Genomic DNA, 111,288 nt, shown 5'->3' with positions numbered 1-111,288 from the left:
CCAGCCGGGTCACCAGCCGGGTGGTCGCGCTCTGGCTGAGCACCACGGCGTCGGCGACCTGCTTCATCTGGAGGTGTCCGCCCGGTCCGTCGTGCTGCCTGCTGAGCACGTCCAGAAGCGAGTACTCGCGCATGCTGAGGTCGTGCCGGGCCTGGAGGGCCCGTTCGATGTGCGTCTCTATCCGGCCGTGCAGCAGGGAGAGGGCGCACCAGCCCTGGGAGAGGGCGGTCCGTGAGCTATCCGTGGCCGTCATGGGGGCGGGCTCCTCTGCGTCTGGGGGTGGGCGTCTTCCGGGGCTGCCACCAGGATAGTCCACAGGGGCGGTAGCCCGCGCTTGCAATTAACCCGCGCCTGCAATTAATGTCGAGGCATGCAAGCGGCGACCGCAATCATGTGTCGGCCGTCTCCGCCCCCGGACCGCCCTGCCTAGGACCCCTCATGCCCCTCGCACTCCTCGCCCTCGCCATCGGTGCCTTCGGAATCGGCACCACCGAGTTCGTCATCATGGGCCTGCTGCCCCAGATCGCCGGTGACTACGGCGTCTCCATCCCCACCGCCGGGTTCCTGGTCACCGGCTATGCCCTCGGTGTGGTCCTCGGTGCCCCGCTGATGACCGTCCTGGGCACCCGGATATCCCGCAAGCGCATGCTGATGCTGCTGATGGGGCTGTTCGTGGCGGGCAATCTGCTGTCCGCGGTGGCCCCGGCCCTCGGCGTGATGCTGGCGGGCCGGATCGTGGCCTCGCTGGCCCACGGAGCCTTCTTCGGCATCGGCGCCGTGGTCGCGGCCGAGCTGGTCGCCCCGCAGAAGAAGGCGGGCGCCATCGCGATGATGTTCACCGGCCTCACCGTGGCCAATGTGGTCGGCGTGCCGCTGGGCACCCTGGTCGGCCAGACCCTCGGCTGGCGGATCACCTTCGTGATCGTCGCCGCCCTCGGCGTCGTCGGACTGCTCGGCATCGCCCGTCTGGTCCCCGAACTGCCCAGGCCGGAAGGTGTCCGGATCCGCCACGAACTGGCCGCCTTCCGCAACGTCCAGGTGCTGCTGGCCATGGGCATGACGGTGCTCGGCTTCGGCGGGGTCTTCGCCGCCATCACCTACATCACCCCGATGATGACCGAGGCGGCCGGCTTCGCCGAGGGCTCGGTGACCTGGCTCCTGGTCCTGCTCGGCCTCGGTATGGTCGCGGGCAACCTGATCGGCGGCCGCTTCGCCGACCGGGCCCTGATGCCGATGCTCTACACCTCCCTGGGCGCCCTCGCCCTGGTCCTCGCCCTGTTCACCGTCACCGCCCACCACCAGGCCACCGCGGCCGTCACCCTGTTCCTGATCGGCGCCCTCGGCTTCGCCACCGTGCCCCCGCTCCAGAAGCGGGTGCTGGACCAGGCCGCCGGTGCCCCCACCCTGGCCTCCGCCATGAACATCGGCGCCTTCAACCTGGGCAACGCCCTCGCCGCCTGGCTCGGTGGGCTCGTCATCAGCGCGGGCCTGGGCTGGACCGCCCCCAACTGGGTCGGTGCCGCCCTGGCCGCCGCCGCCCTCGCCCTGGCCCTTCTCTCCGGTGCCCTGGAGCGCCGGGCGAGCGGCCGCGGCGGCCGTGTGGTCGCCGCCCACCTGCCGGCCCCGGCCGGGTCGCGCAGCAGCGAGCCCCGTGCGACGTTGGTCGGGGGAGAGGCAGGTATGTGATGCGGAAGACCGGGACGCGAAAGAGCGGCCAGCACGGCCACCACGGCCACCTGATCGTGACGGCCGCCGTCGCGGCGCTGATCTCCCTGGCCGTCCCCGGCTGCGCCACCGCCGAACAGGGCGCGGACGCGGCCCGTGAGCCGGCCGCCCCCACGGCCACCGGCGGCCCCGACGACCCCGGCACCAGCACAGGCACCGGCAGCGGCACGGGCTCCGACACCGCCACCGGCACCGCACCGGCCGGTTCCGTGGAGGCCGCGCCCACCCCGGAGCCCAGCCCCACCCAGCCGCTGTCCACCGCCCCGCGCACCGTGCCCGCGGTCCGGGAGCACAGCCCGGCCCGGGGGCCCGGCTGGCGGCCGGCCGACGGGGCCCGGGTGGTCGTGGATCCCAAGAGCCCCGGCCTCACCGACGAGGGGAGACTCCTGGCCCAGGAGACGGGAATGGCCTACGGCGGGACCGCCGGCCCCGCCCGCGGCGATGTCCAGCTGTCCCTCGGCGCCAAGGGCTCCGGCACCCCCGAGTCGTACACCCTGGCCGTCAAGGACGGCCAGGTGAAGATCACCGGACCGGACGAGGCGGGGGTCTTCTACGGCACCCGCACCCTCAAGCAGGCCCTTCGCACCGACGGGTCCCTGGGCGAGGGCACGGTCCGGGACCGGCCCGCCAAACCCCAGCGCGGCCTCAACCTGGACATCGCCCGCAAGCACTTCTCGGCGGACTGGATAGAGGACCGGCTCCGCGAGATGGCCGACCTCAAGCTCAACCAGCTCGGCCTGCACTTCTCCGACGACCAGGCCTTCCGGATCGAGTCCACCAGCCACCCGGAGATCGTCTCCACCCCGCATCTGAGCAAGGCCGAGGTCCGCCGCATCACGGCCCTCGCCGAGCGGCTCCACATCGCGGTGGTTCCCGAGATCGACTCGCCCGGACATCTCGGCGCGGTCCTGCGGGCCCACCCGCAGCTCCAGCTGCGGGACGCGGCCGGCAAGGCCGTCAAGGGCGCCGTGGACATATCGAACCCGGCCTCCGCCAAGCTGATCGACGAACTGCTCCGCGAGTACATCCCGCTGTTCCCCGCCGGAGCCTGGCACCTGGGCGCCGACGAGTACCAGGCCCTGGTCCGGGCCAACCCCGAGGCGTCCTTCCCCCAGCTGGCCGCCGCGGCCCGGGCCCGATACGGCTCCGGGGCCCGGGTCCAGGACCTCGCCACCGGCTGGCTCAACGACCGGGCCGCCGTGGTCCGCCCCTCCGGGAAGCAGCTCAAGGCCTGGAACGACGGATTCTTCGCCGGTGGCATCGCCCGCCCGGATCGCGACATCCAGGCCGAGTACTGGACCGGCAAGGAGATCGGCGCCCGCCCGCCGCTGCCCTACCTGCAGGAGGGCCGCAGCGTGGTCAACCTCAACGACGAGTACCTGTACTACGTCCTCGGCCAGCCCAACCAGTTCACATACCCCACCGGCCGGCGGATCTACGAGCAGTGGACCCCGCTGGTGCTGCGCGGCACCACCCCCGTGCCGGCCCAGTACCAGAACCAGATACTCGGGGCCCGGCTCGCCGTCTGGGCCGACCTGGCCGGAGCGCAGACCCAGGCCCAGGTCGCCGACGGCATCCGGCGCCCGCTGGCCGCCCTCTCCCAGAAGGTCTGGGACGAGCGCCCGCCCCGGCTGAGCTGGAACGAGTTCAGCTCACTGGCCGACCGCGCCGCCCGCCCCACCACGCCGTGACCCCCACCACGCCGTGACCTTCGCGAACCGTGCCCCCCCCGCGAACCGTGACGGCCCGCGGGCAGCGACCGCCGACCGGGTCAGCTGCCCTCGGTGATCTTCGGCGCCGGCTCGTGGCGGTAGTTGGCCGCCCCGAAGTTCGCCTTCACGAAGCCCTCCCAGGAACCGTCCTCGACCATCTTGCGCAGCGCCGCGTTGATCTTCGTCTGGAGTTCGGTGTCGCCCTTCTTCAGGCCGATCCCGTACTTCTCGTCGCTCAGGCTCAGCCCGGTGAGCTTGAACTTGCCCCGGTTGATCTCCTGCGCCGCGTAGCCGGCGAGGATCGCGTTGTCCGTGGTCATCGCGTCGAGCACGTTCTCCTTGAGCGCGGTGATGCACTCCGAGTACCCGCCCACCTCCATGACCTCGGCCTTGGGCGCCAGCTTGGTCCGGAAGTTCTCCGCCGAGGTGGAGCCCGTGACCGAGCACAGCGTCTTGTGGTTCAGGTCCTGGGCCTTCTTGATCCCGGTGTCCGAGGTGCGCACCAGCAGATCCTGGTGGGCCACGAAGTAGGGACCGGCGAAGTCCACCTCGGCCTTGCGCTTCTCGTTGATCGAGTAGCTGGCGACGACGAACTCGACCTCGTTCTGCTTGATCATCAGCTCCCGGTCCGCGCTGAAGACCTGCTTGAACTCGATCCGCTCCGGTGCGTAGCCGAGCTCCTTGGCGACGTATCGCGCCACGTCCACATCGAATCCGGAGAACCGTCCTCCAGGCTCGCGCAGCCCCAGTCCCGGCTGGTCGAACTTGACCCCGATGGAGATCGTGGGCATGTCAGCGGCGTCATCACCGCATCCGGAGGCGGTCAGGACGAGTACGGTCACTGCGGCGACCGCACCGGCCTTGGAAACCTTCATCATGGACTCTCTGTCGAACGGAGGGGGTTGCTGAGGAAGCTAGAAAGGCCACGCGGGGAGCGTCACTAGTTCTGAGGAAAACTTGAGGATAACGATCCGGTTCGGCCGCAAATCCTGCGGTCGGAACGGGTCGCGAACGGAGGGGACGAGCATGTCGGGTTCCGTACGGATCGAGGGCAACGCCCTGTTGCTGGGCGGCGGGGTGCAGGTCCGGTTCATCCGCACCCTGCGACTCCCGGAGCAGGGCACCCATGCCCTGCCGCCCGGCCTCGGGGAGTTCCCGCTGCGCCGGATCGAGGACTGCCCCGGCCCGGTGCCGGAGGAATGGCGGCGGCGCGGCGGGGTGGTGCTGCCCGTCCACCTCCGCGAGGCGATGTGGCTGAGCTTCGGTGGCAGCCGCGAACCGGCCGCCCTCCAGATCGGCGTGGGCAAGGTGTGCGCGGTGTCGGGGGAGCGCTGGACCGGCCGGCTGGACCGGCGCCCGCAGAACTACCTGGTGCTGCCCCGCCAGCCCTGGCTCGACGGGATCAACTCCGGCACCGGCACGGTCCGCCAGTTCGTCGCCGTCCCCCTGGGCCTCGGCGCCACCGTCGAGGGCCAGGTCACCGGCGAGGAGACCACCGGCGGCATCCAGCTCCAGTCCTTCCCGCTGACCGGGCCGCGGCTCGCCGACTGGCGGGAGGCCCAGCGCCAGGAAGCGGCCCGGGCCGCCCGCGCCGCCGTCCAGCCCCCGGCACCGTACGCCCCCGGCGGCGCCCCCTTCGGCTACGGATCGGGCCCGGCGGCCCCGGGCGGCGGGCCCGCGGGGCTGGTGCCCGGCGGGGGACCCGTCCCGCTCCCCGCCATGGCTGCCGCCCCGGCACCCCGGGCCGCCGCGGCCCCGGCCGCCATGGGCCTCGGCGTCGGCGGCAGCATGCGCCAGGAGGTCTACCAGGACGACCGACCGCCCGCCGACTGGTCCCCGGAGCCCACCGGCCGGGTCTTCGTCCATCTGGTGACCCCGCCCGAATGGCAGCGCATCACCGGCGAGCCCGCCCCGCCCTCCCCGGTGGACCGCGCCGCCTACACCCGGGCCGGCCTGCCCTGGTTCGACTACTACGACGAGGACGGCACCGACCTGGCCCCCGCCGACACCCTCGGCCAGGTCAAGCCCGTCGGGGACTGGCTGGGCGACGACCACACCCCCTGGACCCCGCCCGGTCAGCACCAGATCCACCCGCTGGGCGACGCCCCCCAGGGCAAGCCGGTGGCCGACGGGGACTGGTGACAGGATGGGCGTCCCGGGCCGCCCCCCCCGAACGGCCCGGGCCGCCCCATCAGCCGCACCGACCACCCCGCCAACATCCCCGCGGCAACTCCCGCAGCAGCCCCAGGAACAGAGGGTCCCGCCATGCCCGTCACCCCCGCGCCCACCGCCGACCTCTACGACGAGTACGGCGAGGCACTGGCCATCTGCGGAACCCCCTTCCGCGGCATCGGCGGTCGCCGGATGTTCGCCGGCCCGGTCCGCACGGTCGCCTGCCACGAGGACAACGCCCTCCTCCGCGAACTCCTGCACACCCCCGGGGAGGGCGCGGTCCTGGTGGTGGACGGCCGCGGCTCGCTGCGCACCGCACTGGTCGGCGACCTCATCGCGGGCGCCGCGGTGCGCAACGGCTGGGCCGGGCTGATCGTCCACGGGGCGGTCCGGGACAGCGTGGCGCTCGGCGGACTCGACCTCGGGGTCCTTGCCCTGGGCACCGTCCCCCGCAAGAGCGGCAAGACCGGTGCCGGGGTCCTCGACGGGCCGGTCTCCTTCGGCGACATCACTTTCCGGCCAGGTGACACCGTCTACGCGGACGAGGACGGCGTCGTGGTGCTGCCCGGCCGGGAGTAGGGTGGAACTCCCGGTCGAGGAGGGGAAGTTCGATGAGCGGTGTAAGCAAGGGCCTGGGCAGGGTCGAGGTCGCGCTGAAGTGGGATCCGAGTCCGGCCGGAGCCCCGGCCCATGACCTCGACCTGGTGGCCGCCGTCTACGGCGCCCGCGACCCCGAGGGCGCCCCGGTGTACCTGGTCCACTTCGGGAACCGGGCGCCCGACGGCACCATCACCCTCAACCGGGACAGCCGCACCGGCCAGGGATTCGGGTTCGACGAGGTCATGACCGTCGAGCTCGACCGGATGTCGGCCGAGCTCACCCGGGTGGTGATCGGGGTGGTCATCCAGGGCAGTGAGGCCGGCAAGACGTTCGGGGACATTCCGAACACCGCGGTGCGGATCCGGGAGGGCTACACCGATCTCGTTCAGGACGATTTCTCCGGCCTCGGGACCGCCTCGGCGGCCACCGTCGCCACCTTCCTCCGCGAGCCCGCCGGCGACTGGAGCCTGCACCCCTCGATCCGGGGCTTCACCGCCGACCCGGCGGAGTTCACCCGGCTGCTGGGCGCCGTCTGACCGGACCGGCGCCCCGTGCGCCGGCGCTCAGTAGGCGCCGTTGACGTTGTCGATCGAGCCGTAGCGGTCGGCCGCGTAGTTGCAGGCGGCGACGATGTTGGCGACCGGATCGTACTGGTCGAACTTGGTGCCGGGCACGTGGTAGGCCTTGAAGGTCGGGTAGATCACCTGGAGCAGGCCCTTGCTGGGGATGCCGTTCTGCGCGTTGATGTCCCAGTTGTTGATCGCGAGCGGGTTGCCGCTGGACTCGCGCATCACATTGCGGTGGATGCCGTCGTAGCTGCCCGGAATTCCGCGCTGCGCCATGATCGAGAGGGACTGCCGGATCCAGCCGTCGAGGTTGTTCGGGTAGAGCGTGGTGGTCCGGGCCGTACGGTCGGCCCGGGCGGGCTCGGCGGCTCGGGCGGGCTCGGCCGACTTCGCGGTCTTGGCGGCCTTGGAGGCCGTGGCGCCGAGGGAGAGCTTGGTGCCGGGGCGTATCAGCGAGGGGTCGTTTCCGATCACCGCGCGATTGTCCTCGTAGAGCTTCTTCCAGCCGCCCTTCACCGAATACCTCTCGGCGATCTTCGAAAGGGTGTCGCCGGCCGTCACGGAATGGCTCGCGGTCGCCGCTTCCGCGGTGGTCGCCCCGATCAGGGGCAGCAGCAGGGCCGCGCCGCCGGTTCCGGCGATGGCGAATCCGCGGGTGAGCGGGTTGTTCTTGGGGCGGCGGTGCTTACCTTTTCCGGGCATGGCGCAATTCCTCAGGTATTCGGTGACCCATCGGGATTGCGGTGACCGTATGCGAGCCGGACCTGCGGTAACAAGTGATGCATTTCGCAGTATGACCGGTCTCACTGATCAATTTACAGAACATATTCAATGCCCCGGAACAGGTGAAAACGGACATGGAATTTCCGGTTCTCCGAATTCCGTTCCGCATCCACCCGGTGCATCAATGAATTTGCTGCCGCAGGAATGTCAAATCGGCTGTCCCACAAGCCGGTTGGCGACCGGATTCCGGGCGGGAAACGTTCGGGACCCGCCGGGCCCGGCCCGGCAAGTCCCGCCCCCCGTCAGCCGCCCTGACGCCCCGGCAGCCCCTCCGCCCCCCGCCAGGGGCGCCCGGCATGCAGTTCCAGTGGCCCGGAGCCGGTCCGCAGGGCCGTCAGACAGGCCTCGATCCGGCGCCGGAGCTTGGGCCGGACCAGCTCCCGCAGCTCCGCCGGGTCCGCCAGCCGCCAGTCCCGCAGCTCCGCCGGCGGCAGCCGGATCATCCCGAGCTCGGCCTCGGACAGCACCCCGCCGTCGAAGGCGAACGCCACCCGCGCCGGATAGGGGGCCCGGCTGGCCCAGTTCACCGCCAGCAGCCGGCCGGGCTCCCGCTCCAGCCCCAGTTCCTCCCGCACCTCCCGCCGGGCCCCGTCGCGCGGGCTCTCCCCGAGATCGCTGTCCACCCCGCCGCCCGGCAGCTGCCAGCGCCCGGCCGCCCCGTACGCGGGCTGTACCAGCAGCAGCCGCCCCGAGCCGTCCGTGAACAGCATGTGCGCGGCGGTGAACGCCTTGGGGCGGCTGGCCCGCCGCCCCGCCGCGTCCAGGGCGTTCTCGTGCTCCAGCTCGGCCCGCCGCCCCGGCTCCAGACCGGCCGGCGAACCCGGCTGCGGCACCCCGTCGACCAGATGGGCGAAGGACCCGGCGTACAGCGCGGCCAGCCCGGCCCGCAGCCGCGGCGCCACCCGGGCCGGCAGCAGCTCGCAAGCCTCCTCCGGGGTGTGCCAGTGCGCCTCCGCCGCCTCCCCCTCCACATACGACAGGGCCGCGCACTGCTCCGCCGACAGCGGCCCCACCAGATGCACGTGCACCACCAGCGAGCGCCCCGGCCCGGCCGCACCGCCCGGCCCCCGGGAGTCCACCGCCAGCAGCCGCCCCACCGGCATGTCCAGCCCCAGCTCCTCCTTCAGCTCCCGAGCCAGCCCCTCCTCCGGGGTCTCGGTGTCCTCCACCGCGCCCCCCGGCAGCTCCGGGCACGACTGGTACGAGGGCGTCAGCAGCAGCACCCGCCCGGCCCCGTCGAGCACGATCCCGGTGGCCGCCACCAGCGGCGACGGCCGGGCCGCGGCGGATGCCCGGAACCGGTCCGGAGCCGGCCGGGACACAGGGCCCGGCGGGGGAGGCGGGGGTACGGCGGCGTGCACGGGCAGCTCCTGGTGCGGTCCGGGGCGGTACCGGTCCGATGCCGGTGCCACCCGTCCTGACACGGTCTCAGGAGGAGGCGGCGGGCACGGAACACGGCGCGCCAGGCAGCCCGGAGCGCTCCAGCCGTTCGAGCTCCCCGAGCAGCCGGTCCACCGAGGCCGCCGAGGCGGGCAGCAGCGGCAGCCGCACCCCCGGGGAGGGAATCCGCCCCCGCGCGTGCAGCACCCCCTTCAGCGCCACCGGATTGGGCTCGGTGAACACCGCGGCGGACAGGCGCGCCAGCGCGTGCCCCAGGTCCCGGGCCCGCCCCGCCTCACCGGCCTCCCAGGCCGCGGCCAGTGCCGTGAACCGCTCGGTCGCGAGATGTGCCGAGGCCACGATCCCGCCCGCCGCCCCCATCGCCAACAGCGGGGACAGACAGACGTCGTCACCCGCCAGGACCGCGAAACCGTCCGGCAGGTCCCCGAGCAGCGCCACCGTCTCCTGGTCGATCCCGCCGGCCGCGTACTTGATCCCGGCCACCCCCGGCAGCGCCCCCAGGGCCCGCAGGGTGTCCGCGTCCAGCGGCAGCCCGGTGCGGTAGGGGACGTGATAGACGATCAGCGGCACCGCGCTGGCCTCCGCCAGCCGCCGGAAGTGTGCCAGCACCCCGGCCGGCGAGGGGCGGAGGAACGGGGGGACGGTCACCAGCGCCGCCCGCACCTCCGGCCGCCCGCCCAGCCGCGCCAGCTCCGCCGCGCCCGCCCGGATGTCACCGCCGCCCGCCCCCACGGTCAGCCAGGCACCGCGCTCCCGGCACACCCGGGCGCACACCTCCGTGACCAGCTCGCGCTCGGCCGCGTCGAGGGATCCGGCCTCCGCCGTGGTGCCCAGCGCGACCAGTCCGGCGGCCCCGCCGTCCAGCGCCTCGTGCGCCAGCCGCTCCAGCGCGTCGGCGGCGACCGCCCCGGCCCGGTCGAAGGGGGTGACGAGCGGTACGTGAATGCCCCTCGGGGCGGTGTCCTGTGCCATGGAACGAGCGTGTCCGACCATGAGCATCGAATCCAGTTCACATTCCTTACGGAAACCGTAAGCTGGTCCGATGCTCGATGTCCGGCGCCTGCGCCTGCTGCGTGAACTCGCCCACCGGGGCACCATCGCGGCCGTCGCCGAGGCCCTCTCCTTCAGTCCTTCGGCCGTCTCCCAGCAACTGGGCGTACTGGAACGGGAGGCCGGGCTGCCGCTGCTGGAGCGGACCGGCCGCGGGGTCCGGCTCACCGCGGCCGCCGAACGCCTCGTCGAGCACGCCGACCACGTCCTGGAACGGCTGGAAAGGGCCGACGCGGAGCTGGCCGAGGCCCGCGGCGGTCCTGCCGGGGTGCTGCGGATCGGCACCTTCCCCACCGCCACCCGGGCCCTGCTGCCGGCCGCCCTGACCGCCCTGGCCGAGCGCCATCCCCGTCTGGAGCCGATGGTCGGCGAGATCGACCCGGCGGCCGTCGCGGACGCCCTGCGGGCCGGCGACCTGGACGTGGCCCTGGTCCAGGTCTACGACCTGGTGCCCGCCCCGAGGGAGCCGGGCCTGACCGTCGAGCCGCTGTACGCCGAGTCCATGTACCTGGCCCAGCCGCCGGACGAGGCCCCGGACGAGGGCCCGGGCGAGGGCCCGGGCGAGGGCCCGGGCGAGGGCCCGGCAGCCGGCCCGGGCCCCGCCCGGCCGGTGCCGGACGGCGAGGTGCTGCGCCGGGCCGCCCACTCCCCGTGGATCACCGCCACCCCGGGCACCCTCTGCGAGGCGATGACCGTACGGGCCTGCCAGACGGCCGGTTTCACCCCCCGGGTCCGCCACCGGATCGACGACTTCGCCACCGTGCTCGCGCTGGTCGCGGCCGGCCAGGGGGCGGCCCTGGTGCCCCAGCTGGGCATCCCCCGGACCCCGGACCCGGGCTTCGCCGGGGCCGTCCGGCTGACCCGGCTGCGCCTGAAGCGGCGTACCGGGATCGCCTTCCGGGGCGGGGCCGCCGGCCACCCCGGAGTGGCCGCTTTCGGTGCCGCCCTGCGCGGGGCCGTACCGCCCGAACTCCCGCCGGAGTAACGTTCGACGGTCCGGTGAGACCGAGCCGGCGACGATCGAGCAGAGCGGGGAAAGACGTGGGGAACGACGTGACGCACCGGGTCCGGGGAGTCATCGCACGGAGCAAGGGCGCACCGGTGGAGACCACCACCATCCTGGTGCCGGACCCGGGCCCGGGCGAAGCCCTGGTCCAGGTCAAGGCCTGCGGGGTCTGTCACACCGATCTGCACTACCGGCAGGGCGGGATCAACGACGAGTTCCCGTTCCTGCTCGGCCACGAGGCCGCCGGGATCGTCGAGTCGGTCGGCCCGGACGTGACCTCCGTTGCCCCCGGCGACTTCGTCGTCCTCAACTGGCGTGCGGTGTGCGGCAGCTGCCGGGCCTGTCGGCGCGGCCGCCCCTGGTACTGCTTCGCCACCCACAACGCCGGCCAGCCGATGACCCTGGAGGACGGCACCCCGCTGTCCCCCGCCCTGGGCATCGGGGCCTTCGCCGAGAAGACCCTGGTGGCGGCCGGCCAGTGCACCAAGGTGGACCCGGCGGCCTCCCCGGCCGCCGCCGGCCTGCTGGGCTGCGGGGTGATGGCGGGCCTCGGCGCGGCCATCAACACCGGCAACGTCGGCCGCGGCGACTCGGTCGCCGTCATCGGCTGCGGGGGAGTGGGCAACGCGGCCGTGGCCGGGGCCAGGCTGGCCGGCGCCTCCAAGATCATCGCGGTGGACCTGGACGACCGGAAACTCGACTGGGCCAAGGGACTCGGTGCCACCCACACCGTCAACGCCCGCTCCGGTGACGTGGTCGAGGCCATCCGCTCCCTCACCGACGGGAACGGCGCGGACGTGGTCATCGAGGCCGTAGGCCGCCCCGAGACCTACGAACAGGCCTTCTACGCCCGCGACCTGGCCGGCACCGTGGTCCTGGTCGGGGTCCCCACCCCCGACATGCGCCTGGAACTGCCCCTGCTGGACGTCTTCGGCCGCGGCGGCGCGCTGAAGTCCAGCTGGTACGGCGACTGCCTGCCGGAACGCGACTTCCCGCTCCTCGTCGACCTCTACCTCCAGGGGCGCCTGGACCTGGACGCCTTCGTCTCGGAACGGATCCCGCTCGACGGGGTCGAGGAGGCCTTCGCCCGGATGGAGCGGGGCGAGGTCCTCCGCTCGGTCGTGGAGTTCTGACCCGGGGGGTGTCCGGCGGAACCCCGCCGGACACCCCATAGACTCGGCGTACCGCCCGTTCCGCCGCACCCCTGGACCACCCGTGACCAGCAGCCACCGCACCGGATCCACCACCACCCGCCAGCCCGGCGTGGTCCTCAGGGACCACCACTTCGAGGTGCCCCTCGACCACGACCGCCCCGAGGGCGGCGACCGGATCGAGCTGTACGCCCGCGAGGTGGTCGCCGCCGGCCAGGACCCCGAGACCCTGCCCTGGCTGGTCTATCTGGAAGGCGGCCCCGGCTGCGGCGCCCGCCGCTTCACCGGCCGGCAGGCCTGGCTGGACCGCGCCCTGAGCGACTACCGGGTGCTGCTCCTCGACCAGCGCGGCACCGGCCGCTCCACCCCGGCCAACCGGCAGACCCTGCCGCTCCGGGGCACCCCCGAACAGCAGGCCGAGTACCTGGCCCACTTCCGCGCCGACTCCATCGTCCGGGACTGCGAGGAGATCCGCCGTCTGCTCACCGGCGGCGCCCCCTGGACCGTCCTCGGCCAGAGCTTCGGCGGCTTCTGCACCACCCACTACCTCTCCACCGCCCCCGAGGGCCTGGCGGCGGCCCTGATCACCGGCGGACTGCCGGGCCTCGACGTCACCGCCGACGAGGTGTACGCCGCCGCCTACCCGCGCATCGAACGCAAGAACCTGGCCCACTACGCCCGCTACCCCATGGACGTGGAACGGGCCCGCCGGATCGCGGCCCACCTCGCGGAGCACCCCGTCACCCTGCCCGGCGGCCACCGGCTCACCGTGGAGGCCTTCCAGTCGCTGGGCCTGCTCCTCGGCTCCGGCGACGGCAGCCACCAGCTCCACTACCTGCTGGAGAACGCCTTCGTCGGCACACCGGCCGGCCCGGCCCTCGCCGACGCCTTCCTGGAGGGCGTCCGCGCCCAGCTGTCCTTCGCCGGCCAGCCCCTCTACGCGCTGCTGCACGAGGCCATCTACGCCCAGGACCCGGCCGCCCCCACCGGCTGGGCCGCCGAACGGGTCCGCGCCGCGCACCCCCGGTTCGACGCCGCCGCCGCACTCGCCGGGGACGCCCCGCTCCTCTTCACCGGCGAGACCATCCACCCCTGGCACTTCACCACCGACCCGGCCCTGGAACCGCTCCGCGAGACCGCCGAGATCCTCGCCGCCCGCACCGGCTGGACCCCGCTCTACGACCGGGCCCGGCTGGCCGCCAACGAGGTGCCGGTGGCCGCCGCCGTCTACCACGACGACATGTACGTGGACACCGCGCACTCCCTGGACACGGCCCGCGCCGTCCGCGGCCTGCGCACCTGGGTCACCGACGAGTTCGAGCACGACGGCCTCCGGGCCGGCGGCACCCGCGTCCTGGACCGCCTGCTGACCCTGGTCCGCGACGAGGCGTAACCGGACGAGGCGCAACCGGCCGGCTCACAACGGTTCGACGAAGGGCCGGGTCAGATGGGCCGTGGCGAGCACCGCCCCGCGCCGGGCGGCCAGTTCCAGCAGCGCCTCGCGAGAGCTCCGGGCCGTCACCGGATCACGCTCGTGCGCGTACGCCACGGACGGATCCGCCAACTGCACGGCGTGCACCAGCGCATCACCGGTGAGCACCACCTCGCGCTCGCCGGGCCCGGTCACCAGCACCGACTGGTGGCCGGGGGTGTGCCCGGGCGTGGGCAGCAGGGTGATCCCGTCGGCCCGGCTGCCGAGCCGCCGCCGGCCCGTCACCTCCTGGAGCCGCCCGGCCGCCCGCAGCGGGACGACCACCTGGTCCCACACCGGGTCGGTACGGCTCAGCGCCTCGGTCTCGGCGCGCTGGACCACGTACCGGGCCTCCGGGAACATCGGCACCCCCGGCGCGGCCAGCGACCAGCCCACATGGTCCTCGTGCAGATGCGTCAGCACCACCGCCGCCACCTCGCCCGGCGCGATCCCGGCCTCCGCGAGGGCCTCCGGAAGCCGGCCCGGCACCGGGCACCAGTCCGCGCCCGGTGCGTCGGCCGGGCCCACCCCGGCGTCCACCAGCACCCAGCGCCCGTCCCGCCGCGGCACCGCGAAACAGCGGAAGTCCAGCCGCCAGGACCCGTCCGGCCCGACCGCCCCCGGGTCGATGGCGGCGGCCCGCGCCCAGGCCGTCGGCCCGGCCCCGGGGAAGGCCTCGGCGGCGCTCTCGAAGAAGGTCCCGGTGGCGTCGAGGAGCGGCACGACCCGCCCCCGTCCCTGTGCTTCCATCGGTCCACCCTGGCACAGGTGACCTATTCTGCGGATCATGACCGAGCACAAGGACGAACCGCTGGACCGCCGGGACGGGCCGGAGCAGTTGGCCCCGATGCCCACCGACTGGAGCCGGGCGCTCGCCGTGGTGGCGCACCCGGACGACCTCGAATACGGCTGTGCCGCCGCCATCGCGGACTGGACGGACGGCGGCCGCGAGGTGGTCTATCTGCTGGCCACCCGCGGCGAGGCGGGCATCGACACCATCGCCCCCGCCGAATGCGCCCCGCTCCGGGAGGCCGAGCAGCGGGCCAGTGCCGCCGTGGTCGGGGTGTCCGAGGTCGAGTTCCTGGAGCACCGCGACGGGACCATCGAGTACGGGCTGGAGCTGCGCCGGGACATCGCCGCGGCGATCCGCCGGCACCGCCCCGAACTGGTGGTCACCCTCAACCACCGGGACGTCTGGGGTCCCGGCCCGGGCGGCTACTGGAACACCCCCGACCACCGTGCGGTCGGCCGGGCCACCCTGGACGCCGCGGCCGACGCCGGCAACCGCTGGATCTTCCCGGAGCTCCTCTCCGAGCAGGGCCTGGAGCCCTGGAACGGGGTCCGCTGGGTGGCCGTCGCCGGATCCAGCACCCCCACCCACGCGGCGGACGCCGGACCCGGGCTGGAGCGGTCGGTGAAGTCCCTGATGGAGCACCGGGCCTATATCGAGGTGCTCACCAGCGAGGACCCGGAGAACTACTGCCGGACCTTCCTGACCGGCAACGCGCAGCAGGCCGCCGCCCGCTTCGGGGGCCGCCCGGCGGTCCCGTTCGAGGTATTCCCCCGCTGAGGACTCCCGCCTACCCTCTCCTTCTGACGTAGTGTCAGTTATTTCAGAAGCCTTCGAGGGGAGGCGGACCGGGTGATCGACACGCTGTCCGGGGAGATCGCCGAGGGCGAGGAGCGCATCCGTCTCGACATCGCGGACGGGATCGCGTTCCTCACCCTCTGCCGCCCCGAGAAACTCAACGGCTGGAGCTGGGAGTCCACCCGCCAGCTGGGTCTGCTCGCCGACCGGATCCGGTTCGACGACACCGTGCGCGCGGTCCTGCTGCGCGCGGAGGGCCGGGCCTTCTGCGCGGGGATCGACGTCACCGCCCCCGGCGGGGCCATCACCGGGGACACCCCGGCCGCCCGCACCCGCAACTACTACGAGGGCATCCGCTGGGTCCACGAGCGGTTCGCGGTCCTCGCCCGCCTCCCGCAGCCGGTGATCGCCGCCGTCCAGGGCCACTGCCTGGGCTTCGGATTCGAACTTGCCCTGATGGCCGACATCCGGGTGGCTGCCGAGGACGCCTCCTTCGCCCTGCCGGAGGCCCGGCTCGGTGTCGCGGTCGACGCCGGCGGGGACCTGCGGATCGCCCGCGAGGCGGGGGCGGGCTGGGCCAAACTGCTGGCCCTGACCGGCCGCCGGATCGATGCCGCCACCGCCGCGCGCCTGAATCTGGTCCAGCTGGTCGTCCCGCCGCCCGAACTCGCCGCGACCGCCGAGGCGCTGGCCGCCGAGATCGCCGCCAACGCCCCGCTGGCCGTCCAGGGCATCAAACGCTCGGTGGACGCCTATGCCGACGCGGCCCTGCCCGCCGCCCTGGAGCGGGTGGCCATGACCGCCGCCCACACCCTGACCTCCGAGGACTGCCGCGAGGGGTACGCGGCGCAGGCCGCCCGCCGGCCCCCGGAGTTCACCGGCGGCTGACCCCCACTGCCCGGGGCCGCGGGCATCCCGGTCAGCCTCCGGTGAACGGGCCCCGGCCGAGCTGCTCGCGGACCGGGACCACCTCCGGGTTCACCAGCGAACGCCGCTGCCAGTTCGCCCCGTCCACCACCAGGGTGTGGCCGCTGATGAACCGGCCGTAGGGCGAGGCCAGGAAGGTGGCGGCCCAGCCCAGTTCGCGGGGCCGGCCCACCCGCATGGCGGGCTGCCGGGCGTCCCGCCCCCCGGCCGCCGCCCGTTCCAGACCGTCCCGGATGTCGGCGGTCATGTCCTGGTGCGGCACCAGCCCCGGCACCAGCCCGTTGACCTGGATCCCGTACGGCCCCCACTCCACCGCCAGCGTCTCCACCAGGTTCTTCACCCCGGCCTTCGCCGCGGCACTGTGCGCGAACCCGGGCCCGCCGGTCCAGGCGTACGAGGCGCCCACGTTCACCACCGAACCGGGAGTGCCCGCCGCGAGGTGGCGGCGCCCGAACTCCCGGGTCATGAACCAGGTGCCGGTCAGGGTGATGTCCACGACCGCCCGCCAGGCATTGGGGGAGAGGTCCTCCGCCGGGCTGGGGAAGTTCGCGGCCGCGTTGTTCACCAGGACGTCCGGCAGACCGCCGGCGGAACCGGACGCGGCGGAGGCGGCCGCCCCCGCCGCGTCGAACACCGCCGCCACCCGCTCCGGGTCCCGGATGTCGCAGACCGCCGCGCTCACCCGGCCCGCCCCCGGCACCGCCGCCAGCTCCTCCCGGGCCGCCTCCAGCTGCTCGGCCCGCCGCCCGGCGATCAGCAGGTCCGCGCCCAGCCGGGCGAACTCCGCCGCGATGGCCCGGCCCAGCCCGGTGCCCCCGCCGGTCACCAGCACCAGCCGCCCCGCATAGGTCCCGGCCGGCAGGGCGGCCGCCCCGTACGGCGGCGGTTCGGCCAGCCCGGGCAGCCCGCCGGTCCCGGGAGTGCGCTCCACATCGGTCATGCACCACCGATACCGCGAGCCCCCGAAAACCACCAGGGCCGCAGCGCCCCTGGAACGGCCGCGCCCCCGGACCGGCCGCGGCGGGGGACGGCCTACGGCAGCTGGGCCTGCCGGCCGGCACAGGTCCAGATCACCGCACGGGTCCGGCCCGCGGCGTCCACCGCGCGCCCGCCCACCCGGTCGTCATCGGCGACCGCCAGGGCCTCCGAGGCCTTGCCCGCGGCCAGCCGGGGCAGCGCGAGGACCGGGCCGCCGCCCGGCCACAGTGCGGCCTGGTCGCGCGGCTGCGCGGAGTCGTCGGGGTGGAACCGGGCCGTACCGACCGCCACCCCGCCGTTCGGGCTGATCCCCTCCAGGGCCAGGTAGGGGTGGGAGCCCAGGCGGCCGGGGGAGGAGCCGGGGCTCCCGGGGGTGCCCGGCCACACCCAGGCGGTCCATTCGTAGCCCGGCCCGTACCAGTCGCTGCCGACCGCCGTGCCGTCGTCCGCGATGCCCGCCACCCAGCTGTAGTTGTAGCCCTGACCTGCCTGCGGCAGCACCCGGGCCGGCCCGCCGTCCCCCGGCCACAGCACCGGATGGGAGTACTCCACCCGCCCGCCGGTGTCCGGTTCCGCCCGGTTGACGGTGGCGACCACATCGCCGCGCGCGTTGATGCCGCCGACCTCGGCGACGTACGCGTCCGGGCCGACCTCCCCCGGGACCGGCAGGGTCCGCACCAGCGCGCCGTCCCGGTAGACCCGGACCGAGTCGCCCCCGTACCTCCCGACCACCAGCAGGCCGGAGGCGTTGTACTCCAGGCCGAGCGAGCCGTGCTCGCCGCCCGGCAGCGGGGTCACCGCGGCGGCCCCCGCCCGGTAGGTGAAGGCCACCCGGGTGTGGTCGGACCAGCGGGTGTAGTAGCCCGCCATCAGCCCGTCCGGGCCCGCGCCCAGGAGCGTGCCGGTGTCCCGGGAGTCGCGCAGCGGCACCCGGTGCACGGTGGTGCCCGTCCAGTAGACCGGCTTGCCCCGCGAGGAGCCGACCGACAGGGTGCCGCGCCCCAGGGCCGTGACCCCTTCCCTGGGCCAGGCCGCCTCGGCGCCCGGCAGCGCGCCCAGGGCGCTCAGGTTCGGTTTGCACGGGGCCGCCGCGGCCCCCACCGGGGCCCCCGACGCGGCGGCGGGCCCGGCCGCCGAGACCAGCCCGGCGAGCACGAGGACGGCCCCGGCCAGCGCGGTGCTCCGTTTCGTTCGCTTTCCCATATGCGTTCCCCCCTGGATTGCATGTGTGGGGCCATGCTGCCCCGAAGGCCGCATACGGGACACCGGAATCCCGCGTACCACCGCGGACCGTCCGATTCCTGCCCCGGACGGTCCGATTCCCGGCCCTGGCCCGATGGCGAAGCGACCGCTTAGTATGCCGTGCGGAGCGTGATCCCTCGACGGCGGCTGGAGGCCCCGGATGCAGGCATGGCGAGTACACACCCACGGCGAACCCCGCGAGGTCATGCGGCTCGAAGAGGTCCCCGAGCCCGAGCCCCGCGAGGGCGAGGTGAGACTGCGGGTCCGTGCCGCCAACATGAACTTCCCGGACGCCCTGCTCTGCCGCGGCCAGTACCAGATCCGCCCGCCGCTGCCCTTCACCCCCGGGGTCGAGGTCTGCGGGGAGACCGAGGACGGCCGCCGGGTCATCGCCAACCCCAGCCTGCCGCACGGCGGGTTCGCCGAGTACGTCACCGCCCCGGAGGCCGGGCTGCTGCCCGCCCCCGACACCCTGGACGACGCCGAGGCCGCCGCCCTCCACATCGGCTACCAGACCGGCTGGTTCGGGCTGCACCGCCGGGCCCGGCTCCAGGCCGGCGAGACCCTCCTGGTGCACGCCGCGGCCGGCGGGGTCGGCAGCGCCGCCGTCCAGCTCGGCAAGGCCGCCGGAGCCACCGTCATCGGGGTGGTCGGCGGCAAGGACAAGGTCCGCACCGCCGAGCAGCTCGGCTGCGACCTGGTCCTCGACCGCACCACCGAGGACCTGCCCGCCCGGGTCAAGGAGTTCACCGGGGGCCGCGGGGCCGACGTGGTCTACGACTCGGTGGGCGGCGGCGCCTACACGGCCTCCGCCAAGTCGGTGGCCTTCGAGGGCCGCATCGTGCTCGTCGGCTTCGCCAGCGGCACCGTGCCCGCGCCGGCCCTCAACCACGCGCTGATCAAGAACTACTCCGTCCTCGGCCTGCACTGGGGCCTCTACGCGGCCCGGGAGCCCGCGGCCGTCCTCGCCTGCCACGCCGAACTCACCCGGCTCGCCGCCGAAGGGGCCATCCGCCCCCTGGTCAGCGAACGCGTCCCGCTCGCCGGGGCCGCCGACGCCCTCCAGCGCCTCGCCGACGGCACCACCACCGGCCGACTGGTCGTGCTGCCCGGCGAAGGAACCGCCCGATGAGCCCCACCGCGGCCGAACTGGCCGCCCGGACCCAGGAGTTCCTGGCCGCCCACCCGCCCGCCGACACCGACCGGGACAGCTTCCTCAAGGCCCGGTTCGACGCCGGACTGGCCTGGGTCCACTTCCCCGAAGGCCTCGGCGGCCTGGCCGCCCCCCGCACCCTGCAAGCCGTGGTCGACGCCGGACTCGAAGCCGCCGGCGCCCCCGACAACGACCCCCGCAGGATCGGCATCGGCCTCGGCATGGCCGCCCCCACCCTCCTCGCCTACGGCACCGAGGAGCAGAAACGCCGCTTCCTCCGCCCCCTGTGGACCGGCGAGGAGGTCTGGTGCCAGCTCTTCAGCGAACCGGGCGCCGGCTCCGACCTCGCCGCCCTCGGCACCCGCGCCGTCCGCGAGAGCGGGGCACCGGACGCCGACTGGATCGTCGACGGCCAGAAGGTGTGGACCTCCAGCGCGCACACCGCCCGCTGGGCCATCCTGATCGCCCGCACCGATCCGGCCCTGCCCAAACACCAGGGCATCACCTACTTCCTCTGCGATATGACCGACCCCGGCGTGGAGGTCCGGCCGCTGCGCCAGATCACCGGCGAGGCCGAGTTCAACGAGGTCTTCCTCACCGGCGTCCGGATCCCCGACGCCCACCGCCTCGGCGCCGTCGGCCAGGGCTGGGAGGTCGCCCGCACCACCCTGATGAACGAACGCGTCTCCATCGGCGGGATGCGGCTGCCCCGCGAGGGCGGCATGATCGGCCCGGTCTCCGCCCTCTGGCGGGACCGCCCCGAACTCCGCGACCACGCCCTCCACGAACGCCTCCTCGCCCTCTGGGTGGAGTCCGAGGTCGCCCGCCTCACCGCCGAACGCCTCCGCCAGCAGCTCGCCGCCGGCCGGCCCGGACCCGAGGGCTCCGGCATGAAACTCACCTTCGCCCGCCTCAACCAGGAGATCAGCGGACTCGAAGTGGAACTCCTCGACGAGGAGGGCCTGCTCTACGGGGACTGGACGATGACCCGCCCCGAGACCGTGGACTTCACCGGCCGCGACGCCGGCTACCGCTATCTGCGGGCCAAGGGCAACTCCATCGAGGGAGGCACCAGCGAGGTCCTCCTCAACATCGTCGCCGAACGCGTCCTCGGCCTGCCCGCCGAACCCCGCGACGACAAGGACCTCCCCTGGAAGGACCTCACCCGATGACCACCCCCGCCGCCGCGCCGACCGCCGCCACCGCCACCGCGACCGCCACCGCGACCGCGACCGCCGTCACGCCCGCCGGCCCCCTCGACCTCGGCTACACCGACACCGAGGAGGAACTCCGCGCCGCCGTAAGGTCCCTGCTCGCCGCCCGCGCCACCCCGGCCGCCGTCCTGGCCCGCCTGGAGACCCCGTACCCCTACGACCCCGACCTCTGGCACACCCTCGCGGGCGGTATCGGCGCCACCGGACTCCTGATCCCGGAGAAACTCGGCGGCCAGGGCGCGAGCCATCGCGAGGCCGCCGTGGTCCTGGAGGAACTCGGCCGCGCCGCCACCCCCGCCCCCTATCTGACCAGCGCGGTCCTGGCCACCGAGATCCTCCTCGGCTGCGCCCCGGAATCCCCGGCCGCCACCGCCCTGCTCTCCGCGCTCGCCGAAGGCGGCACCGTCTGCGTGCCCGCCCTCCCGCTGACCCAGGCCCCCGGCAGACCGCTGCCCGCCGCCGGTCCGGTCTCCGCCGTCGCCGACGCGGTCGCCGCCGACACCTTCCTGGTGTTCACCGCCGACGGCCTGCACGCCGTCCCGGCCGCCGAGGTCACCCTCACCCCGCTCAGCTCCCTCGACCTCACCCGCCCGCTCGCCCGGATCACCCCCGGGGGAGGCGCCGGCACCCTGCTGGCCGGCCCGGAGACCGCCGGTACGGCCGCCGCCCGCGGGCTGCTCTCGGCCGCCGGACTGCTCGCCTCCGAACAGCTGGGACTCGCCGACTGGTGCCTCACCGAGACCGTCGCCCATCTGCGCGCGCGCCACCAGTTCAACCGCCCGCTCGGCTCCTTCCAGGCCCTCAAGCACCGGCTCGCCCGCCTCTGGCTCGACGTGTCCTCGGCCCGGGCCGCCGCCCGCGCCGCCGCCGACGCCCTCGCCACCGGGGCCCCCGACACCGCCCTGCTGGTCTCCGTGGCCCAGGCCTACTGCTCCGGGGTCGCCGTCCGCGCCGCCGAGGAGTGCGTACAGCTCCACGGCGGCCTCGGCATGACCTGGGAACACCCGGCCCACCTCTACCTCAAGCGGGCCAAGGCCGACTCCCTGGCCCTCGGCACCACCACCCACCACCACACCCTGCTCGGCACCCTCACCGGTCTCCCCGCACCCGCCCCGACGGTCCCCGTCACGGACTCCCTACGCTGACCGCATGACCACCGCCACCCTGACCCGACTGGACCCGGCCGGGCTGCGCGCCCACCGGGAGGAACTCGCCGACCTGCTCCTCGCCGTGATCGACGGCGGAGCCTCCCTCGGCTTCCTCGCCGACCTCGACCGGGCCGGCGCCGCCGCCTGGTGGGACACCCTGCTGCCGGCCCTGGAAAGCGGCGAACTGGCCCTCTGGACCTCCCGGTCCGAGGGCCGGATCGACGGCACCGTCAGCTGGTACCGCGAGTCCAAGCCCAACGGCCGGCACCGCGCCGAGCTCCGCAAACTCATGGTCCACCCGGCCGCCCGCGGCCGAGGAACCGCCCGACTGCTGCTCGCCGAAGCCGAACGGGCCGCCGCCCGCGCCGGGATCGTCCTCCTCTTCCTCGACACCGAGACCGGCAGCGGCGCCGAGCACGTCTACCGCGCCGCCGGCTGGACCGAGGCCGGCACCATCCCCGACTACGCCACCGACCCCGCCGGAAACCTCCGCCCCACCACCCTCTTCTACAAGCACCCCAAGGAGGTGACCTCGCCCCCCGCCCCGCGTTAGACCGGTATGAACGCGACCAGGATCCTGCCAAGGAACGTGCTCCCCACCCGCCGGACCGTGCTGCGTACGGCGTTCACCGCGGCCGTCCTCACCGGGACGGCCGCCGCCCTCGCCCCCCTGGTCCGGGCCCGCCGGCCACGCCCCGCCACCGCCCCGGACGCCCGCCGGGTCCCGGTCCTCGAAGAGACCTACCGGGGCCGGCACATCGCCGTGGAACAGGCGGCCGTCCGCATCGACGGCCGCCCCCTGCACGTGATGCGGCGCGCCGACGGCAGCTACCTCAGCGGCATCAACCACTTCCAGTCCTTCGCCACGCCCCTGGAACTCGCGCGCGCGGCCGTGGACGAACTCGGCACCGCACACCTGGCGGCAGCCGGGTCCCACCACGTCTGAGCGGAGGAGTCCCGCGTGTACGTCCGGCAGAACCAGAAGAACCTGACCTCCGCCCAGAAGAAGAGGTTCACCAGCGCCGTCGTCGAACTCAAACGGAACGGCACCTACGACGAGTTCGTCCGGATCCACGACCGCTGGTTCGTGCCGGACCGGGCGAGCCGGCTCCGGGTCGGGCACATGTCCCCGTCCTTCTTCCCCTGGCACCGCCGCTACCTGCTCGACTTCGAGGCCAAGCTCCGCGAGATCGACCCCGGCCTGACCATCCCCTACTGGGACTGGACCACCGACCGCAGCCCCGCCTCCTCCCTGTGGGCCGAGGACTTCATGGGCGGCACCGGCCGGGAGTCCGACCGTCAGGTCACCACCGGCCCGTTCGCCTACGAGCGCGGCAACTGGCCGATCACCGTGGGCATCACCGAGGCCCGGTTCCTCACCCGCAACCTCGGCCGACCGGCCAACCCGATCTCGCTGCCCACCCCCGCCGAACTCCAGTGGGCCCTCGACGACCCGGTCTACGACACCGACCCGTGGGACTCCACCGCCTCGGCCGGCGGCTTCCGCAACAAGCTGGAGGGCTGGGCCGCCCCGAAGACCGAACGCTGGCGCAACCACAACAAGGTGCACCAGTGGATCGGCGGCCACATGACCGGCGGCACCGCCCCCAACGACCCGGTCTTCTGGCTCCACCACGCCTTCGTCGACCTGATCTGGGACCGCTGGCAGCGCGCCCACCCCGGCTCCGGCTACCTCCCCGACCGCCCCCTCCAGCGCTACGACCTCCAGTACGGCCGGGTCCTCGCCCTCGATGAACCGATGCCGCCCTGGAACATCCCGCCCCGGGAGCTCCTCGGCCACCAGGACCTCTACCGCTACGAGACCTGAACGGCACAGGACGAGAGCGGGAGCGCAGGGACAAGGGAGGGGCCCCCACCGGTGACGGCGGGGGCCCCTCGGAACTGCCCGGCTCAGTGGCCGTAGCCACCGGTGGTGTGGTGGTCGCCGCCACCCGAGGCGTTCACGCAGGTGTTGCCGAACGCCGGGTTCAGCAGACCGATCACGCTCACCGAGTTGCCGCAGACGTTGACCGGCACGTGGACCGGAACCTGGAGGACGTTGCCCGACAGGACACCGGGGGAGCCGGCCGCCGCACCGTGCGCTCCGGCGTCGGCGGCGGCCACACCCGCACCGGCGGCCAGAACGGAACCGGCGGCAGCGGTGATGGCAGCTGCCTTGGCGATACGCGACATCGAGATCTCCTTGTGGGATATGGGGCTGCCGCAGGGACTACGGCATTTGACATGGCATACAACGCACCGGCCGCCCAAGGGTCACGGCCGGTGCGCCCACCCGGTGAAACCCGGCGCCGCTACCCGGTGAAACGCAGCGAGTCGAAGAAGGCGGCGACCGGGGCACTGGAGCCCGCCCGGACCACCGCCACCGGGTTCCCCCGGCAGCCCGGCTCCCGGTACAGCAGCGCGTCCCGCCCGGTCCGGTTCACCACCGCCCGGCTCCCGCCGCCCTCCGCCGGCACGCAGCCGGGCCGGTCCGGGATCGAGTGGACGGCGTCGTCCCGGCCCATGTACTGGAGGTCGGGGGCGGGCGCGGCCGCCCCGGCGGTGCCGGCCCCGGCCGCCGAGACGACCAGCAGCAGGAGGGGCGGGACGAGGGAACGCGGCAGGTGCATGAGGGCCTCCGGGGATCGCGGATCAGGGGGTCTGCCCGGCACAACCGCCCGGGGCCCGCCCCGGGTCACGCCGGGCCCCGCCGGATCACCCGCAGGGGCGGGCCCGGCGGACACCGCGCACAATGGGCACGCACGGGAGTACGGCGGAAGGGAACGGCATGGAACGGGTGGACGGATCGCTGGTGAGGGTCGGTACCCGGTACGGCACGGTCGCCGGCCGGATCGAGCCGGAACCCCGGACCGGGCACCCGGTCGCGGTGTTCCGCGGCATCCCCTACGCCGCACCCCCGACCGGCCCGCTGCGGTTCGCCGCGCCCCGCCCGCCCGAGCCCTGGGACGGGGTCCGGGAGGCCCTCGCCTTCGGTCCGACGGCCCCGAAGTCGCCCCACGCCGAGCCGTTCGCCTCGCTGCTGCCCGACCCCGACGTGCCCGGCGAGGACTGCCTCAACCTGAACGTGTGGACCCCCGACCCGGGCGGCACCGCCCGGCTGCCGGTGCTGGTCTGGATCCACGGCGGCTCGCTCACCCGCGGATCGGCCGCCTGCCCGGTCTACGACGGGGCGGCCTTCGCCCGCGACGGGGTGGTCCTGGTCTCCCTCAACTACCGGCTCGGGGTGCTCGGCTACGGGCTGTTCCCCGACGCCCCCGCGAACCGCGGCCTGCTGGACCAGATCGCCGCCCTGGAATGGGTGCGGGACAACATCGGCGCCTTCGGCGGGGACCCGGACCGGGTCACCGTCTGCGGGGAGTCGGCCGGGGCGATCAGCGTGGGCGCCCTGCTGGCCGCGCCCCGAGCCGCCGGGCTGTTCGCGCGGGCGGTGCTGCAGAGCGGCGCCCCCGAGGTGCTGCCCCGGGACGGGGTGCGGACCGTGGTCCGCCGGATGGCGGCCCGGCTGAAGGTCCCGGCCACCGCCCGCGCGTTCGCCGGGGTGGACACCGCCGCCCTGCTCGCCGCCCAGAACGCGGCGCTCACCCGGACCTCCGGGCCGCTGCTCGGCGGCCCCTCCTTCGGGCTGGTCACCGACCCCGGCACCCTGCCCGAGGACCCCCTGGAGGCGCTCACCCGGGACGGGGCCGGCCGGGTCCCGCTGCTCCTGGGCTGGACCACCGAGGAGTACCGGCTCTGGCTGGCCCCGACCGGGCTGCTGCGGGTCCTGGACCGGCTGGGCCCGCTGGCCCCCGCGCTGGCCAGGCTCCGCACCGGCAAGGACCAGGCCGCCGTACGGGCCGCCCGCGCGGCCCAGCCCGGGTCGAGCCCCGGGGAACTGCTCGGCCGGCTGGTCACCGACCGGCTGCTGTGCGACCCGCTGCGCCGGCTGGCCGCTCCCCCCGCCCCCGGCGCGGCCCGGCCCGCCCCGGCCTTCCTCTACGAGTTCGGCTGGCGGTCCGGGGTGCCCGGCATGGGCTCCTGCCACGCCCTGGAGCTGGGTTTCGTCTTCGACACCCTGGGGGTTCCGGAGACGGCCTGGCTGGCCGGCCGGGACACCCCGCAGGAGCTCGCCGACCGGATGCACTCCGCCTGGGTGGCCTTCGCCCGCACCGGGGACCCGGGCTGGCCGGCCTGGGACGGGTCGGCGGCACCGCACGCCTTCGGCTCCGAGGGGCCCGTACCGGCGGCCGGGTCCGCGCGGACGGGCGCGGGGGCCGGTACGGCGGTGGTCAGCTCACCGGCCCGGCCATGACCTTGCTGATGTACTCGATCGCCTGCTGTCCCATGGCCGGCACATAGGTCTTGGCGTTGTGCCTGCCGCCCGGGATCACGTTCAGATCGGTGTGGACCGGGCCCTTGCCGTAGGTGGCGATGAACCGCCGGACGTTGGGCAGGGTGAGCTTGCTGCTCTCCGCGGTGCCGACCTGGAAGGCCAGGTAGACGTCCGGGCCCTTGCGCCGGATCAGGTCCGCGGCGAGGAGCTCGGGGTTGTTCGCCGCCTTCTCCTTGTCGTGGCCCTTCCAGAGCAGGGAGTCGGGCACGATGTCCGGACCGGAGGCGATCACCGCCTTGAACTTGTCGGGGTGCTTCAGCACCGCCTTCAGCCCGGCGAAACCCCCGGTGGAGGAGCCCATGAAGGCCCAGCCGTCCCGCGACTTCACGGTGCGGAAGTTGGCCTTCATCAGGTCCGGGACGTCCTCGGTCAGCCAGGTGCCCATCCTGGGCTGCCCGGGGATGTCCGAGCCGTCCCAGTAGCGGCCGCCGTCGTCGGGGGCCGGGTTGAGGACCGGCATGGCCAGCAGGAAGGGCTTCCCCTTCCCCTCCTCGTACCAGCGGGTGATGCTCTCCTGGAGGTGGAGGTCGCTGCCCATCCAGTAGTTGCTGGGGAACCCGGGCCCGCCGGGCAGGGCGATCATCACCGGGAAGCCGCTGTCGGCGTACTCCGGTTCGAAGTACGCCTTGGGGGCCCACACCCACACCTTGCCCCTGAACCCGGACTTCCGGCCGTCCAGTTCGGTGACGGCCACATGGGTGCCGTCCGGCAGGGTGTTGGTGTTCTTGAACTCGGCCCGCGGACCGGTGGGCATCAGCGCCTTGGACCCGGGGGCCGGCTTGAGGGCGGCCCCGGAGCGGCCGCCCGGCCGGTCGAAGGAGACCGGATCGCCCTTGTCCGTGAACGGCGGTATCTCGTAGTGCGCCATCACGGCGGCGGTGCCCAGACCGAGCGCCGCCACCGAGGCCACGGCGATGACCAGGCGGCGGAGGCGGCGGCGCGGGCGACGGCGGGAGCGGCCCCCGGGCTGCCCGCCCGGGGACTGCTCGTACGGATATGACATTGCGGTGAACTCCGGACCTCTTGGTACGTATGGTGCTTCCCGATCGACGTGGAGGATGCCGATCGGGGCGCGGAGGTTCCGGACTTTTCGTTTTCTTGAGCTTGTCCCCGGGCGGCGGCGGCCGCCCGCAGGACCGTTACGCCGGGACCAGCGTCTTCCGGCGGCGTCTGCGGGCCGGGGCCCGGGCGGCCAGCCGCAGCTCGATGACCGCCCGCACGGCCGGCCACTCCTCGTCGAGGACCGAGTAGAAGGCCGTGCTGCGCACCGCCCCGTCCAGTCCCCTCGAATGGGCCCGGCGGACCCCTTCGGAGGTGAACCCGAGGCGTTCCATGGCCGCCTGGGAGCGGGTGTTGCGGGCGTCCGCGCGCAGCGAGATGCGGCGGACGCCCCAGGTTTCGAAGGCATGGCGGAGCATCAGCAGCTTGGCCTCGGTGTTGATCCCGGTGCCCTGCGCGCTGGGCGACAGCCAGGTGTTGCCGATCTCGGCGGCATCGGGGACCGCCGTCACCGGATCCCCGTAGGGGACGCCGGGGACGGCGGGCCACACCAGCGGACCCTGCCAGTAGTCGAGGTCCAGGAACCTGGTCGATCCGACCACGCGCCCGTCCTTGGCTCTGACCACGGCGAACGGCAGCGAGCGCCCCGCCGCCTGATCGGCGAGGGCACGGTGGATGTACTCGTGGGACGCCTGCACACCATGGGGTACGGGAGTGAAGGCGTAAGTCGTACGATCCTCGGCCCCGGCCACGGCCAAGGCCTCGGTGTGGTGGGGGGCGAGGGGCTCTAGCCGCACGGTGCGGCCGGCGAGGAGTACGGGTACGGGCACGGCGCCGGTCCTTCTAGGCGGGTGGGTGGTTGCACAGTGTGCGCTCTGACAGCGGTCCACGGGCAAAACGAGAATGAAAGGGAACGGGCGGTCAGGTGAACGCGAGTGGCTCAATGTAGCTCGTTACCGTGATCACATGAACCCCCTTGGGGCGAACGGCGCGACACTGTTTTTCGACGGGGCGGTTCCGGTCGGCGGACCGCCCGTACTGATGGTTCACGGACACCCGTTCCACCGCACCCCGTGGCACCCCCAGACGGCCGCACCGGCCGCCGCCGGCCGTCCGTTCATCGGCTCTGACCTGCGTGGACGGTGAGCGAGCGGTGTCATACCGGGCGTGACCCCGCCGGCCCGTCCCGGCGGTGGCCCGACCGCCCCGCGGCACCGGCCGGAGCTCGTCCGGGACGCTGCCACGCGGCGTGTCCGGGGGCGCCCGGAGCAGGCTGGAGGGGCCCTCGCGGAGGCCGCTCGGGAGGGGGTGCGGGGGGCGCGAGCGGAGGCTCTCGGACACCTCTGCGGGGCCGGAAGCGGAGGACGGCCGGGCCGGGCGCGGGGGAGGGGTCCGGGCAGGGGTCCGGCGGGCGGTCCGGGGGCCGGTCAGATGTGCGGGTGACCGGTTCACCCGGGCGGCCGGTCAGCCGGTGCCGAGGGTGGTCCGCAGTCGGTAGCGGTCCCCGCTGTACTCCACGGTGGACAGCAGCAGAGGCCGCCGGTCGCGGGTGTAGACCGTCTGGTCGAGGACCAGTACCGGTGCCCCCTCGGAGATGCCCAGCCGGTCGGCGAGGGTCCGGTCGGCGGTCCGGGCCTCGATGGTGGTCTCGGCGTGCTCGGGTGCCACGCCCCAGCGCCCCAGTTCCTCGAAGAGGGAGGCCGAGCCGAAGTCGGTGGCGGCGAGGTCGGGGGCGAGTTCGGCGATCAGCAGGGTCCGGTCGACGGCGATACGGACCTCGTTGAGGAGCCGGACCCGCTCCAGGCGGATCAGCGGGGTGCCGGCGGGCACGCCGAGCCGCTCGGCGTCGTCGAGCGAGGCGGTGGTCCGGTCGTGCCGGAGCACCAGTGAGCCGGGCCGCATGTGCTTGCGCCGGGCGGTGGCGGTGAAGGACTCCAGGTCCCCCGGCCATTCCCGGGCCGGTGCCGGGGCCTGCGGGGCGGCGACGAACCAGCCGCGGCCGTGCGAGGAGGTGACCAGCCCCTGCTCCACCAGATGGGCCAGGGCCCGGCGCAGGGTGACCCGGGAGACCTCCAGCCGGGCGCACAGCTCGCGCTCGGCCGGCAGCTTGGCCCCGGCGGAGAGCCCGCGCCGGGCGATCTCCTCGCGGATCCGGTCGGCTGCCTGGGACCAGAGGGGGTCTGCTTCGGTCATGGGCCGACGATACCAGTGGCTACCAGTGACCACGGGGCCGCAGGCCTTACGGCCCTGTGGACGGCAGGACCTCCGAGCTGATTCGGCCCGAATCGGCAAGACCACAGCAGACCACTGTTGACCAGTAGGAAACCAGTAAGTACGTTCGGAGGCGTTCCCACCCCCGCTCGATGAGGAGTAGCGCGATGAGTACGGCCACCGTCCCGGCCGCCGGGAAGAAGCGGCCCGCCCGCGTCATGCCGGTCCTGCAGCGCATCGGCCGGAGCCTGATGCTCCCGGTGGCCGTGTTGCCCGCCGCCGCCCTGATGATCCGCCTGGGCAAGGACGACCTCCTCGGCAGCGCCGGCCTCCCCGAGCTGGTCCGGAAGCTCGGCATGGTCCTCGCCGCCGCCGGCGACAGCATCATCGGCAACCTCCCGCTGCTCTTCGCGGTCGGCGTCGCCATCGGCTTCGCCAAGAAGGCCGACGGCTCCACCGCCCTCGCCGCGGTGGTCGGCTACCTGGTCTTCAAGTCCGTGCTCGCCAGCCCCGCCTTCCCCAAGGGGGTCGACGGCGAACCACTGGACGCCAAGGTGCTCGGCGGCATCGTGATGGGCCTGGTCGCCGCCCTCCTCTACCAGCGGTTCAGCCGCACCAAGCTCCCCGACTGGCTCGGTTTCTTCGGCGGCCGGCGCCTGGTGCCCATCCTCAGCGCCTTCGCCGGCGCCGGGGTCGGCGTGGTCTTCGGCGTGGTCTGGCCGACCGTCGGATCCTGGTTCTTCCACTTTGGCGAATGGCTGGTCGGCACCGGCGCCTGGGGCGCGGGCCTGTTCGGCGTGGTCGTCCGCGGCCTGATCCCGATCGGCATGCACCACTTCTTCTCGTTCTTCCCCTGGTTCGAGGCCGGCACCTTCGTCAACCCGGCCACCGGCACCGAGGTGCACGGGGACATCGCCCGCTTCCTGGCCGGCGACCCCACCGCGGGCCAGTTCATGACCGGCGGCTTCCCGATCTACATGTTCGCCCTTCCGGCCGCCGCCATGGCCATCGCGCACACCGCCCGCCCCGAGAACCGCACCATGGTCCGCGGCATGATGATCTCGGTCGCGCTCACCTCCTTCGTCACCGGGGTGACCGAGCCCATCGAGTTCGCCTTCATGTTCGTCGCCCCCCTGCTCTACGCCGTCCACGCCCTGCTCTTCGGCGTCTCGATGGCCCTCTGCTACGCCCTCGGCATCCGCGACGGCTTCGGTTTCTCCTCCGGCGCCATCGACTACGTGGTGAACTTCGGCATCGCCACCAAGCCGCTGCTCCTCATACCGATCGGCCTGGCCTTCGCCGCGATCTACTACGTGCTCTTCCGGTTCGCCATCCTCCGCTTCGACCTCCAGACCCCCGGCCGTGAGCGCGACCCCGAACCCGGGACCGCGCCCGGCGACACCGCATCCGACACCCGCACCCCCTCGGCCTGACCCGCCCCGACCACCCCCCAGGAGTCCCCATGTCCCGCATCACCTTCCTCCAGGGCCAGGCCGACCAGGGCGCCGCCCTCGTCCGGATCGCCGACCGGGTCCGCGCCCAGCTCGCCGCCCCCTCCACGGCCGCGCTGCGCACCGCCCGCCGCCCCCTGTTCACCGGCATCGGAGCCTCGTACGCCGCCCTCGCCGTCCCGGTGCGGCAGCTGCGCGCCGCCGGGGTCGTCACCCAGCGGGTGCGCGCCGACGAACTGGAGGAGGGCACCGCCGGGTTCGACACCGACTGCCTGATCGCCGTCTCCCAGGGCGGCCGCAGCTCGGAGACCCTCGCCGCCTTCCGCAACGCCCCGGCCGGGATCACCCGGACCGCCCTGGTCAACGTGGTGCCCTCGCCGCTGGCCGGGATCGCCGACCTGACCGTGGACCTCGGCGCCGAACCCGACTCGTACGCCTCGACCATCGGCTACACCGGTACGGTGCTCGCCCTCGACCTGATCGCCGGGGTTCTCGCCGGACGCCCGGACTCCGAGGACCCCTGGCGGCGGATCGCCGAGCAGACCACAGCAGTCCACTCGCAGGCCACCGAGGTGGTCGCCGGGCTGCGGGCCCGCGGGGCCCGCTGCGTCGCCGCCGACGCGGTGGCCGGGGCCCCCTCCCTCGCTTCCGCCGAGGAGGGCGCCCTGCTGCTCCGCGAGGTGGTCCGGATGACCGCGGCCGCCGCGGTGACCCGCAACTACCTGCACGGGGAGATGGAGTCCGCCGGGAACACCCTGCACCTGGTGTTCGGCGACGGCCGCGAGATCGGTCTGGCCCACACCCTGGCCGCGGCCGGGCACCTCACCCTGCTGATCACCACGGTGGACGCGGACGTGGCGGAGAACCTCTTCGTGGTCCGGCTGCCGGAGGTCCCGGACGCGGTCCGGGTGGTGCTGGAGACCGTGGTGCTCCAGGAGCTGGTGGCCCAGCTCAGCGCCGAACGGGAGGTCCCCATCGAGTCCTTCGTCTTCGCCAACGACGACACGAAGGAGGGCGGACTGGACCTGGCCGACTTCGAGATCGCCGCCACCGTCGGGGCCCCCTGACCGAGGCCCCCGGGCGCCGGGTCCCCGATCCGGTGCGGATACCGTCTCCGGCATGGAAGAGCTCAGCGAGGCGCCCGTGGAAGAGACCCTGCGGAGGCTGGGCCGGGCCGGTTCCTTCTTCACCGTGAGCTGCGGGGAGGAGCCGCCCGGCGGCGGCTTCCGCACCCTGGCGGAGCTGTACGGGGACGGCCCGCACCTGGCGGGCTACGTGGCCGAGGTCGGGCGGCGGATGGGCGGGGCCGGTCCCCGGGTCGCCGCCTCCACCCTGCAGTTCGGGCTCGCCGCCCGGATGTGGTCCCTCGGACTGGGCGCGGTCGCGCTCTCCGGCAGGGTCCCCGACCTGAGTCCGGAGCGGGTCCGGTGGCGGCTGCCCGCCGGGAGTTCCGTGGAACTGTGGATGCCCGATCCGCGGCCCCGGCCGGCGGCCGAGCTGGGCCCGACGGTCCTGGCCCATCTGGAGCTCCTCCAGTCGGCGCTGCGGGACCGCTACCGGGTCTCCCCGCGGACGCTGACCGGGAACTCGGCCTCCGGCCTGGTGGGCGCCCTGCGCGAGCTGGTCAACCGGATGCCGGACACCGAACGCTCCGCCGCCCCGGTGGTCGCCGGACTGCTGGCGGAGGGTCCGCTGGCCGGCACCGGAACCTTCGTCCACGAGGAAGGCCTGGGAGTGGCCTTCCTCCGGAACAGCTGCTGCCTCTACTACCGGGCCCCGGGCGGCGGCCTCTGCGGGGACTGCGTGCTGCGCTCCCGCCGATAGCCGGCCCGCCCGGGCCCCGGGGAACCTCAGAAGGTGAGGTTCCAGGCGTCGATCTTGCCGGTGTCGGCGTTCGCGTTGTCGTTCACCCGCAGCTTCCAGGTGCCGTTGGCGACCTCGCTGGAGGCGTTGACCGTGTAGGTCTGGACGATGTTGTCGGCGCTGCCGCCGGTCCGGTTGTGCAGGACGTACACCGTGCCGTCGGGGGCGACCAGGTCGACCTTCAGGTCACCGATGTAGGTGTGCTTGATGTCCACGCCCACCTTGAGGGTGGCCGGGGCGTTGCCGGTGACCCCGGTCACCGCGATGGAGCTCTCCACGGTGGTGTTGTCGGGAACGGTGACATCGGTCAGGTTCTCGAAGTACTTGCCGGGGGGCGGGGTGGAGCCGCCGACCGCCTTCAGCGCGTCGACCCGGCCCTCGCCGAAGAAGGAGTTCTTCGCGGTGGTGCCGGTGCAGCGGCTGTCCGACGGGCAGGCCAGGTCGGTGGAGTGCTCGGCCAGCTTGTCGCGGATGTCGGCCGGGGTGTACGCCGGGTTGGCGCTGGCCAGCAGCGCGGCCACGCCCGCCACGTGCGGGGAGGCCATGGACGTGCCGCTCAGCGAGGAGTACTTGCCGCCGGGCACGGTCGAGTACACCGACTCGCCGGGCGCGGACACCTCGATCACGTTGCTGCCGAAGTTGGAGAAGGAGGCCTTGGAGGTGCCGTTGGTGCCCAGCGCGGCCACCGTGACCACGCCCGGCAGCTCGGCCGGGATGTCGAGGCAGTCGTTGGTGATGTTCCGGGTCACCGGGGTGGAGTCGTTGGGGCTCGCGGTGTCGGTGGTCTTGGCCGCCAGGTTGTAGTTGGCGTTGCCCGCCGCGGCGACCTGGAGCGAGCCCTTGTTCTCCGCGTACTTCTGGGCCCGGCCGACACCCTCCAGGATGGCCGCCTGGTCCACGTTGTTCGGGCAGTTGAACTGCCACGGGTCGGTGTAGTAGCTGTTGTTGGTGACCTTGAAGCCGTGGTCACCGGCCCAGACGAACCCGCAGATGGTGTTCTCGGGGAAGAACAGGGTGGTGCCCGGCTCGGCGATGCGGACCGAGGAGATCTTCACGCCCGGCGCGACGCCGATGGCGCCCTTGCCGTTCTTGGCGGCGGCGACCGTACCGGCCACATGGGTGCCGTGCTGGTCCACGTCCCGCCAGGCGCCCGCCCGGGTGTCCGGCTTGCCGTAGGCGCAGGAGACCGAGTCGGCCGCGTTGAAGTTCGGCGCGATGTCCTGGTGCTGGTCGTCGACGCCGGTGTCCAGGATGCCGACCTTCACGGACGGCGAGCCGGTGGTGACGGCCCAGGCCTGGTCGGCCTTGATCTGGGTCATGTCCGACCGGACGGGCTCGGTGGAAGGAGCCGCGGACTGGGCCGGGTTGGCGGGCAGCGCCGGGTTGTAGGCGTCCGCCGGGACGTCGGAGGTGCGGGTGGCGCCGACCTGCTGCACCCCGGAGACCCCGCGCAGGGTCGAGGCGAAGGTGGCCGAGGCCGAGTGGGCCACGATCACGCCGATGGGGTCGAAGGTGGAGAAGACCGTGCCGCCGTTGGCCGTCACGGCCGAGGTCACGGCGGCGGTGCCGCCGGGAGCGGTGATCACCAGGTAGGCACGGGTGCCGGCGGCCCAGGTCGCACTCTGGGAAGCCGGCGCCGCGGCCGGGGCCTTGGCCCGGAAGGTCGCCGCGGGCGCGCCCGAGGGACTGACCGGAGCGGTGTCGGCGAGCGCGGCGGGGGCCGCGAAGGTCAGCGCGGCTCCGATCGCGGCAGCGACCGCGAGGGTACGTCGGGGGCGGCTGGATATGTGGGGTATCAATGCGTCCTCCGATGACCCGGGGTGCGGGTGGCACCTACCGGGTCGTACGAAACGAGTGGTGGACGCAAGATGGCAGAAGGAGGCACCCCGGGGGAAGTACCTTTCGGCGCACGTCAGTTCTCCTCCGCATGGCTGAAAACGATCGTTCACCGAGGAGACCGGCCGGGCGGGGCGCCATGGGGGCGCGCCCGGCCCGGCCGGCCGTCGAGGGGGCCTGCGATCAGGCCCTGACCGGGTCCTTCTCGTCCAGGTTCAGATCCGGGCCGTGCTCCGCCGCCGGCCTGGCCGGCACCACGGGGGACGGCCCGTGCCCGTCGGAGTTCAGCGTGGTCTCGTCGAACGGCAGCCTTCCGGAGAGGACTTCGGCCGCCCGGGCCTTGTCGAACTCCTTGGTCCAGGTCCCCACCAGCACCGTCGCCACCGCGTTGCCCGCGAAGTTGGTCAGCGCCCGGGCCTCGCTCATGAACCGGTCGATGCCCACGATCAGGCCGACCCCGTCGACCAGTTCCGGCCGGTGCGACTGGAGCCCGCCGGCCAGCGTGGCCAGTCCGGCCCCGGTCACCCCCGCCGCACCCTTGGAGGCGATCACCATGAACAGCAGCAGCGAGATCTGCTCGCCCAGGGCGAGCGGCTTGCCCATCGCCTCCGCGATGTACAGGGAGGCCATCGTCAGATAGATGGCCGTGCCGTCCAGGTTGAAGGAGTAGCCGGTGGGCACGGTGATCCCGGCGACCGGCCGGGACACCCCCAGGTGCTCCATCTTCGCGATCAGCCGCGGCAGCGCCGACTCGGAGGAGGAGGTCGACAGGATCAGCAGGAACTCCCGCCCGAGGTAGCGCAGCAGCGCGAACACGCTGACCCCGGTGCACACCCGCAGCAGGGTGCCCAGCACCAGGAACACGAACAGCAGACAGGTGGCGTAGAAACCGATCATGATCACCGCGAGGGACTTGAGGGCGTCCACGCCGGTCGCCCCGACCACCGCCGCGATCGCTCCGAACGCGCCCACCGGCGCCGCCCACATGATCATCGCCAGCACCCGGAACACCAGCTGCTGCACATGCCCGATCCCGCGCAGCAGCGGCTCGCCCGCCGACCCCATCGCCTGGAGCGCGAACCCGCACAACAGGGCCACCAGCAGCGTCTGGAGCACCTCGCCCTCGGTGAACGCCGACACCAGGGTGTGCGGGATGATCCCCAGCAGGAAGTCCGCCGTGGACTCGGCCCCGCCGGCCTTCGCCTGCGCCTCGCCCGCGCTGCGCACCGCCTCGGTGAGCTGGAGGCCGTGCCCGGGCTCCAGCAGGTTGCCCACCAGCAGGCCGATGCCCAGCGCGACGGTGGACATCACGGTGAAGTAGCCCAGCGCCAGTCCGCCCACCGCGCCCACCTTGGCGGCCTTGCGGACCGAGCCGACCCCCAGCACGATGGTGCAGAAGATCACCGGCGAGATCATCATCTTGATCAGGTTCACGAAGCCGGTGCCCAGCGGCTTCAGTTCCACGGCCACCCCGGGCGCGGCGAAGCCCGTGACGATGCCGAGGATCACCGCGGCGATCACCGCGATGTACAGATAGTGGGTCCGGTCCCGCCTGGCGGCCACGGTGCCTCCTGGATTGCGCGTGAGTGTTCCGGGAAGACCATCGCGCAGCGCTGTGACCCCGGTCACCCTTGCGTTCATTGAGTTCACGGACCGGTGCACACTGAACGCCATGTTCCGCATCCCCCGTCCGCGCAGCCTGGCCGGGCAGCTCTTCGCCATGCAGGTGGTGCTGGTCGCGGCCGTGGTGGCCGGCTGCGCGGTCTTCGCGTACGCCACCGCCCGCGGTCAGGCCGAGGAGGCCGCCGAACGCCAGGCCGGCGCGGTCGCCCGCGCGGTCGCCGACTCCCCGTCCGTCCGGGACGCGGTCCGGGCGGCCTCCCGTACGGACCCGAGCGCGGCCCTCCAGCCGTACGCCGAGCGGGTCCGGGCCGACTCCGGCGTGGACTTCGTGACGATCATGGCCCCGGACGGGCGCCGCTGGACCCACCCCGACTCCCGCCGGATAGGCGAACGCTTCCTCGGCAACACCGGGCCCGCGCTGCGCGGCGAGACCTTCAGCGAGACCTACACCGGCACCCTGGGACCCTCCATCCGGGTGGTCACCCCGCTGCGCGACGGGGAGCGGATCATCGGGCTGGTCAGCGCCGGGATCACGGTCCGCGCGATCAGCGACCGGCTCGGCGACCAGATCGCCGCCCTGGTCTGGGTGGCGGCCGGCGCCCTCGCCCTCGGCGGGGCCGGCACGTACGTGGTCAACGCCCGGCTGCGCCGGCACACCCACGGCATGAACGCGGCCGAGCTCAGCCGGATGCACGACTACCACCAGGCCGCCCTGCACGCGGTCCGCGAAGGGCTGCTGATGCTCGACGGACAGCGCAGGATCTCCCTGGTCAACGACGCGGGCCGGGAACTCCTCGGGGTCCGGGGGGAGGTGGTCGGACTGAACATCGCCGATCTCGGCCTGCCCGTCCCGCTCACCGGCGCCCTCCTCGCCGACCGGCCCCGGGTCGACGAGGTGCACCTGACCGCCGACCGGGTCCTGGTCGTCAACAGCGCACCGGTGGCCGGCGGCGGCCGCCGCGGCACCGTGGTCACCCTGCGCGACCACACCGAACTCCAGGCGCTGACCGGGGAGCTCGACCACGAGCGCGGGTTCACCCAGGCGCTGCGCTCCCAGGCGCACGAGGCGGCGAACCGGCTGCACACCGTGGTCTCGCTGGTCGAACTCGGCCGCACCGACGAGGCGGTGGAGTTCGCCACCGCCGAGCTGGAGCTGGCCCAGGCGCTCACCGACCAGGTGTTCGCGGCCGTGGACGAGCCGGTGCTGGCGGCCCTGTTGCTGGCCAAGGCGGCCCAGGCGCACGAGCGCGGGGTGGAGCTCGTGGTCACCCCGGACAGCCGGCGGCTGACCGCCGGGGCCGGGGAGCCGCCGGCCCGCGACCTGGTCACGGTGCTCGGCAATCTGATCGACAACGCGATGGACGCGCTGACCGGGGTGCCGGGCGCCCGGATCTCCGTCACGGCCCGTCCCGAGGGGCCCGATCTGCTGCTCCGGGTGGCGGACAACGGGCCCGGACTGCCGGCCGGCGCCGATGTGTTCCGGCGCGGCTGGTCCGGCAAGGGGGAGGGGCGCGGGCTGGGCCTGGCCCTGGTCCGGCAGGCCGCCCACCGCAACGGCGGCGAGGTCACCGCCGCCGACCTGCCCGGCGGCGGGGTCGCCTTCACCGCCCGGATCCCGGTCGGGGGCCGGCGGTGACCGGGGACCCCGGGGGGCCGGGCGCCGCCGCGGTGCGGGTGCTGGTGGTCGAGGACGATCCGGTCGCGGCGGACGCGCACGCCCTGTACGTGGGCCAGGTGCCCGGGTTCGAGGCCGTCGGGGCGGTCCACTCGCTGGCCGAGGCCGCCCGGGTGCTGGACCGCACCCCGGTGGACCTGCTGCTGCTCGACCTCACCCTGCCGGACGGGCACGGGCTGCGGTTCGCCCGCGGCCTGCGGGCGGCCGGGCATCCGGTGGACGTGATCGTGGTGACCTCGGCCCGGGACCTGGCGGTGGTCCGGGAGAGCGTCTCGCTGGGGGTGGTCCAGTACGTGCTGAAGCCCTTCGCCTTCCCCACCCTGCGGGAACGGCTGCTGCGCTACGCGGAGTACCGGGCCGCCGCCGGGGCGGGCGAGGCTGCGGGCCAGGACGATGTGGACCGCGCCCTGGCCGCGCTCCGGGCCCCCCGCCCGGCCGCGCTGCCCAAGGGGCTGAGCGGACCGACCCTGGACCGGGTCGCGGTCCTGCTGAAGGAGGCTCCGGAGGGGCTGACCGCGGCCGGGGCGGCCGAGCGGGCGGGCATGTCGCGGATCACGGCCCGGCGCTATCTGGAGCATCTGACGGACACCGGCCGGGCCGTCCGGGCGCCCCGCTACGGACAGGTGGGGCGCCCCGAACTCACCTACCGCTGGGTGCCGGAGGCGGGCCCGCCGGCCGCCGCCGGTTCGGTGTCGAAGGTGTAGAACTTCCGGTGGTCGAGCAGGTCCGCCGGGGTGACGTCGCCCCAGGGCCGCATGGTGTCGCCGAGGTCGACCACGTTCGGGGTGCCGCCGGTGGGCAGGTAGCCGGACCGCGGGTGCCGGGCCTGCCAGTCGGCCCACAGCTTGTCCACGTAGGCGTGGTGCATCCAGAACACCGGGTCGTTGGGGGAGACCCCGGTGCCCATCTGGCCGCCGACCCACACGTGCACCCGGTTGTGCAGGCTGGCGCCGCGCCAGCCCTCCAGATGGTTGCGGAACCCGGCCGAGGAGCTGTTCCAGGGGGCCGCGTCGTAGACCGGCATGGCGAGGACGTTCTCGACCTCGGCCTTGGTCGGCAGCTGGGCCACCCCGGTGCCGAGCGCCCGCCGCAGGTACGGCCGGCCGTCCACCTGCACCCGCATGTCCCATTTGCCGGTGGCGTAGGCGAAGGGGCCGTCCATCACCTGGCCGTCCCGGGCCCGGCCGGTGCCACCGAGGAAGTCGGCGGCCCACAGCGAGGACCGGGAGGTGCGGTCGGCGGTCCAGTCCCAGTAGGGGAGGGTGACCGCCGGGTCCACCCGCTGGAGCTCGCCCTCGAACTCGATGAGGAAGCGGCGGTGCCAGGGCAGGAAGGAGGGGGAGCGATGGCCGACCCGGTCGCCGGAGTCGGTGTCCGCCATGATGAACCCGTTGTGGGTGGTGACGAACCGGTCGTAGGCCCCGGTCCGCTTGAGCTCCAGCAGGGCGTCGGTGAACCGCTTCTTCTCGGCCGCCGTCAGCGTGGCCTGGTTCTTGCGCACGGTCATGCCGCACCGCCGAAGCCGAAGGGGACGAGGGAGGCGCCCTGGAGCTCGCGGACGGCGGCCCGGGCCAGTCCGCGCAGATCGGCGAAGGTCTCGTAGTGGTTGACCACGCTGATCCAGCTGCCGTCGGCGTTGCGCATCACGTGCAGGTCGCGCCCGTCTATCCGGACCGAGGGCCCGTCGGGGGAGTGGTGGCCGCCGTGCCCGCCGGCCTCGCCGGCGGGGGTGATCTGTATCCGGCGGCCGAGGTAGACCTCGTCGACGGTGCCGGCCGGGGCCCCGGCGGGTGCCGCGGATGCCGCGGACGCGGCCTGGGCCGGGGTGCGCGCGGTGGTGACCGCGTGGGCGGTGGTGGCGAGGCCGAGGGCCGTGAGGGTGGCGGCCGAGGTGCCGAGCGCCCGCCGCCTGGTGATCTTGTTCATGACAGGAAGAAGTAGCAGTGTCCCGGAGACACACGGGACGGATCCGGACATCGCCGGATTGGTTGCCCTGAGAACAAGTTTGATGATCTTCCCGTCCGAACCGGCTCCAGTGGCCCGGACGGGAAGACCTTGCGCGCTGAGCCTACTTCACCGGAGATCCTGCGGCCGACGGGGGGTTCCATGGCGGGGCTCACACTCGGGAGTCGACCGGAAGCGCCCTGAAGCCACATCAGCGGAATGTCCAATATAGTCCGGATATGGCACTTCATGAGATGAAGGATCCGCGGTCCGGGGACTCCGAAGCCGATGTGTTCACCTCCACGATGAGCGGTCAGGTCCTCCCCAAGAACCGGATGCCCGAGGGCCACACCCCCGCCGAGGTGGTCTACTCGCTGCTCCGCAACGAACTCCTGCTCGACGGCAACGCCGCCCAGAACCTCGCCACCTTCTGCACCACCTGGTCGGACGACGAGGTCCGCCGGCTGATGGACGACTGCCTCGACAAGAACATGATCGACAAGGACGAGTACCCGCAGACCGCCGAGATCGAGGCCCGCTGCGTCAACATCCTCGCCGACCTCTGGAACGCCCCTCCCGGAACCTCCGCCACCGGCTGCTCCACCACCGGCTCCAGCGAGGCCGCCATGCTCGGCGGACTGGCCCTCAAATGGCGCTGGCGCGAACGCCGCCGCGCCGAGGGCAAGCCCACCGACCGCCCCAACCTGGTCTGCGGCCCGGTCCAGATCTGCTGGGACAAGTTCGCCCGCTACTTCGACGTGGAACTCCGCCAGGTCCCCCTGGAACCCGGCGCCACCGGGCTGCGCCCGCACCAACTCGCCGCGTACGTGGACGAGAACACCATCGGGGTGGTGGCCATCCTCGGGGTCACCTACACCTGCGACTACGAACCGGTCGCCGAGATCGCCGCCGAACTCGACCGGATCCAGGCCGAGCACGGCTGGGACGTCCCCGTCCACGTGGACGCCGCCAGCGGCGGCTTCGTCGCCCCCTTCCTGCACCCCGACGTGGTCTGGGACTTCCGGCTCCCCCGGGTCGCCTCCGTCAACACCTCCGGCCACAAGTACGGCCTGGCCCCGCTCGGCGTCGGCTGGATCGTCTGGCGCACCGCCGACCTGCTCCCCGCCGACCTGGTCTTCAAGGTCGACTACCTGGGCGGGGACATGCCCACCTTCGCCCTCAACTTCTCCCGCCCGGGCGGCGAGATCATCGCCCAGTACTACCTGTTCCTCCGGCTGGGCCGGGACGGCTACCGGCGGGTCCAGCAGGCCTGCGCCGACACCGCCCGGTTCCTGGCCGGACGGATCGCCGACCTGGGGCCGTTCACCCTGCTCTACGACGGCCAGGGCGCTCTGCCCGCCGTCTCCTACACCCTCACCGACCCCGAGGGTGCCGGATTCACCCTCTACGACCTCTCCGACCGGCTGCGGATGCGCGGCTGGCAGGTCCCCTCGTACCCGCTGCCCGCCGACCGGGAGCGGACGGTGATCCAGCGGGTGCTGATCCGGCACGGGGTGACCCGCGATCAGATCGCCCTGCTGGTCGAGGACCTGCGCCGGGCCGTCGAGCACCTGGAGGCCGTCGGGGCACCCGCCCGCCCCGAGGGGACCCCGCGCTCCGGTTTCCACCACTGAGCGGTGCGCGGCCGCGAGTAATTGACCTTGAGGTCAAGAACAGTGCTACGGTGGCCGCATGGGCAGACCGAGGCAGTTCGATCCGGACACGGCGGTGGAGCGCGCGATGGACGTGTTCTGGCGCAAGGGGTACGCGGCGACCACGCCGCAGGACCTGGTGGACGAGCTCGGCATCGGCAAGGGCAGTCTCTACAACGCCTTCGGCAGCAAGCAGGCCCTCTTCGAGAAGGCCCTCGCCCGCTACCGCGACAGCCAGGCCGCCTGGCTGGCCGAGCTCCTCGACCACCCGGGCTCGGCCCGGGACCGGCTGCGCGGCGCACTGGAGGCCCTGGTCGAGATGGACCTGGGCGATCCGGACCGCCGCGGCTGCATGGCCGTCAACACGGCGGCCGGCCCGGCCCTCGCGGACCCCTGGACCGCCGACACCGTCCGCGGGATGTTCGCGCGGACCGAGAGCGCGTTCCGGGCGACCGTCGAGGAGGGTCAGCGGGCCGCCGAGATCGACGCCGACCGGGACGCCGCCGAACTGGCCTCCTGGCTGCTGGCCACCGTGATCGGCATGCGGGTGCTGGCCAAGACGGCCCAGGACGCCACCCGGCTGCGGCGGGTGGTCGACGCCGTGATGGCCGCCGTCTGAGCCGCCCGATCCGGCTCGGCCCTGTCTGTTCCGGCCCCGTCCGATCCGACCCGGCAGTCGCCGGGCTCTTTTTTCGCACCAGTTCTGTACCTACAGTTCAAGAATATTGGGGGAATCCGTCATGGAACTCGATCTCACCGGAAAGACCGCCGTCGTCACCGGAGCCAGCCGGGGCGTCGGCCTCGCGATCACCCGCCGGCTGATCGCCGAAGGGGTCCGGGTGGTCGGCGCGGCACGCACCGTCACCGCCGAACTGGTGGAGTCCGGCGCCCACCCGGTCGCCGCCGACCTGAGCACACCCGGGGGCGCCGAGGAACTCGGAACCCGGGCCCTCGCCGCCCTCGGCGGAGTCGACCTCCTCGTCAACAACATGGGCGGCGGGGACGACATCACCCTCACCGGGTTCCTCGCCACCGACGAGGAGGTGTGGCAGCGGAGCTTCGAGGTCAACCTGTTCGGCGCCGTCCGGGTCACCCGCCGACTGCTGCCGGCCATCCTGGAACGCCGGGGGTCGGTGGTGAACATCTCCTCCATGTGCGCCCGCCTGCCCAGCACCGGCCCCATCGAGTACAGCACCGCCAAGGCCGGCCTCAACGCCTTCGGCAAGGCCCTGGCCGAGGAGTTCGGCCCCCTCGGCGTACGCGTCAACACCGTCTCGCCCGGCCCCACCCGGACCGCCATCTGGGAGGACGGCAACGGCTTCGGCGCCCGCCTCGCCGAGGCGCACGGCACCGGGCACCGCGAGTTCCTGAGCACGGTGCCCGCCCTGATGGGCATGACCACCGGCCGGCTGGTCGAACCCGAGGAGATCGCCTCCGTGGTCGCGTTCCTCGCCTCGGACCGGGCCGCCAGCATCACCGGGGCCGACTACGCGGTCGAGGGCGGTGCCATCAAGACCGTCTGAGCGTGGCCGGCGGCGACGGCCGGGACGGGCGGCGGCCGGGGTCAGGCGGCCGGGGTCACGGGGGCGGCCCGGCCGCCCAGCGCATGCCGAGGGCGTCCAGGGCGGCCACCCGCTCCGGGGTCAGCCGGGCCGCCCGGGACCGCTGGTTGGCGATCCAGGTGCCCAGCCGCAGCTCCCGCCCGCCGACCCGCTCCACATGACCGCGCGGCACCACCAGGTGCCGTTCCCGCTCGTGGAAACGACGGGCCGCCGCCAGATGGTCCGCCCACTTGTCGGTCTGGCTGCGGCGCGGCACCGGCCGCTCCCCGGCCGGGGCCCCGGTGATCCCCAGCGTGTGCTCCAGCAGCCACCGCTGCGCCCAGCGGAGCCCGTCCCAGCCGAGCCGCTGCCGGCGCACCCAGGCCCCGAGGTCCTCGCCCCGCACCACAGCCTCACCTGGCCCGGTGGGCAGCACCCCGCCCGCCGCCACCAGCTCCCGGGTCAGCTGGAAGGCGCGCTGCCAGCCGATGTCCCACTCCGGACACCAGGACGCGTCCACCTCCTCCAGGGCCTCCCGCCGGTCCGCCGGGAGCACCCCCCGGCGGGCCGCCGCCCGGTTGTTCTTCATCCAGATCCCGACCGGGGCCCCGTGCCAGGTCGCGTCCGCCGGCGGCAGCAGATGGCCGTGCTCGGCCGCCCAGGCCCGGGCCGCCGACAGCCCCTCCTCGAAGGCCACGTCCACGTGGCTCCACACCATGCCGAGCGCCTCCAGCGAAGCCACCCGCTCCGCACCCAGCGCACCCCGGCGATGGGTCCGCCGGGCGTCGGCGATCCACTGCCCCAGGGGGAAACCGGCCACCCCCGCCACCCCGGAGGCCCCCGCCACCCCGGCGGCCCGGCCCGATGCGCCGTCCGACGCCTCCGGGGCGCCCGGAGCGCGGTACCCGAACGGAACCTTCAGATCCCCCGTCAGCCCCCGGTACGCCCGGGCCGCCTCCAGCCCCCGCCGCCAGTGCTCGTGCTCCGGATGCAGCACCCGCAGCCGGACGAACGCGGCCAGCAGCGCCGGATCCCGGGGCACCGAGAAGGCCAGCAGCTCCCGCGCCCCCGCACTGATCCCGCCCGCCCCCGCCGCGCCCCCGGTCTGCTTCGGGGCCGAACTCGGCGCCTGCGGCTGGGCCAGCGCTTCCACCAGCCGGGCGTCGTGCGCCCGCAGCGCCTCCAGCAGCCGCGCCAGGCTCCCGTACGCCCGGGAGGTCAGCATGGACTCCGGACTCTCCCCGGGCCCCAGCAGCACCGGCACGACCAGCGAGGCGACCTTGCCCTCGCCCGGTCGGATCCGCAGCGCCCGGCCCACCGCCTGCACCAGATCCGGCATCGAGCCGCGCACGTCCGCCCAGAACACCGAATCGCAGTCCCGGATGTCCACCCCCTCGCCGAGCACCCGGACGCTCCCGAGGAACGCCCGCTCCGCCACCCGGGGATCCGCGAACGCGCCCAGCACCCGGCGCCGGTGCTCCGCCGGATGCCGTCCGCACAGCCAGTCCGCCCACACCCGGCGCGGATAGGCGGGCCGCACCGTACGGCCGGTCTGCCGCAGCCGGGCCGCCACCGCCGGGAGCCCGGCCGCGAACGCCTCGGCCTCCCGGGTCAGATGGTGGAAGACGAGGGTCCGGCGGAAGTCCTGGTCGGCGGCGGCCTTCACCAGCGCCGTCTGCAGGGCCGCCAGCCGGGCCCCGCGCACCGCGTCCGAACGCCCGTCCGCACCAAGCAGGACCGCGGCCCGGAACCCGGGGTCGGTGACGTCCACGCACACCACCCGGTAGGGCGCGCAGATCCCGCGGTCGATGGCCTCGCTGAGCGACAGGGTGTGGCAGCGGGACCCGAACGGCCCGGCCGGATCGTCCTCCATCGAGGCGACCAGGGTGCCCCGGCCGCCCACGCCACCGCCACCGTCTCCGCCCGCGTCCCCGCCCCCGCCGCTGCCCGGTTCGACGGCGTCCGCGTCCTCGGGATCGCGCCAGACCCGGGGGGTGGCCGTCATGTAGAGCCGGCGGGCGGCCGGCAGCCGGCGGTCGTCGTGCACCGCCGCCCAGGGCTTGCCGATCCGCCCGGAGGTCCGGTGCGCCTCGTCGACCACCACCAGGTCCCAGGCCGGCAGACCGGCCCGGTGGGCCCGCTCCAGGGTGCCCAGCCCCAGCGAGGCGTACGTGGCGAACACCGTGATCCGCTCAGCCCGCCCGGCCCAGGAGGCCAGTTCGGCCGGATCGGTGGTGGTGGGGAACCCCGCGTCCGCCTCCCGCAGCGAGCACACCCCGGCCATCGGACCGGAACGTCCGCCCTCCCGCCAGGCCGCGCCCGTCTGCACCAGCAGGTCCAGCGAGGGCAGCAGGACCAGCACCCGGCCGGCCCGCAGCTCCTCGGCGGACCGGACCGCCACCAGGGTCTTCCCGGACCCGGTCGCCATGATCACCTGGGTGCGCAGCCCGCCCCCCGAGGAGGCCCCGGGCTCCGGGGCGGCGACGGCGCCGGGGTCCGCCGGCCGGAGGGCCCGCAGGACAGCGTCCACCGCCTCCCGCTGGTGCGGCCGGAGTTGTTTCCGCGCCATGTGTTCCGCCCCCGCCCGCTGTTATCTGCCCGTTCTCCTCCAGTCTCCATCCTCGGACGGAAAAGAAGCCAGGGACACGAGGGCGGGTGACGGCGGAACCCCGTTGCCCCCGGGCGTTACCCCTTGGCGCCGAAGTTCTGGGTCCACCAGGGGCCGCCGGACCCCTTGTGGATACCCACACCGATGTCCTTGAAGGCGCAGTTGAGGATGTTCGCCCGGTGCCCGGAACTGTTCATCCAGGAATCCATCACCTGCGCGGCGGTCTGCTGGCCCCGGGCGATGTTCTCCCCGTACGTCGACCAGCGGTAGCCGGCCGCCGTGGTGCGGTCCCCGGGGTCGGAGCCGTCGGGGCTGGTGTGCGAGAAGAAGTCCTGCGCCGCCATGGCGTCGGAGTGGCCCTGTGCGGCCGCCCGGAGCTGGGAGTTGTCCTTCAGCGGACCGCAGCCCGCCGCCTTCCGCTCCTTGTTGACCAGCGCCACCACCTCGGCCGCCGCACCTTGCGGGGCCGGCGCCGGGCGCGGGGCGGAGGTGCGCGGGGTGGGCGGCACCGAACTCCGCGACGGGGTCTTCTTCGGGGTCTTCGAGGGTGCCGGGCTCTTGGACGGCGAGGAGCTCGCGGAGGGGCTGGCGCTGGGCGACGGCTTGCCGGAGGCGCTGGGGGAGGGGGAGGCCGCGGTGGGCGAGGCCGGCGGGGTGGTGGCCCCGCGCGCGGTCAGCGCGGCCAGCGGGGAGGCCTGGGCACCCGGCGTCGAGGCCCGGGCCCCCTCGTCCTCGGGCCCGCCCCCGAGGTACCACATGCCGCCGCCCGCCACACAGGCCGCGACCACGGCCGCGCCCACCGCGCGCCGGCGGTTGCGGCGCCGCTTGCGGGCAAGCCCGCGGGCGTCCCCGCCCTCCCCGGCCCGGTGCCGCCCGGCCTCACCGGCTCCGGCCCCGGCTCCGGATCCGGCCCCGGAACCGGAACGCGAGCCGGAGCCGGCCTCCGGGCCGTGGCCGAAGGCGGGGTCCCGGCCTTGGTCGTAGTGGTAGCCGTAGCCGGCGGCCGGGTCGGTCCCGCCCGGGTACCCCGTACCGCCGAGGTGGTCCGTACCGGCCGGGTACCCCGTACCGCCCGGGTAGCCGGCCGCGGAGGCCGAGCCGGCCGGGGCCAGACCGGTGGCCGTCCGCACCCCGGACAGCAGCGCCAGCGACACCGGCACCAGCGCCAGGCCGGCCAGCAGGCCCTCCGCCGGGACCAGCCCGCTCCACAGGCCCGAACAGCGCACGCACTCCCGGGCGTGCCGGGCTATCCGCTTGCGCCACAGCGCCGACGGGCGGCCGTCCCAACCGGCCAGCACCGGCCGGAGGTCCTCACAGGGCGGGGCCGCGGCCAGCGCCCGGACCACCACCCGGGCCGCCTCCAGCTGGGCCTTCATCCGCTGCACCCGCACCGCGGTGTGCTGCGGGCTCAGCTCCAGGGCCGCAGCCACCTCCGCCCGGGTCAGCTCACCCGCGCACTCCAGCCACCACAGGGACAGCAGCCCGCGGTCGTCGGGCTCCAGCCAGCGGGTCGCCCGGGCCGTCTCCTGGCGCTGTCCCGCCAGTTGCAGCCGGGCCACGGTCAGGTCCACGAAGTCGGCGCCCGGGTCGGCGAGTCCGGCGGCCTCCTCCAGACCGGCCGGGCCGGTCTGCCGGTCCTGCCAGTGGGCCCGCACCCGGTTCATGGCGATCGCCACCAGCCAGGACCGGAAGCTCTCCGGGCTGCGCAGCCCGCCCAGCCCGTCCAGCGCCCGGAGCATGGTGTCCTGCACCACGTCGTCCACGTCGCAGGATCCGCCCAGGGCCCGTCCGACGATGTTGTACACCAGGGGCAGATGGGTGCTGACAAGGTCGTCCTGGGCCCGCGGATCGCCCTCCCGGGCGGCCGCCACCAGTGCCGCGAATCCCGCCGTGCCGTGCTGATCGTTCATGTGATGATCCCTGTCCGTGCCGCCGGTCGATGATGCCCAATGACTGGGAGACCGTCGAGGGGACGCGGGATAACAGTTATCGGACGGCTGATTCTCACAGCATCAGATTTTCATGGCATCCGATGGTCACAGCAGGGGCGCGAGGGCCTCGGCGGCGGCCCTGAGGGCGGGGGCGTACGACTCGATCTCGGCCCGGTCGACCAGGAAGGTGACCGTGGTGACGCTGACCCCGCCCACCGGCCGGCCGTCCGGGCCGGGCACCGCGGCGCCCACGCAGCGGATGGTGGACTCGTTCTCCTCGTCGTCCACGGCGAAGCCCCGGGCCCGCACCGCCGCCAGTTCGGTCCGCAACTCGGCCTCGGTGGTCAAGGTGCGGGGCGTACGGCGCGGCAGCCCGGCGGCCCGGACCAGGGCGCGAACCTCGTCCTCGGGGAGTCCGGCCAGGATCGCCTTCCCGATCGCGGTGGTGTGCAGCGGCATCCGCATGCCCGTCCGGGAGGCGGTCCGGAAGGGCTGGTCGCTCTCCAGCTTCCGGATGTAGGTGATCCCCTCGCCGCTGAGCAGGGCCAGGTGCACGGTCTGCCCGGTGGCCCGCCGGAGTTCGTCCAGGATCTCCCCGATGCTGCCGGGCTCGCCGCCGCCCACCATGGCCGCGAGCCCGCGCAGCCGGGGCCCGACGGCGTAGCGGCCCTCGCCCGCCGGGCGGACGAAGCCCTGTTCGGCGAGGGCCGCCAGGATCCGGTGGGTGCTCGACTTGGGCACCCCGGCGGCCGCCATCAGCTCGGTCAGCCGGTGCGGTCCGCCGGGTGCGGCGACCGCCTCCAGGATCCGCATCGACTTCTCCAACGCCGTCCCGGCCGCCGAGGTCCGGCCGCCCCGCGCCGCGCCGTGCCCGGTCTCCCGGTCGCCGCCCCGGGACTCCTGATCGATGGACACCGCAACTCCCGCCCTGGGTATGGGTATGGTCTGTACCAGCAAGTTCCGGCACACGATACCAAGTTCCACTAAGTGGAACGCTTGGGAGGGTTCGTTGTCCCCCGATCCGCACCAGGTCCCGTCCCGCCACGCCCCGTCGTCCTGCCACCCCCACGCGGTGATCGCCGCGCAGCGGCTGATCCCGGTGCTCCGCGACGCCGACGCCGACAGCGCGGTCCGGCGGACCCGGGCCCTGCTCGCCGCCGGCTGCCGGGCCGTGGAACTGACCACCTCCACACCCGGCTGGGCGGAGGCCGTGACCCGGACCGCCCCGCTCGCCGACGCCCACGGCCGCTCCGCCCTGATCGGGGTCGGCACCGTCACCACCGCCGCCCAGGCGACGGAGGCCCTGGACGCCGGCGCCGGGTTCCTGGTCTCCCCACACCCCGCACCCGAGGTCCACGAGGTCGCGCGACGGCGCGGCACGGTGTTCGTCGAGGGCGGGTTCACCCCCGGGGAGATAGCCGCGGCCGTCCGGGCCGGCGGTGCGGCCAAGGTGTTCCCGGCGCATGTCGGCGGCCCCGGCTTCATCCGCTCCCTGGCCGCCGTGCTGCCGCCCGCGCTGATCGTGCCCACCGGCGGGATCCGGCCCGCGGAGGTCCCGGACTGGCTCGACGCGGGAGCGGCCGCCGTCGGCATCGGCGGCGGCCTGCCCGAGGGCCCCGCCGAACTGGCCGCCCTGTTCACCGGACTGGCCCTCCCGTGCGGCTGCGGCACCGGCTGCGCCCCCGGCCCCGAGACCACCCGATGACCCCGCCTGCCCCGGAATCCCCGCCTGCCCCGGGAGCCCCGCCTGCCCCGGGAACCCCGTCCGGCCCGTACGACGTACTCGTACTCGGCGAGGTGCTCGTCGAGGTCCACGCCGGCCGCCCGCTCAGGGAGGCGGCGGAGGGCACCACCGCCCGGATCTCCTACTCCGGGGACGCACTGAACGCCGCCGCCGCAGCTGTGGCCGCCGGCGCCCGGACCGCCCTCCTCGCCGTGGTCGGCGAGGACGAACTGAGCGTCCCGCTGCTGGCACGCGCCACCGCCCTGGGCATCGACATCAGCCATGTCCGCAGCTCCCCGCGCCCCAACGGGGCGTACCTGCTGTCCTCCGACACCGAGGGCGACCGCGAGTTCGTCTACTGGCGCACCGGCAGCGCCGGCTCCACCCTCTCCATGGACCACGTCGACTCCTGGCGCGGACTGCTCTCCGCCACCCCCGCCCTGATCACCAGCGGAATCACCGGGGCGCTGTCACCGAGCAGCCGGGAGGCCGTGATCGCCGCCGCCGAGGCCGTGCACACGGCGGGCGGGCACCTCTCGTACGACCCGAACCACCGCCCCCGGCTCACCGGCTGCACCGAGGCAAGGGAACTGCTCGCCCGGATCGCCCCGCTGACGGGCCTGCTCAAGACCTCCTGCCCGGCCGACGCCCTCGCCCTGGTCGGCACCGGGGATCCACTGACCGCGGCCGAACGCTATCTGGCCCTGGGCGCGCGGGCGGTCGCCGTCACGGCCGGCCCCGAGCGGCTGCTGCTCCACGACGGCCGCACCGCGACCCGGCTGCCCGTACCGGTCAATCCCGCCCCGCTGGACGCCACCGGCGCGGGCGACTGCTTCACCGGCACCACCACCGCCCGACTGGCCCTCGGCGATCCCCTGCCCCAGGCCGTCCGGTACGGGGCCGCCGCCGCCTCCCTCTCCGTCTCGGGCCGCGGCGGCACCGGCCACATCCCGCCGTTCACCGAAACAGCGGCCCTGGCCGCCGACCAGACGGCGGACCGAACACCCTGAACGGGGGCGGCAGGCGCGCTGACGGGGCGGACATGGTGGGGCGCCGCCGGGCCGGAGTGCTCTCCGCGGCCCGGCGGCGCCGGTCACAAGGGGATCCGGGTTCCGTCCGCCGCTCAGCGGCCGCGCAGACCCCGGTCCACGGCCTTGATCAGTTCGCCGTCCGCGGTGTCCGCGTCCAGCGACCAGAACATGGCCCCGCCCAGACCCTTCTCACGGACGTACTCCGACTTGGTGCGCAGCACCTGCGGGTCGTCGTAGGTCCACAGCGTGGTGCCGTCGAACAGCCAGGCGTGCCCGCCCTTGCGGTCCCGGTGGACCTTGTAGCTGCCGTTCGAGGCCAGCTTCTTCAGCTCCTTGTAGTCCTCGTACCCGGCGGCCCAGGTGGCGGGGGCGGGGCCCGTCGCGGGCTGACCGAGACCGTCGCCGCCACCGCTCACACCGGTCCAGCCCTGACCGTAGAAGGGCATGCCCACGACCAGCTTGTGGGCCGGGGCCCCGCGCCGCAGCCAGGACTTCACGGTGCCGTCCACGCTGAAGTCGTTGCGCGCGTACAGCGCGGACTGCTGGGCGGTGTTCTTCTCGCCGGAGACGTGGAAGTCATAGCCCTGGAGGTTGACGAAGTCGAAGTCCCTCATGATCCGGGGGACATCGAAACCGGCGTCGATCTTCGCCGGGGCCGTCGGCACGAAGGCGGTGAGCTCGTACTTCCGCTTCTTCGTCTTCCCGTAGGCATCCAGCTGGGTGCGGAACTCGCGGACCAGAGCGGTGAAGTTCCGTTTGTCCTCCGGCCGGAACTTGGTGTCGGTGTCGCCCTCCGAGCCCGGCCACTCCCAGTCCAGGTCGATGCCGTCGAAGATCCCGGCCGCCGAACCCGCGCCGCCGCGGGTGCCGTCCTGCGGCAGGTTCCCCTTGATGTAGAGGTCCAGGCAGGACTGGACGAAGGCCTTGCGGGAGGCGGGGGTGAGCGCCGCGTCCGAGAAGTGCGTGGACCAGCTCCAACCGCCCAGCGAGATCAGCACCTTGAGCTGCGGGTGCTTGGCCTTGAGCTCGCGCAACTGGTTGAAGTTGCCCGCGACCGGCTGCTCCCAGTCGTCGGCGACCCCGTCCACGGAGTTGGCGGCGTCCAGCGGCCGCACGTAGTCGGCCCAGGCATCCGCCTCACCGGGCACGTTCCCGGTGAAGCACTTGCCGTCCGCGCTCACATTGCCGAAGGCGTAGTTGATGTGGGTGAGTTTGGCGGCGGTGCCGCTGGTGTCCAGGTCCTGGACCTGGAAGTCCCTCCCGTAGACGCCCCATTGGGTGAAGTAGCCGACCCGCTTCAGGGGACGGCTGTGGTGGCGCTCACCACTGCCGGCATCGCCGCCGGAGGTGGCGCTGGCCGTCGCGGCGGGCGCGAAGGCGGCCAGCAGGGAGAGGGAGCAGGCGGCGACTGCCAGCCTGCCGAGCATGCTGCGGCGCATGGGCTTCCTTTGCTGAGGATGCGGGGAATATGCGTCGTGCGAGGTGCATGCCGGAAACTATTGGTCTGGACCAGCTTGGTCAAGAGCCCCACCCCACCCCACCCGGAATCAACCACCCGTCCACCCCCGCCGGCCCCCGGGGAATGGCTCAGGGGAGCGCGGGCGAGGGGAGGCGGAGACGGGTGGCGTCCTCGCTGGGAGGCGCGCCGAACTGGCGGCGGTACTCGCGGCTGAACTGGGACGCGCTGTCGTACCCCACGCGGTGTCCGACCCCGGTGACATCGCGCGGGTGAGTGGCGAGCAGCAGGCGGGCCTCCTGGAGTCGGACCTGTTTCTGGAACCGGATCGGGCTCAGCGCCGTCACGGCCTGGAAGTTCCGGTAGAACGCGGAGACGCTCATCCCGGAGAGCCGCGCCAGGTCCTCCACCCGGAACGGTTCCGCGTAGTGCTCCCGGATCCAGCGCACGGCCCGCGAGACCTGGCTGAGACTGCTGTCCGCGAGCCCGAGCTGGCGCACCGCATCGCCCTGCTCCCCGGTGACCAGCCGCCACAGGATCTCCTGCTTCACCAGCGGGGCCAGCACCGCCCGGTCGCGGGGCTCGTCGAGCAGGCGCAGCAGCCGGAGCACCGCGTCGAGCAGCACCTCGGGGGCATCGCTGACGGCGATGCCGGGCTGCGCGCCCGTGCCGCCCCGGGGGGTGGTTCCGGGCCCGGCCCGCAGCAGCAACTCCGCGACGGCGGAAGGCTCCAGGGTGAGGCCGAACCCGAGGGCCGGGGCCTGCGGGGTGGCTCCGACGAACTGGCCGGTGACCGGCAGATCGACCGAGGCGACGAGGTACTGGCCGGGCCCGTACTCGAAGATCCGGTCGCCGTGCACGAGGCGTTTGGTGCCCTGGGCGATGACGGCGAGGACGGTCCCGGAGGTCGAGGGAGCCGGCGGGTCGGACCGGTCCACCTTCGAGATCAGGACCCCGTCGATCGCGGTGGTCCAGTCGGCCCGAGCGTGCCGGGCCAGCAGGGTGCGGAGCTCTTCCAGGGCCATGCCTCCATTCCAGCACTACCGCCCCCTGATTCCCCCAGGAGAGAGGATCGTGCAAGTCATCGATTCGATCGTTCTAACGTCCTCGCAGCTCACAGCCGTTGAATGGAGATGTAGCCACCGGAGAAACCACACAGCACTCAGGAGGATCATCATGAAGGTAGCCATCGTCACCGGTGCCAGCTCCGGGATCGGGCGGAGCGCGGCGATCGAGATCGCCCGGCGGGGAACCGGGGTCATCCTGACCTATGGCGGCAACGAGCAGGGCGGACTCGACACCGTGGCCGCCATCGAGAAGGCGGGCGGCACCGCGATCGCCCTGCCGCTGGACCTCGCCGACACCGGCACCTTCCCCGCCTTTCGCGAGGCCGTCACCGAAGCGCTGCGCACCACCTGGCGGCGGGACACCTTCGACCACCTCGTCAACAACGCCGGTTCCGCCCGGATGGCGATGTTCGAGGACACGACCGAGGAACTCTTCGACGGACTGATGCGCGTCCTGCTCAAGGGTCCCTACTTCCTGACCCAGAGCCTCCTGCCGCTGATGACGGACGGTGGGGCGATCGTCCTGACCAGCAGCAGCTCGGCCACGGCGGCGAGCCCCGAGCCCGGCTACTCGGCCTATGCGTCGATGAAGGGCGGCCTCAATGTACTGACCCGCTATCTGGCCAAGGAACTCAGCGCCCGCGGGATCCGGGTGAACGCCGTATCCCCCGGGCCCACCCGCACCCGCCTCGGCGACGACGCCTTCGAGCGGTTCCCCGAGGTGATCCCGGCCCTGGCGGCCCGGACCGCGCTGGGACGGGTCGGCGAACCCGAGGACATCGGTGCGATGATCGCCACCCTGGTCTCGGAGGACAGCGCCTGGGTCACCGCCCAGAACATCGAGGTCTCCGGTGGTTTCGACCTCTGACCCCGATCTCGCACCCGATCGAACGGAGCCCGGCCGATGACGGCGGACGCCCCCATCCACCTGACCGTGCTGGGCAGCGCGACCCCCTACCCGGCACCGGACAACCCCTGCTCCGGCTACCTCCTCACCCATGCCGGCATCCGCCTCTGGATGGATGCCGGCCCGGGCACCCTGGCCGCCCTCCAACGGCACACCCCACTGGACGCCCTGGACGGCATCTGGATCTCCCATCTGCATGCGGACCACTGCTCCGACCTCCTCACGGCCTATTACGCCCTGCTCTTCGCCGACATCCGACTCGCCTCCCCGATCCCTCTCTTCGGACCGCCCGGCATCGCCGACCGGCTCGCCGGGTTCCTCACCAACGGACCGGACCGCAGCCCCATCGAGTCCGCCTTCGCCATCCACGAACTGTCCGACGGCCACATCGCGGTTCTCGGCCGGCTCCGCCTCACCTCCCGGGCCGTCGAGCACGGACTGCCCGCCTTTGCCGTCCGGGCCGAGGCGGACGGAGCCTCTCTCGTCTATTCAGGGGACTGCGCCCCCTGTCCTTCTCTCACCGAACTCGCCGCAGGCTGCGATCTGCTGCTCTGTGAGGCCGACGGGAACCCCGAGGGTCACCACACGCCCGAACAGGCCGGGGCCGCCGCCGCGACCGCCGCTGCCGGGTGCCTGGTCCTCACCCATGTCGGCCACACCTCAACCCCGGAACAGGCCGTCGACCGGGCCGCCACCCGGTACGCCGGTCCTGTTCACCACGCCACCCCCGGCCGGGTGTTCGAGGTGACGGGGAGGAGGGAGTAGGAGCGGACGAGGAGGATAGAAAGCGCTTTCGCTGTCATCAGGCTAGGTTGCCGAAGCAGAGCTCTGCAACACACGAACGGGTGATAGTAAGCGCTTTCTTTTTCGGGCACCATGGAAGTGGCCCGGAAGACCGGGCGAGGTCGAGGAGGGGTGGAAGATGGCAGTGACCCTGGCTGAAGTCGCGGTGCACGCGGGAGTTTCGTCCGCGACCGTCTCCCGGGTGCTCAACGGCGGCTATCCGGTCGCCGGAGGCACCCGCACCCGGGTGGAGCGGGCCATCGAGGAGCTCGGCTATGTGGCCAACGGCCCGGCCCGGGCCCTCGCCGCCGCCACCTCCGACCTCGTCGGAATCCTCGTCCATGATGTGGCGGACGGTTTCTACGGAATCCTGGCCGGCTCCTTGCAGCGCGCACTGAGCCCGGCCGGTCAGCCCGGCGGTGGCCGTCTCGCCGTGGTCTGCAACACCGAAGGCCTCCCCGCCGCCGAACTGGCCTGCCTCACGCTCATGGAAGGCCAGCGGGCCGGCGGGATCGTCCTCACCGGCGGTGCCGTCGAAGACCCGGCCCACACCCGCGCCCTCACCGACCGGATCACCCGGATGGCCACCGCCGGTGTCCCGGTGGTGCTCTGTGGACGGCCCGCGCTGCCGGTCCCCGACGGACTCCCCGTCTCCACCGTGGTGTTCGACGACCGCGCCGGAGCCTTCCGCCTCGCCGAACACCTCCTGGCCCTCGGCCACCGCCGCATCGCCCATATCGCGGGACCCCCCGGCCTCAGCACCGCCCGGGAGCGACTGTCCGGCCACCGTGCCGCGCTCCGACAGCACGATCCGGCACTCGCCGACGCCTCGGCCGAGCTCACCGTCCACGCCCGGTTCGAACGTTCCGCCGGCTATGACGCCACCCGCGAACTCCTCCGCCGCCGCCGGGCACCGTTCACCGCCCTCGTCGCCGCCAGTGACACCATCGCGCTGGGTGCGGCGGCGGCCCTGCGGGAGCAGGGCATACGCATCCCGCAGGACGTCTCCCTGACCGGCTTCGACGACATGCCGTTCTGCGTGGACACGGCACCCGCCCTCACCACCGTCCGGGTCCCCCTGCGTGCCGCCGGAGAACTGGCCGCCCAACTGGTGACCGGCCGCCGACAGCCCCCGCCCGGCGGCATCACCACCCTGCCCACCGAACTGATGGTGCGCGACTCCACCGCGCCGCCACCCCAGCATCCGAGGAAACGGCCATGAAGTACGCCTTCTCCACGCTCGGCATCCCGGGCCGGACCGTCGAGGAGACCGCCGCCCTCGCCGCCGAGCACGGGTTCGACGGAGTGGAACTCCGGGCCCACCCCGAGGAACCACTGCACCCCGGGACCCCGTCCGCCGCCAGGGCCGCCGCCGTGAAGACCTTCGCCGCAGCCGGTGTCACCGTCCTCACCGTCGCCGGATACGCCAAGGTCGCCGCAGCCGGGGAGGACGACCCGGTCCTCGCCGAACTCCTGTCGCTGATCGTCCTCGCGGCCGAACTCGGGGCGGCATACGTCCGGGTGTTCCCCGGAGGAGGGCACCTCCGGGAAGCCGAGGCCGACGCCCACGCGGTGCGCCGCCTCGCCGCGGCGGCACCCTTCGCGGAACGGCACCAGGTGCGAATCCTTTTGGAGACCCACGACTCGCACCGCACCGGGGCCGCCACCGGCCGGGTGCTCGACCGGGTGGCGCATCCAGCGGCCGGCGCGCTGTGGGACGTACTCCACACCTGGCTGGGCCGGGAGGACCCGGCCGACTCCCGAAGAGCCCTGGCCGGGCATCTGGGGTACCTCCAGGTCAAGGACGTGGCCTCGGCCACCGAACTGACCCCCCTGGCCCTGGGGGAGGGGGTATTACCGCTGGCCGAAGCGGTGGAGGCCGTTCCGCCGGACGGCTGGGTCTGCTGGGAGTACGAGAAGCGCTGGTACCCGGACGCGGCCGAGCTGCCCGGCCAACTCACCCGCGGCCGCGAGCACCTGGCCGGCCTCGCGTGCCGCGCCCGCGGCCTCCGGGCCGGGTCCCCACCCGCCCCAGGGGATGCGCGGGGTCCCGGAGTCGCGGATCGGGCACACGACTCGGGCCGTGAGGAGGGGGGGGCGGAGTGACATGAACGGGCAGGTGTGAGCGGGGTCACGATGGGCGGGTCCCGGTCGGGCTCCCAGGGCCGCCATCCGGGAGTCTGTGGCCGGGGGGTCAGCCTCCGGATCGCCTCGGGTTCCGGAGGCCGGGTCGGCGGGGCCTTGGTGGCCGAAAACCCGTGATCGTGCCGCCGCCCAGGGGATAGCGTGTGGATCATCCACATGTAGAGGAGCGAACCGTACCCATGCGCTATGTCCCCCTCGGCAACTCGGGTCTCCAGGTCTCCGCCGTAGGCCTCGGATGCAACAACTTCGGCCGCACCCTCGACGCAGCCGCCACCCGCGCCGTCGTCGACGCCGCCCTCGACGCCGGCATCACCCTGCTGGACACCGCCGATATCTACGGTGGCCGCGGAGGCTCCGAAAGCCACCTCGGCGAGGCCCTCAAGGGCCGCCGTGACCAGGTCGTCCTCGCCTCCAAGTTCGGCTATGGCGGCGTGGACATGGAGTACGGGCCGGCCATCGGATCGCGCGGCGGCCGCCGCTACATCCGCCGTTCCGTCGAGGAGTCCCTGCGCCGCCTCGGCACCGACCACATCGACCTCTACCAACTGCACAGCCCGGACCCGGCCACCCCGCTCACCGAGACCCTCACCGCCCTCACCGAGCTGGTCACCGAAGGCAAGATCCGCTATCTCGGCCACTCCAACTTCTCCGGCTGGCAGCTGGCGGAGGCCGCACATGTGGCTCGGGAGACCGGTTCGGCCGCCTTCGTCTCGGCGCAAAACGAATGGTCGCTGCTGGAGCGCTCAGCGGAGCGCGAGCTGGTCCCGGCCGCCGTCCACTACGGAGTCGGCGTCCTGCCCTACTACCCGCTGGCCAACGGCCTGCTCACGGGCAAGATCCGTCGCGGCGCCCCGGTTCCGGCCGGTTCCCGGCTGCACGGTGAGGACGAGTACCTCACCGACCGTCGGCTCGATGTGGTCGAGGCGTTGGCCGCACTCGGGGAGAAGCACGGCCGTAGCGTCCTGGAACTGTCGATCGGCTGGCTCTCCGCTCAGCCGGGCTGCGCCTCGGTCATCGCGGGTGCCACCTCGGCAGCCCAGATCCGCGCCAACGCGGCCGTGGCCGACCGCCCGCTGGACGCGGAGCTCCTCGCCGCGGTCACCGAGATCTCCGACAGCGCGGGCTTCGGCCCGGGCGCGTCCAGCACCGCCTGACGCTCCCTGGCCGCCCCCAATCCGGGGATCAGGGGGCGGTTCGGCGGCCAGCCGTTCGGTCGGTGAGTGGGTGAGTGGGTGAGTGATTGCTCGGTGGGCGGAGGGGGAGACGTGAATCGCCGTCAGCGGAAGAAGCTTTCGCGGCCGCTGGTGGCTGCGGCCGGATTCGGGCGGCTCGGGGAGGTGGAGGCGCTGTTGAAAGCGGGGGCTCGGGCCGGGGCGGCTGACCGGGACGGGACCACGCCGCTGTATGCGGCGGCCGTGTGTGGTGCCATCGAGACGGTGCTGGTGCTGCTGGCGGCCGGTGCTGACCCGGACGTCGAGAGCGGGCACGGGAGCGAGGGGACCCCGCTCTGCGGGGCGGCGGCCTGGGGGCATGCGGACACCGTTCGCGTTCTGCTTGCCCACGGGGCGGACCCACGTCTTCGCGAGGACCGCGGCACCGGCTACAGCCCGCTCGACTGGGCCCGCCGCGGTCCCCACCCGGAGACGGTGGCCCTGCTCGCCGCCGCGGAGGCCGAGTGGACGGCGACGGCCCCCGGAGTGGCTCGGGCGGCCGTCCGGGGCACCGCCGGGTGAGGCACGCCCGGCCCACTCGGGCGGCCCGCCCCGGGCCCGCCTGGACCCACTCGGGCGGCCCACCCAGGCCTGCTCCGGGCCCGGCTGGACCCGCCCGGGCGGCGCGCCCCGGGCCCACCCGGGCGGCCCACCCAGGCCTGCTCCGGGCCCGGGTGGGCGGGCCCACCCAGGCCCGTCCTGACCCGTCCCGGGAGGGCGTCACCCGGGACGGGGCCGGGGTCTACCCGGGCTACGAGACGATGTCCTTGCGGGCGAAGCCGCGGAAGGCGAGGGCGATCAGGACCACCGCGTAGGACAGGGACACCGCGGCGCCCTTCAGCATGCCGCCCCATTCCAGGTGCGGTTGCAGGGCGTCGGCCCAGGCGAACTGCCAGTGGGCCGGCAGGAACTCCCGCCAGTCGCCCAGGGCCGTCACCGCGTCCAGCACGTTGCCCACGATGGTCAGGCCCACCGCCCCGCCGACCGCGCCCAGCGGGGCGTCCGTCCGGGTGGAGAGCCAGAACGCCAGCCCGGCCGTCACCAGCTGGGACACGAAGACGAAGGCGACCACCAGGGCCAGCCGGGGCAGGGTGTCCCCGGCGGGCAGGGAGCCTCCGGTCGGGAGTTCCAGCGGGCCCCAGCCGTAGGCCGCGGTGCCGGCCGCCAGCGCCACCACCGGCAGCAGCACCATCGCCGCCAGGCTGAAGCCCAGCGCGACCACCAGCTTGCTCCACAGCAACCGGGCCCGTGGCACCGGCGAGGCCAGCAGATAGCGCAGCGAGGACCAGCTGGCCTCGGAGGCCACCGTGTCCCCGCAGAACAGGGCGACCGGCACCACCAGCAGGAAGCCCGCCGAGACGAACAGACAGGTCGCCGCGAAGTTCGCGCCCGAGGCGGTGGCCGTGTCGATCAGGGTGATCCGGCCGTCCCCGCCCCGCTCGGGACCGCCGCCCACCGCGAACGCGATCATCAGGATGAACGGCAGCGCCGCCAGGATCCCGCCCATCACCAGGGTCCGGCGCCGCCGCCACTGCCGCAGGGCCTCCACCCGCAGCGGCAGCGTACGGCCGGCCGCGTAGCCGGGGGCCGTCTCGGCTCCCGGACCCGTCCCGGGAGCCGAGCCCCGGGCCGTTCCGGGGCCCGGGGCCGGGGGTGCGGATTCCAGGGTGCTCATGAGGTTCCTCCGATCAGGGTGAGGAACGCGTCCTCCAGCCGCCGGTGCGGCCCCGCTCCGGTCACCGGTACCTCCAGCCGGACGAGTTCGGCGATCAGCTCGCCGGGACCCGCGCCTTCCAGACGTACCAGCAGGCCGAGGCCGTCCTCGGACCTCGCCACCGAACCCACTCCCTCCAGGGCCGCCACCTTCTCCACGACCACGTCCGCCACCGGCCCGCCCAGGGTCACCAGCAGGGTGTCGCCGCCGCCGGTGATCTCGGCGACCGGTCCCGCCGCCACCCGCTGTCCGCGGTCCATGACCACCAGGTGGGTGCAGGACTGCTCCACCTCCGACAGCAGATGACTGGACACGATCACCGTCCGGCCGCCGGCCGCGTACCGGATCATCACGTCCCGCATCTCGCGGATCTGCGGCGGGTCCAGGCCGTTCGTCGGCTCGTCGAGGATCAGCAGGTCGGGCAGGCCCAGCATCGCCTGCGCGATGGCGAGGCGCTGCCGCATGCCCTGCGAGTACGTCCGGACCGCGCGCTCCAGTGCGTCGCCCAGCCCGGCGATCTCCAGGGCCTCCGCCATATGGGAGTCGGCGGCCGGCCGGCCGGTGGCCCGCCAGTACAGCTCCAGATTGGCCCGGCCGGTCAGGTGCGGCAGGAACCCGGCGCCCTCCACGAAGGCCCCGACCCGGGAGAGCACCGGCGAACCGGCGCGCACCGGATGGCCGAACACCCGGATCTCCCCGGCGTCCGGCGAGATCAGACCCATCAGCATGCGCAGGGTGGTGGTCTTCCCGGCGCCGTTCGGCCCGAGCAGCCCCAGCACCTGCCCCTGCTCCACCCGGAAGGACAGGTCCCGGACCGCGTACCGGTCCTTGGACTTCGCATAACGCTTGGTCAGGCCGGTGATCTCCAGCGGTACGTCGCCCTGCGCGGGCACCCGCCCCGGCACCGGACCCGGCACCGGACCCGGCGCGGGCACCGGACCCGCGGCCGGAGCCGCACCGGGCCGCGGCCGGCGCCGGACGGTCAGCAGCAGGGCCGCGACGGCCAGGGCGCCCAGCGGCAGTCCCCAGGTCCAGCCGGGCAGCGCCGCCGCCGAGGTGCGGACCCCGTCCACGACCGGTACCGCCAGCGGCCCGGTGGCCGCCACGGTGTAGCCGGCCGGGGCGGCCGGGGTCGCGTAGCCGAGGTCGGTGGCCGAGACGACCAGGCGCAGCCGGTGACCGGCCTCCACCCCGTGGTCGATGGCCGGGAGCCGGAACTCCACGTCCTTGCCGCCGCCCGCGTCGGTCACCCGGAGCGGGGACACCAGCTGGTTCGGCAGCAGTTGCTGGCGGCCGTCCGGGCCCACGTCGTACACCTTGCCGAAGAGCACGGCGGAGCCGTCCGCGGCACTCGACCTCACCTTGAGCTTGACGGTGGGGGTGCCGGTGATCCGCAGGCCGTCCGGCAGCGGGGCGGAGTCGAAACGGGCGTACTGGCCCGGGAAGTCGAGGGCGAGGCCGGTGCCGAAGGCCGCCAGCTGTCCGCCGATACCGGGCAGTGAGGACACCGAGGGCGGGGCCCCGCCCGCCGGGTTGACGAACCGCTGCTCGCCGCCGGTCAGGGGGAGTGCGCGGGGGGTGGAGACCAGCCCGGGGTACCGGTCCCCGGAGGCCTGCCGCACCTGCACCTCCCCGTTGGTGGTGTCGATCCCACCGGTCCGGGTGACCTGGAAGGCCGGCCCGGTGTCCACCGAGGTGTCGCCCTTGAGGTGCCGGTCGAACCAGGCGACCACCCGGTCCTCGATCCGGCCGGTGCCGCGCAGGCCGCCGTCATGGCCGCCGGCCGCCCAGTCCACCGCGACCGGGGCGCCGTTCGCGGCGATGGTGCGGGCCATCGCGTCGGCCTGGTCCAGGGGGAACAGCGAATCGGCCTGCCCCTGCACGATCAGCGCGGGCACCTTGATGCGGTCGCCGACCGCGGAGGGGCTGCGGTCGGCCAGCAGCCGGCGGGCCTCCTCGTCGGGCTGCCCCGACACGGCGACCCGCTCGTACATGGCGCACAGTTCCGGCTGGAACCGGCCGCATGCGGCGGCTGCCGCCCGGTCGGCCGTCGGGGCCGCCCGGGCCGCGCCCGCCGACGGGGCCGGCTGGGGCTCTCCGGTGGCGGGACGGCCGTCGGCGGCCGCCCGCCCGGTGCCGGAGCCTCCCGTGGGGGTGCCCGCGGCGGGCGGGCCGGCGAGTTCCAGGCCGCCGGCCGAGCCGGTGGTGAAGAACACCCCGGCCCACAGCTTCTTGAAGACCCCGCCGGGGAAGAGCGAGTCGGCCAGGTTCCAGTAGGTGATCTGCGGGGCGATCGCGTCCACCCGCGGATCGTGGCCGGCCGCCAGCAGGGCCATCGCGCCGCCGTACGAGGCGCCCGCGATGCCCACCCGGGGGTCCCCGGCCTTGTCGGTCCGCACCTCGGGGCGCTTGGCGAGCCAGTCGATGAGCCGCGAGACGTCCTTGACCTCGTACGCGGGATCGTTCAGGCCGATCTTGCCGCCGGAGGCGCCGAATCCGCGCGCCGACCAGGTCAGCACCGCGTACCCGTCCCGGGCCAGCCGTTCCGCCTGCGGCCGGACGTCGTCCTTGGACCCGCCGAAACCGTGACCGAGCAGGACGGCCGGCCGGCGTTCCGCGTCGGTCGGTCCGGCCGTGAAGAAGGAGGTGTCCACGGCCGCGCCGGGCATCTGGAGCACTTGGTCGGTGCGGTGCACGGCGGGCCCGTCGCCGGAGGCCGTCGTGGCCGTCCAGACACCCGCCCCCGCGACGACGGCGAGGGCGGCCCCGCCCGCGAGCAGGCGGTGCCGGCGGCGCCTGGGCAATCGGAGTTCCATACCGGAACCCTAAAGGGGCCGGCGCCCGCCCGGAGCAACCGCAGGCGGAACCGTAGACCTTCTCCAGGACTACGCTGCGCCGTCCGGGTACCGCGTCCGCAGTACGTACACCCCCGCCCGACCCCGAGCCGACCCCGATGCGGCACCGCCCGCCCCCGAGTCGACCCCGAGCGGACCGCGAGCCCGGCCCGGTCGGGCTGCGGGGCGGGGTCGCGGGCGGGAGGATGGCGGCATGTTGCTGGCCGAGGTCGCGCGGGTGTCCCGGGAGGTGGCCGCCGCCCCGGCGCGGTCCCGGAAGGTGGCTCTGCTCGCGGAGCTGTTCGAGGCGGCCCCGCCGGGGGAGGCCGCGCTGGTGGTCGGCTATCTGGCCGGGCGGCTCGCAGGGGCGGCCGGGTGTCGGCTGGAGCACCCTGGCCAGGGAGGTGCCGCCCGCCGACGTCCCCACGCTCACCGTGTCCGCCGTGGACGCGGCCGTCACCGAACTGGCCGCCGTCGCGGGCCCCGGCTCCCGCGCCGGGCGGCAGCGGGTGCTGGACGGGCTGCTCGGCGCGGCCACCGAGTCCGAGCAGCGGTTCCTGCGCGCCCTGCTCTCCGGCGAGGTCCGGCAGGGGGCGCTGGACGCGGTGGCGCTGGACGGGGCGGCAGCGGCGGCCGGGGTGCCGGCCGCCGCGCTGCGCCGCGCGGTGATGCTCGAAGGGTCCCTGCCCGAGGTGGCGGCGGCCGTGCTGGCCGGGGGAGCGGAGGCCCTGGCCGGGTTCACCCTGCGGGTGGGACGGGCGGTGCAGCCGATGCTGGCGAGCACCGCCGGCTCGGTGGCGGAGGCGCTGGCCGCGCTCGGGCCCTGTGCCGTGGAGGAGAAGCTCGACGGGATCCGGGTGCAGGTGCACCGGGACGGGGACGAGGTGCACGTCCACACCCGTTCCCTGGACGAGATCACCGGGCGGCTGCCGGAGGTGGTGGAGCTGGCCCGGTCGCTGCCGGCGGACCGGTTCATCCTGGACGGCGAGGTGATCGCGCTGGGCGGGACCGGCCGGCCGGTGCCCTTCCAGGACGTGGCGAGCCGGACGGGCGCCCGGCTGGACGTGTCGGCGGCGCGCGCGGCCCGGCCGGTGACCGCGTTCTTCTTCGACGTGCTGGCCGTCGGCGACCGGGTGCTGCTGGATCTGCCGCTCCGGGAACGGCACGCGGCGCTGGCCGCGCTGGTGCCGGACGCCGCCCGGGTCCGGCGGCTGGTCGTCGAGGACCCGGAGGGGCAGCGGGCGGCCGCCGAGGCCTTCCGTGACGACACCCTGGCCCGGGGCCACGAAGGGGTGATGCTGAAGTCCCTGGACTCGCCCTACGCGGCGGGCCGGCGCGGCAAGTCCTGGCTGAAGGTGAAGCCGGTGCACACCCTGGACCTGGTGGTGCTGGCCGCCGAGTGGGGCCATGGCCGCCGCACCGGGATGCTGTCCAACCTGCACCTGGGGGCGCGTGCCGCCGACGGTTCGATGGTGATGCTGGGCAAGACCTTCAAGGGGCTCACGGACGAGATGCTGCGCTGGCAGACGGTCCGGCTGGGCGAGCTGGCCGTGGCGGACGACGGTTTCACCGTGCGGGTGCGGCCCGAGCTGGTGGTCGAGGTGGCCTACGACGGGGTGCAGCGCTCCACCCGCTATCCGGCCGGGATCACCCTGCGGTTCGCCCGGGTGCTGCGGCACCGCCCGGACAAGCGGGCCGCCGAGGCGGACACGGTGGAGGCGGTCCGCGCCACCGGCACGGGGGACCCGGCGGCACCCGCGCCGCCGCCTCCGGACTGAACGGTTTTTGCCTCCTGGGCAAGAAAATTGCCAGGTAGGTAAAGATCTGGCTCAATCGAGGACATGAGTACCGCTCCCGGGGACGAGCAGCTGCCCAGTGTCGCCCCGCAACTGCGCGAACTGCGCCGCCGCACCGGACTGACCCTGGAGGCCGCGGCCGCCCGGGCCCGGCTCTCGCCGGCGCACCTCTCCCGGCTGGAGACCGGCCGCCGCCAGCCCTCGCTGCCGCTGCTGCTCGGACTCGCCCGCACCTACGGTACGACCGTCTCGGAACTGCTCGGTGAGACGGCCGGCCCGCCCGACCCCATCGTACGGGCCGGCGGCCCCGGCGCCCGGGAGTCCGACGGCTGGACCTACTGGCAGGCCGGCGGCTCCGGGCGCGGGATGCAGGCCCTGCGGGTGCACGTCCCGGCCGGCCGCGGCCAGGGGGACCTGGTGCGGGTCCATCCCGGCGAGGAGTGGCTGTACGTGCTGACCGGGCGGCTCCGGCTGCACCTCGGGGAGACCGAGCACCTCCTGGAGCCGGGGGACAGCGCGCATTTCGACTCCCTGACCCCGCACCGGATCGGGGCCGCTGGCCCGGCCGGTTCCGACCTGCTGTTCGTCCACACCCTGCTGCAGAGCAGCCTCGCCGGGGTCTGCCTCGGCGGCGGCGGCCACCCCTGAGGAACACGGCCCGTCACCACCGCTGCCCGCCGCTCGCCACCGCCCGCCGCCGTCCCTGCCACGAAGGAGCCCCGATGCCCGCCGACACCCCGGACCTGACCCCGCCCCTGACCCCGGACGCCAAGCACCTGCCGTACGCCTCGGACACCTCGGAGGCCGGATCGAGCAACGAGTCGAAGTTCCCGCGCGGGCTGATCATCCGGCTGATCGCCTACCTCTTCGTGGGCCACCTCTTCGCCTTCTTCGTCTACCTGCTGTTCGTGCTCGGTGGCCAGAACCAGTAGCGCCGCAGCAGCAGCACCGACAGCACGGCCGCCAGCGCGCACCAGGTGGACACGAACTCCAGCCGCCACAGCGCCGCGCACACCACCGCCCCGACCCCGGTCAGCACCCCCAGCAGGCGTACCGTCCGGTCCCCGGACAGCAGCAGGGCCCCGACCGTGGCGAACAGGTAGCCGACGGTGACCAGCGGTCCGGCGGGGACGTCGAGGATCCAGCCCATCCGGTGCCCGCGCACCTCGGCCGTCACCGGGTGCCGGGACAGTCCGTACGCCAGGACCGAGGCCGTGGCCAGGCCGGCCGCCACCGGCCACAACAGCCGCCGGGGTGCACGGGGGCCGGCGGCCAGCAGTACCCCGTGCCCACGGCGGTTCCCGCCGTCAGGTCCGCCGTCGCGCTCCAGCACATGGTGTCGGGCCCGCCGGCCGGTCAGCCGAGGGGCTCGGTGAGCGCGGCCCGGGCCGGGTCCGGTGGGAAGGGGCGCCCGTAGTAGCGGGTGTCCCGCAGGATGCGGCCCTCCTGGTCGAGTTCGAACACGGCCACCGCGTGCCACTGCTCGCCGGCGTAGTCGTCGACCGCCTCCATGACCCAGACCGGGCCCGCGCCGGTCACCCGCCGGATCGTCACGGAGGGCGGCACGGGGTACTCCTCCTGCATCCGGCGCATCGCCTCACGGCCTCGGATCCGCTCGCCGGACTGGGGCAGCTCCAGGACGTAGTCGGGGTGCCGGATGCCGTACTCGGCCTCCGCCGACAGTCCGTCCGGACCGTGTGCGAACAGCCGTCGGACGGCCTCGCGCATGGCGGCCGCGTCGTTGCGGGTCACCGCCCGTCTCATCAGTTCCAGGACCTCGGCGGTCTCCCGGTCGGCCATGGCACCTCCGCAGCAAGCCCCCCGGATCCCCTCCTCACGGTACGGGCCGGGTCAGCGGCCCGCCTCCTCCGGCGGGGGTTCCACGGACGGTTCCAGCGGCGGGGCGGTCAGCGGGCACTGCACCTGGCACTGGGGGTGCGGATGCGGTTCCCCCTTCGCCGGGTCGCGCACGGTGGCCCAGGCCAGCGCGGCGCCCGCCACCAGCACCCCCGCGCACCAGGGCATGGCCCGCCGGAAGGAGGAGTCGAAGAGTTCCGCGTCCAGATACGACTCGGGGCCCATGCCGGAGAGCAGCGGCAGTGCGGCGACCGCGAGCAGTCCGGCCGCCCTGGCCGCCGCGTTGTTGACCCCGCTGGCCAGCCCGGCCCGCCCGGGTTCCACCGAGGCCAGCACCGCGGAGGTCAGCGGCGCGACCAGGGTCACCATGCCCAGCCCCAGCACCAGCAGGGCCGGCAGCACGTCCGGCAGATAGGCGGCCCCCGGTCCGGTCCGCAGCATCAGCAGCATTCCGGCGGCGCAGAGCAGGGGTCCGACGGTGAGCGGCAGCCGGGGCCCGATCCGTTCGCCCAGTTCCCCCGAGCGGGCGGACAGCAGCAGCATCAGCAGGGTGGTGGGCAGCAGGGCGGCCCCGGCGGCCAGCGCCGAGTAGCCGGCCACCACCTGCAGCTGGAGGACGGCGAGGAAGAAGAACCCGCCGAAGGCCGCGTACACGCACAGGGTCACCAGGTTCACCGCGGTGAACTGCCGGGAGGCGAAGATCCCCGGCGGCACCATCGGGTCCGCCCGCCGCCGTTCGACCAGCACGAACACCACGGCCGCCAGGACTCCGAGCACCGCCGTCACCGGGACCGCGGCCGATCCCGAGGGCGCCTCGATCAGCGCGTACGTCAGCAGGGCCAGCGCGGCCGCCGCGAGTGCGGCCCCGGCCACGTCGAACCGCCCGTGCGCGTGCGGGTCCCGGGACTCCGGTACGTGCCGGAGCGCGGCCGGTACGCACAGGGCGGCCAGCGGCACGTTCAGCAGGAACACCCAGCGCCAGCCCGGCCCGTCCACCAGCCAGCCGCCGAGGAAGGGTCCGACGGCCGCGCCCACCCCGCCGAGCCCGGACCACAGCCCGACCGCCCGTCCCCGGTCGTCGGGGTGGATGGAGGCCTGGATCAGGGCGAGCGAGCCGGGGGTGAGGAGGGCGCCGCCGATGCCCTGGAGGGCGCGTGCGGCGATCAGCACCCCGGCGTTCGGGGCCAGCCCGCAGAGCAGCGATCCGAGGGCGAACCAGACCACGCCCAGGACGAAGATCCGGCGCCGGCCGTAGCGGTCGCCGAGGGCCCCGCCGACCAGGATCAGCCCGGCCAGCGTGAGCATGTACGCGTTGACGGTCCACTGGAGCACGGCCAGGTCGGCGCCGAGGTCGCGGCCGATGCGGGGGAGCGCCACGTTGACCACGGTCGAGTCGAGCAGGGCCATCGAGGAGCCGAGGACGGTGGCGAGCAGGATCCACCGCCCGCGCGCCGAGGACAGCCGGACATCGGGGACACCGGTCGGGGCCATGCACCCCATCTTGCCGCGCCGGCCCGGCCGGGCCACCCGGCGCGCCCGCGCTGGCCGGGAGGCGCTCTTGTCCGGATGCCGGACCATGACTCACCATGACGCGCACACGTCACGCACATGGCATGCACCCGCTCAACGCAACATGTGCACGAACCGTACGAGGAGACCCCACGTGGCCCAACGGAACGGACCGTTACGCGCGGCACTCGCCGCACTCACCTCGCTCCTGCTGATCCCCGCCGGCATCGGCGCGGCCGCCGCCGCCCCGCCCCCCGGCCCGGCGCCCACCGCCGCCGAACGCAAGATCGAGCCCCAGCTCCGCGAACAGCTCGACGAGAACGGCAAGGCCGTCTTCTGGGTCTACCTCGACAGCGCCGCCGACCTCACCGCGGCCGGCCGCCAGACCACCCGGGCCGGCAAGGCCACCGCGGTCTACCAGGCCAAGAAGTCCCACGCCGACCGCAGCCAGGCCGAACTGAAGAAGGCCCTGGACGGGGTCAAGGCCGAATACACCTCGTACTGGATCGTCAACGCGGTCCGCGTGGTCGGCAGCGAGAAGCTCGCCGGCACCCTCGCCCAGCGCCCCGAGGTCTCCCGGATCGACGCCGACGACAAGGTCGCCCTCCCCAAGCCCGTCGAGGGCAAGCGGGAAGCCGCCGCCGACGCCGTCGAATGGAACATCGACCGGATCAAGGCCCCCCAGGTGTGGGACGAGTTCGGCGTCCGCGGCGAGGGCATCGTCGTCGCCAACATCGACAGCGGGGTCGACTACCAGCACCCCGCGGTGGCCTCCCAGTACCGCGGCCGCAACGCCGACGGCAGCTACAGCCACGCCTACAACTGGTTCGACCCGGCCGGGATCTGCGCCGGAGCCGCCCCCTGCGACAACAACGACCACGGCACCCACACCATGGGCACCATGGTCGGCGACGACGGCGGGGCCAACAAGATCGGCGTGGCCCCCGGCGCCCAGTGGATCGCCGCCAAGGGCTGCGAGACCAACTCCTGCTCCGAGGCCTCGCTGCTCGCCTCCGGCCAGTGGATCGTCGCCCCCACCGACCTGGCAGGCCAGAACCCGCGCCCCGACCTCGCCCCGCACATCGTCAACAACTCCTGGGGCGGGCCCGGCGGTGACTCCTGGTACCAGGAGATCGTCGACACCTGGCGGGCGGCCGGCATCTTCCCGGCCTTCTCCAACGGCAACTCCGGCCCCGGCTGCAACACCAGCGGCTCCCCGGGCGACTACGCCGGCTCCTACAGCTCCGGCGCCTTCGACATCAACGGCACCATCGCCTCCTTCTCCTCGCGCGGAGCGGCAGCCGGCGGCGGGATCAAGCCCAACCTCGCCGCCCCCGGAGTGAACATCCGCTCCTCCGTCCCCGGTGGCTACGACGCCTTCTCCGGCACCTCCATGGCCTCCCCGCACACCGCCGCCACCGTGGCCCTGATGTGGTCGGCCGCGCCCGCCCTGGAGGGCGACATCGCCCAGACCCAGGCCCTGCTCGACGGCACCGCCGTCGACACCCCGAACGCCACCTGCGGCGGCACCGACGCCGACAACAACGTCTTCGGCGAAGGCAAGCTCGACGCCCTGGAAGCCGTCCGCAACGCCCCGCGCGGCGCGGTCGGCAGCCTGGCCGGCACCGTCTCGGCCGGCGGCAGCCCGGTCGCCGGCGCCCAGGTCACCGCCGACGGCCCGATCGACCGCACCACCACCACGGCCGCCGACGGCAGCTACCGCTTCCCCGCCCTCTCGGTCGGCGACTACGCCCTCACCGCCGCCAAGTTCGGCTACGGACAGCGCAGCGCCCAGGCCACCGTCACCGAAGGCGCCACCGCCACCTCCGACTTCAGCCTGGACCAGGCCGACTCCGGCCAGGTCACCGGCACCGTCACCTCCTCCAGCGGCCCGGCCGCCGGCGCCACCGTGACCGTCCCCGGCACCCCGGCCACCGCCACCGCCGACGCCCAGGGCCGCTTCGAACTGACCCTGCCGTACGGCAGCTACGACCTCCAGGCCGGGCACACCTCCCGCTGCCTCACCGCGGGCACCACACGGATCACCGTGGCCGGCGACCTCACCACCAGCATCACCCTGCCCGACCGCACCGACGGCTACGGCTACGCCTGCGCCGCCGCCGACAGCCCCTACCGGGCCGGCACCCAGCGGATCGCCCTGACCGGCGACGCCGCCCTGGAACGCACCGACCTGCCCTTCCCGCTGCCGCTGTACGGCAAGACGTACGCCCAGGCCTGGATCAGCACCAACGGCACCATCAGCTTCGGCGGCGCCCAGGGCGGGGACATCAACGGGGACGTGCCCAGCACCACCACCCCCAACGCCGCCCTCTACCCCTTCTGGGACGACCTGGTCGTCGGCGCCGCGGACACCGGCTCCGGCATCTACACCTCCGTCATCGGCACCGCCCCGCACCGCAGCTGGGTGGTCGAATGGCGTGAGGTCGCGCACTGGTCCGCCCAGGCCGACAAGTTCTCCTTCTCCGCCGTGCTCGGCGAGGACGGCTCCGTCACCTACCACTACAAGGGCACCGGCGGCACCGGCATCAAGGGCGGCTCCTCCGCCACCATCGGCGTGGAGAACGCCACCGGCACCGACGCCTTCAAGTACTCCTTCAACACCCCCGTCCTCACCGACGGACTGTCCGTGGCCTTCCGCACCACCCGCAGCGGTGTGGTCGCGGGCCGCGTCCTGGACGCCAACGACGGCGCCGCGGTGGCCGGGGCCACCGTCACCGTCGGCACCGGCACCGCCGCGATCAGCGCCACCACCGCCGCCGACGGCGGCTACGTGATCCAGTACCCGGCCGGCGCCACCACCGCGACGGTCACCGCCAACGCCTACGAGACCGCGCAGACCGCCCTGGACGTCAAGGCCGCCGAGGTCACCGGCCTCACCCGCAGCCTGCGCACCGGAAAGGTCACCGCCTCCGCGCCCGCCGTGGAACTGGTCGTCACCCCGGCCCAGCAGCGGACCCGCACCCTGGAGCTCACCAACCCCGGCCTCGGCACCGACTACCAGGTCACCGAGGACGCGGCCTGGCTCACCGCCACCCCGGCCGCCGGCCGGATCGACACGGGCGCCAAGGCCACCGTCACCCTGGCCGTGGACACCACCGGGATCGCCCCCGGCACCGTCCTCACCACCGGCCTCAGGATCACCTCGGTGAGCGGCCGCAGCCCGGTCCTCACCGTCCCGGTCAAGGTGGTCGTCCCGCGCTACCAGGCCGCCCTGGACGCCGGTTCCGACTACCCCGGACCCGACGCCCTCGGCGACACCTGGTCCCCGGACCGCAAGTACAGCCCCGGCTCCTACGGCTACCAGGGCAGCTCCTCGGTCAAGTCCACCGGCCGCACCATCGCCGGCACCACCGACCAGCGGCTGTTCCGCAACGCCCGCGAGGGCATGTACGAGTACCGCTTCGACAACGTGCCCAACGGCGTCTACACGGTGGAGCTCGGCTTCGCCGAACTCGCCTCCACCAAGCCGAACAAGCGGGTCTTCGACGTCCTCGCCGAGGGCACCCAGGTGCTCCCGTCCCTGGACATCGCCCTGGAGGCCGGCACCTACACGGCACTGAACCGCAGCTACCAGGTCACCGTCACCGACGGCACCCTCAACATCCGCTTCGTCACCCACAGCGGATTCGGCAAGCCGCTCCTGAACACCCTCCGGGTCACCGAACGCCCCGACCGCACCTGACCGGACCTGACCGGATCTGAAACGACCTGGTCCGACCTGATCCGATCTGATCCGACCGCACCGCCGCCGGACGGGCCCGCGCCCGTCCGGCGGCCCGATCCGCACGCGCGCATTCGAGTGGCGGGCGGCCCCGTCGGGGGCCGCCTGCCCACCGCCGGGCCGGGCGCGTGCTTAGCGTGGAGCCCACGATGACCGATGCGATGACCAACGCGCCAGCCGACCTCCGGCTCCCCCTCCCGCCCGGCGGGACCTGGGCGGTCGGCGACACCGGCGGGATCCGCGCCAGTGGACCCGCAGCCTCCGACCGGCCCCCGTGCGGACCCGTCACCGAGGCCGCCGGCCTCGCCGACGTACTCGCCGTATGGCCGGTCCTCGGCACCCTCGTCGACGAGGGCGCCCTGCGCCTGCACACCCCGCTCGCCGCCTACGGGCCGACTCTGGGCCGGGCCACCGCCCACCAGCTGCTCACCCGCACCGGAGACCACGAGCCCCTGGCCCGGCTGGCCGAACACGTCACCGGCCGGCCGCTCGCCGAACTCGCCGAGGAACGCGTCTGGCGGCCGCTCGGCATGACGGACACCACCCTGGCCCCCACCCTGCGGACCACCGCCGCCGACACCGCCGTCTTCCTCCGGCACCTGCTCGACCCCGGCACCGGACCGCTCACCCGGGACTGGATCGCCGACTCCCTGCGCATCCGCACCGGGGAGGTCTTCCCCTCCCGCGGCCTGCTCTGGCGGCCCGCCCCCGGCACCGACCGGCGCCAGGACATCTGGGTGCACCACGCCGTCCACGGGCCCACCGCCCTGTGGATCTCCCCCCGGCTGGGCCGCTGGGCGGCCCTCCTCACCCCGCCGGCCCCGCACGCGCCACCCCTCACCGGCCTCCGCGACGCCTTCCGGACCTTCGCCTTCGACACCCCCGGTGAGACGGGCCCGACCGTCTAGGAACCCCGCCGCACCCGGGCCGCGCGCCGGGCCTCGGCGGTCTTGCGGGCCTCCGCCGCCTTGCGGGTCTCCTTGGGGGCCTTGGTGCCCAGCCCGCGGAACGCCCGCTCCGGCTGCTTGCCCCGGACCGTCACCGGCGCCGCCTTCGCCCCGGTGATCCGGGTCAGGACCGCCTCGCCCGAGCGGACCTGGGTGGTCTCCGGCCGGACCCCGGCCTCGGCGAGCAGCCGCGCCAGGTCCTTGCGCTGGTCCGGGGTGACCAGGGTGACCACCTTGCCGGTCTCCCCGGCGCGGGCGGTCCGGCCGCCCCGGTGCAGGTAGTCCTTGGCGTCCGCCGGCGGATCCAGGTTCACCACCAGGTCCAGGTCGTCGATGTGGATGCCCCGGGCCGCCACGTTGGTGGCCACCAGGGTGGTGATCTCGCCCCGCTTGAACTGCGCCAGGGTGTGCGTCCGCTGCGGCTGGGACTTCCCGCCGTGCAGCGCGGCCGCCCGCACCCCGCTGTCCCGCAGGTGCCGGGTGAACCGGTCCACCGCCGCCTTGGTGTCCAGGAACATCAGGACCCGGCCGTCCCGCGCCGCGATCTCCGTCGCCGTCGCGTACTTGTCCGCCGGGTGCACCTGGAGCACATGGTGCTCCATCGTGCCGACCACGCCCGCGGACGGGTCCACCGAGTGCACGGCCGGATCCTTCAGGAACCGCTCGACCAGCAGGTCCACATTGCTGTCCAGGGTGGCCGAGAACAGCATCCGCTGACCGTCCGGGCGGACCATCTCCAGCAGCTCGGTGACGTCCGGGAGGAAGCCCAGGTCGCACATCTGGTCGGCCTCGTCGAGGACGGTGACGGCGACCCGGTCCAGCTTGCAGGCGCGCCGCTCCACCAGGTCCTTCAGCCGCCCCGGGGTGGCCACCAGCACCTCGGCGCCCTCCCGGAGCTCCACCACCTGCCGCTGGATGGCCAGCCCGCCGACCGCCGTGGCCATCCGCAGCTTCAGCGCCCGCGCGTACGGGGCCAGCGCGTCGGTGACCTGCTGGGCCAGCTCCCGGGTCGGGACGAGCACCAGGGCCAGCGGCTGCTTGGCGGAGGCCCTGGCACCGGCGGTGCGGGCCAGCAGCGCCAGCCCGAAGGCCAGGGTCTTGCCGGATCCGGTACGGGCCCGGGCCAGGACGTCCCGGCCGGCCAGGGCGTTGGGCAGGGTCGCGGCCTGCACCGGGAACGGGTCCCGCACCCCGAGCTCCGCCAGCGTGCTCCGTACCGCCTCCGGCAGCTCCAGCTCGGCGAAGGAGCCGGCCGGCGGCAGCGCGGGGGTGCCGCCCTCCGGCTGGGCGAACTCGCCGGCGGGGGCGCCGGTGCGGTGGTCCGTCCGGGCGCGGTGGCGGGACGGGGACTGGGAGTCGGTCAAGAGGAATGCCTCTCCGGCATGAACGCGCAGCGAGGAGGTCCCGTGCGGGTCCGATTTTAGACGACCCCCGGTCGGCGGAGCCCCGCCGCCGTGCGTGCGGGCACCGGCTGGGCCACCATGCAGGTATGGCCGGCGATCTCGCGGACCGGGCTCCCGCGGAACCAGACGATCCCGGGAATCCCGAGCTCAAGCACGACGCGATCGGATTCCTCGACGCGCTCGTGATCGGTTTGAACTCCACCTCGCCCGCGTACTCGCTGGCCGCCGCGATCGGCCCGATCGTCGCGCTGGCCGGGATCTACGCGCCCGGCATCATGCTCGCCTCCTTCGTGCCGATGCTGCTGATCGCGACCGCGTTCTACTACCTGAACAAGGTGGACCAGGACTGCGGCACCACCTTCTCCTGGGTCACCCGCGCCATGGGCCCCTGGGCGGGCTGGCTGGGCGGCTGGGCCATCTTCATGACCGGAGTGCTGGTCGTCGGCTCCCTCGCCGACGTGGCCGTCCACTTCGGCCTGCTCACCCTGGGGCTCGACAGCTGGGCGGAGAACGAGGCCGTCCAGCAGACCCTCACGGTGCTGGTGATCCTGGCCATGACCACCGTCTGCGTGCTGGGCACCGAGATGTCGGCCCATCTACAGAACGTGCTGATCCTCGCCCAGGTGTTCTTCCTGCTGCTCTTCGCCGGGGTGGCGATCTACCGGGTGTACGCCGGCACCAGCTCCCTGGTCGGCACCGAACCCGCCCTCTCCTGGCTCGACCCGTTCGGCGCGGGCGGCGCCGCCCTCACCGGCGGGCTGCTCCTCGGGGTGTTCATCTACTGGGGCTGGGAGTCCGCGGTGAACCTCACCGAGGAGGTCAAGGACTCCGCGACCGCGCCCGGCCGGGCCGGCCTCTGGTCCACCGTGGTCCTGCTGGTGACCTATCTGTCGGTGGGGATCGCGGTGGTCGGCTACGCGGGCACCCAGTACCTCGCCGACAACGCGGACGAGGAGGAGGCGGTCTTCGCCCAGCTGGCCCACGAGGTGATGGGCGGCTGGGACTGGATGGTGCTGCTCGCCGTCTGCACCTCGGCGCTGGCCTCCACCCAGACCACCATCATTCCGGCCTCCCGGACGGCCCTGTCGATGGCCCGGCGCAAGGCCTTCCCCGACCGGCTGGCCCATATCCACCCGCGGTTCCGCACCCCGGACGTCAGCACCTGGTGGGTGGCCGGCATCGCCATCGCCTGGTACCTGATCGTCAACCGGATCAGCGAGAACGCCCTCTTCGACTCGCTGACCGCGCTGTCCCTGCTGATCGCCTTCTACTACGCGCTGACCGGACTGGCCTGCGCCATCTACTACCGCCGCCATCTGACCGAGAGCCTGCACAACCTGTTCTTCATCGGGATCGGCCCGCTGGTCGGGGCGGCCCTGCTGGCCTGGCTGCTGGTGGAGTCCGTGCAGGACATGTCCGACCCGGCCAACTCCTACAGCGGGGTGTCCTGGTTCGGGCTCGGCCCGCCGCTGGTCATCGGGATCGGCATCGCCCTCCTCGGGGTGCTGCTGATGGTGTTCTGGAGGATCCGGTCCGGGGTGTTCTGGCGGGAGCGCCGGGGTGTCGCGGATCCGGCCCTGGTCCGTGCCGGGCGCAAGGCCGGGAGCCCCGGCAAGACGGGGAACGGGGAGTCCTGAGATGTCGGTGGTGCTGGGTTACGACGAGTCCCCGGGCGCGGAGCGGGCCCTGCGGGTCGCCATCGAGGTGGCGGCCGCCTTCGGGGAGCCCCTGGTGCTGGTCTACGGGGCGGCCGCCCCCGGGGCCCTCGGCGAGGAGTACCGCTCGCACCAGGAGGCGATCCGGCAGGCCGGGCGCAGTGCGCTGGCGCACGCGGTGGAGGCGGCGGACGCGGCCGGGGTCCCCTCGGCGGTGGAGATCGTGGACGAGAAGCCGGCCCAGGCGCTGCTGGACGCGGCGGCCCGGCACGGCGGCCGGGTGATCGTGGTGGGCAGCTGGGGCGAGAGCCCGATCCGGGGGGCGCTGCTCGGCTCCACCCCGCACAAGCTGCTGCACCTGTCCCCGCTGCCGGTGCTCTGCGTCCCGACCGACTGAGCGCGGGCCGGGCCGGCCGTGGCGCCGGGGTCCCCCTCGCCGGTCCGGCCACCGAGCGGGTGTACGGGGGCGGCCCCGACGGCTACACCGACCACCCGGCGGCGACCGCCGTGTCCGACGCCGCGGCCTGACCGGCCTGACCGGCCTGGCGCAGCCGCTCGAAGGCGGTGGGGCGGGGCCGGGACGGCAGGAAGTCCCGGATCCGGCGGGCGCATTCGGCGGCGGACAGGGCGCCGGTGTCCACGCTGAGGTCGTACAGTCCGTGCGCGTGGACCCGGTCGAGCTGGGCGGCTGCCAGTCCGGCCGGCCGGTCCCCGCGGAGGCGTTCGCGGCGGGCGAGCTCCTCGGGCGGGCAGTGCACGCCGACCAGCACGGTCTCCGCCGGGTCGAACAGCTCCAGGCAGTCGCGCAACCGCCACGGTTCGCTCAGTACGTGGTCCACGACCAGGTGGTTCCCGGCGGCGGCCATTCCCGCGACGGCCCGGTGGTAACCCTCCCAGGTCCGGCGGAGCATCGCCGGAACCTGGTCCGCGGGGAGTTCCCTGCGGGTGCGCATCGCGTGGAAGGCGTCCACCGGCAGATGGAACCAGACCCCGTCCAGGATCTCCAGGAGCTCCCGGGCGATGCTCGACTTCCCGGAGCTGGAGGTGCCGTTCAGGAAGACGATCACCCGAGTCCTCCGTTCCCGAGCCTGTTCCCGAAGCCGTGGCCGTGGCCGCTCCCGTCCGCGCCCGGTGCTCCGGGCCCGGTGAGGGCCGCCAGGGCGCGGGCGGCCACCTGCTCGGCGGTGCCGGCGACGGGGACCGTCACCCCGGGCTCGTCCGGACCCAGCGGCTCCAGGGCGGCGAACTGGGAGTCCAGCAGGGCGGGCGGCATGAAGTGCCCGGTCCGGGCGGCCAGTCGCGGGGCGATCAGGTCGGGGGACCCGGCGAGGTGGACGAACAGCAGTCCGGGGGCCGCCGCCCGCAGCCGGTCGCGGTAGCTCCGCTTGAGCGCGGAGGCCGCCACCACCCCGCCGGCCGCTCCCGGCCCGGCCGCCCAGCCGCCGACGGCGTCCAGCCACGGCCACCGGTCCGCGTCGTCCAGGGGGGTGCCGGCGGCCATCTTCGCGATGTTCGCGGGGGGATGGAACGTGTCGCCCTCGGCATAGGGGAGTCCCAGGGCGGTCGCCAGCAGCCGGCCGACGGTCGACTTCCCGGTGCCCGAGACCCCCATCACCACCAGCACCGGCCGCCGTTCCCCGCCGTCCGCCCCGGCGATCACGGGGTGGGCCCGCCGTCCGAGGGCGCGTAGCGGAGGCTCGTCATCGGGGCGCGGGTGTTCCAGCCGAGGGAGGAGTAGAGCGCCCGGCCCTCGGGGGTGCCCACCAGCACGCCGGTCCGGGCGCCCGCCTCGTACGCGGAGGCCTCCAGGGTGCGCATCACCAGGGCGCCCAGGCCCCTGCGACGGTGCTCGACCGCGGTCTCCACCTGGTCGACCACCACATGGGCGCCGGCCCGGGCGAACTGCCCGCGAGCGGCGAAGTGCCCGGCGGGGGTGCGGACCAGCACCCGGGTGACGCCGCCCCGGGTCCACTCGGTGAGCGCGTAGCCGTCCGGGACGTCCGGGCGCTCCGGGGTCAGCGGAAGGGTCATCAGGAAGCCGGGGAGGTCGGTCCGCCAGCCCGGTCCGATCCAGGGGAGGACCTCCGCCTCCTCGGCGAACAGCTTGAGCCAGGTGCCGGGGGCGCTGGTCCCGGCGACGATCCCGCGCACGTCGGCCTCGGCCGGCCGGGGGAGCACGTGCCGTGCCACCTGCCGGGGCAGGCCGACGTCGATGGTCCACCCCCAGGGCTCCTCGATCGGGTCCGAGCTGCCCCGGGAGACGATCCAGCCGTCGATCCACATCCGCACGAGCTCGCCGGTACCGATGTCCCGCATCGCTTCCCGCCCCCCTTGCTGGTAATGAGTGCTCTTCAAAACGGCACCTTACGCAATGGGGGCGGGCGGTGGTCAGCCGGGACGGTTCGCCGAGGGCACCGGACCGTCGGCGGCGGACTGCGCGAACTGGGTGCGGTACAGCTCCTCGTACCGGCCGCCGGCCGCCAGCAGCTCCGGATGGGTGCCGCGCTCCACGATCCGCCCGGCCTCCAGCACCAGGATCTGGTCGGCCGCCCGCACGGTGGACAGCCGGTGGGCGATCACCACCGCGGTCCGCCCGGCCAGGGCCTCGCCGAGCGCCTCCTGCACGGCCGCCTCCGAGGTGGAGTCCAGATGGGCGGTGGCCTCGTCCAGGATCACCACCCGCTGCCGGGCCAGCAGCAGCCGGGCGATGGTCAGCCGCTGGCGCTCGCCGCCGGACAGCCGGTAGCCCCGCTCGCCGACCACCGTGTCCAGGCCGTCCGGCAGCCCGGACACGAGGTCCTCCAGCCGGGCCCGCCGCAGGGCCTCCCAGACCTCCTCCTCGGAGGCGCCGGGCCGGGCCAGCAGCAGGTTGGAGCGGACCGACTCGTGGAAGAGGTGCCCGTCCTGGGTGACCATGCCCAGGGTGTCCCGGATCGAGTCGGCGCTCAGCTCCCGTACGTCGATCCCGTTCAGCCGCACCGCGCCCGAGTCCGCGTCGTACAGCCGGGGCAGCAGCTGGGCGATGGTGGACTTGCCGGCCCCGGAGGACCCCACCAGGGCGATCATCTGCCCGGGTTCCGCCCGGAAGGACACCTCGTGCAGCACCTCGGTGCCGCCCCGCGGGTCCAGCACCGCCACCTCCTCCAGCGAGGCCAGCGACACCTTGTCGGCGGCCGGGTAGCCGAACGACACCCCGTCGAACTCCACCGACACCGGACCCTCCGGGACCTGCCGGGCGTCCGGGCGTTCCGCGATCAGCGGCTCCAGATCGAGGATCTCGAAGACCCGCTCGAAGCTGACCAGCGCGCTCATCACCTCCACCCGGGCTCCGGCCAGCGCCGTCAGCGGGGCGTACAGCCGGGTCAGCAGCAGGGACAGCGCCACCACCGAACCGGCGTCCAGGGTGCCGCGCAGCGCGTAGTAGCCGCCGAGGCCGTAGACCAGGGCCAGCGCCAGCGCCGACACCAGGGTCAGCGCGGTGATGAACACCGACTGGGCCATGGCCGTCCGGATCCCGATGTCACGGACCCGGGCGGCACGGGCGGCGAACTCCGCCGACTCGTCGGAGGGCCGGCCGAACAGCTTCACCAGGGTCGCCCCCGGCGCGGAGAACCGCTCGGTCATCTGGGTGCCCATCGCCGCGTTCAGATGTGCGGCCTCCCGCTGCATCCGCGCCATCCGGGCGCCCATCCGGCGGGCCGGCAGCACGAACACCGGCAGCAGGACCAGTGCCAGCAGGGTGATCTGCCAGGAGATGCTCAGCATCACCGCCAGGGTCAGCAGCAGGGTCACCGTGTTCGCCACCACCCCGGACAGGGTGTTGCTGAACGCCCGCTGGGCGCCGATCACGTCGTTGTTGAGCCGGCTGACCAGGGCACCCGTCCTGGTGCGGGTGAAGAAGGCCACCGGCATCCGCTGGACGTGGTCGAAGACCGCCGTCCGCAGGTCCAGGATCAACTGCTCGCCGAGGGTGGCCGACAGTTTGCGGGTCAGCAGTCCCAGACCCGCCTCGACCACGGCGATCAGCGCGATCAGCAGGGCCAGCCGGGTCACCAGCCCGCTGCCGCGGCCCTCCACGATGGCGTCGACCACCTGGGCCGCCAGCACCGGAGTGGCCACCGCCAGCAGTGCGGTCACCACGCTGAGCAGCAGGAACAGCAGCAGCCCGCGCCGGTGCGGGCGGGCGAAGGCGGCGACCCGCCGCAGGCCGGCCCGGGAGAACGGCCTGCGGTCCTCCTGGGCGGTCATGACGCTGTGCATCGAGGTCCACGCGGTGACTTCCATATCCATGGCGCCGACGCTAGGACCTCGACTCAGGTTGAGGTCAAACGTTTTCCCGGCACCACCCGGACGGGATTCCCGGCGGTCCCCGGCAGACGCTCCCCGGCCATCGGCTTTACGCCATCCGTGCGATAGATTCACCCTCTCCCGGTCCCGCCCCCGACATCCTCCAGGCAGGCTTCTCAATGAGCGACATCATCAACGGACTTGGCCGTACCTCCGCCTACGGAGGCGTCGGCCTGGTGCTGCTGATCCTCGGCATCGTCCTGGTGGACGTGCTCACCCCGGGGAAGCTGGGCCGGCAGATCTGGGAGGACCGGAACCGGAACGCCGCCATCATGCTGAGCTCGGCGCTGCTGGGCATCGGCGGGATCGTGTTCACCTCGATCTACACCACCTACGACGACTTCGGTAAGGGACTGGCCTCCACGGCCGCCTTCGGGGTCCTCGGCCTGGTGATGATGGGCGTGGCCTTCCTGGTGGTGGACCTGGTGACCCCCGGCAAGCTCGGCGCCATCGTGGTCGACCCCGAGCCGCACCCGGCGGTGTGGGTGACGGCCGCCTGCAACGTCGCGGTCGCCGCGATCGTCTCGGCCTCCATCACCTGAGCCCTTCCGGCGCGTTGACAGCGGCATTCCGGCCATGCGTCCGGAATGCCGCTCCTTCCTGAGGTGGACGGAAAGCGGCCCTCCGGGATGATTCGGCGGTGCCGTCCGGTGCAAGAGTGTGGGCTCCGATCCGAACTCCACGGAAAGGACGGGCACTTCGTGCGCCTGAAACGCCTCGGCACCCTGCTGGCCGCCGCCGGCCTGCTCGCCACCGCCACCCCGCTGCTGTCCACGCCCTCGGCCTCCGCCGCCCCGGCGGAGGCCGCTGCGGCGCAGCGGTTGGCCTGGAAGCGCTGCAGTCCGGACCAGCCGGCCGCCTACCAGTGCGCGACCCTCCGGGTCCCGCTGGACTACGCGCGCCCGCAGGGGCCGACCATCGAACTGGCCGTGTCCCGGATGAAGAGCCAGAACCCGGCCCGCCGGCACGGGGTGCTGCTGCTCAACCCGGGCGGCCCGGGCGGAACCGGCCTCGACCTGCCGCTCTACCTGAACGCGGACATGGGCAAGGACGTCCGCGACCGGTACGACCTCATAGGCTTCGACCCGCGCGGCACCGGGGCCAGCACCCCGATCAGCTGCGGGCTCACCCCGGCGGAGGAGGAGATCAACCGGCCGTACCACCCGGGGACCTTCGGCTCCGACGTGGCCTGGGCGCGAACCGTCGCCGCCAAGTGCAAGGCCGCCGCCGGCCGCATGCTGCCGCACATCACCACCCGCAACACCGCCCGGGACATGGACGCCATCCGGGCGGCGCTCGGCGAGCGCAGGATCTCCTACCTGGGCTACTCCTACGGCACCTACCTCGGCGCGGTGTACACGCAGCTGTTCCCGCACCGGACCGACCGGTTCGTGCTGGACAGCGGAGTGGACCCGCAGCGGATCTGGCGCGGCATGATCCAGGTCTGGGCCACCGAGGCCGAACCGGCCTTCCGGCGCTGGACCGAGTGGACCGCGAGCCGGTCCTCGGAGTACCGGCTCGGCCGCACCCCGAAGGAGGTCTCCAAGACCTTCTGGAACCTGGTGGTCCGGGCGGACCGGGAGCCCATCGAGTACGAGGGCACCAAGTACAGCGGCGACGACATCCGGGCCGGCCGGGCGATGTTCTTCTACCCGGAGTCCGCGGCCCAGGCGGTGGCCGCGCTGAAGGCGGCGGCCGAGGGCAAGCCGGCCGCCGGTCCGCTGCCGGAGGCCCTGCGCGCCCCCGAGGCGCTGCCGGGCCCGCGGCACTCCGGGACGAAGGCGGCCCGCGCGGCCGAGCCGGCCCCCGACAACGGGACCTCGGTGTTCTGGGCCGTGGTCTGCTCGGACACCGGCAACTGGCCGCGCGACCCCGCGCAGTACCGCAAGGACGCGATCCGGGACAAGGCGCGCTACCCGCTGTACGGGGACTTCGTCTCCAACATCAAGCCCTGCGCCTTCTGGCAGCAGCCCCGGGAGCCGGCCACCCCGATGCGGATCGCCGCCCCGGTGCTGACCGTGCAGAACGAGTGGGACTCCCAGACCCCGCTGGTCAGCGGCAAGGGACTGCACAAGGCCCTGAAGGGCTCGCGGATGGTGACGGCGATCGGCGGTGAGGGGCACGCCGTGTACCTCGTCGACCTGAAGTCCTGTGTCACCGCTCCGGTGGACGCCTATCTGACCACCGGTCGGCTGCCCGTGAGGAACGTCGACTGCCGGAACGCCCCGGCACCGGCCGACCGGCGGGAGCCGACTCGGGGCGGGCACCCGGTCTTCCCGGGGGCCGGTTCGGACCGCTTCGGCTCCTGAGCCCCGGGGGCGGGGCGTGCCGCTCAGCGGCGGAGCGCCTCGCCCACCAGCCGTATGCCGCGGGCCAGCCGGCCGAGCTGTTCCAGCTCGATCGCGTACATCCGGATCGAGTTCTCGATCACGGACTCGGCCACCCCGAGGGCGGGCAGTTCCTGCCGGCTGGTGTGCAGGGCCACCCGGACCGCGCGGATCTCGTGTTCCACCTGGAGCCGGGCGTGCCGGGCCAGCAGGGCGGGGTGGCGGGTGAGGGTGGAGTATCCGGCGTAGCGGGCCGGCAGCAGGTCGCGGAGCCAGCGGGCGGCCGTGCGCTCCCACTGGGGTGTTCCGGGCGCGTTCACCTCGGAGGGCCAGTCGTGGGGCATTCTCGTCGCTTCCGAAGGGGTGTCGAACGGTGATCGAGAGTGGGTGGCGGCCTCGGCCCAGGGGTTGACCGAGGCCGCCGTGGCGCACCGTGCGGACGTGTGGGGTCCGGGCGGGTGCTGCGTCCGGCCGGCGTGAGGAGGAGTAACGCCGACCTGGGCGGTCCGTGTGGCCTGAGTAAACATATTTACCGTCGAGTAAGCAAGCGCATGAAAAATTTCATGCGATCTCAGCACTGAAAACGGTGTGAAAACCTCCTGGTGGGGGCGGTGGCAGGGGCTACAGGAAGAACCCGTGCTGCTCCGCCACCTGCTCATAGGTCTCCAGCCGGGCCTGGGTGCGCTCCGGGTCGGCGTCCGCCATGGCCTGGAGCACCGCCGCGGAGAGGATCCCCGGAGCCGCGTACGAGTCGAAGACCAGCCGGGAGCCGGTGCCCGCGGTCAGCGCCACATCCGCCTCGTCCACCAGCGGGCCCAGGGTCAGATCCGTGATCAGCGCGACCCGCAGCCCGGCGTTCCGGGCGGCCCGGAGCGCCGCCAGGGTCTCCTTGGCGTGCCGCGGCATGCCGAAGGCCAGCACCCAGGTGCCGCCCGCGGCCCGGGACTGCACCAGGGTGTCGAAGGCCACGCTGCCGCCCTGGGTGATCAGGCGTACGTCGGGGTGGATCCGCCGGGCCGCGTAGGCGAAGTACTGGGCCATCGACACCGAGATGCGCAGCCCGAGCACCGTCAGCGGCACCGAACGGGCCAGCTCCCGGCCGAGGTCCAGCACCTGGTCGGTGTCGGCGAGCAGCCGCCGGACCCCGTCCAGGTTCTCGATCTCCGCGTCCACCGCCGCCTGGAGGGCGTTGCGCCGGATCTCCCGGCTGCTCTCCGGGGAACCGGCGACCGCGCTCAGCGCGATCGGCTGGAGCATGTCCCGCAGCGCGGGATAGCCGCTGAACCCCAGGGCGGTGGCGAACCGGGTCACCGAGGGCTGGCTGACCCCGGCCCGCTCGGCGAGCTCGGTGATGGAGAGGAAGGCCGCCTCGGTGAGGTGGTCGACGAGGTACTGGGCGATCCGCCGCTGGCCGGGGGAGAGGCGGTGGCCGTTGAACAGGGCCCGCACCCGCTCCGCCGGGGCGCGCTCGTGCCCGGCCGCCTGGCCTGCGTTGGATGTGATCGCGGCCGCCTGCGCGCGGGCCCGCTGCCCCGATGGCACCGTCGTGCCTCCTTCTCGTGCGGTCGTTTCCAACATAGCCCACCCGACCGCCCCGACGATCTTTAACGGCCCTACCCGGCCCAGCTGTCCATGATCCGGACGGCGTAGGATCCCGGGGGCCGTGCCGAGCAGGCGGAACGGACAGCCGTCGGGGGCGGGCGGGCGGACGGCGGGGGCGGAGCATGGGCACGGCGGCGGCACTGGAGAAACTCGTCCCGGTACTGCTCGCGTTCGGCGGCGGGGTCCTGCTGGCCCGCCGGAAGACCGTCCCGGCCGAGGCCTCCCGGGCCTTCGCCGACTACGCCTTCCTGTTCGCCGTCCCCTGCTACCTGTTCGGCAACATCTACGCCAGCGACCTGGGCGCCCTGTTCCACTGGCGGGCCCTGCTCGGCTACGCCGCGGCCGCCGGGCTGGCGGTGCTGCTGGTCGGGTCCGCCGCCCGGCTGCGGCACGGCCCGGGACCGCGCCGGGCGGCCCTGCGGATCATGGCCTCCGTCCAGGTCAACACCGCATACTTCGCGGTGCCGGTGTTCATCACCGTGTTCGGGACGGCCGCACCGATCTTCCCGGTGCTGCTGTTCCAGGTGTGCGTGCTCTCCATGGTGGTCATCACCGTGATGGAACTGGGCCGGCCCGGTCCGGGCCCGGCCGGCCGCGGCCCGCTCCGGGCGGTCGGCGCCTCGCTGGCCACCCCGCTGGTCCTCTCCTGCAACGCCGCCATCCTGCTCAACCTGCTGTCCGTCCCGGTGCCGGAGGTGGTCCTCGACGGATTCGGCTTCGTCGGCGACAGCGCCTCCCCGGTCGCGCTGTTCGCCCTGGGACTGCACCTCGGCGGCCTCGGCCTCGACCTCCGCGGCACCACCGCGGAGGAGGCCGCCATCATCGCCTTCAAGTGCCTCGGGTTCCCGCTGCTCACCTGGGCGGTCTGCGGGGCCCTGTTCGGGGTGTCCGGCGACTGGCTGGTCCATCTGGTGCTGATCGCGGCCATGCCCACCCCGCAGAACCTCTTCATCTTCGCCCAGCGCTACGACGTGGACGTGGACCTGTCAGCCGCCCTGGTGATCAAGAGCTCGGTGGTGGCCCTGCTGCTGCTCCCGCTGTGGCTCCGCTGGGCCGCCCTGGTCGGTCCGTAGACCCGCCCGGCGGCCCGGCGGGATGACGTCCCCGGCGGTCGGTCGTTGAGAGGGCATGGAGCCGTCCCTTGAGCCGTTGCCGAGCGCCGCCGCGCCGGGTGTCCCGGAGCGGGCCGACGCCCTGGCCGAGGCAGCCTGCCACCTCTTCGACGAGGCCGGGGCGGGCCGGTGGAACCGGACGGCCGCCGAGGACGCCGCCGAGGCCATCGAGACCACCGCCCACGCCCTCGCCGAAACCCACCCCGGCGCCCCGCTGATCCTGGCCCCGGTGCACACCGCGCTCGCCGAACTCCGGCGGCACCTCGGACTGCCGCCCGCGGACCCGCTGACCGCCGACGGACCGCTCCCCGCCCCGCGGACCCTGGGCAACCCCCGCCGGACCCGCCGGGCCGCCCGCCCGGCACCGGCCGCCCGGCCGGAGGCCCCCGTCAGCCGCCCAGCGGTGCCGGTGCCCGCCCCCACCGCATCCGGCACCAGGGAAGAGCCAGCGCCGTCGGGTCGCTGACCTCGGCCGGCGCCAGTCCGGAGACCGGCGGCACCTGCGCGTACGGGGCGAACACCGAGTCCACGTAACGGTGTCCGGTGTCCGGGGCGAGGAACACCACCGGCCCGGACGCACCGCCCCGGCACGGGTCCGCCTCCCAGCGGGCCGCCAGATAGGCCGCCCCCGAGGACAGCCCGGCGAACACCGCGTGCCGCCGCAGCAGGTCCACGCTGCCCGAACGGGCCGCCTCGAAGCCCACCCAGTGGACCGTGTCGTACAGCTCGTGCCGCACGTTGCGGAAGGGGATGGAACTCCCGATCCCGGCGATGATCACCTCCGGATCCGGGACGTGGCCGGCCCCGAAGGTCACGCTGCCGTACGGCTGCACGCCGACCAGGTCCACCTCCCGCCCGGCCTCCCGCAGATAGCGGCCCAGGGCCCCGGTCGAGGCACCGGTGCCCACTCCGCCCACCAGGGTCAGCGGGCCGCCGCCGAGCCGCTCCCCGACCAGCTCGGCCACCTCCCGGTACCCCAGGCAGTGGATCCCGTCGTGGTACTGCCGCATCCAGTGGTAGTCGGGGTGCGCCGCCAGGATCTCCCGCACCCGGGCCACCCGCCGCTTCTGGTCCAGCTTCAGGTCGTCGCTGGGCACCATCCGCTCCAGGGTCGCGCCCAGCACCTCCAACTGGACTCCCAGGGTGCGGTCCACGGTCGCCGAGCCGACGATGTGGCAGCGCATCCCGTAGCGGTGGCAGGCCAGCGCCAGCGCATGGGCGTAGATCCCGCTGGAACTGTCCAGCAGGGTGTCCCCCCGGCGGACCGCCCCGGTCTCCAGCAGATGGCGGACCGCGGCCATCGCCGAGAGCACCTTCATCGTCTCGAAGCGCAGACAGACCAGCCGGTCGTCGAGCCTTATCAGGTCCGGTCTGCCGACCGCGTCGGCGTAGTGCTGGTCCATGGAGGTGCTCCCTCTTCCCCTCGTGTGCGTGGACGACCCGGACGGGCGCGGCCGTCGGGTCCTGCGGTGTCCTCCGGTCATGCGCCCGCGCGGTACCGGTACAGGACGGTGGGATCCGCGCTGAACTGGGAGAAGGGGAACGGCTCCGCGGACAGCGCGGTCACCCCGGCCCCCAGGAAGGCGCGGGCCACCGCGCCGCCGCTCTGCGCGTACACCGCCAGCGGCAGCCCGCGCTCCCGGCAGACCGCCAGCAGGGTGTCGAAACTGCCGTTGCCCAGGGTCATCCCGGTGGCGACCACCGCGTCGGCCTCCGCCAGCACCTCCGTCATGTCCCGGCTCACCGGGTCGCCCCACCGGGTGGCCTTCAGGTTCAGATCGCAGGGCAGCGGGATCCCGCCGCGCTCCCGGATGGCCGCCACCAGGGGGTCGACCACCCCGATCAGGGCGACCCGGGCGCCGGCCGGCAGGTCGAGCAGTCCGGCCACCGCCGCGTCCCGGGCGGCCGCCCGGACCTCGGGCGGTCCGGCGGGCAGGGTCACCTGCTCGGCCTCCGGGGCGTCCCGGTGCGGGCGGACCGCGCCCAGGTACGCGTCCAGGGCGGCGGTCCGCAGCGGTGCCGGGCCGTCCAGCAGGAGCCGGTCCAACGGCTGTCCGGAGGCCTCCGCGCAGACGGCCGGATCGATCTCGCCGGCCTCGAAGGCGCAGCCGCCGAACGCGGATCCGACCCGCACCAGGACGTACTGGTTGCGGTAGGTGGTGTCACCGCCGGCCAGCCGGGTGCCGTGGTGGATCCAGAACACGCTGGTGGCCACCAGGGTGTCCGGGCGCGGGCCGTGCCGGCCTTCGAGCACGGCCCCGGTCAGTTCGGCCACGCTTCCCGTCCCGGGGGCGGCCATCGGTGCTGTCGTCGTCATCTCTCGTCTTCTCTCCGGTCGGTGGAAGGGGGTGCCGGGCGGGTCAGGGGGCCGGCCGGCGGGGGAGCGGGCCCCGGTAGGCGACGGAGGGGCGGCCGAACCGGTCCGGGCCGGTCTCGGCGTCCACCGCGAACACCTCCGCCAGCCGCTCCGGTGCCAGCACCTCGGGCGGTGGACCGGCGGCCACCAGCCACCCCCGGTCCAGCAGCAGCAGCCGGTCGCAGTAGCGGGCGGCCAGGGACAGGTCGTGCAGGGCCACCAGCACCGTCCAGGGGCTGCCGGAGAGCAGCTCCATCAGCTCCAACTGGTGCGTGATGTCCAGGTGGTTGGTCGGCTCGTCCAGCAGCAGGCAGGGCGCCTGCTGGGCCAGCGCCCGGGCGATGCGGGCCCGTTGGCGCTCCCCTCCGGACAACTCCCGCCAGGGGGTGCCGGCCCGGTCCGCCAGGCCGACCCGGGACAGGGCCGCGTGGACGGCGGCCCGGTCCGCCGGGCCCGGTCCGCGCCAGCGGTCCCGGTGCGGGATCCGGCCCAGCCCGGCCACCTCCGCGACCCGCATCCCGCCGTCGGTGGCCGCGCTCTGCTCGACGAAGGCCAGCTGCCGGGCGATCCGGCGCGGACTCCAGCCGGCGATGTCCTCGCCCCCGTACCGGACCCGTCCGGCGGACGGTCGGCGCAGTCCGGCCAGGCAGCGCAGCAGCGAGGACTTGCCCGAGCCGTTGGGTCCGATCAGGCCCACCGTCTCGCCGGGGGCGACCTCCAGGTCCACCGCGCGCACCACGGTGGCCTGGCCGGCCCGCCAGCTCAGCTGCTCCGCGGTGATCCTCACAGCTCCCCCCGCCGCCGGAGCACGAGCAGGAAGAGCGGCACCCCGGCCAGGGCGGTGAACACCCCGACGGGGACCTCCCGGGGGGCGAAGGCGACCCGGGACAGGGCGTCCGTCCAGACCAGGAACACCGCTCCGGCGGGGGCCGCGTAGGGCAGCAGCCGGCGGTGCAGCGGCCCGGTGAGGAAGCGGACCCCGTGCGGCACGATCAGTCCGACGAACCCGATGGCGCCGACCGTGGCCACCGCCACCGAGGTCAGCAGCGCCGTCACCACCAGCAGCAGCCGGCGGACCCGGGCCACGTCGATGCCCAGGGAGGCGGCGGTGTCCGCGCCGAAGGACAGCGCGTCCAGGGCGGGCGCGCAGCACCACACCACGGCCAGCCCGAGTCCGGTGACGGCCGCGCAAAGGGCCACCGCCTCCCAGCGGGCCGGGGCCATCGAGCCGAGCAGCCAGTGGGTGACCGCCCGGGTGGTGTCCGCGTCCCCGGCCGCCATCAGCACCAGGGAGGTGAGCGCGCCGAACAGCTGGCCGACCACCACGCCGACCAGGACGATCCGGGAGGAGTCCAGGCCGGTGCCGCGGAGCAGCAGCAGGAGCAGTCCGAAGGAGAGCAGGGACCCGGCGAGGGCCCCGCCGGTCACCCCCAGCACCCCGGCGCCCACCCCGAGGACCACCACCAGGACGGCTCCGGCGGAGGCGCCGGAGGACACCCCGAGGAGATAGGGGTCGGCCAGGGCGTTCCGGGTGACGGCCTGGAGCACCGTCCCGCACACCGCGAGGGCGGCTCCGACCAGTGCCGCCATCAGCACCCGTGGCACCCGCAGGTCCCAGACCAGCGAGTCCAGCAGCGGGGGCAGCGGGGCGAGGTCCAGTCCGAGGCGCGGGCCGAGCACCCGGGCCAGGTCCGTCCAGCCGATGTCGGCGGTGCCGACCAGGACGGCGGCGGCCAGCGAACCGGCCGTCACCACCGCCACCAGCACCGGCGGCACGGCCCGCCGCAGCAGGCCGGACGGCCCGCCGGGCGGGCTTCCGGGCGTACGGTCCGGGGGCGCGGGCCGCGCCCGGTCCGGCGGCGGCGCGGCGGCCGCCGGGTCGAGGGGTCCCGGGCGGGTGCTAGCGGACATGCCCGAGGTCCTTGAGCCCGGCGGCCAGCAGTTCCAGGGCGTGCACCGACCGCACGGAGGGGTCCATCTCGATGCCGGGGACCTCGATCATCCGGTTCTGGCGCACCGCGCGGAGCTTGGACACCACCGGGTGCCCGGCGAGCACGGCACGCTTCTCGGCGGCGCTGTCGCCGGGGCGGCCCCGCTCGGAGAGGTCGCCGAGCACGATCACGTCGGGGTCGCGCCGGGCGATCTCCTCCCAGGTGACCTCGGGCCAGTCCTCGGCCACGTCGTCGAAGGCGTTCCGGGCGCCCGCCAGCCGGCTCATCTCGCTGGGGAGGCCGCCGCGCCCGGCCACGTACGGGGTGCCGTTGAACGCCGAGTACAGCCACACCACCCGGGGCCCGTCGGCCCGTCCGGCGGCGCCGGCGGCGGCCGCGTCCACCCGGGCCCGCTGGGCCGCGGCGAGCCGCTCGGCGCGTTCGGCGACCCCGAACACCCGGCCCAGCGAACGGTAGTCCTCGAAGAGCAGGTCGAAGGGGCGCCGGCCGGCGGGCTGCTGTCCGGGGCAGTCCACCGCGCTGACGAAGGCGGGCACGCCCAGCCGGCCGAGTTCGGCGCGGGTGCCCGCCCGGTCCTTGGTGAACAGGTCGGCGGAGGAGCCCAGCACCATGTCGGGTCCGGCGGCACGGAGTTGTTCGGCGGTGAGGATCTTCGGGCTGAGCACCGGGACCTTGGCGTAGGCCCCCCGGTAGGCGGGGGCGACCTTGGTCTTGAGGTTGGCGGTCCCGGCCATCCGGTCGCCGAGGCCCAGTTCCAGGAGCAGCTCGGTGGTGTTCTGGTCGAGGGTGACGGCGCGCTGCGGGGGGCGGGCGAAGGCCAGCGGCTGTCCGCAGCTGGTGAGGGTGGTGGCCGCTGCCCCGCCGGTGGCACCGGCGGTGGCGGTGCGGGCGGGTGCCGGGTCCGCGCAGCCGGTGAGGGTCAGGGTGAGGGCCAGGGCGGGGAGCAGGGCGAGTGCGGGACGGCTGGGGTGGCGCACGGGTGGATCCTCCGTGGATTCAGGCAGGTTGAAAGGCGCAAAAAGGGCAGGGAACGGCAAAGCGGGCCCATCGGAACGTGGGGCGCTGCCCGTCGGTGGGCTCCGACGAGTGTGTACTGTAATGGCAATCGTTTTCATTAAGCTAGTCCGGGGTGGCCCCGAAGACTCGCCCCGGCATCCCGCCCACACCCCAAGGAGCAGCCCGACGTGGCGACTTCACCCGCCCGGACCACCCCCGACAGCGACCGGACCGGCCCGCGCCCGATCCTCCTCGACCCCGACTTCCTCCGGCTCTGGTGCGCCACCACCGCCTCCGGACTGGCCACCTGGGCCCTGCCCTTCGTCCTCGGACTCGCCGTCCTCACCGGAGAACTCGGCCCGGCCGCCCTCGGCCTGGTGCTGGCCGCCCGGACCGCCGGATTCCTGCTGGCCGTCGCGGTCGGCGGAGTCCTCGCCGACCGGCACTCCCGGCGCGCCGTGGTCCGCTGGGCCGGGCTGGCGGCCGCGGCCGCCGCCCCCCTGCTCGCCGCCGGACTCGGCCGCTCGGTCCCGCTGATGACGGCCGCCGCCGTGCTGGCCGGCGCCGGACAGGGCGCCTGCCGCCCCGCCTTCCAGGCCCTCACCGCCGAGGTGGTCACCCCCGAACGGCGCCGCCACGCCAACGCCGCCATGACCCTCTCGGTCCGCGTCACCACCCTGGCCGGACCCGCCCTGACCGCCCTGCTCGCGGTCCTGCTGGACACCCGCGCCCTGCTGCTCGGCATCGGACTGCTCTGGCTGACGGCCGCCCTCGCCCCCGCCCGGACCGCCGGCCCGGGCCCGGCCGCGCCCGGCGGGGCGGCCCCGCGCGGCAGTCTCCGTACCGAGTTCCTGGACGGGGTCCGGGAGGCCCGTCGGCACCCCTGGTTCCTGGCCGGGCTCGGCGCCCTCACCGCCGTCATAGCCACCGGCTACTCGGCCACCGCGGTGGCCCTGCCCCTGGTCAGCCGGGACCGCTACGGCACCGAGGTGGTGCTGGCGGCCGCCACCACGGCCTACACCCTGGGCGCCCTGGCCGGGGCCTTCGCCATCGCCCGGCTCCGGCCCCGCAACCAGGGCTGGGCCGCCCTCGCCGGACTCGCCGCATACGGTTTCGCCCCGCTCAGCCTGATGCTGCCGGTGCCCGCCGCGGTGGTCCTCGCCGCCTACGCCCTCGCCGGTGCCGGCATCGAACTGTTCAACGTCCCCTGGTTCACCGCCACCCAGCGCGAGGTGGCCCCGGACCGGCTGGCCCGGGTGTCCTCCCTGGACTTCCTGATGTCCTACGGGCTGGCACCGGCCGGACTCGCCCTGATCGCACCCGCCGTCACCGCCTTCGGCACCGGCCCCGTCCTGCTGGTCTGCGCCCTGGTCTGCTTCACCGCCCCGGCCGCCGCCGCCCTCGCCCCGACCGCCCGGCACTTCTCCGCAGATGAACGTCCGGTGACGGCCGGTCGACAGTAACGGGCAGCTTCGGCGGAGCCGTTGCGCATCCGGGAAACGGCCATAGGGTCGGAACCGCAGTTGGTTCCCGGGCCGGGAGGCGGCCCGGCGGATCCTTGCCACTTTCCCGGAGGACGACCGCTCCATGTCTGAAGACCCCGCAGCCGCACTGCCCGCCCCGACCAGCCTCGACGAGGTCAAGGGCTGGTTCTTCGCCGTCGACCAGCTGCTCTTCGATTGGTTCCTGAGCAGGCAGAACGCAGAGCCGGCCGACCCGGCGGACCCGGCGGACCCGGCGACGCGCGGGGACCTGCTGGAACTGGGCGCCTACATGGGGAAGAGCGCGGTGTTCCTCGGCGGCTACCTCCGCGAGGGCGAGGAGTTCACGGTCTGCGACCTCTTCGACTCCACCCCGCCGGACGCCTCCAACCTCAAGGAGATGGAGCAGTCCTACTCCACCCTCACCCGGCGCGCCTTCGAGGCGAACTACCTGTCCTTCCACGACTCGCTGCCCACCGTGATCATGGCCCCGACCTCGGTGGTGCCCGACCGGGTCCGGCCCGGCAGCTGCCGGTTCGTCCACGTCGACGCCTCCCACCTCTACGAGCACGTGCACGGGGACATCGCCGCCTCCCGGCAGGCCGCCGCCCCCGGCGCCGTGGTCGTCTTCGACGACTTCCGCGCCGAGCACTGCCCGGGGGTCGCCGCCGCCGTCTGGGGCGCCGTCACCCACGAGGGACTCCGGGTGATCGCCATCACCGGCACCAAGATGTACGCCACCTGGGACGACGCCGAACCCCACCGCGAGGCGCTGCTGGCCTGGCTGGAAACCCGCGAGGACCTGTGGCACGGGGTGGAGGAGGTGGCCGGCGCCCCGCTGATCCGGATCGTCGGCAAGCGGGCCGTGCCCCCGGAGCTGCCGAGGTCCCGCCACCGGGCGCCCGAACCGGCACCGGCGGCACCGGAGCCCGCGCGGCCGGAACAGCCCGCCCCGGCAGCCGAACCGGCCGCCGCCCCGGCCCGCCGGCCGCGGTCCCGGGCGAAGAAGCTGGCCAAGGACCTGCTGCCGCCGATCGTCACCCGCGCCCTGGTCTCCCAGCGCCGCCGCTGACCCCGGCCGCACCACCCGCACCATCCGCACCACCCGAACCGCCCCGCCGCGCACCGTCCGTGCGGGGCGGGGCGGTTCTCCTGTACCGCCTAGCCGACGGCCAGCGGGTTGGGCAGCTCCGTCCACTGGTCCCCGGACACCCCGGGGCTCAGCCGCATCAGGGTCAGCGCCTTGGTCGGCAGCGGCCCGCCGAGCACGGCGGCGGTGTCCGGACCCGGCGGCAGCAGCCCGGCCGCCGCGCCCAGCGCCTCCCCGAACGCCGCCGCCGAACCGGCCGTGGCACCCAGCGCCCCGGTGAGGACCGAGCCGAACAGCTTCCGCCGCAGCACCAGCTCGTCGTCCGTGACCAGCCGGCCCGCCACCGGCGGCACCGGCAGCCCGTTCCGGGCCAGCCGCGCCGGACTGATCCGCACATCGGCCAGGTCCCGGTAGACCAGCCGCACCGGCTCCCCCGAGGCCGAGAGGACGACGAGGAGGTTCTGGCCGTGCGCCTCCAGGGCCACCCCCAGCTCCAGCACCCGCATGCACACCGGCAGCACCAGCCGTGCGAAACGCTCCAGCCAGCCCGCCGAACCGGGCAGACCGGTGGCCGCGAGGGCCCCCACCGGAACCACCCGCTCGCCCGCCGCCGGATCCGCGTACACCTCCGGGGCCTCCCGCAGCACGGCCGCCAGGTCCGGACTGTAGGCGGTGGCCGCACCCAGGGTGCGGGTGAAGTGCAGCCGCCCGTCGAGGCGTTCGGCCAGCAGCTGGGCGAACCGGGAGACCGCCTCGGCCGTCTCCACCGAGTACACCGAGATGTCCCGGACCGAGGAGGTCAGCCGGCTGCTCAGCGCCGTCTTGATGTGCGGGGCGGGCCCGGAGCCACCGCCGAACGGACCCGCCCCGGCCGGCGCCAGGGTCCGCAGGGACATCAGCGGATGCGCCTCCAGGCCCGCACGGTCCGGGGCCGACTTCAGGACGTGCCCCGCCTGCCAGGGGTGCACGGGGATCAGCACCCGGCCGCCGTCCCGCAGGCCGTCCGGCCAGTCCCCGGCCAGCAGGGCCGCACCCGCCGGAACCGCCGCCAGCCCCAGCTGGACCACCGGGCCGTGCTCCGGCGCGTACGCCAGCTGCTCCGCCGCCGAGAAACCCGGCCGGGAACGGCAGTTGGGGTGGTACGGGTGTCCGTCCACCACCCGCTGCTCCCACTCCCAGCCCGCCACCGGCCGGTCCGCCGGCCCGGTGCCGGCCGGCCGCAGGGCGGCCGCAGCCCGGGACAGCGCCAACGAGGCCGTGCTGTGGTCGAGTTCCTCGGCGAACGCCGAACCGTAGGGCAGGTCCAGCGCCCGGACCAGCCGCCCGGCCTGCCCGAACTCCCGCCCGTCCAGGTCCACCCGGCGCACGTACGCGTCCGTGGCGTACGGGTCCGCGGCCGGACCGCTCAGCCGCGCCCCGGCGGCCGACACCAGCGTCAGCCCGTCCGGCCCGGCCTCCCGCCGCACCACCCACGGCAGCGGATCCACCGCCAGGCCCCGCCACAGCCGGGTCAGCACCGCCGCCCGCGCCCCGGGCAGCGCGGCCCGGAAGCCCGCCGCCAGCCCGGGCCGCACCGCAAGCAGCTCGCCGGCCATCGTCTCCTCGGCCGGCGAGGCCGCGTACCGGTCGTCTTCGTACCGGTCATCCATGTCGTCTACCCGCTTCCGCGTCAAAGGCCCTCACCACGGATACTAGGAATCCGTGAACCACATCTCCGACGCCGCCGACGCGTACGCCGCCGCCCCGCTCCTCAACTGCCTGCTCCAGGAGGCGGCCGACCGGGTGTCCGACCGGATGTCCGACGGGGTGTCCCACCGGGTGCACCGGCTGCGGGCCAGCGGCCGGCTGATCCGGGTGGCCGGCGGCCGCCGCCCGGTCCGCCCCGAGCTGCGCACCCCGGCCGGCTGGCAGCCCCTGGGCCATGCCGAGCTGGTCAAGCTCACCGCCGACGAACTCCGGCAGGGCACCGGCGTCCCCAACGACGAACTGCCCGCCGAGATGGCCGACAGCCGCGAGGTGGTGGCCGCCCTGCTGGCCGCCCGGGAGCTCTCCGGCCCCCCGGAGGACCCCTACCTGCGCTCCGAGCAGGCCCTGGTGATGGGCCACCCCAGCCATCCCGCGCCCAAGACCCGGGGCGGCGGCCCGGCCGCGAGCTGGCTCCCGTACGCCCCCGAGGCGCACACCAGCTTCCCCCTGGAGTTCCTCGCGGTCCGCGCCGACCAGGCGGCCGAGGACGGCGGCCCGCGGGCGGCCCGCGAGGTGGACGGGCTGGCCGAACTCCTCGACGGCCCGCCCGCCCCGCCCGGATACCGGCTGCTGCCCGCCCACCCCTGGCAGCTCGCCCTCACCGGGGACGCCCCGGAGATCCGGCGGGCCCTGGCCGACGGGCGGCTCCTCCGGCTGGGCCCCACCCGGCTCCCCGTCTGGCCCACCGCCTCCGTACGCACCGTCTACGCCCCCGGCCGGAACGGCACCGCCGACCGGTTCGTCAAGTTCAGCCTGGACGTGCGGATCACCAACGACATCCGCCGGCTGTGGCGCCACGACCTGCTGAAGCTCCGCGCCACCGACTCCGCCGTGGAAACCGCCTTCGCCGCCCGCCCCGGCCCGGCCGGCTGGCTCGCCGACCGCGGCTACCGGACCGCCTCCTTCGCCTTCGAGGAACTCGCGGTCCTGGTCCGTGACGGATTCGACGGCCACCTCCTGCCCGGCGCCACCCCGCTGCTCGCCGCCGCCCTCGCCGAGGGCTTCGAGGGCGGCCCGCTGTCCGCCCTCACCGCCCCGGCCGGCTGGTGGGCGGCCTATCTGCGGCAGGTGGTACCGCCGGTGCTCGGCCTCTTCGCCCGGGACGGCATCGTGCTGGAGGCCCACCTCCAGAACACCGTGATCGCCCTCGACCCGGCCGGAGACCCGGTCCAGGCCCTGTTCCGCGACGCGGAGGGGGTCAAGCTGGTCCCCGAGGTCGGCCGGGCGGCCGGCTGGCAGCGGCTGGTCTACTGCCTGCTGGTCAACCATCTGACCGAGATCGCCGCCGCGATCGGCGAACGGCACCCGGCGGTGACCGGCTCGCTGTGGCCGGCGGTCCGGGCCGAACTGCTCCGCTCCGGGGCCGGGATCCCCGAGGTGGCCGAGCTGCTCACCGCGCCCGAACTGCCGGGCAAGGCCAATCTGCTGCTCCGCTGGACCGGCGCGGACGGCGCCTCGGCCCGCTATCTGCCCCTGCCCAACCCCCTCGCCGCAACCACCCCGACCGCCCCCTGGAACAACCCTTCCTGACCGCCCGTCATTGCGAACGGGAACGGTGAACCGGGGTGGGGGAGGCGGTCCGCGCACCGTCCGGCGGGGCGTTGTCAGAGGCCCCGCCTAGCGTTTCGGGCATGACGACAGCGCACACCTTCGCCTATGTCCGCCCGTCCGCCCTGAGCTCCTCGGCGGCCGGCCGGACCCTCGGCCTGGAGACCTCCGGAGGCCTCACCCCGGTCGGTGCCGAGGCCCATCCCCAGTTCTTCGCCGGCTTCCTGAGCGCCCCTCAGGCCGCCGCCCGGGCCCTCCTCGCCGTCGCGGACGTGGCCGCCGCCCGGTACTTCCGGCGCACCCTGCGGGCCTCCCTGGACCCGGTGGTGACCGGCAACGGCGACCGGCTGCGCTTCGAGTCCTTCTCCGGCTGCTGCGGGGTGTACGCCCGGCTCGACGTCCTGCCCGAGGGGCTGCGCGGCGCCGACACCGGCCACGGCACCACCAACGTGGACGTCAACCACCCGCTGCGGGCCGCCCTGACCCGGCTCACCGGGGACGATCCGCTGCACCTGCGCGTCGGGCCGGACGAGATGGCGGTCACCACCCTGGACGGACCGGTGGTGGAGAAGAAGGTCCCGCTGCCCGACCGCTGGCTGCGCGGGTTCGCCGAGTCCCAGGTGGTCTCGGCCGGCTTCGACCTCCGGGCCGAACTGACCGCCACCGAGGCCGTACGGTTCCTCCGCGGCCTTCCGCGCGCCGCCCCCGGCGGCGGCTCCGCCGGAGCCGCCGGCTGGGTGGTCCCCGCCGGGCGCACCCTGCGCCGCACCACCCGGCCGGTCCCCGGCGCGGTCTGCCTGCCCGGGCCGGAGCGCCTGGCCGCCCTCCAGGGAGTGCTGCGGCACGCCACCGGACTGCGGGTCTTCGGCCCGGCCGTGACCGGCCCGGACTCCGGCGCGCCCACCGCGAGCGCCTGGGAGCTGACCCTGCCCGGCATGCGCCTCACCCTCACCCTGTCCCCGGAGCCGGACCGCGGGTTCTCCGGCGAGGGAGGGGTCCTGGAGGCGCTGGCCACCGACGAGGCCGCCGCCGACGCCGAACTGGTCTCGGTGCTGCTGGCCTGGGAGCCGCGCATCGACCCGGCCGACCTGGCCGAGCAGTCAGGACTGCCGGTGGCCCGGGTGCGGGCCGCGCTGGCCCGGCTGGGCACCGCGGGCCGGGTGGGGTACGACATCGCCGACGCCGCCTACTTCCACCGCGAACTCCCCTACGACGCCCGCCGGGCCGAACGGCACAACCCCCGGCTGGTCGCGGCCCGCGCCCTGCTGGCGGCCGGCGCGGTCGGCCCCGGCACGGACGGCACCACCGTGGTCACCTCCGGCGAACGCCGCTACCAGGTACGGGAGTCCGGCGGCGGCGCGCTCAGCTGCACCTGCCAGTGGTGGGCCGACTACCGGGGCCGGCGCGGCCCCTGCAAGCACGCCCTCGCCACCCGGATGGCCCTGCGGGCCGCCGGTACCGCCCCGGGCGGCGCCGGCCACCCCGCCGCCGCGTCCAGCACCGACCCCGCCGCCCCGACCGGAGCCACCCGATGAACACCGCCACCACTGACGCGACCACTGCCACCCCCTCCGCCGCCACCGACTCCTCCGCTGCCGGGGCCGCCCCCGCGGGAACCGCCGTGCACACCGTGATGGAAGCCGTCCGGGCGGGCCGTACCACCGGACTCGCCGACCTCGTCGCCGGTCTGGACCGGGCCGAGCGCCGTGCCCTGCTCCCCGAGCTGAAGGACTACCGCCGCGAGGTCCGCGGCTGGGACTGGAACCGCTGGGACGCCCGGGCGCACCGGGGCCGGGCCCTGCTCATCGCCGGGGCCGGCTGCCACACCGGTGCCGCCGCCGCGGCCGCCTGGATAGGCGCCCGCGACCTGCGCGGCTGGCAGGGCCTGCCGGAGGCCGCCCTGCTGCGGGTGCTCGCCGACCGGGAGCCCAAGTGGCTGGGGGACCTGGCGCACCGGCTGGCCGGGCGGGCCGCCACCGCCGCCCAGGACCATCCGCTGATCAGCGAGCTGGTCCGGCTGGCCGGCTGCCCGGTGCCGCTGACCGACGGCTATCTGGAGGGCTGGGCCACGGCCGTGTCGACCGCCACCCCGGATCCGTCGTCCGGCCGCCGGGTGCCGCTCGCCCACGCCCTGCGCGCCGACCCGCACGCCGCCGAGCTCGTCCCCCGGCTGTTCGAGACCGCCGAACCGGTCACCGCCTTCGCCTGGCGCTCCGACCCGGACAAGCCGCACCACTGGCCGTCCGCCCTGGTGTCCCTCGCCGAGCACGGGATCGTCGACCGGGCCGTACTGGTCGACGGCTGCACCGGCCGGCTGATCCGCGGCGGGAAGCCCGGGCACCTCGCCTTCTATCTGACCCTGCTCCAGCGGCTGGCCCTGACTCCGGAGGAGGAGCGCGAACGCGCCGCCGACTGGCTCGCCCTGGCCGCGACGGCACCGGCGGCCGTGGCCGGGCACGCCCAGCGGATCCTGGCCGGGCTCGCCGAGACCGGCGGCCTGGACATCCGGCTGCTGGCCGAGATGTCGGACGCCGTCCTCTTCCGCCCGGAGAAGAAGTTCGTCCGGGCCCAGCTGGTCCTGCTCGGCAAGGTGCTGCGCCGGGACCCGGCCACCGCGGCCGAACTGCTGCCGGTGGTCGGTGCGGCCTTCGGCCACGAGGACACCGACATCCAGGACCGCGCCCTGAAGCTGGTCGCCGCGCACCTCGGGAAGGTCTCCGGCGAGGACCCGGAACCGTACGAGCGGCTGGCCGGGCTCGCCGCGCTGCTCGGCCCGGTGCACCGGGACCGGGCCGCCGAGCTCTTCGGGGCCGAGGCCGTGCCCGCGGACCCCGCCGACCAGGAGGAGACCCTGCCGCCCCGCCCGGTCCCGGCCCTGCTCGCGCCCGCCCCCGGGACCGTGGCCGAGACCGTCGAGCTCCTCGCGGCCCAGCTCAACTCCACCACCGCCGCCACCGAACCCACCGTCGCCGAGTTCGAGCGGGCCCTGGACGGTCTGGTCCGGCACGCCCACCGGGACCGGGCGGCCCTCGCCGAAGCGCTGCGCGCCGCCCTGGCCCACCGCTGGTGGCTGGAGCCCGGACGGGTCGGCGGGCTGCCCACCGCGGACCGGTTCGCGGGTCTGGAGCTGGTCGCGGCCGCCGTCGTGGACGGGGTGGCCCCGCTGCCCAAGCGGCCCCGGTCGCACCCGTCGACCACCCGCTTCCACGAGGACTGCGCGCACACCGCCCTCCCGCTGGTGCGGGAGCGGCGGCTGCGCGAGGCCGCCCACCGGATCCAGACCGCCCCGCTGCCGTTCCTGCTGGCCGTCCCCACCGACGAGACGGGCTCCCTGGAGCCGCTGGAGCTGATCGCCCGGCTGGCCGAGTACCGGCGGCTCGGTGTGGAACCGGCCGCCGCCGACTTCGCCCAGGCGCTGTTGCGGGTCCGCCGGGACCCGGCCGCCCGTTCCGCGGCGGCCGGGATCGGCACCCGGGCCGGAGACCGGCTGGCCGCCTGGATCGGGGTCGCCGGGGTTCCCGCGGCGCTGTCCCGGCGGATCGCCGAGGAGCCCGTCCGGCCGGGCGCCCCCTGGTGGGAGCGGGCCGGCCGGCTGGAGCGGCCCCATCTGGTCCTGGAGACCGGCGAACGCCCGCTGGACCGGGACCTGTTCCCCCGGGAGTTCCGCGACCTGGGCCGGGCCTGGCCCGGTACGGTCCGCTGCCGCTGGTGGCGGATCAGTGCCGCCGACCTGTCCGTGATGCCCCAGGACCGGGAGACCCTGGCCGTCTGGCTGCTGCCCGAACTGACCGGCTGTGCCGCCTCCGACGAGTCCGGTGCGGCCGCGACCCTGCCCCGGCTCGCGGAGGCGGGCGGGCCGGCCGGGGAGGCCCTGCACCTGGCGGTGGCCACCGGACTCGGCGCCCGGCAGGCCGAGGACCGGTTGGCCGCGGTCGACGCCCTGCTGACCCTGGCCGCCCGGGAGGAGCTCGACCCGGCGAGGCTGGGCGCGGACCTGGCCGCCCAGCTGACCCTGGGCACGGTCAAGCCCAACCGGCTCGCCGACGCCGCCCGGACCGCCGCCTCGACCGGGGCGCACGCCACCACCTGGGCCGTGCTGGGGGTGGCCCTGCCCGCCCTGCTGACGGCGGAGACGGTGCCGACCGGTGCGGGGGAACTGCTGGCGGTGGCCGCCGACTGCGCGGAGCGCTGCGGGGCCCGGGGCGGGGAGCCGGAGGGGTTGGCGGCCGTCGCCGGGCGCGGCGGTCGGTCCCGGCTGGTCACCCAGGCGGCCCGGCTGACGGCGGCTCTCCGGGCCCACCCGTAGGGCCGGGCGCGGTCCCGCCCGCCCGGTCCGCCCGGGCGCGCAGCAGGTCGCGTTCCCGGGTGTTGCGGGTGAGGGCCGCGGCCCGCTCGTACTCGGTACGGGCCTCGGTGCCGCGGCCGAGCCGTTCCAGCAGGTCCCCGCGGACGCTGGGCAGCAGGTGGTACTCGCGCAGCGCGGGTCCGGCGGCCAGCGCGTCGACGAGTTCCAGGGCCGGTCCGGGGCCCTGGGCCATGGACACGGCCACGGCCCGGTTGAGTTCCACCACGGGGGAGGGGACCAGCCGGACCAGGCGCCCGTAGAGGGAGGCGATCATCGCCCAGTCGGTGTGCTCATAGCGGGCGGCCCGGGCGTGGCAGCCGGCGATGGCGGCCTGCACGGCGTAGGGGCCGGTGCCGGCCCGGGACAGGGCGGTCATGCCGCGGGCGATGAAGAGCCGGTTCCAGCGGGTCCGGTTCTGGTCGGCGAGCAGCACGACCTCCCCGTCCGGGCCGGTCCGGGCGGGGATCCTGGAGGCCTGGAACTCCAGCAGCGAGGCCAGCCCGTGCACCTCGGGCTCCTCCGGCATCAGTGCCTGGAGCATCCGGGCCAGCCGGAGGGCGTCCTCGCAGAGGGCGGGGCGGACCAGGTCCTCGCCGGCGGTGGCCGCGTACCCCTCGTTGAAGACCAGGTAGACCACCTCCAGGACGGAGGACAGCCGGGCCGCCCGGTCGGTGCCGTACGGGACCTCGAAGGGCAGTCCGGCCCGGGCCAGGGAGCGTTTCGCGCGGACGATCCGCTGGGCCACGGTCGGTTCGGGGACCAGGAAGGCCCGGGCGATCTCCGGGGTGGTCAGTCCGCCGAGCAGCCGCAGGGTGAGGGCGATCCGGCCCGGGGTGGGCAGGACCGGATGGCAGGCGGTGAAGATCAGCCGCAGCAGGTCGTCGTCGATGTCCTCCGGGTCGGCCGGTTCCACCCCGTGCTCCCCGGGCGGCTGGTCCCGCAGGGCCCGCCCGACCTCGGAGAGCTTGCGGGCGTAGGTCTCCTTGCGGCGCACCAGGTCGATCGCCCGGTGTTTGGCGGTGGCCATGAGCCAGGCGCCCGGCTTGTCCGGGACACCCGACTCGGGCCACTGCTCCAGTGCGGCGACCAGCGCGTCCTGCGCGATCTCCTCGGCGATGCCGATGTCGCGCACGATCCGGGTCACCCCGGCGATGATCCGCGCGGACTCCATGCGGAACACCGTCTCCACCGCCGAGGCGGGAGTGCCGGTCGCCACGGGCCGGTCAGCCCTCTTCGATCTCGCGGACCTCGCAGGTGACCTGCCACTCCGCGGGGTGGATCTCCAGGAACCGCTTGGCCCATTCCACGGCCTCGGCCTTGTCCTTGGCCTGGATCAGGGAGTAGCCGCCGACGACCTCGCGGGTCTCGGTGAACGGGCCGTCGGTGAACCCGATCCGGCCTTCCGACCAGGTGACCCGGGTGGCTTCGGAGGTGGGCAGCAGTCCGGCCGTGTCCAGCATGACCCCGGCCTTGGTGATCTCCTCGAAGAGGGCGCCCATGCGTTCCTCGAACTCGGGGTGCGGGCCGTCGGCGGGCAGGTTCTGCTCGTCGATGCGGACCAGCGTCAGGAAGCGCGGCATGGTGACTCCTCGGTCGAAGGGCGGGGCCGTTCCCCGCCTCTCACCCCTGCGTCGAACGGCGACCGCCCGGATCGACGGACCCCGGGAAGATTCTTCCGGGAATTCTTCCGCCCCGCCCGCCGTCCGGCCGGAGTGCCGTGCCCGGGGGCCGGACGGAGGATGGACACGAGGCTTTCGCGCACCGCTGCGTTCCGAAGGTGACACGGGAGGTACTTCGCCAAGGGCGGCGGGAACTGGCCCGCCGCGGTCCTCTCAGGTGCCGCCGTGCTCGCGCATCCGGCGGCTGACCTCGCCCAGGCCGTCGGCGACGGCGGTGAGCTGGTCGGGGCTGAGGACGTCGATCAGCAGCTCCCGGACCGCCGCCACATGGCCGGGGGCGGCCGCGACCAGGCGTTCCCGGCCGGTCTCGGTCAGCACGGCGAAGACCCCCCGGACGTCGGAGGGGCAGGTGCGGCGGCGGACCAGGCCGGCCTTCTCCAGTTGGGTGACCTGGTAGGTCAGCCCGCTCTTGGTGTTGATCAGGGCGTCCGCGAGCTCGGTCATGCGCAGCTCGCCCTCGGGCGCGGCGGACAGCCGGACCAGGATCTCGTACTGCGGGTGGGAGAGCCCGGAGTCCACCTTGAGCTGCTGGTCCAGCCGCCGTCCCAGCAGCGCGGAGGCGGCCAGGAAGCCCTTCCAGGCGCGCATCTCTTCCTCGTCGAGCCATCTCGTGTCACCCATGGGTCCAGGATACGGCAGGTTGTTCAAATTCGAATAAGCCTTTAGGGTCATGGTGATGGTTCGAATTTGAACTCAAACCACCGGACCCAGACCCAGGGAGCCGTGATGACCACGCCCGCCGCCGGCCGGATGCCGGCCCTGTTCCTCAGCCACGGCGCGCCCCCGCTGGCCGACGATCCCGTCTGGCCGGGGGAGCTGGCCGCCTGGTCCGCCGGGCTGCCCCGGCCCCGGGCGGTGCTGATGGTCTCCGCCCACTGGGAGGAGGCCCCGCTGGCCGTAGCCGCCACCGAGACGCTCCCGCTGGTCTACGACTTCTGGGGCTTCCCCGAGCACTACTACCGGGTCCGCTACGCCGCCCCGGGCGCCCCGGAGCTCGCCGCCTCGGTCCGCGCCCTGCTGCGCGGCCCCGGCACCCCGGTCCAGGACGTCCCGGACCGGGGGCTCGACCACGGGGCCTACGTCCCGCTGGTGGAGATGTTCCCGGCGGCTGACGTGCCGGTCCTCCAGATCTCCCTGCCCACCCTGGAACCGCGCCGGCTGATGGAGATCGGCCGTCGGCTCGCCCCGCTGCGCGACGAGGGCGTGCTGATCGTCGGCAGCGGCTTCTTCACCCACAACCTGGCCGCCCTGCGGCACACCGGTCCGGGAGTCCCCGGCTGGTCCGCCGAGTTCGACGCCTGGGGCCGGGAGGCCCTCGCCGCCGGGGACGTGGACGCGCTCCTCGACTTCGAGCACGCGGCCCCGGCGGGCCGACTCGCACATCCGCGTACCGAGCATTTCGCCCCGCTTTTCGTCACTCTGGGCGCGGCCGACGCAGCCGGAGACCTGTCCGCCCACCGCACCCCGGTGGACGGCTTCTGGATGGGGCTGGCCAAGCGCTCCGTCCAGTTCGGCTGACCCGCCCGTCCCTCCGTCCCCTCGCAGGAAGAGAACAGATGTCCACCACCAGCTCCCCGCTCCTCGGCACCGGAACCCGTGCCCCGGCCGCCGTGACCCCCTACGACGTGGGTCTGCCGGTGCTCCGGCTGGCCCTCGGCCTGATCATGGCCGTGCACGGGACGCAGAAGCTCTTCAAGTGGTTCGACGGCGGCGGCATCAAGGGCACCGGCGGGTTCTTCAGCCAGGCCGGCTACCCGGCGGGCGAGACCATGGCCGTCATCGCGGGCCTGACCGAGACCCTGGGCGGTCTCGGGCTGATCCTCGGGCTGCTCACCCCGCTGGCCGCCGCCGGAGTCCTCGGGGTCATGATCAACGCGATCAGCACCAAGTGGGCCGGTTCGGTCGTCGGTGCCGAGGGCGTCGAGTTCGAGTCGCTGATCATCGCCGGTGCGATCACCCTCGCGCTCACCGGGCCCGGCCGCTTCGCCGTGGACCGCTACCTCCCGGTGCTCCGGGACCACCGGCTGGTGTACGGCCTGGCCGCGCTGCTGCTCGCCGTGGTCCTCGCGGTTCCGGTTCTGCTGATCCGCAACTGAACACCGCCGAACAAGACCGCTGGTACAGACATAAGTTACTAATCGGTATCTATCGACTTACCTCGCTCGCGGAGTTAGAACTCGTTTCTCTTCCGCCAAGAGTGAGGAAGGTCACATGAGCAACAACACCCCCCGCGAAAAGCGTTCCAACGGTCTTTCCCGCCGTGGATTCCTTGCAGGAACAGGTTCCATTTTTGGAGCCGTGGCCCTGGCCGGCCACGGCTCCGCCGCCTATGCGGGTCAGGCCGTGTCCGCCACCGGCACCCCCATAGCCGGCGGCGACCACGTTCCGGTCCTGATCGTCGGCACCGGCTACGGCGGCTCGGTGGCCGCCCTCCGGCTGGCCCAGGCCGGGGTCGACGTCCACATGATCGAGATGGGCATGGCCTGGGACACCCCCGGACCGGACGGAAAGATCTTCGCCAACACCACCAAGCCCGACTACCGCTCCTTCTGGCTGCGCACCAGGACCAAGCAGCCGCTCAGCAATTTCCTCGGGTTCCCCCTCGACAAGGACGTCCCCCGCTACACGGGCATCCTCGACGCCGAGGAGTTCGCCGGGATCACCGTCTACCAGGGCCGCGGCGTCGGCGGCGGCTCCCTGGTGAACGGCGGCATGGCCGTCACCCCCAAGCGGGAGAACTTCGGCGCCGTACTGCCCTCGGTGGACGCCGACGAGATGTACGGCACCTACTACCCCCGGGCCAACGCCGGCCTCGGTGTCACCCATGTCGACCAGGCCTGGTGGGAGACCGCCCCCTGCTACCAGTACGCCCGGGTCGGCCGCAAGCACGCCCAGCGGTCCGGATTCCCCTTCGTCTTCGTGCCGAACGTGTACGACTGGAACTACATGAAGCAGGAGGAGGCCGGCACCGTCACCAAGTCGGCCCTCGCGGGCGAGGTCATCTACGGCAACAACGCGGGCAAGAAGTCCGTGCAGAAGACCTACCTCGCCGAGGCCGCCGCCACCGGCAAGGTCTCCATCACCCCGCTGCACCGCGTCAACTCGGTGGCCCCGGCCTCCGGCGGCGGCTACACCGTGGTCATCGAGCAGCTGGACACCGCGGGCGCCACCACCGCCATCAAGACCGTCACCGCCGACCGGGTGTTCTTCGCCGCCGGCAGCGTCGGCACCAGCAAGCTGCTGGTCCGCCTCAAGGCCCAGGGCGTCCTGCCGAACCTCAACAACGAGATCGGCAAGGGCTGGGGCGACAACGGCAACGTCATGTGCGGCCGGGCCAACCACATGTGGGACGCCACCGGCAAGCTCCAGGCCTCCATGCCCACCGCGGGCATCGACAACTGGGACGCGGGCGGCGCCTTCGCCGAGGTCGCCCCGCTGCCCACCGGCATCGAGACGTACGCCTCGTTCTACCTGTCCATCACCAAGAACCCGCACCGGGCCGAGTTCACCTGGAACGCCGCCACCGGCAAGGTGGACCTGAGCTGGCAGCAGGCCTGGAAGCAGGACTCCATCAACATGGCGAAGACCATCTTCGACAAGATCAACAAGAAGGAGGGGACGATCTACCGGACGGACCTGTTCGGCAGCAACAAGATCTGGGGCGACCACCTCACCTACCACCCGCTCGGCGGCGCGGTGCTCAACAAGGCCACCGACAACTACGGCCGTCTGCACGGCTACTCCGGCCTGTACGTGATCGACGGTGCGCTGATCCCCGGCAACGCCAGCGTCAACCCGTTCGTCACCATCACGGCCCTCGCCGAACGCAACATCGAGAAGATCATCGCCACCGACCTGTGAGACGGGGCGGGGCCGGCCGGTGCGACCGGCCGGCCCCACCGCGCGTTCACCCGGTGGGCAGCATGCACACGCTGTCGAGCCCCAGGACGTGGTTCAGCCGTCCGAACGCCAGCCACGAGCCGATGCTCATGCTCAGCTCCACGATCTCGACCTGGCTGTAGTGCTCCTTCATCCGGACCCAGAACTCCTCGTCCAGACCGTGGTGGTCCAGGGCGTACCGCTCCGCGTACTCCGCGGCCAGCCGGGTCCGGTCGTCGAACCGCTCCGTGGTCCGCCACTCGGTCACCGCGTCGGCGAACTCCTCCTCGACCTTCTCCCCGTCCCGGTCGGTCCGCCAGTCCAGGCAGAACACACAGCCGTTGATCTGCGCGATGCGCAGCCGGGCCGCCTCGAACTCGCGCAGCCCCAGCGTGGTGTGGGCGTACACGGACAGCGAGAAGTTCGCCGCCGCCATCCCGATCCCGGGGACCATGTCCCCCCACACGTACTCGATCGGATGCTGCCCCTCGGGAATGTCGATCTGCATCAGCTGCTCCTTCCGTAGCTGCCGAAGGCGCCGACCGCGGGCCGGAGCGGGACGTCCAGTGCGTCGTACAGTCCGGGCGCGGCGTCGGCCAGCCAGTCGATCGCGCCGACCAGCCGCCCCACCGCCGTGGCGTTGCCGCCCGCCGAGCGGTTCTCGCCCTCGTCGGAGGCCTCCACCGTCACCTCGATCCGCGGCCGACCCTCCACGATCACCCGGTGCGCCCCCGTGCCGTCCGGCGGCACCGGCCAGTCCGGGGCGCAGGAGGGATGGATCCGGGTCACGTGCTCGATCACGATGCGGGGCTTCCCCCCGACGATCCCCTGGACCTCGAACCGCACCGCGCCCTGGGTTCCGGCCTCGAACTCGCCCATGGTGCGGGTGGTCACCGTGGTCTCCAGCGCACGCCGCTGGAGGGTCTCGCGGATCTCGTCGAGCTCCACGCCCAGCGCCCGGGCCATCAGGCGTATCTGGCCGCCCCACACCATGGTGGGGACGGTCTCGATGAGCATCGGGGCCTGGTAGTCCATGGGCTGGCCCATGCCGATCAGGTACCGGACGGAATCCGGCTGCTCATAGGTGGAGTAGTCGAAGATCTCCTGGCAGCGGATCCCCTCCACCTCGCTGCCCAGCCCGCTGATCAGCAGCGGCAGGACGTCGTTGCCCCAGCCCGGGTCGACCCCGGACACGAAGAGGGAGCCGCCGCCCTCGGCGACCGCCGCCAGCATCGGGTCCCGGAACTCGGGCGGGGCGTTGCGGTGGTCGTAGAGCGGATAGAGGGCGGGGGTGACGACGACGGCCCCGGACCGGATGGCCCGCGCGATGTCGGCGAGGGCCTCGTCGGGCCGGATGTCCCCGGACGCGGCGTACACCACCGCCCGGGGGCCGGCCTCCAGCACGGCGGCGATGTCGTCGGTGGCCGTCACGCCCAAGGCGTGGTCCAGGCCGGCGAGTTCACCGGCGTCACGGCCCACTTTGGCGGGATTGTTGACGAGTACAGCGTTGAGTTTCAGCCTCGGGTGGGCTTCGACGGCGCGTATGGCCGCACGTCCGACGTTGCCGGTACCCCAGACAACCGTGGAAATCATGCGGCGGAGGGTAGCGCGCACCCCTTGCGGTTCCCATACCCGTGAACCGGAAAGGTCCAGGCCTGATCCGGCCGTCCGGTCGGGCGCCGGGCCACCGGCCGGTGGTCAGGGGGCGAGCAGGTCCAGTACGCCACGGTGGCCGTCCGCCGCGAAGGCGCGGCGCTGGCGGTCCGCGCCGTTGCCGAGCCGGAGCAGGTCCTCCACCAGCCCGGTCACGGCGGCCCGGTCGCCGGCGGCCACCAGCGCGGGCGCCACGTGGTCGAGCAGCGCCCCGACCGCGGCCCGGGCACTGACCGGAGTCCCGTCGCCGGGCGCCGGCAGGGTGCCGGACAGGCCGTGCCGGGCGGCGTGCCAGTTCGCCGCGTGCAGCAGCTCCGGGGCGCAGTCCGGTACCGGCATCCCCGCCTCGGACTCCCGCAGCGCGGTGCCGACCAGGGCCCGGACCAGCCCCGCGAACCGGGCCGCGTCCTCGGCGCGCAACTGGACGTCCATGCAGCGCACCTCGACCGTCGGATAGCGGTCGGACAGCCGGGCCTGCCAGTAGAGCTGGCCGGAGTCGATGATGGTCCCGGCCGCGACCAGGGAGCGGATCCGCCGTTCGTGGTCGGGGAGGGAGGCGAACCGCGGCGGCGGCCCGCTGACCGGCCAGCGCCCGAAGACCACGGTGCGCCAGCTGGCGAAGCCGGTGTCGGCGCCGCCCCAGTACGGGGAGTTCGCGGCCATGGCCACCAGGACCGGCAGCCAGATCCGCAGCCGGTTGAGGACCGCGACCCCGTGGGCCCGGTCCGGTACCCCGACGTGCACGTGCATGCCGTTGATCAGCTGTTCCGCCACCAGCTGCGGAGCCTGCTCGGCCATGGCCAGATAGCGGTCGCCGTCGCTCAGGGCGAGCGGGCCGGACCCCGGCAGGGGGGCCGTGCCACAGGCCGCCGGACGGCAGCCGAGCGGCCCGGCCGCCTCCCGGAGCAGCCGGCGCATCCGCAGCAGGTGCCCGGCCACCTCGTCCAGCGAGGTGCACACCGGGGTGGCGATCTCCACCTGGGCGGCCAGCAGCTCCGGCTGGACCTCGCCCTCGCCGAGGTCCGGCCTGCAGTGCGGGGAGGCCGCCGAGCGCACCTTCTCCGCCAGCGGCACCGGCAACCCGGTCCCCGCGTCGAGCAGCACGAACTCTTCCTCGACCCCGACCGTCATCACGCAGGTCACCTACCCGCAGGGCGGCCGGATAAGGCAGGGCGGGACGGTCCTGGCCGGTTCGCGCCCAGCCGCCCGGGCCGGAGCGGGGCACCCGGCCCGCGCCCCGCCCGGCGGCGTCCGGGGGTCAGCCGCACTGCAGGCCGGTCTGGGCACTGGCGACGGCCGTGTCGAGCTTCTGGAGGTCGGGGGTCAGCTTGGTCAGCGCCTCCGAGCCGGTGGTGTCGCCGGGCAGGTCGTCGTAGGCCTTCTTCACGCTGTCGGCCGCGGACTTGATCGCGTCCTTCTGGGCGGCGTTGAACTGCGCGGTGGACTCGGCGACGGTCTTCCAGTCCTCCTGCACCGCGTCGTGCGCGGACTTGATCTGGTCCTTGGTGGCGGTCGCCGGGTCCAGCGCGCGCAACTTCGCGTTGTCGGCCTTGAGTTCGGTCAGACTGCTGCACAGCTGCTTGGTCGCGTCGTCGGTGGGCTCGGCGGCGGACGCCGAGGCGGCCGCACCGGCCAGCAGAAGCGCTGCGGCGGCCGTGCTCACGGCCGTGGCGAGAAGTCGGTTCATCTGCGATGCACCCCTTCGGGAAATCGGGAGAGCGGGAGGCCCGGAGACCGGGGAAGGCGTACCCCCGGTTCAGCCTCCGCTCGTACCAAGCTGGCACAGGGCCCTGCCGCCCGCATCCGCACAGCGGCCCTCCACCCCCGCGCCGGCACCGGCGAAACCGCAGGTCAGGAGGGGTTGGCGGCCTGCCAGACAGTGGTGATGTTGCAGAACTCGCGCATCCCGTGCCCGGACAGTTCGCGTCCGTACCCGGAGCGCTTGACCCCGCCGAAGGGGAATGCGGGGTGCGAGGCCGTCATCCCGTTCACGAAGATCCCGCCGGCCCGCAGGTCCCGCACGCACGCCTCCACATCGGACTCCTGCCGGGTCCACACGTTCGAACTCAGCCCGAAAGGCGTGTGGTTGGCCCGCTTCACCGCCTCCTCCAGACTGTCCACCCGGTAGAGGGTGGCCACCGGCCCGAAGGTCTCCTCCTGGTCCACCCGCATCTCAGGGGTGATCTCGGCGAGCACGGTCGGCTCGTAGAACCAGCCCTGCTCCCGGTCGGCGGGTCGGCCGCCCCCGCAGAGCACGGCGGCGCCGTGCCGGACCGCGTCCTCGACGAGCTCGGCGAGATCGGTGCGGCCCTGCTCGGTGGCCAGCGGGCCCACATCGGTGTCCTCGTCCATCGGATCGCCCACCCGGAGCGCGGCCATGCCCGCCGTGAACCGTTCGGTGAACTCCTCGAACACGTCGCTGTGCACGATGAACCGTTTCGCCGCGATACAGGACTGTCCGTTGTTCTGCACCCGCGCGGTCACCGCGGTGCGGGCCGCCCGGGCGACGTCCGCCGAGGGGAGCACCAGATAGGGGTCGCTGCCGCCCAGTTCCAGGACCGTCTTCTTGACCTCGTCCCCGGCCACCGAGGCCACCGCCCGCCCGGCGGGCTCGCTGCCGGTCAGGGTGGCCGCCGCCACCCGGGGATCGCGCAGGACCCCCTCCACGGCGCCGGAGCCGATCAGCAGGGTCTGGAAGCAGCCGCGCGGATAGCCGGCCCGGTGGAACAGGTCCCCGAGGTAGAGGGCGGTCTGCGGGACGTTCGAGGCGTGCTTGAGCAGTCCGGTGTTGCCGGCCATCAGGGCGGGCGCGGCGAACCGTACGACCTGCCAGAGCGGGAAGTTCCACGGCATGACGGCCAGGACCACGCCCAGCGGCCGGTAGCGGGTCAGGACGGCCGAGGCCCCGCTGTCGCGGACGTCCGCGGCGGCGGGCAGCTCGTCCGCGAGCAGCCCCTCGGCGTGGGCGGCGTACCAGCGCATCGCCTTGACGCACTTGCCGGCCTCGGCGCGGGCCGCGCCGATCGGCTTGCCCATCTCGGTGGTCATGGTGCGGGCGATGTCCTCCAGATCCTCCTCCAGCAGGTCCGCGGCCCGCTCCAGCAGCCGGGTCCGCTCGGCGAACGGGGTGGTGCGGTACGTGTCGAAGGCGGCCGCGGCCTCGGCCAGCCGCTGCTCGACACCGTCGGGCCCGAGCGGCTCGAAGGTGCGCAGGGTCTGTCCGGTCGCGGGGTTCACGGTGGCGATGGGCATGGCTGGGGGTCCTTCCCGGGAAGGGGCCGGCGGTGCGGGGTCCGGGCCGGGCGCCGGTGCCGCCTCCTCGACCGTCCCGCCGGGGGGCCGGGCGCGCAACGCGGGCGTCCGGCCGGGGCCGGTGCAGCGGTGGCCGGGCGGGCGGGGGCGGGCCACCATGGAACGGTCGATCCGTTCGCTCGGGGCCGATCCGGCGGGAGACGCCGATGGCGCACACGGGCACGGACACCGAGGGCGCGGCCGGGGGCACCGCGTCCGGCGGCCACGGGGCGTACGGGACCGAGGTCCTGGTCGCGGGAGCGGGCCCGGTGGGCCTGACGGCGGCCGTGGAGCTGCGCCGGCGCGGGATCCGCTGCCGGCTGGTGGACCGGCTGCCGGCCCGCCCGATGTACGCGAAGGCGGTCGGGGTGCAGCCCCGCACCCTGGAGCTCTGGGACCGGACCGGCCTGGTGGGCGCCGCCCTGGACGCGGCCACCCCCATGTACGGACAGCTGGTCTACGTCAACGGCGCCGAGGTGGCCCGGATGGA

The 111,288-nt window shown here is 74.1% G+C and carries 100 protein-coding genes and 1 pseudogene (2 of these 101 only partly in view); 53 read left to right on the top strand and 48 right to left on the bottom strand.

The window, feature by feature from the left end; all coding sequences use genetic code 11:
* Positions 1–253 carry the 5' portion of a MarR family winged helix-turn-helix transcriptional regulator gene (locus ACZ50K_RS23855; protein WP_468906416.1) on the bottom strand. Its footprint begins 200 nt before the window's first position, so only the first 253 of its 453 coding nucleotides appear in the window; it begins with the start codon at positions 251–253; its stop codon lies off the left edge, out of view.
* Positions 254–438: 185 nt separating this feature from the next.
* On the opposite strand from ACZ50K_RS23855, the gene ACZ50K_RS23850 reads away from it, so the two are divergent.
* Together ACZ50K_RS23850 and ACZ50K_RS23845 are read left to right on the top strand one after the other, a co-directional pair.
* Positions 439–1,686, top strand: coding sequence for an MFS transporter (locus ACZ50K_RS23850; protein ID WP_468906413.1), 1,248 nt, complete (start codon positions 439–441; stop codon positions 1,684–1,686).
* Complete coding sequence (locus tag ACZ50K_RS23845; protein WP_468906410.1) at positions 1,686–3,416, top strand: beta-N-acetylhexosaminidase; 1,731 nt, start codon at positions 1,686–1,688, stop codon at positions 3,414–3,416. The genes ACZ50K_RS23850 and ACZ50K_RS23845 overlap by 1 nt, the downstream gene beginning before the upstream one ends.
* An 80-nt stretch (positions 3,417–3,496) precedes the next feature.
* Here ACZ50K_RS23845 and ACZ50K_RS23840 read toward each other — a convergent pair whose 3' ends face one another.
* On the bottom strand, positions 3,497–4,312 hold the full coding sequence (locus ACZ50K_RS23840) for a glutamate ABC transporter substrate-binding protein (RefSeq protein ID WP_468906669.1): 816 nt from the start codon (positions 4,310–4,312) through the stop codon (positions 3,497–3,499).
* 151 nt (positions 4,313–4,463) lie between these two features.
* On the opposite strand from ACZ50K_RS23840, the gene ACZ50K_RS23835 reads away from it, so the two are divergent.
* The 3 genes from ACZ50K_RS23835 (at position 4,464) to ACZ50K_RS23825 (ending at position 6,745) form a co-directional block, all read left to right on the top strand.
* Entirely contained in the window at positions 4,464–5,579 is a 1,116-nt protein-coding gene (locus ACZ50K_RS23835; RefSeq protein ID WP_468906408.1) for a hypothetical protein, read from the top strand.
* A 123-nt stretch (positions 5,580–5,702) separates the two neighbouring features.
* Complete coding sequence (gene rraA / locus ACZ50K_RS23830) at positions 5,703–6,188, top strand: ribonuclease E activity regulator RraA (RefSeq protein WP_468906405.1); 486 nt, start codon at positions 5,703–5,705, stop codon at positions 6,186–6,188.
* A gap of 32 nt (positions 6,189–6,220) precedes the next feature.
* Positions 6,221–6,745, top strand: coding sequence for a TerD family protein (locus tag ACZ50K_RS23825; protein WP_468906402.1), 525 nt, complete (start codon positions 6,221–6,223; stop codon positions 6,743–6,745).
* 27 nt (positions 6,746–6,772) lie between these two features.
* On the opposite strand, the gene ACZ50K_RS23820 is transcribed toward ACZ50K_RS23825, so the two are convergent.
* From ACZ50K_RS23820 to ACZ50K_RS23810, 3 genes are all read right to left on the bottom strand, one after another.
* Complete coding sequence (locus ACZ50K_RS23820; protein WP_468906400.1) at positions 6,773–7,477, bottom strand: LysM peptidoglycan-binding domain-containing protein; 705 nt, start codon at positions 7,475–7,477, stop codon at positions 6,773–6,775.
* A gap of 323 nt (positions 7,478–7,800) precedes the next feature.
* The gene (locus ACZ50K_RS23815) at positions 7,801–8,919 is read right to left on the bottom strand and encodes an NUDIX domain-containing protein (RefSeq protein WP_468906397.1); all 1,119 of its coding nucleotides are present in this window, start codon (positions 8,917–8,919) and stop codon (positions 7,801–7,803) included.
* Between the two features lie 67 nt (positions 8,920–8,986).
* A complete protein-coding gene (locus ACZ50K_RS23810) occupies positions 8,987–9,931 on the bottom strand; it encodes a dihydrodipicolinate synthase family protein (protein WP_468906394.1) in 945 nt (314 codons plus the stop codon).
* Between the two features lie 70 nt (positions 9,932–10,001).
* Here ACZ50K_RS23810 and ACZ50K_RS23805 point away from each other — a divergent pair, with 70 nt between their 5' ends.
* From ACZ50K_RS23805 to ACZ50K_RS23795, 3 genes are all read left to right on the top strand, one after another.
* Positions 10,002–10,994: a LysR family transcriptional regulator gene (locus ACZ50K_RS23805; protein ID WP_468906391.1), complete on the top strand. Its 993-nt coding sequence runs from the start codon at positions 10,002–10,004 to the stop codon at positions 10,992–10,994.
* Between the two features lie 68 nt (positions 10,995–11,062).
* On the top strand, positions 11,063–12,148 hold the full coding sequence (locus ACZ50K_RS23800) for an S-(hydroxymethyl)mycothiol dehydrogenase (protein WP_468906666.1): 1,086 nt from the start codon (positions 11,063–11,065) through the stop codon (positions 12,146–12,148).
* A gap of 82 nt (positions 12,149–12,230) precedes the next feature.
* Positions 12,231–13,559: an alpha/beta fold hydrolase gene (locus ACZ50K_RS23795; RefSeq protein ID WP_468906389.1), complete on the top strand. Its 1,329-nt coding sequence runs from the start codon at positions 12,231–12,233 to the stop codon at positions 13,557–13,559.
* 24 nt (positions 13,560–13,583) lie between these two features.
* Here the strand turns inward: ACZ50K_RS23795 and ACZ50K_RS23790 are convergent, their stop codons facing one another.
* Positions 13,584–14,387, bottom strand: coding sequence for an MBL fold metallo-hydrolase (locus tag ACZ50K_RS23790; protein WP_468906386.1), 804 nt, complete (start codon positions 14,385–14,387; stop codon positions 13,584–13,586).
* 37 nt (positions 14,388–14,424) lie between these two features.
* On the opposite strand from ACZ50K_RS23790, the gene ACZ50K_RS23785 reads away from it, so the two are divergent.
* Both ACZ50K_RS23785 and ACZ50K_RS23780 read left to right on the top strand, forming a co-directional pair.
* On the top strand, positions 14,425–15,207 hold the full coding sequence (locus tag ACZ50K_RS23785) for a PIG-L deacetylase family protein (RefSeq protein ID WP_468906383.1): 783 nt from the start codon (positions 14,425–14,427) through the stop codon (positions 15,205–15,207).
* 72 nt (positions 15,208–15,279) lie between these two features.
* Positions 15,280–16,113 carry an enoyl-CoA hydratase/isomerase family protein gene (locus ACZ50K_RS23780; protein WP_468906380.1) on the top strand — a complete coding sequence of 278 codons (834 nt, stop codon included), beginning with the start codon at positions 15,280–15,282 and terminating at the stop codon, positions 16,111–16,113.
* Positions 16,114–16,144: 31 nt separating this feature from the next.
* On the opposite strand, the gene ACZ50K_RS23775 is transcribed toward ACZ50K_RS23780, so the two are convergent.
* Together ACZ50K_RS23775 and ACZ50K_RS23770 are read right to left on the bottom strand one after the other, a co-directional pair.
* On the bottom strand, positions 16,145–17,092 hold the full coding sequence (locus ACZ50K_RS23775) for an SDR family oxidoreductase (RefSeq protein ID WP_468906377.1): 948 nt from the start codon (positions 17,090–17,092) through the stop codon (positions 16,145–16,147).
* Positions 17,093–17,184: 92 nt separating this feature from the next.
* Positions 17,185–18,333 (bottom strand): hypothetical protein, encoded by a 1,149-nt coding sequence (locus ACZ50K_RS23770; protein ID WP_468906374.1) that lies wholly within the window; start codon positions 18,331–18,333, stop codon positions 17,185–17,187.
* A 199-nt stretch (positions 18,334–18,532) separates the two neighbouring features.
* Between ACZ50K_RS23770 and ACZ50K_RS23765 the strand changes: the two genes are divergently transcribed.
* From ACZ50K_RS23765 to ACZ50K_RS23740, 6 genes are read left to right on the top strand one after another with little or no spacing between them, the layout of a single operon-like run.
* Entirely contained in the window at positions 18,533–19,504 is a 972-nt protein-coding gene (locus ACZ50K_RS23765) for an NADPH:quinone oxidoreductase family protein (RefSeq protein WP_468906371.1), read from the top strand.
* Positions 19,501–20,697 carry an acyl-CoA dehydrogenase family protein gene (locus ACZ50K_RS23760; protein ID WP_468906368.1) on the top strand — a complete coding sequence of 399 codons (1,197 nt, stop codon included), beginning with the start codon at positions 19,501–19,503 and terminating at the stop codon, positions 20,695–20,697. The genes ACZ50K_RS23765 and ACZ50K_RS23760 overlap by 4 nt, the downstream gene beginning before the upstream one ends.
* On the top strand, positions 20,694–21,884 hold the full coding sequence (locus ACZ50K_RS23755) for an acyl-CoA dehydrogenase family protein (RefSeq protein WP_468906366.1): 1,191 nt from the start codon (positions 20,694–20,696) through the stop codon (positions 21,882–21,884). Before ACZ50K_RS23760 ends, ACZ50K_RS23755 begins: the two co-directional genes overlap by 4 nt.
* 4 nt (positions 21,885–21,888) lie before the next feature.
* Positions 21,889–22,440: a GNAT family N-acetyltransferase gene (locus ACZ50K_RS23750; protein WP_468906363.1), complete on the top strand. Its 552-nt coding sequence runs from the start codon at positions 21,889–21,891 to the stop codon at positions 22,438–22,440.
* A 6-nt stretch (positions 22,441–22,446) separates the two neighbouring features.
* Positions 22,447–22,833 carry a tyrosinase family oxidase copper chaperone gene (locus tag ACZ50K_RS23745; protein WP_468906361.1) on the top strand — a complete coding sequence of 129 codons (387 nt, stop codon included), beginning with the start codon at positions 22,447–22,449 and terminating at the stop codon, positions 22,831–22,833.
* Between the two features lie 15 nt (positions 22,834–22,848).
* On the top strand, positions 22,849–23,715 hold the full coding sequence (locus ACZ50K_RS23740) for a tyrosinase family protein (RefSeq protein WP_468906358.1): 867 nt from the start codon (positions 22,849–22,851) through the stop codon (positions 23,713–23,715).
* A gap of 83 nt (positions 23,716–23,798) precedes the next feature.
* Here ACZ50K_RS23740 and ACZ50K_RS23735 read toward each other — a convergent pair whose 3' ends face one another.
* Together ACZ50K_RS23735 and ACZ50K_RS23730 are read right to left on the bottom strand one after the other, a co-directional pair.
* Complete coding sequence (locus tag ACZ50K_RS23735; protein ID WP_468906355.1) at positions 23,799–24,080, bottom strand: chaplin; 282 nt, start codon at positions 24,078–24,080, stop codon at positions 23,799–23,801.
* A 119-nt stretch (positions 24,081–24,199) separates the two neighbouring features.
* Positions 24,200–24,517, bottom strand: coding sequence for a hypothetical protein (locus ACZ50K_RS23730; RefSeq protein ID WP_468906352.1), 318 nt, complete (start codon positions 24,515–24,517; stop codon positions 24,200–24,202).
* A gap of 182 nt (positions 24,518–24,699) precedes the next feature.
* On the opposite strand from ACZ50K_RS23730, the gene ACZ50K_RS23725 reads away from it, so the two are divergent.
* Positions 24,700–26,199, top strand: a complete 1,500-nt coding sequence (locus ACZ50K_RS23725) for a carboxylesterase/lipase family protein (protein ID WP_468906350.1) — start codon at positions 24,700–24,702, stop codon at positions 26,197–26,199.
* Here the strand turns inward: ACZ50K_RS23725 and ACZ50K_RS23720 are convergent.
* The 3 genes from ACZ50K_RS23720 to ACZ50K_RS23710 form a co-directional block, all read right to left on the bottom strand.
* The gene (locus tag ACZ50K_RS23720; protein WP_468906347.1) at positions 26,177–27,283 is read right to left on the bottom strand and encodes an alpha/beta hydrolase; all 1,107 of its coding nucleotides are present in this window, start codon (positions 27,281–27,283) and stop codon (positions 26,177–26,179) included. The two genes, ACZ50K_RS23725 and ACZ50K_RS23720, sit on opposite strands and share 23 nt — an antisense overlap.
* 136 nt (positions 27,284–27,419) lie before the next feature.
* Positions 27,420–28,109 (bottom strand): GNAT family N-acetyltransferase, encoded by a 690-nt coding sequence (locus ACZ50K_RS23715; RefSeq protein WP_468906344.1) that lies wholly within the window; start codon positions 28,107–28,109, stop codon positions 27,420–27,422.
* Between the two features lie 634 nt (positions 28,110–28,743).
* On the bottom strand, positions 28,744–29,472 hold the full coding sequence (locus ACZ50K_RS23710; protein WP_468906342.1) for a GntR family transcriptional regulator: 729 nt from the start codon (positions 29,470–29,472) through the stop codon (positions 28,744–28,746).
* A gap of 185 nt (positions 29,473–29,657) precedes the next feature.
* Between ACZ50K_RS23710 and ACZ50K_RS23705 the strand changes: the two genes are divergently transcribed.
* The 3 genes from ACZ50K_RS23705 to ACZ50K_RS23695 are packed head-to-tail and all read left to right on the top strand — an operon-like array spanning position 29,658 to position 32,765.
* Entirely contained in the window at positions 29,658–30,923 is a 1,266-nt protein-coding gene (locus ACZ50K_RS23705) for a PTS transporter subunit EIIC (RefSeq protein WP_468906339.1), read from the top strand.
* A 29-nt stretch (positions 30,924–30,952) separates the two neighbouring features.
* Positions 30,953–32,008 (top strand): SIS domain-containing protein, encoded by a 1,056-nt coding sequence (locus tag ACZ50K_RS23700; RefSeq protein ID WP_468906336.1) that lies wholly within the window; start codon positions 30,953–30,955, stop codon positions 32,006–32,008.
* Between the two features lie 52 nt (positions 32,009–32,060).
* Positions 32,061–32,765, top strand: a complete 705-nt coding sequence (locus ACZ50K_RS23695) for a (2Fe-2S)-binding protein (protein ID WP_468906334.1) — start codon at positions 32,061–32,063, stop codon at positions 32,763–32,765.
* Between the two features lie 26 nt (positions 32,766–32,791).
* Here ACZ50K_RS23695 and ACZ50K_RS23690 read toward each other — a convergent pair whose 3' ends face one another.
* Positions 32,792–34,603: a S8 family peptidase gene (locus ACZ50K_RS23690; RefSeq protein WP_468906331.1), complete on the bottom strand. Its 1,812-nt coding sequence runs from the start codon at positions 34,601–34,603 to the stop codon at positions 32,792–32,794.
* Between the two features lie 220 nt (positions 34,604–34,823).
* Positions 34,824–36,203 carry a cation:dicarboxylate symporter family transporter gene (locus ACZ50K_RS23685; RefSeq protein WP_468906328.1) on the bottom strand — a complete coding sequence of 460 codons (1,380 nt, stop codon included), beginning with the start codon at positions 36,201–36,203 and terminating at the stop codon, positions 34,824–34,826.
* Between the two features lie 109 nt (positions 36,204–36,312).
* On the opposite strand from ACZ50K_RS23685, the gene ACZ50K_RS23680 reads away from it, so the two are divergent.
* Positions 36,313–37,899, top strand: a complete 1,587-nt coding sequence (locus tag ACZ50K_RS23680) for a sensor histidine kinase (protein ID WP_468906325.1) — start codon at positions 36,313–36,315, stop codon at positions 37,897–37,899.
* Positions 37,896–38,642, top strand: a complete 747-nt coding sequence (locus ACZ50K_RS23675; RefSeq protein WP_468906322.1) for a response regulator — start codon at positions 37,896–37,898, stop codon at positions 38,640–38,642. Before ACZ50K_RS23680 ends, ACZ50K_RS23675 begins: the two co-directional genes overlap by 4 nt.
* Here the strand turns inward: ACZ50K_RS23675 and melC2 are convergent.
* Both melC2 and melC1 read right to left on the bottom strand, forming a co-directional pair.
* Positions 38,582–39,445 (bottom strand): tyrosinase MelC2, encoded by an 864-nt coding sequence (melC2, locus tag ACZ50K_RS23670; RefSeq protein ID WP_468906319.1) that lies wholly within the window; start codon positions 39,443–39,445, stop codon positions 38,582–38,584. The two genes, ACZ50K_RS23675 and melC2, sit on opposite strands and share 61 nt — an antisense overlap.
* Positions 39,442–39,864, bottom strand: a complete 423-nt coding sequence (gene melC1, locus ACZ50K_RS23665; protein ID WP_468906316.1) for an apotyrosinase chaperone MelC1 — start codon at positions 39,862–39,864, stop codon at positions 39,442–39,444. The genes melC2 and melC1 overlap by 4 nt, the downstream gene beginning before the upstream one ends.
* 257 nt (positions 39,865–40,121) lie before the next feature.
* Here melC1 and ACZ50K_RS23660 point away from each other — a divergent pair, with 257 nt between their 5' ends.
* The 3 genes from ACZ50K_RS23660 to ACZ50K_RS23650 all read left to right on the top strand — a co-directional run bounded on the left by ACZ50K_RS23660 (position 40,122) and on the right by ACZ50K_RS23650 (position 43,057).
* Complete coding sequence (locus tag ACZ50K_RS23660; protein ID WP_468906313.1) at positions 40,122–41,516, top strand: glutamate decarboxylase; 1,395 nt, start codon at positions 40,122–40,124, stop codon at positions 41,514–41,516.
* A gap of 58 nt (positions 41,517–41,574) precedes the next feature.
* Complete coding sequence (locus ACZ50K_RS23655) at positions 41,575–42,153, top strand: TetR/AcrR family transcriptional regulator (protein ID WP_468906310.1); 579 nt, start codon at positions 41,575–41,577, stop codon at positions 42,151–42,153.
* 121 nt (positions 42,154–42,274) lie between these two features.
* Complete coding sequence (locus ACZ50K_RS23650) at positions 42,275–43,057, top strand: oxidoreductase (RefSeq protein ID WP_468906307.1); 783 nt, start codon at positions 42,275–42,277, stop codon at positions 43,055–43,057.
* 55 nt (positions 43,058–43,112) lie between these two features.
* Here the strand turns inward: ACZ50K_RS23650 and ACZ50K_RS23645 are convergent, their stop codons facing one another.
* The 3 genes from ACZ50K_RS23645 to ACZ50K_RS23635 all read right to left on the bottom strand — a co-directional run bounded on the left by ACZ50K_RS23645 (position 43,113) and on the right by ACZ50K_RS23635 (position 48,529).
* Positions 43,113–45,644: a helicase associated domain-containing protein gene (locus tag ACZ50K_RS23645; RefSeq protein WP_468906305.1), complete on the bottom strand. Its 2,532-nt coding sequence runs from the start codon at positions 45,642–45,644 to the stop codon at positions 43,113–43,115.
* A 116-nt stretch (positions 45,645–45,760) separates the two neighbouring features.
* Positions 45,761–47,593 carry a sigma-70 family RNA polymerase sigma factor gene (locus ACZ50K_RS23640; protein ID WP_468906302.1) on the bottom strand — a complete coding sequence of 611 codons (1,833 nt, stop codon included), beginning with the start codon at positions 47,591–47,593 and terminating at the stop codon, positions 45,761–45,763.
* Between the two features lie 126 nt (positions 47,594–47,719).
* Positions 47,720–48,529, bottom strand: a complete 810-nt coding sequence (locus ACZ50K_RS23635; protein WP_468906300.1) for an IclR family transcriptional regulator — start codon at positions 48,527–48,529, stop codon at positions 47,720–47,722.
* 94 nt (positions 48,530–48,623) lie between these two features.
* Between ACZ50K_RS23635 and ACZ50K_RS23630 the strand changes: the two genes are divergently transcribed.
* Positions 48,624–49,319, top strand: coding sequence for a bifunctional 4-hydroxy-2-oxoglutarate aldolase/2-dehydro-3-deoxy-phosphogluconate aldolase (locus ACZ50K_RS23630; RefSeq protein ID WP_468906298.1), 696 nt, complete (start codon positions 48,624–48,626; stop codon positions 49,317–49,319).
* The gene (locus ACZ50K_RS23625; protein ID WP_468906296.1) at positions 49,316–50,347 is read left to right on the top strand and encodes a PfkB family carbohydrate kinase; all 1,032 of its coding nucleotides are present in this window, start codon (positions 49,316–49,318) and stop codon (positions 50,345–50,347) included. The genes ACZ50K_RS23630 and ACZ50K_RS23625 overlap by 4 nt, the downstream gene beginning before the upstream one ends.
* A gap of 113 nt (positions 50,348–50,460) precedes the next feature.
* Here the strand turns inward: ACZ50K_RS23625 and ACZ50K_RS23620 are convergent, their stop codons facing one another.
* Together ACZ50K_RS23620 and ACZ50K_RS23615 are read right to left on the bottom strand one after the other, a co-directional pair.
* Positions 50,461–51,807 (bottom strand): glycoside hydrolase family 18 protein, encoded by a 1,347-nt coding sequence (locus ACZ50K_RS23620; protein WP_468906293.1) that lies wholly within the window; start codon positions 51,805–51,807, stop codon positions 50,461–50,463.
* A gap of 148 nt (positions 51,808–51,955) precedes the next feature.
* Positions 51,956–52,849, bottom strand: coding sequence for an AraC family transcriptional regulator (locus ACZ50K_RS23615; protein WP_468906290.1), 894 nt, complete (start codon positions 52,847–52,849; stop codon positions 51,956–51,958).
* A 151-nt stretch (positions 52,850–53,000) separates the two neighbouring features.
* Here ACZ50K_RS23615 and ACZ50K_RS23610 point away from each other — a divergent pair, with 151 nt between their 5' ends.
* From ACZ50K_RS23610 to ACZ50K_RS23585, 6 genes are all read left to right on the top strand, one after another.
* Positions 53,001–53,759, top strand: a complete 759-nt coding sequence (locus ACZ50K_RS23610; protein ID WP_468906287.1) for an SDR family NAD(P)-dependent oxidoreductase — start codon at positions 53,001–53,003, stop codon at positions 53,757–53,759.
* Positions 53,760–53,795: 36 nt separating this feature from the next.
* Positions 53,796–54,563 (top strand): MBL fold metallo-hydrolase, encoded by a 768-nt coding sequence (locus ACZ50K_RS23605; protein ID WP_468906285.1) that lies wholly within the window; start codon positions 53,796–53,798, stop codon positions 54,561–54,563.
* A 157-nt stretch (positions 54,564–54,720) separates the two neighbouring features.
* Complete coding sequence (locus tag ACZ50K_RS23600) at positions 54,721–55,803, top strand: LacI family DNA-binding transcriptional regulator (protein ID WP_468906282.1); 1,083 nt, start codon at positions 54,721–54,723, stop codon at positions 55,801–55,803.
* The gene (locus ACZ50K_RS23595; RefSeq protein ID WP_468906280.1) at positions 55,800–56,687 is read left to right on the top strand and encodes a sugar phosphate isomerase/epimerase family protein; all 888 of its coding nucleotides are present in this window, start codon (positions 55,800–55,802) and stop codon (positions 56,685–56,687) included. Before ACZ50K_RS23600 ends, ACZ50K_RS23595 begins: the two co-directional genes overlap by 4 nt.
* 218 nt (positions 56,688–56,905) lie before the next feature.
* Entirely contained in the window at positions 56,906–57,880 is a 975-nt protein-coding gene (locus ACZ50K_RS23590; RefSeq protein ID WP_468906277.1) for an aldo/keto reductase, read from the top strand.
* Positions 57,881–57,991: 111 nt separating this feature from the next.
* The gene (locus ACZ50K_RS23585; RefSeq protein ID WP_468906274.1) at positions 57,992–58,459 is read left to right on the top strand and encodes an ankyrin repeat domain-containing protein; all 468 of its coding nucleotides are present in this window, start codon (positions 57,992–57,994) and stop codon (positions 58,457–58,459) included.
* A 229-nt stretch (positions 58,460–58,688) separates the two neighbouring features.
* Here ACZ50K_RS23585 and ACZ50K_RS23580 read toward each other — a convergent pair whose 3' ends face one another.
* Positions 58,689–59,612 (bottom strand): ABC transporter permease, encoded by a 924-nt coding sequence (locus tag ACZ50K_RS23580; protein WP_468906272.1) that lies wholly within the window; start codon positions 59,610–59,612, stop codon positions 58,689–58,691.
* Positions 59,609–62,467: an alpha/beta fold hydrolase gene (locus ACZ50K_RS23575; protein WP_468906269.1), complete on the bottom strand. Its 2,859-nt coding sequence runs from the start codon at positions 62,465–62,467 to the stop codon at positions 59,609–59,611. Before ACZ50K_RS23575 ends, ACZ50K_RS23580 begins: the two co-directional genes overlap by 4 nt.
* Positions 62,468–62,699: 232 nt before the next feature.
* Between ACZ50K_RS23575 and ACZ50K_RS23570 the strand changes: the two are divergent.
* The 3 genes and pseudogenes from ACZ50K_RS23570 to ACZ50K_RS23560 all read left to right on the top strand — a co-directional run bounded on the left by ACZ50K_RS23570 (position 62,700) and on the right by ACZ50K_RS23560 (position 65,213).
* A pseudogene (locus tag ACZ50K_RS23570) lies at positions 62,700–64,263 on the top strand (ATP-dependent DNA ligase).
* Positions 64,264–64,326: 63 nt separating this feature from the next.
* Complete coding sequence (locus ACZ50K_RS23565) at positions 64,327–64,929, top strand: helix-turn-helix domain-containing protein (protein WP_468906267.1); 603 nt, start codon at positions 64,327–64,329, stop codon at positions 64,927–64,929.
* Between the two features lie 74 nt (positions 64,930–65,003).
* Complete coding sequence (locus ACZ50K_RS23560) at positions 65,004–65,213, top strand: DUF6126 family protein (protein ID WP_468906264.1); 210 nt, start codon at positions 65,004–65,006, stop codon at positions 65,211–65,213.
* Here ACZ50K_RS23560 and ACZ50K_RS23555 read toward each other — a convergent pair.
* From ACZ50K_RS23555 to ACZ50K_RS23545, 3 genes are read right to left on the bottom strand one after another with little or no spacing between them, the layout of a single operon-like run.
* Positions 65,177–65,614, bottom strand: a complete 438-nt coding sequence (locus ACZ50K_RS23555) for a DUF6629 family protein (RefSeq protein ID WP_468906261.1) — start codon at positions 65,612–65,614, stop codon at positions 65,177–65,179. The two genes, ACZ50K_RS23560 and ACZ50K_RS23555, sit on opposite strands and share 37 nt — an antisense overlap.
* Before the next feature lie 23 nt (positions 65,615–65,637).
* Complete coding sequence (locus ACZ50K_RS23550) at positions 65,638–66,081, bottom strand: hypothetical protein (RefSeq protein ID WP_468906259.1); 444 nt, start codon at positions 66,079–66,081, stop codon at positions 65,638–65,640.
* Between the two features lie 51 nt (positions 66,082–66,132).
* On the bottom strand, positions 66,133–67,629 hold the full coding sequence (locus ACZ50K_RS23545; RefSeq protein WP_468906257.1) for an MFS transporter: 1,497 nt from the start codon (positions 67,627–67,629) through the stop codon (positions 66,133–66,135).
* Positions 67,630–67,801: 172 nt separating this feature from the next.
* Between ACZ50K_RS23545 and ACZ50K_RS23540 the strand changes: the two genes are divergently transcribed.
* Positions 67,802–71,350 carry a S8 family serine peptidase gene (locus ACZ50K_RS23540; RefSeq protein WP_468906255.1) on the top strand — a complete coding sequence of 1,183 codons (3,549 nt, stop codon included), beginning with the start codon at positions 67,802–67,804 and terminating at the stop codon, positions 71,348–71,350.
* A gap of 200 nt (positions 71,351–71,550) precedes the next feature.
* The gene (locus ACZ50K_RS23535; RefSeq protein ID WP_468906253.1) at positions 71,551–72,297 is read left to right on the top strand and encodes a serine hydrolase; all 747 of its coding nucleotides are present in this window, start codon (positions 71,551–71,553) and stop codon (positions 72,295–72,297) included.
* Here the strand turns inward: ACZ50K_RS23535 and ACZ50K_RS23530 are convergent.
* Entirely contained in the window at positions 72,294–73,700 is a 1,407-nt protein-coding gene (locus ACZ50K_RS23530) for a DEAD/DEAH box helicase (RefSeq protein ID WP_468906251.1), read from the bottom strand. The genes ACZ50K_RS23535 and ACZ50K_RS23530 overlap by 4 nt on opposite strands.
* Before the next feature lie 125 nt (positions 73,701–73,825).
* Here ACZ50K_RS23530 and ACZ50K_RS23525 point away from each other — a divergent pair, with 125 nt between their 5' ends.
* Positions 73,826–75,376: an APC family permease gene (locus ACZ50K_RS23525; RefSeq protein WP_468906249.1), complete on the top strand. Its 1,551-nt coding sequence runs from the start codon at positions 73,826–73,828 to the stop codon at positions 75,374–75,376.
* 1 nt (position 75,377) lies between these two features.
* On the top strand, positions 75,378–75,791 hold the full coding sequence (locus ACZ50K_RS23520; RefSeq protein ID WP_468906247.1) for a universal stress protein: 414 nt from the start codon (positions 75,378–75,380) through the stop codon (positions 75,789–75,791).
* Positions 75,792–75,873: 82 nt separating this feature from the next.
* On the opposite strand, the gene ACZ50K_RS23515 is transcribed toward ACZ50K_RS23520, so the two are convergent.
* The 4 genes from ACZ50K_RS23515 to ACZ50K_RS23500 all read right to left on the bottom strand — a co-directional run bounded on the left by ACZ50K_RS23515 (position 75,874) and on the right by ACZ50K_RS23500 (position 79,684).
* Positions 75,874–76,461, bottom strand: coding sequence for a chloramphenicol phosphotransferase CPT family protein (locus tag ACZ50K_RS23515; protein WP_468906245.1), 588 nt, complete (start codon positions 76,459–76,461; stop codon positions 75,874–75,876).
* Positions 76,458–77,006, bottom strand: coding sequence for a gluconokinase (locus tag ACZ50K_RS23510; RefSeq protein ID WP_468906663.1), 549 nt, complete (start codon positions 77,004–77,006; stop codon positions 76,458–76,460). The genes ACZ50K_RS23515 and ACZ50K_RS23510 overlap by 4 nt, the downstream gene beginning before the upstream one ends.
* A gap of 44 nt (positions 77,007–77,050) precedes the next feature.
* Complete coding sequence (locus ACZ50K_RS23505) at positions 77,051–77,710, bottom strand: GNAT family N-acetyltransferase (RefSeq protein WP_468906242.1); 660 nt, start codon at positions 77,708–77,710, stop codon at positions 77,051–77,053.
* A 72-nt stretch (positions 77,711–77,782) separates the two neighbouring features.
* Positions 77,783–79,684: an ABC transporter ATP-binding protein gene (locus ACZ50K_RS23500; protein WP_468906239.1), complete on the bottom strand. Its 1,902-nt coding sequence runs from the start codon at positions 79,682–79,684 to the stop codon at positions 77,783–77,785.
* A 176-nt stretch (positions 79,685–79,860) separates the two neighbouring features.
* Here ACZ50K_RS23500 and ACZ50K_RS23495 point away from each other — a divergent pair, with 176 nt between their 5' ends.
* Entirely contained in the window at positions 79,861–80,283 is a 423-nt protein-coding gene (locus tag ACZ50K_RS23495; RefSeq protein ID WP_468906237.1) for a DUF350 domain-containing protein, read from the top strand.
* A gap of 159 nt (positions 80,284–80,442) precedes the next feature.
* Entirely contained in the window at positions 80,443–82,050 is a 1,608-nt protein-coding gene (locus tag ACZ50K_RS23490; RefSeq protein WP_468906234.1) for an alpha/beta hydrolase, read from the top strand.
* Positions 82,051–82,073: 23 nt separating this feature from the next.
* Here the strand turns inward: ACZ50K_RS23490 and ACZ50K_RS23485 are convergent, their stop codons facing one another.
* Both ACZ50K_RS23485 and ACZ50K_RS23480 read right to left on the bottom strand, forming a co-directional pair.
* Positions 82,074–82,412, bottom strand: a complete 339-nt coding sequence (locus tag ACZ50K_RS23485) for a hypothetical protein (RefSeq protein ID WP_468906231.1) — start codon at positions 82,410–82,412, stop codon at positions 82,074–82,076.
* Between the two features lie 277 nt (positions 82,413–82,689).
* Positions 82,690–83,610, bottom strand: a complete 921-nt coding sequence (locus ACZ50K_RS23480) for a MurR/RpiR family transcriptional regulator (protein WP_468906229.1) — start codon at positions 83,608–83,610, stop codon at positions 82,690–82,692.
* Between the two features lie 182 nt (positions 83,611–83,792).
* Here ACZ50K_RS23480 and ACZ50K_RS23475 point away from each other — a divergent pair, with 182 nt between their 5' ends.
* A complete protein-coding gene (locus ACZ50K_RS23475) occupies positions 83,793–84,743 on the top strand; it encodes an AEC family transporter (protein ID WP_468906226.1) in 951 nt (316 codons plus the stop codon).
* A 55-nt stretch (positions 84,744–84,798) separates the two neighbouring features.
* Positions 84,799–85,248, top strand: coding sequence for a hypothetical protein (locus tag ACZ50K_RS23470; RefSeq protein ID WP_468906223.1), 450 nt, complete (start codon positions 84,799–84,801; stop codon positions 85,246–85,248).
* On the opposite strand, the gene ACZ50K_RS23465 is transcribed toward ACZ50K_RS23470, so the two are convergent.
* From ACZ50K_RS23465 to ACZ50K_RS23445, 5 genes are all read right to left on the bottom strand, one after another.
* Entirely contained in the window at positions 85,172–86,185 is a 1,014-nt protein-coding gene (locus ACZ50K_RS23465) for a pyridoxal-phosphate dependent enzyme (protein WP_468906220.1), read from the bottom strand. The two genes, ACZ50K_RS23470 and ACZ50K_RS23465, sit on opposite strands and share 77 nt — an antisense overlap.
* Before the next feature lie 77 nt (positions 86,186–86,262).
* Positions 86,263–87,099, bottom strand: a complete 837-nt coding sequence (locus tag ACZ50K_RS23460; protein WP_468906218.1) for a Rossmann-like domain-containing protein — start codon at positions 87,097–87,099, stop codon at positions 86,263–86,265.
* A gap of 43 nt (positions 87,100–87,142) precedes the next feature.
* Complete coding sequence (locus ACZ50K_RS23455; protein ID WP_468906215.1) at positions 87,143–87,925, bottom strand: ABC transporter ATP-binding protein; 783 nt, start codon at positions 87,923–87,925, stop codon at positions 87,143–87,145.
* Positions 87,922–89,049 carry a FecCD family ABC transporter permease gene (locus ACZ50K_RS23450; RefSeq protein WP_468906212.1) on the bottom strand — a complete coding sequence of 376 codons (1,128 nt, stop codon included), beginning with the start codon at positions 89,047–89,049 and terminating at the stop codon, positions 87,922–87,924. Before ACZ50K_RS23450 ends, ACZ50K_RS23455 begins: the two co-directional genes overlap by 4 nt.
* Positions 89,039–90,067, bottom strand: a complete 1,029-nt coding sequence (locus ACZ50K_RS23445; protein ID WP_468906210.1) for an ABC transporter substrate-binding protein — start codon at positions 90,065–90,067, stop codon at positions 89,039–89,041. The genes ACZ50K_RS23450 and ACZ50K_RS23445 overlap by 11 nt, the downstream gene beginning before the upstream one ends.
* A gap of 207 nt (positions 90,068–90,274) precedes the next feature.
* On the opposite strand from ACZ50K_RS23445, the gene ACZ50K_RS23440 reads away from it, so the two are divergent.
* Positions 90,275–91,549 carry an MFS transporter gene (locus ACZ50K_RS23440; protein WP_468906207.1) on the top strand — a complete coding sequence of 425 codons (1,275 nt, stop codon included), beginning with the start codon at positions 90,275–90,277 and terminating at the stop codon, positions 91,547–91,549.
* Between the two features lie 124 nt (positions 91,550–91,673).
* Positions 91,674–92,639: a class I SAM-dependent methyltransferase gene (locus tag ACZ50K_RS23435; RefSeq protein ID WP_468906204.1), complete on the top strand. Its 966-nt coding sequence runs from the start codon at positions 91,674–91,676 to the stop codon at positions 92,637–92,639.
* Between the two features lie 89 nt (positions 92,640–92,728).
* On the opposite strand, the gene ACZ50K_RS23430 is transcribed toward ACZ50K_RS23435, so the two are convergent.
* Positions 92,729–94,306: an IucA/IucC family protein gene (locus ACZ50K_RS23430; RefSeq protein WP_468906202.1), complete on the bottom strand. Its 1,578-nt coding sequence runs from the start codon at positions 94,304–94,306 to the stop codon at positions 92,729–92,731.
* Between the two features lie 52 nt (positions 94,307–94,358).
* On the opposite strand from ACZ50K_RS23430, the gene ACZ50K_RS23425 reads away from it, so the two are divergent.
* The 3 genes from ACZ50K_RS23425 to ACZ50K_RS23415 all read left to right on the top strand — a co-directional run bounded on the left by ACZ50K_RS23425 (position 94,359) and on the right by ACZ50K_RS23415 (position 100,257).
* Entirely contained in the window at positions 94,359–95,933 is a 1,575-nt protein-coding gene (locus ACZ50K_RS23425; RefSeq protein WP_468906199.1) for an IucA/IucC family protein, read from the top strand.
* 101 nt (positions 95,934–96,034) lie between these two features.
* Positions 96,035–97,486 carry an SWIM zinc finger family protein gene (locus ACZ50K_RS23420; RefSeq protein ID WP_468906196.1) on the top strand — a complete coding sequence of 484 codons (1,452 nt, stop codon included), beginning with the start codon at positions 96,035–96,037 and terminating at the stop codon, positions 97,484–97,486.
* Positions 97,483–100,257, top strand: coding sequence for a DUF7824 domain-containing protein (locus ACZ50K_RS23415; protein WP_468906193.1), 2,775 nt, complete (start codon positions 97,483–97,485; stop codon positions 100,255–100,257). Before ACZ50K_RS23420 ends, ACZ50K_RS23415 begins: the two co-directional genes overlap by 4 nt.
* On the opposite strand, the gene ACZ50K_RS23410 is transcribed toward ACZ50K_RS23415, so the two are convergent.
* The 3 genes from ACZ50K_RS23410 to ACZ50K_RS23400 form a co-directional block, all read right to left on the bottom strand.
* Complete coding sequence (locus ACZ50K_RS23410; RefSeq protein WP_468906660.1) at positions 100,211–101,467, bottom strand: RNA polymerase sigma factor; 1,257 nt, start codon at positions 101,465–101,467, stop codon at positions 100,211–100,213. The two genes, ACZ50K_RS23415 and ACZ50K_RS23410, sit on opposite strands and share 47 nt — an antisense overlap.
* A gap of 52 nt (positions 101,468–101,519) precedes the next feature.
* Positions 101,520–101,876: a YciI family protein gene (locus tag ACZ50K_RS23405; protein ID WP_468906191.1), complete on the bottom strand. Its 357-nt coding sequence runs from the start codon at positions 101,874–101,876 to the stop codon at positions 101,520–101,522.
* Positions 101,877–102,128: 252 nt separating this feature from the next.
* A complete protein-coding gene (locus ACZ50K_RS23400; RefSeq protein WP_468906189.1) occupies positions 102,129–102,596 on the bottom strand; it encodes a MarR family winged helix-turn-helix transcriptional regulator in 468 nt (155 codons plus the stop codon).
* Positions 102,597–102,701: 105 nt separating this feature from the next.
* Here ACZ50K_RS23400 and ACZ50K_RS23395 point away from each other — a divergent pair, with 105 nt between their 5' ends.
* The 3 genes from ACZ50K_RS23395 (at position 102,702) to ACZ50K_RS23385 (ending at position 105,836) form a co-directional block, all read left to right on the top strand.
* Positions 102,702–103,493: a dioxygenase family protein gene (locus ACZ50K_RS23395; RefSeq protein ID WP_468906186.1), complete on the top strand. Its 792-nt coding sequence runs from the start codon at positions 102,702–102,704 to the stop codon at positions 103,491–103,493.
* A gap of 38 nt (positions 103,494–103,531) precedes the next feature.
* Positions 103,532–104,071, top strand: coding sequence for a DoxX family protein (locus tag ACZ50K_RS23390; RefSeq protein ID WP_468906183.1), 540 nt, complete (start codon positions 103,532–103,534; stop codon positions 104,069–104,071).
* Positions 104,072–104,186: 115 nt separating this feature from the next.
* Positions 104,187–105,836 (top strand): GMC oxidoreductase, encoded by a 1,650-nt coding sequence (locus ACZ50K_RS23385; protein WP_468906181.1) that lies wholly within the window; start codon positions 104,187–104,189, stop codon positions 105,834–105,836.
* 46 nt (positions 105,837–105,882) lie between these two features.
* Here the strand turns inward: ACZ50K_RS23385 and ACZ50K_RS23380 are convergent, their stop codons facing one another.
* From ACZ50K_RS23380 to ACZ50K_RS23360, 5 genes are all read right to left on the bottom strand, one after another.
* On the bottom strand, positions 105,883–106,362 hold the full coding sequence (locus tag ACZ50K_RS23380; RefSeq protein WP_468906178.1) for a carboxymuconolactone decarboxylase family protein: 480 nt from the start codon (positions 106,360–106,362) through the stop codon (positions 105,883–105,885).
* The gene (locus ACZ50K_RS23375) at positions 106,362–107,447 is read right to left on the bottom strand and encodes an NAD(P)H-dependent amine dehydrogenase family protein (protein ID WP_468906175.1); all 1,086 of its coding nucleotides are present in this window, start codon (positions 107,445–107,447) and stop codon (positions 106,362–106,364) included. The genes ACZ50K_RS23380 and ACZ50K_RS23375 overlap by 1 nt, the downstream gene beginning before the upstream one ends.
* A gap of 105 nt (positions 107,448–107,552) precedes the next feature.
* Positions 107,553–108,641 carry a carboxylate-amine ligase gene (locus ACZ50K_RS23370; RefSeq protein WP_468906173.1) on the bottom strand — a complete coding sequence of 363 codons (1,089 nt, stop codon included), beginning with the start codon at positions 108,639–108,641 and terminating at the stop codon, positions 107,553–107,555.
* Between the two features lie 124 nt (positions 108,642–108,765).
* Complete coding sequence (locus ACZ50K_RS23365; protein WP_468906171.1) at positions 108,766–109,194, bottom strand: hypothetical protein; 429 nt, start codon at positions 109,192–109,194, stop codon at positions 108,766–108,768.
* A gap of 164 nt (positions 109,195–109,358) precedes the next feature.
* A complete protein-coding gene (locus ACZ50K_RS23360; protein WP_468906169.1) occupies positions 109,359–110,759 on the bottom strand; it encodes an NADP-dependent succinic semialdehyde dehydrogenase in 1,401 nt (466 codons plus the stop codon).
* A 206-nt stretch (positions 110,760–110,965) separates the two neighbouring features.
* Between ACZ50K_RS23360 and ACZ50K_RS23355 the strand changes: the two genes are divergently transcribed.
* A protein-coding gene (locus tag ACZ50K_RS23355) for an FAD-dependent monooxygenase (protein ID WP_468906166.1) crosses the window boundary here: on the top strand, positions 110,966–111,288 show its beginning. The gene runs 1,477 nt beyond the window's last position; 323 of the gene's 1,800 nt are visible here — the first part of the coding sequence; its start codon is at positions 110,966–110,968; its stop codon lies beyond the right edge, outside the window.

It is taken from the genome of Streptomyces sp. NPDC033845 (assembly GCF_055576225.1).
The sequence above is the reverse complement of the archived record's forward strand: the minus strand, read 5'-3'. Positions and strand labels throughout refer to the sequence as shown.

What these genes read in the sequence shown, in the direction of transcription:
- ACZ50K_RS23390 (WP_468906183.1), top strand. Translation starts at nt 103,532, where the DNA reads ATGTCCACCACCAGCTCCCCGCTCCTCGGCACCGGAACCCGTGCCCCG.
- ACZ50K_RS23700 (WP_468906336.1), top strand. Translation starts at nt 30,953, where the DNA reads ATGTCCCGCATCACCTTCCTCCAGGGCCAGGCCGACCAGGGCGCCGCC.
- ACZ50K_RS23560 (WP_468906264.1), top strand. Translation starts at nt 65,004, where the DNA reads ATGCCCGCCGACACCCCGGACCTGACCCCGCCCCTGACCCCGGACGCC.
- ACZ50K_RS23525 (WP_468906249.1), top strand. Translation starts at nt 73,826, where the DNA reads ATGGCCGGCGATCTCGCGGACCGGGCTCCCGCGGAACCAGACGATCCC.
- ACZ50K_RS23505 (WP_468906242.1), bottom strand. Translation starts at nt 77,710, where the DNA reads ATGCGGGACATCGGTACCGGCGAGCTCGTGCGGATGTGGATCGACGGC.
- ACZ50K_RS23590 (WP_468906277.1), top strand. Translation starts at nt 56,906, where the DNA reads ATGCGCTATGTCCCCCTCGGCAACTCGGGTCTCCAGGTCTCCGCCGTA.
- ACZ50K_RS23500 (WP_468906239.1), bottom strand. Translation starts at nt 79,684, where the DNA reads ATGGATATGGAAGTCACCGCGTGGACCTCGATGCACAGCGTCATGACC.
- ACZ50K_RS23380 (WP_468906178.1), bottom strand. Translation starts at nt 106,362, where the DNA reads ATGCAGATCGACATTCCCGAGGGGCAGCATCCGATCGAGTACGTGTGG.
- ACZ50K_RS23430 (WP_468906202.1), bottom strand. Translation starts at nt 94,306, where the DNA reads ATGGATGACCGGTACGAAGACGACCGGTACGCGGCCTCGCCGGCCGAG.
- ACZ50K_RS23535 (WP_468906253.1), top strand. Translation starts at nt 71,551, where the DNA reads ATGACCAACGCGCCAGCCGACCTCCGGCTCCCCCTCCCGCCCGGCGGG.
- ACZ50K_RS23620 (WP_468906293.1), bottom strand. Translation starts at nt 51,807, where the DNA reads ATGCGCCGCAGCATGCTCGGCAGGCTGGCAGTCGCCGCCTGCTCCCTC.
- ACZ50K_RS23790 (WP_468906386.1), bottom strand. Translation starts at nt 14,387, where the DNA reads ATGGAAGCACAGGGACGGGGGCGGGTCGTGCCGCTCCTCGACGCCACC.
- ACZ50K_RS23825 (WP_468906402.1), top strand. Translation starts at nt 6,221, where the DNA reads ATGAGCGGTGTAAGCAAGGGCCTGGGCAGGGTCGAGGTCGCGCTGAAG.
- ACZ50K_RS23845 (WP_468906410.1), top strand. Translation starts at nt 1,686, where the DNA reads ATGCGGAAGACCGGGACGCGAAAGAGCGGCCAGCACGGCCACCACGGC.
- ACZ50K_RS23475 (WP_468906226.1), top strand. Translation starts at nt 83,793, where the DNA reads ATGGGCACGGCGGCGGCACTGGAGAAACTCGTCCCGGTACTGCTCGCG.
- ACZ50K_RS23435 (WP_468906204.1), top strand. Translation starts at nt 91,674, where the DNA reads ATGTCTGAAGACCCCGCAGCCGCACTGCCCGCCCCGACCAGCCTCGAC.
- ACZ50K_RS23450 (WP_468906212.1), bottom strand. Translation starts at nt 89,049, where the DNA reads ATGTCCGCTAGCACCCGCCCGGGACCCCTCGACCCGGCGGCCGCCGCG.
- ACZ50K_RS23395 (WP_468906186.1), top strand. Translation starts at nt 102,702, where the DNA reads ATGACCACGCCCGCCGCCGGCCGGATGCCGGCCCTGTTCCTCAGCCAC.
- ACZ50K_RS23650 (WP_468906307.1), top strand. Translation starts at nt 42,275, where the DNA reads ATGGAACTCGATCTCACCGGAAAGACCGCCGTCGTCACCGGAGCCAGC.
- ACZ50K_RS23785 (WP_468906383.1), top strand. Translation starts at nt 14,425, where the DNA reads ATGACCGAGCACAAGGACGAACCGCTGGACCGCCGGGACGGGCCGGAG.
- ACZ50K_RS23840 (WP_468906669.1), bottom strand. Translation starts at nt 4,312, where the DNA reads ATGAAGGTTTCCAAGGCCGGTGCGGTCGCCGCAGTGACCGTACTCGTC.
- melC2 (WP_468906319.1), bottom strand. Translation starts at nt 39,445, where the DNA reads ATGACCGTGCGCAAGAACCAGGCCACGCTGACGGCGGCCGAGAAGAAG.
- ACZ50K_RS23640 (WP_468906302.1), bottom strand. Translation starts at nt 47,593, where the DNA reads ATGAACGATCAGCACGGCACGGCGGGATTCGCGGCACTGGTGGCGGCC.
- ACZ50K_RS23820 (WP_468906400.1), bottom strand. Translation starts at nt 7,477, where the DNA reads ATGCCCGGAAAAGGTAAGCACCGCCGCCCCAAGAACAACCCGCTCACC.
- ACZ50K_RS23415 (WP_468906193.1), top strand. Translation starts at nt 97,483, where the DNA reads ATGAACACCGCCACCACTGACGCGACCACTGCCACCCCCTCCGCCGCC.
- ACZ50K_RS23760 (WP_468906368.1), top strand. Translation starts at nt 19,501, where the DNA reads ATGAGCCCCACCGCGGCCGAACTGGCCGCCCGGACCCAGGAGTTCCTG.
- ACZ50K_RS23720 (WP_468906347.1), bottom strand. Translation starts at nt 27,283, where the DNA reads ATGTCATATCCGTACGAGCAGTCCCCGGGCGGGCAGCCCGGGGGCCGC.
- ACZ50K_RS23485 (WP_468906231.1), bottom strand. Translation starts at nt 82,412, where the DNA reads ATGCCCCACGACTGGCCCTCCGAGGTGAACGCGCCCGGAACACCCCAG.
- ACZ50K_RS23655 (WP_468906310.1), top strand. Translation starts at nt 41,575, where the DNA reads ATGGGCAGACCGAGGCAGTTCGATCCGGACACGGCGGTGGAGCGCGCG.
- ACZ50K_RS23645 (WP_468906305.1), bottom strand. Translation starts at nt 45,644, where the DNA reads ATGGCGCGGAAACAACTCCGGCCGCACCAGCGGGAGGCGGTGGACGCT.
- ACZ50K_RS23510 (WP_468906663.1), bottom strand. Translation starts at nt 77,006, where the DNA reads ATGGGGGTCTCGGGCACCGGGAAGTCGACCGTCGGCCGGCTGCTGGCG.
- ACZ50K_RS23545 (WP_468906257.1), bottom strand. Translation starts at nt 67,629, where the DNA reads ATGGCCCCGACCGGTGTCCCCGATGTCCGGCTGTCCTCGGCGCGCGGG.
- ACZ50K_RS23615 (WP_468906290.1), bottom strand. Translation starts at nt 52,849, where the DNA reads ATGGCCCTGGAAGAGCTCCGCACCCTGCTGGCCCGGCACGCTCGGGCC.
- ACZ50K_RS23680 (WP_468906325.1), top strand. Translation starts at nt 36,313, where the DNA reads ATGTTCCGCATCCCCCGTCCGCGCAGCCTGGCCGGGCAGCTCTTCGCC.
- ACZ50K_RS23420 (WP_468906196.1), top strand. Translation starts at nt 96,035, where the DNA reads ATGACGACAGCGCACACCTTCGCCTATGTCCGCCCGTCCGCCCTGAGC.
- melC1 (WP_468906316.1), bottom strand. Translation starts at nt 39,864, where the DNA reads ATGAACAAGATCACCAGGCGGCGGGCGCTCGGCACCTCGGCCGCCACC.
- ACZ50K_RS23360 (WP_468906169.1), bottom strand. Translation starts at nt 110,759, where the DNA reads ATGCCCATCGCCACCGTGAACCCCGCGACCGGACAGACCCTGCGCACC.
- ACZ50K_RS23460 (WP_468906218.1), bottom strand. Translation starts at nt 87,099, where the DNA reads ATGACGACGACAGCACCGATGGCCGCCCCCGGGACGGGAAGCGTGGCC.
- ACZ50K_RS23705 (WP_468906339.1), top strand. Translation starts at nt 29,658, where the DNA reads ATGAGTACGGCCACCGTCCCGGCCGCCGGGAAGAAGCGGCCCGCCCGC.
- ACZ50K_RS23610 (WP_468906287.1), top strand. Translation starts at nt 53,001, where the DNA reads ATGAAGGTAGCCATCGTCACCGGTGCCAGCTCCGGGATCGGGCGGAGC.
- ACZ50K_RS23600 (WP_468906282.1), top strand. Translation starts at nt 54,721, where the DNA reads ATGGCAGTGACCCTGGCTGAAGTCGCGGTGCACGCGGGAGTTTCGTCC.
- ACZ50K_RS23750 (WP_468906363.1), top strand. Translation starts at nt 21,889, where the DNA reads ATGACCACCGCCACCCTGACCCGACTGGACCCGGCCGGGCTGCGCGCC.
- ACZ50K_RS23660 (WP_468906313.1), top strand. Translation starts at nt 40,122, where the DNA reads ATGGCACTTCATGAGATGAAGGATCCGCGGTCCGGGGACTCCGAAGCC.
- ACZ50K_RS23495 (WP_468906237.1), top strand. Translation starts at nt 79,861, where the DNA reads ATGAGCGACATCATCAACGGACTTGGCCGTACCTCCGCCTACGGAGGC.
- ACZ50K_RS23770 (WP_468906374.1), bottom strand. Translation starts at nt 18,333, where the DNA reads ATGGGAAAGCGAACGAAACGGAGCACCGCGCTGGCCGGGGCCGTCCTC.
- ACZ50K_RS23400 (WP_468906189.1), bottom strand. Translation starts at nt 102,596, where the DNA reads ATGGGTGACACGAGATGGCTCGACGAGGAAGAGATGCGCGCCTGGAAG.
- ACZ50K_RS23605 (WP_468906285.1), top strand. Translation starts at nt 53,796, where the DNA reads ATGACGGCGGACGCCCCCATCCACCTGACCGTGCTGGGCAGCGCGACC.
- ACZ50K_RS23735 (WP_468906355.1), bottom strand. Translation starts at nt 24,080, where the DNA reads ATGTCGCGTATCGCCAAGGCAGCTGCCATCACCGCTGCCGCCGGTTCC.
- ACZ50K_RS23835 (WP_468906408.1), top strand. Translation starts at nt 4,464, where the DNA reads ATGTCGGGTTCCGTACGGATCGAGGGCAACGCCCTGTTGCTGGGCGGC.
- ACZ50K_RS23755 (WP_468906366.1), top strand. Translation starts at nt 20,694, where the DNA reads ATGACCACCCCCGCCGCCGCGCCGACCGCCGCCACCGCCACCGCGACC.
- ACZ50K_RS23580 (WP_468906272.1), bottom strand. Translation starts at nt 59,612, where the DNA reads ATGAGCACCCTGGAATCCGCACCCCCGGCCCCGGGCCCCGGAACGGCC.
- ACZ50K_RS23575 (WP_468906269.1), bottom strand. Translation starts at nt 62,467, where the DNA reads ATGGAACTCCGATTGCCCAGGCGCCGCCGGCACCGCCTGCTCGCGGGC.
- ACZ50K_RS23625 (WP_468906296.1), top strand. Translation starts at nt 49,316, where the DNA reads ATGACCCCGCCTGCCCCGGAATCCCCGCCTGCCCCGGGAGCCCCGCCT.
- ACZ50K_RS23520 (WP_468906247.1), top strand. Translation starts at nt 75,378, where the DNA reads ATGTCGGTGGTGCTGGGTTACGACGAGTCCCCGGGCGCGGAGCGGGCC.
- ACZ50K_RS23470 (WP_468906223.1), top strand. Translation starts at nt 84,799, where the DNA reads ATGGAGCCGTCCCTTGAGCCGTTGCCGAGCGCCGCCGCGCCGGGTGTC.
- ACZ50K_RS23550 (WP_468906259.1), bottom strand. Translation starts at nt 66,081, where the DNA reads ATGGCCGACCGGGAGACCGCCGAGGTCCTGGAACTGATGAGACGGGCG.
- ACZ50K_RS23745 (WP_468906361.1), top strand. Translation starts at nt 22,447, where the DNA reads ATGAACGCGACCAGGATCCTGCCAAGGAACGTGCTCCCCACCCGCCGG.
- ACZ50K_RS23695 (WP_468906334.1), top strand. Translation starts at nt 32,061, where the DNA reads ATGGAAGAGCTCAGCGAGGCGCCCGTGGAAGAGACCCTGCGGAGGCTG.
- ACZ50K_RS23375 (WP_468906175.1), bottom strand. Translation starts at nt 107,447, where the DNA reads ATGATTTCCACGGTTGTCTGGGGTACCGGCAACGTCGGACGTGCGGCC.
- ACZ50K_RS23765 (WP_468906371.1), top strand. Translation starts at nt 18,533, where the DNA reads ATGCAGGCATGGCGAGTACACACCCACGGCGAACCCCGCGAGGTCATG.
- ACZ50K_RS23405 (WP_468906191.1), bottom strand. Translation starts at nt 101,876, where the DNA reads ATGCCGCGCTTCCTGACGCTGGTCCGCATCGACGAGCAGAACCTGCCC.
- ACZ50K_RS23710 (WP_468906342.1), bottom strand. Translation starts at nt 29,472, where the DNA reads ATGACCGAAGCAGACCCCCTCTGGTCCCAGGCAGCCGACCGGATCCGC.
- ACZ50K_RS23805 (WP_468906391.1), top strand. Translation starts at nt 10,002, where the DNA reads ATGCTCGATGTCCGGCGCCTGCGCCTGCTGCGTGAACTCGCCCACCGG.
- ACZ50K_RS23385 (WP_468906181.1), top strand. Translation starts at nt 104,187, where the DNA reads ATGAGCAACAACACCCCCCGCGAAAAGCGTTCCAACGGTCTTTCCCGC.
- ACZ50K_RS23365 (WP_468906171.1), bottom strand. Translation starts at nt 109,194, where the DNA reads ATGAACCGACTTCTCGCCACGGCCGTGAGCACGGCCGCCGCAGCGCTT.
- rraA (WP_468906405.1), top strand. Translation starts at nt 5,703, where the DNA reads ATGCCCGTCACCCCCGCGCCCACCGCCGACCTCTACGACGAGTACGGC.
- ACZ50K_RS23465 (WP_468906220.1), bottom strand. Translation starts at nt 86,185, where the DNA reads ATGGACCAGCACTACGCCGACGCGGTCGGCAGACCGGACCTGATAAGG.
- ACZ50K_RS23775 (WP_468906377.1), bottom strand. Translation starts at nt 17,092, where the DNA reads ATGACCGATGTGGAGCGCACTCCCGGGACCGGCGGGCTGCCCGGGCTG.
- ACZ50K_RS23565 (WP_468906267.1), top strand. Translation starts at nt 64,327, where the DNA reads ATGAGTACCGCTCCCGGGGACGAGCAGCTGCCCAGTGTCGCCCCGCAA.
- ACZ50K_RS23595 (WP_468906280.1), top strand. Translation starts at nt 55,800, where the DNA reads ATGAAGTACGCCTTCTCCACGCTCGGCATCCCGGGCCGGACCGTCGAG.
- ACZ50K_RS23850 (WP_468906413.1), top strand. Translation starts at nt 439, where the DNA reads ATGCCCCTCGCACTCCTCGCCCTCGCCATCGGTGCCTTCGGAATCGGC.
- ACZ50K_RS23410 (WP_468906660.1), bottom strand. Translation starts at nt 101,467, where the DNA reads ATGGAGTCCGCGCGGATCATCGCCGGGGTGACCCGGATCGTGCGCGAC.
- ACZ50K_RS23730 (WP_468906352.1), bottom strand. Translation starts at nt 24,517, where the DNA reads ATGCACCTGCCGCGTTCCCTCGTCCCGCCCCTCCTGCTGCTGGTCGTC.
- ACZ50K_RS23810 (WP_468906394.1), bottom strand. Translation starts at nt 9,931, where the DNA reads ATGGCACAGGACACCGCCCCGAGGGGCATTCACGTACCGCTCGTCACC.